The 113,022-nt window shown below is 66.7% G+C and carries 118 protein-coding genes (2 of these 118 only partly in view); 39 read left to right on the forward strand and 79 right to left on the reverse strand.

The annotated features are described in order from the left end of the window. On the forward strand, nt 1-722 hold the 3' portion of the coding sequence (locus ACZY0X_RS00540) for a hypothetical protein (RefSeq protein ID WP_463767672.1). Its footprint begins 958 nt before the window's first position; only the last 722 of its 1,680 coding nucleotides appear in the window; its start codon lies beyond the left edge, outside the window; the stop codon is at nt 720-722. 10 nt (nt 723-732) lie between these two features. Here ACZY0X_RS00540 and ACZY0X_RS00545 read toward each other — a convergent pair whose 3' ends face one another. From ACZY0X_RS00545 to groES, 5 genes are all read right to left on the reverse strand, one after another. Beyond that, complete coding sequence (locus ACZY0X_RS00545; protein ID WP_463767673.1) at nt 733-2,235, reverse strand: adenylate/guanylate cyclase domain-containing protein; 1,503 nt, start codon at nt 2,233-2,235, stop codon at nt 733-735. Nucleotides 2,236-2,299: 64 nt separating this feature from the next. Then, nucleotides 2,300-3,097: an enoyl-CoA hydratase gene (locus ACZY0X_RS00550; RefSeq protein ID WP_463767674.1), complete on the reverse strand. Its 798-nt coding sequence runs from the start codon at nt 3,095-3,097 to the stop codon at nt 2,300-2,302. Between the two features lie 105 nt (nt 3,098-3,202). Beyond that, on the reverse strand, nt 3,203-3,451 hold the full coding sequence (locus ACZY0X_RS00555) for a hypothetical protein (RefSeq protein ID WP_463767675.1): 249 nt from the start codon (nt 3,449-3,451) through the stop codon (nt 3,203-3,205). A gap of 237 nt (nt 3,452-3,688) precedes the next feature. After that, on the reverse strand, nt 3,689-5,311 hold the full coding sequence (gene groL, locus ACZY0X_RS00560; protein ID WP_463767676.1) for a chaperonin GroEL: 1,623 nt from the start codon (nt 5,309-5,311) through the stop codon (nt 3,689-3,691). A gap of 93 nt (nt 5,312-5,404) precedes the next feature. Continuing rightward, nucleotides 5,405-5,707, reverse strand: a complete 303-nt coding sequence (gene groES / locus ACZY0X_RS00565; RefSeq protein ID WP_003887755.1) for a co-chaperone GroES — start codon at nt 5,705-5,707, stop codon at nt 5,405-5,407. 245 nt (nt 5,708-5,952) lie between these two features. On the opposite strand from groES, the gene ACZY0X_RS00570 reads away from it, so the two are divergent. Continuing rightward, a complete protein-coding gene (locus ACZY0X_RS00570) occupies nt 5,953-7,431 on the forward strand; it encodes an HNH endonuclease signature motif containing protein (protein WP_463767677.1) in 1,479 nt (492 codons plus the stop codon). A 5-nt stretch (nt 7,432-7,436) separates the two neighbouring features. Here the strand turns inward: ACZY0X_RS00570 and ACZY0X_RS00575 are convergent, their stop codons facing one another. The 9 genes from ACZY0X_RS00575 to ACZY0X_RS00615 are packed head-to-tail and all read right to left on the reverse strand — an operon-like array spanning nt 7,437 to nt 15,620. Continuing rightward, nucleotides 7,437-7,883, reverse strand: coding sequence for a nuclear transport factor 2 family protein (locus ACZY0X_RS00575; protein WP_241400689.1), 447 nt, complete (start codon nt 7,881-7,883; stop codon nt 7,437-7,439). Then, nucleotides 7,880-8,902: a tRNA (adenosine(37)-N6)-threonylcarbamoyltransferase complex transferase subunit TsaD gene (gene tsaD / locus ACZY0X_RS00580; protein ID WP_241400690.1), complete on the reverse strand. Its 1,023-nt coding sequence runs from the start codon at nt 8,900-8,902 to the stop codon at nt 7,880-7,882. The genes ACZY0X_RS00575 and tsaD overlap by 4 nt, the downstream gene beginning before the upstream one ends. Next, a complete protein-coding gene (gene rimI, locus ACZY0X_RS00585) occupies nt 8,899-9,366 on the reverse strand; it encodes a ribosomal protein S18-alanine N-acetyltransferase (protein ID WP_463767678.1) in 468 nt (155 codons plus the stop codon). Before rimI ends, tsaD begins: the two co-directional genes overlap by 4 nt. After that, nucleotides 9,363-9,989: a tRNA (adenosine(37)-N6)-threonylcarbamoyltransferase complex dimerization subunit type 1 TsaB gene (gene tsaB, locus ACZY0X_RS00590; RefSeq protein ID WP_463767680.1), complete on the reverse strand. Its 627-nt coding sequence runs from the start codon at nt 9,987-9,989 to the stop codon at nt 9,363-9,365. The genes rimI and tsaB overlap by 4 nt, the downstream gene beginning before the upstream one ends. After that, complete coding sequence (tsaE, locus tag ACZY0X_RS00595) at nt 9,986-10,465, reverse strand: tRNA (adenosine(37)-N6)-threonylcarbamoyltransferase complex ATPase subunit type 1 TsaE (protein WP_463767681.1); 480 nt, start codon at nt 10,463-10,465, stop codon at nt 9,986-9,988. Before tsaE ends, tsaB begins: the two co-directional genes overlap by 4 nt. Next, the gene (locus ACZY0X_RS00600; protein ID WP_463767683.1) at nt 10,458-11,579 is read right to left on the reverse strand and encodes an alpha/beta fold hydrolase; all 1,122 of its coding nucleotides are present in this window, start codon (nt 11,577-11,579) and stop codon (nt 10,458-10,460) included. Before ACZY0X_RS00600 ends, tsaE begins: the two co-directional genes overlap by 8 nt. Then, nucleotides 11,576-12,745, reverse strand: coding sequence for an alanine racemase (gene alr / locus ACZY0X_RS00605; RefSeq protein WP_463767684.1), 1,170 nt, complete (start codon nt 12,743-12,745; stop codon nt 11,576-11,578). Before alr ends, ACZY0X_RS00600 begins: the two co-directional genes overlap by 4 nt. 43 nt (nt 12,746-12,788) lie before the next feature. After that, on the reverse strand, nt 12,789-14,180 hold the full coding sequence (locus ACZY0X_RS00610; RefSeq protein WP_463767685.1) for a glutamate decarboxylase: 1,392 nt from the start codon (nt 14,178-14,180) through the stop codon (nt 12,789-12,791). A 12-nt stretch (nt 14,181-14,192) separates the two neighbouring features. Then, entirely contained in the window at nt 14,193-15,620 is a 1,428-nt protein-coding gene (locus ACZY0X_RS00615) for a bifunctional ADP-dependent NAD(P)H-hydrate dehydratase/NAD(P)H-hydrate epimerase (RefSeq protein ID WP_463767686.1), read from the reverse strand. A gap of 101 nt (nt 15,621-15,721) precedes the next feature. On the opposite strand from ACZY0X_RS00615, the gene ACZY0X_RS00620 reads away from it, so the two are divergent. Continuing rightward, a complete protein-coding gene (locus tag ACZY0X_RS00620; RefSeq protein ID WP_463767688.1) occupies nt 15,722-16,135 on the forward strand; it encodes a nuclear transport factor 2 family protein in 414 nt (137 codons plus the stop codon). On the opposite strand, the gene ACZY0X_RS00625 is transcribed toward ACZY0X_RS00620, so the two are convergent. Beyond that, nucleotides 16,101-16,511, reverse strand: coding sequence for a VOC family protein (locus ACZY0X_RS00625; RefSeq protein WP_463767689.1), 411 nt, complete (start codon nt 16,509-16,511; stop codon nt 16,101-16,103). The genes ACZY0X_RS00620 and ACZY0X_RS00625 overlap by 35 nt on opposite strands. A 106-nt stretch (nt 16,512-16,617) precedes the next feature. Between ACZY0X_RS00625 and ACZY0X_RS00630 the strand changes: the two genes are divergently transcribed. Beyond that, a complete protein-coding gene (locus ACZY0X_RS00630; protein WP_463767690.1) occupies nt 16,618-17,079 on the forward strand; it encodes a MarR family winged helix-turn-helix transcriptional regulator in 462 nt (153 codons plus the stop codon). Here the strand turns inward: ACZY0X_RS00630 and ACZY0X_RS00635 are convergent. Together ACZY0X_RS00635 and glmS are read right to left on the reverse strand one after the other, a co-directional pair. Beyond that, on the reverse strand, nt 17,056-17,970 hold the full coding sequence (locus tag ACZY0X_RS00635) for an alpha/beta fold hydrolase (RefSeq protein ID WP_463767691.1): 915 nt from the start codon (nt 17,968-17,970) through the stop codon (nt 17,056-17,058). The genes ACZY0X_RS00630 and ACZY0X_RS00635 overlap by 24 nt on opposite strands. A gap of 10 nt (nt 17,971-17,980) precedes the next feature. Next, the gene (gene glmS, locus ACZY0X_RS00640; RefSeq protein WP_463767692.1) at nt 17,981-19,849 is read right to left on the reverse strand and encodes a glutamine--fructose-6-phosphate transaminase (isomerizing); all 1,869 of its coding nucleotides are present in this window, start codon (nt 19,847-19,849) and stop codon (nt 17,981-17,983) included. A 76-nt stretch (nt 19,850-19,925) separates the two neighbouring features. Between glmS and ACZY0X_RS00645 the strand changes: the two genes are divergently transcribed. The 3 genes from ACZY0X_RS00645 to ACZY0X_RS00655 all read left to right on the forward strand — a co-directional run bounded on the left by ACZY0X_RS00645 (nt 19,926) and on the right by ACZY0X_RS00655 (nt 23,417). Further along, nucleotides 19,926-20,771: a dienelactone hydrolase family protein gene (locus tag ACZY0X_RS00645; protein WP_463767693.1), complete on the forward strand. Its 846-nt coding sequence runs from the start codon at nt 19,926-19,928 to the stop codon at nt 20,769-20,771. A gap of 38 nt (nt 20,772-20,809) precedes the next feature. After that, a complete protein-coding gene (locus tag ACZY0X_RS00650; protein ID WP_463767694.1) occupies nt 20,810-21,850 on the forward strand; it encodes an LLM class F420-dependent oxidoreductase in 1,041 nt (346 codons plus the stop codon). Nucleotides 21,851-22,019: 169 nt separating this feature from the next. Beyond that, nucleotides 22,020-23,417 carry a DEAD/DEAH box helicase gene (locus ACZY0X_RS00655; protein WP_463767695.1) on the forward strand — a complete coding sequence of 466 codons (1,398 nt, stop codon included), beginning with the start codon at nt 22,020-22,022 and terminating at the stop codon, nt 23,415-23,417. Nucleotides 23,418-23,507: 90 nt separating this feature from the next. Here the strand turns inward: ACZY0X_RS00655 and ACZY0X_RS00660 are convergent, their stop codons facing one another. The 10 genes from ACZY0X_RS00660 to adh form a co-directional block, all read right to left on the reverse strand. Next, nucleotides 23,508-24,728 (reverse strand): hypothetical protein, encoded by a 1,221-nt coding sequence (locus ACZY0X_RS00660; protein WP_463767696.1) that lies wholly within the window; start codon nt 24,726-24,728, stop codon nt 23,508-23,510. Nucleotides 24,729-24,731: 3 nt separating this feature from the next. After that, on the reverse strand, nt 24,732-25,034 hold the full coding sequence (locus ACZY0X_RS00665; protein WP_463767697.1) for a type VII secretion target: 303 nt from the start codon (nt 25,032-25,034) through the stop codon (nt 24,732-24,734). A gap of 62 nt (nt 25,035-25,096) precedes the next feature. Beyond that, nucleotides 25,097-26,428, reverse strand: a complete 1,332-nt coding sequence (glmM, locus tag ACZY0X_RS00670) for a phosphoglucosamine mutase (RefSeq protein ID WP_463767698.1) — start codon at nt 26,426-26,428, stop codon at nt 25,097-25,099. 83 nt (nt 26,429-26,511) lie between these two features. Next, entirely contained in the window at nt 26,512-26,907 is a 396-nt protein-coding gene (gene rpsI / locus ACZY0X_RS00675; RefSeq protein WP_463768716.1) for a 30S ribosomal protein S9, read from the reverse strand. Nucleotides 26,908-27,029: 122 nt separating this feature from the next. After that, entirely contained in the window at nt 27,030-27,473 is a 444-nt protein-coding gene (gene rplM / locus ACZY0X_RS00680) for a 50S ribosomal protein L13 (RefSeq protein WP_241400708.1), read from the reverse strand. Between the two features lie 237 nt (nt 27,474-27,710). Then, nucleotides 27,711-28,484, reverse strand: a complete 774-nt coding sequence (gene eutC / locus ACZY0X_RS00685) for an ethanolamine ammonia-lyase subunit EutC (protein ID WP_463767699.1) — start codon at nt 28,482-28,484, stop codon at nt 27,711-27,713. Beyond that, on the reverse strand, nt 28,481-29,896 hold the full coding sequence (locus tag ACZY0X_RS00690; protein WP_463767700.1) for an ethanolamine ammonia-lyase subunit EutB: 1,416 nt from the start codon (nt 29,894-29,896) through the stop codon (nt 28,481-28,483). The genes eutC and ACZY0X_RS00690 overlap by 4 nt, the downstream gene beginning before the upstream one ends. Further along, entirely contained in the window at nt 29,893-31,302 is a 1,410-nt protein-coding gene (gene eat, locus ACZY0X_RS00695) for an ethanolamine permease (protein ID WP_463767701.1), read from the reverse strand. The genes ACZY0X_RS00690 and eat overlap by 4 nt, the downstream gene beginning before the upstream one ends. 221 nt (nt 31,303-31,523) lie before the next feature. After that, the gene (gene adhP / locus ACZY0X_RS00700) at nt 31,524-32,582 is read right to left on the reverse strand and encodes an alcohol dehydrogenase AdhP (protein WP_463767702.1); all 1,059 of its coding nucleotides are present in this window, start codon (nt 32,580-32,582) and stop codon (nt 31,524-31,526) included. A 137-nt stretch (nt 32,583-32,719) separates the two neighbouring features. Beyond that, nucleotides 32,720-34,243: an aldehyde dehydrogenase gene (gene adh, locus ACZY0X_RS00705; protein WP_463767703.1), complete on the reverse strand. Its 1,524-nt coding sequence runs from the start codon at nt 34,241-34,243 to the stop codon at nt 32,720-32,722. Between the two features lie 153 nt (nt 34,244-34,396). Here adh and ACZY0X_RS00710 point away from each other — a divergent pair, with 153 nt between their 5' ends. Next, nucleotides 34,397-34,915, forward strand: coding sequence for a TetR/AcrR family transcriptional regulator (locus ACZY0X_RS00710; protein ID WP_463767704.1), 519 nt, complete (start codon nt 34,397-34,399; stop codon nt 34,913-34,915). Nucleotides 34,916-35,021: 106 nt separating this feature from the next. On the opposite strand, the gene ACZY0X_RS00715 is transcribed toward ACZY0X_RS00710, so the two are convergent. The 5 genes from ACZY0X_RS00715 to eccCa form a co-directional block, all read right to left on the reverse strand. Next, nucleotides 35,022-36,308 (reverse strand): helix-turn-helix domain-containing protein, encoded by a 1,287-nt coding sequence (locus tag ACZY0X_RS00715; protein WP_463767705.1) that lies wholly within the window; start codon nt 36,306-36,308, stop codon nt 35,022-35,024. A 148-nt stretch (nt 36,309-36,456) separates the two neighbouring features. Then, the gene (locus tag ACZY0X_RS00720; RefSeq protein WP_241400722.1) at nt 36,457-36,753 is read right to left on the reverse strand and encodes a WXG100 family type VII secretion target; all 297 of its coding nucleotides are present in this window, start codon (nt 36,751-36,753) and stop codon (nt 36,457-36,459) included. 31 nt (nt 36,754-36,784) lie between these two features. After that, nucleotides 36,785-37,108, reverse strand: a complete 324-nt coding sequence (locus ACZY0X_RS00725; protein WP_463767706.1) for a WXG100 family type VII secretion target — start codon at nt 37,106-37,108, stop codon at nt 36,785-36,787. A gap of 109 nt (nt 37,109-37,217) precedes the next feature. After that, nucleotides 37,218-38,375, reverse strand: coding sequence for a type VII secretion-associated protein (locus tag ACZY0X_RS00730; RefSeq protein WP_463767707.1), 1,158 nt, complete (start codon nt 38,373-38,375; stop codon nt 37,218-37,220). Then, complete coding sequence (gene eccCa, locus ACZY0X_RS00735; protein WP_463767708.1) at nt 38,372-42,118, reverse strand: type VII secretion protein EccCa; 3,747 nt, start codon at nt 42,116-42,118, stop codon at nt 38,372-38,374. Before eccCa ends, ACZY0X_RS00730 begins: the two co-directional genes overlap by 4 nt. A 115-nt stretch (nt 42,119-42,233) precedes the next feature. Here eccCa and eccD point away from each other — a divergent pair, with 115 nt between their 5' ends. Continuing rightward, nucleotides 42,234-43,520, forward strand: a complete 1,287-nt coding sequence (gene eccD / locus ACZY0X_RS00740; RefSeq protein WP_463767709.1) for a type VII secretion integral membrane protein EccD — start codon at nt 42,234-42,236, stop codon at nt 43,518-43,520. Beyond that, entirely contained in the window at nt 43,517-44,917 is a 1,401-nt protein-coding gene (gene mycP / locus ACZY0X_RS00745; RefSeq protein WP_463767710.1) for a type VII secretion-associated serine protease mycosin, read from the forward strand. Before eccD ends, mycP begins: the two co-directional genes overlap by 4 nt. Here mycP and eccB read toward each other — a convergent pair. Continuing rightward, nucleotides 44,846-46,237, reverse strand: a complete 1,392-nt coding sequence (eccB, locus tag ACZY0X_RS00750; RefSeq protein WP_463767711.1) for a type VII secretion protein EccB — start codon at nt 46,235-46,237, stop codon at nt 44,846-44,848. The two genes, mycP and eccB, sit on opposite strands and share 72 nt — an antisense overlap. A 58-nt stretch (nt 46,238-46,295) precedes the next feature. Then, nucleotides 46,296-46,847 (reverse strand): CGNR zinc finger domain-containing protein, encoded by a 552-nt coding sequence (locus ACZY0X_RS00755; protein ID WP_463768717.1) that lies wholly within the window; start codon nt 46,845-46,847, stop codon nt 46,296-46,298. A gap of 75 nt (nt 46,848-46,922) precedes the next feature. Between ACZY0X_RS00755 and ACZY0X_RS00760 the strand changes: the two genes are divergently transcribed. The 5 genes from ACZY0X_RS00760 (at nt 46,923) to ACZY0X_RS00780 (ending at nt 50,701) form a co-directional block, all read left to right on the forward strand. Next, nucleotides 46,923-47,942: an EamA family transporter gene (locus tag ACZY0X_RS00760; protein WP_463767712.1), complete on the forward strand. Its 1,020-nt coding sequence runs from the start codon at nt 46,923-46,925 to the stop codon at nt 47,940-47,942. Between the two features lie 15 nt (nt 47,943-47,957). After that, nucleotides 47,958-48,626: a cutinase family protein gene (locus ACZY0X_RS00765; protein WP_463767714.1), complete on the forward strand. Its 669-nt coding sequence runs from the start codon at nt 47,958-47,960 to the stop codon at nt 48,624-48,626. 24 nt (nt 48,627-48,650) lie between these two features. Next, nucleotides 48,651-49,328 (forward strand): cutinase family protein, encoded by a 678-nt coding sequence (locus tag ACZY0X_RS00770; RefSeq protein WP_463767715.1) that lies wholly within the window; start codon nt 48,651-48,653, stop codon nt 49,326-49,328. A gap of 83 nt (nt 49,329-49,411) precedes the next feature. Beyond that, nucleotides 49,412-50,050 (forward strand): cutinase family protein, encoded by a 639-nt coding sequence (locus ACZY0X_RS00775; protein ID WP_463768718.1) that lies wholly within the window; start codon nt 49,412-49,414, stop codon nt 50,048-50,050. Between the two features lie 57 nt (nt 50,051-50,107). After that, entirely contained in the window at nt 50,108-50,701 is a 594-nt protein-coding gene (locus tag ACZY0X_RS00780) for a cutinase family protein (protein ID WP_463767716.1), read from the forward strand. Here the strand turns inward: ACZY0X_RS00780 and truA are convergent. The 9 genes from truA to ACZY0X_RS00825 all read right to left on the reverse strand — a co-directional run bounded on the left by truA (nt 50,698) and on the right by ACZY0X_RS00825 (nt 56,072). Further along, a complete protein-coding gene (truA, locus tag ACZY0X_RS00785) occupies nt 50,698-51,591 on the reverse strand; it encodes a tRNA pseudouridine(38-40) synthase TruA (RefSeq protein ID WP_463767717.1) in 894 nt (297 codons plus the stop codon). The two genes, ACZY0X_RS00780 and truA, sit on opposite strands and share 4 nt — an antisense overlap. A 7-nt stretch (nt 51,592-51,598) precedes the next feature. Then, nucleotides 51,599-52,168, reverse strand: a complete 570-nt coding sequence (gene rplQ, locus ACZY0X_RS00790) for a 50S ribosomal protein L17 (RefSeq protein ID WP_463767718.1) — start codon at nt 52,166-52,168, stop codon at nt 51,599-51,601. Between the two features lie 87 nt (nt 52,169-52,255). Continuing rightward, complete coding sequence (locus tag ACZY0X_RS00795) at nt 52,256-53,308, reverse strand: DNA-directed RNA polymerase subunit alpha (protein WP_241400735.1); 1,053 nt, start codon at nt 53,306-53,308, stop codon at nt 52,256-52,258. 75 nt (nt 53,309-53,383) lie between these two features. Beyond that, on the reverse strand, nt 53,384-53,989 hold the full coding sequence (gene rpsD, locus ACZY0X_RS00800) for a 30S ribosomal protein S4 (RefSeq protein ID WP_463767719.1): 606 nt from the start codon (nt 53,987-53,989) through the stop codon (nt 53,384-53,386). Nucleotides 53,990-54,006: 17 nt separating this feature from the next. Continuing rightward, the gene (gene rpsK, locus ACZY0X_RS00805) at nt 54,007-54,423 is read right to left on the reverse strand and encodes a 30S ribosomal protein S11 (RefSeq protein WP_241400737.1); all 417 of its coding nucleotides are present in this window, start codon (nt 54,421-54,423) and stop codon (nt 54,007-54,009) included. A gap of 6 nt (nt 54,424-54,429) precedes the next feature. Continuing rightward, a complete protein-coding gene (gene rpsM / locus ACZY0X_RS00810; RefSeq protein WP_047331955.1) occupies nt 54,430-54,804 on the reverse strand; it encodes a 30S ribosomal protein S13 in 375 nt (124 codons plus the stop codon). Between the two features lie 153 nt (nt 54,805-54,957). Further along, nucleotides 54,958-55,071 (reverse strand): 50S ribosomal protein L36, encoded by a 114-nt coding sequence (rpmJ, locus tag ACZY0X_RS00815; protein ID WP_003879483.1) that lies wholly within the window; start codon nt 55,069-55,071, stop codon nt 54,958-54,960. Between the two features lie 88 nt (nt 55,072-55,159). Continuing rightward, nucleotides 55,160-55,381, reverse strand: coding sequence for a translation initiation factor IF-1 (infA, locus tag ACZY0X_RS00820; protein ID WP_003418601.1), 222 nt, complete (start codon nt 55,379-55,381; stop codon nt 55,160-55,162). Between the two features lie 220 nt (nt 55,382-55,601). Beyond that, the gene (locus ACZY0X_RS00825; protein WP_463767720.1) at nt 55,602-56,072 is read right to left on the reverse strand and encodes an SRPBCC family protein; all 471 of its coding nucleotides are present in this window, start codon (nt 56,070-56,072) and stop codon (nt 55,602-55,604) included. Between the two features lie 76 nt (nt 56,073-56,148). Here ACZY0X_RS00825 and ACZY0X_RS00830 point away from each other — a divergent pair, with 76 nt between their 5' ends. From ACZY0X_RS00830 to mmsB, 10 genes are all read left to right on the forward strand, one after another. Beyond that, nucleotides 56,149-57,855 (forward strand): NAD(P)/FAD-dependent oxidoreductase, encoded by a 1,707-nt coding sequence (locus ACZY0X_RS00830; RefSeq protein WP_463767721.1) that lies wholly within the window; start codon nt 56,149-56,151, stop codon nt 57,853-57,855. A gap of 24 nt (nt 57,856-57,879) precedes the next feature. Further along, nucleotides 57,880-59,355: an ATP-binding protein gene (locus tag ACZY0X_RS00835; RefSeq protein WP_463767722.1), complete on the forward strand. Its 1,476-nt coding sequence runs from the start codon at nt 57,880-57,882 to the stop codon at nt 59,353-59,355. A 29-nt stretch (nt 59,356-59,384) separates the two neighbouring features. Then, nucleotides 59,385-60,263 carry an LLM class F420-dependent oxidoreductase gene (locus tag ACZY0X_RS00840; RefSeq protein WP_463767723.1) on the forward strand — a complete coding sequence of 293 codons (879 nt, stop codon included), beginning with the start codon at nt 59,385-59,387 and terminating at the stop codon, nt 60,261-60,263. A gap of 17 nt (nt 60,264-60,280) precedes the next feature. Then, the gene (locus ACZY0X_RS00845; RefSeq protein ID WP_463767724.1) at nt 60,281-61,144 is read left to right on the forward strand and encodes an LLM class F420-dependent oxidoreductase; all 864 of its coding nucleotides are present in this window, start codon (nt 60,281-60,283) and stop codon (nt 61,142-61,144) included. Nucleotides 61,145-61,387: 243 nt separating this feature from the next. Next, a complete protein-coding gene (locus ACZY0X_RS00850; RefSeq protein WP_463768719.1) occupies nt 61,388-62,590 on the forward strand; it encodes an RNA-guided endonuclease InsQ/TnpB family protein in 1,203 nt (400 codons plus the stop codon). Nucleotides 62,591-62,653: 63 nt separating this feature from the next. Beyond that, nucleotides 62,654-63,649, forward strand: a complete 996-nt coding sequence (gene rfbB / locus ACZY0X_RS00855; RefSeq protein ID WP_463767725.1) for a dTDP-glucose 4,6-dehydratase — start codon at nt 62,654-62,656, stop codon at nt 63,647-63,649. Continuing rightward, entirely contained in the window at nt 63,646-64,248 is a 603-nt protein-coding gene (gene rfbC, locus ACZY0X_RS00860; RefSeq protein ID WP_463767727.1) for a dTDP-4-dehydrorhamnose 3,5-epimerase, read from the forward strand. Before rfbB ends, rfbC begins: the two co-directional genes overlap by 4 nt. 156 nt (nt 64,249-64,404) lie before the next feature. After that, nucleotides 64,405-65,925 carry a CoA-acylating methylmalonate-semialdehyde dehydrogenase gene (locus ACZY0X_RS00865; RefSeq protein ID WP_463767728.1) on the forward strand — a complete coding sequence of 507 codons (1,521 nt, stop codon included), beginning with the start codon at nt 64,405-64,407 and terminating at the stop codon, nt 65,923-65,925. 9 nt (nt 65,926-65,934) lie between these two features. Next, nucleotides 65,935-67,098 (forward strand): acyl-CoA dehydrogenase family protein, encoded by a 1,164-nt coding sequence (locus ACZY0X_RS00870; RefSeq protein WP_463767729.1) that lies wholly within the window; start codon nt 65,935-65,937, stop codon nt 67,096-67,098. A gap of 11 nt (nt 67,099-67,109) precedes the next feature. After that, on the forward strand, nt 67,110-67,985 hold the full coding sequence (mmsB, locus tag ACZY0X_RS00875; RefSeq protein WP_463767730.1) for a 3-hydroxyisobutyrate dehydrogenase: 876 nt from the start codon (nt 67,110-67,112) through the stop codon (nt 67,983-67,985). On the opposite strand, the gene ACZY0X_RS00880 is transcribed toward mmsB, so the two are convergent. Further along, entirely contained in the window at nt 67,986-68,753 is a 768-nt protein-coding gene (locus ACZY0X_RS00880) for an HAD family hydrolase (protein WP_463767731.1), read from the reverse strand. Nucleotides 68,754-68,870: 117 nt separating this feature from the next. Between ACZY0X_RS00880 and ACZY0X_RS00885 the strand changes: the two genes are divergently transcribed. Further along, the gene (locus tag ACZY0X_RS00885) at nt 68,871-69,530 is read left to right on the forward strand and encodes a response regulator (RefSeq protein ID WP_463767732.1); all 660 of its coding nucleotides are present in this window, start codon (nt 68,871-68,873) and stop codon (nt 69,528-69,530) included. Further along, entirely contained in the window at nt 69,527-70,777 is a 1,251-nt protein-coding gene (locus ACZY0X_RS00890; protein WP_463767733.1) for a GAF domain-containing sensor histidine kinase, read from the forward strand. Before ACZY0X_RS00885 ends, ACZY0X_RS00890 begins: the two co-directional genes overlap by 4 nt. Nucleotides 70,778-70,788: 11 nt before the next feature. Here ACZY0X_RS00890 and ACZY0X_RS00895 read toward each other — a convergent pair whose 3' ends face one another. The 10 genes from ACZY0X_RS00895 to secY form a co-directional block, all read right to left on the reverse strand. Further along, entirely contained in the window at nt 70,789-71,292 is a 504-nt protein-coding gene (locus ACZY0X_RS00895) for a MarR family winged helix-turn-helix transcriptional regulator (protein WP_463767734.1), read from the reverse strand. Nucleotides 71,293-71,330: 38 nt separating this feature from the next. After that, a complete protein-coding gene (locus tag ACZY0X_RS00900) occupies nt 71,331-72,368 on the reverse strand; it encodes a pyridoxal phosphate-dependent aminotransferase (protein WP_463767735.1) in 1,038 nt (345 codons plus the stop codon). Next, nucleotides 72,365-73,402: a 3-oxoacyl-ACP synthase III family protein gene (locus tag ACZY0X_RS00905; RefSeq protein ID WP_463767736.1), complete on the reverse strand. Its 1,038-nt coding sequence runs from the start codon at nt 73,400-73,402 to the stop codon at nt 72,365-72,367. Before ACZY0X_RS00905 ends, ACZY0X_RS00900 begins: the two co-directional genes overlap by 4 nt. Nucleotides 73,403-73,410: 8 nt before the next feature. Continuing rightward, nucleotides 73,411-74,058, reverse strand: coding sequence for an SRPBCC family protein (locus ACZY0X_RS00910; protein ID WP_463767737.1), 648 nt, complete (start codon nt 74,056-74,058; stop codon nt 73,411-73,413). Next, complete coding sequence (locus ACZY0X_RS00915; protein ID WP_463767738.1) at nt 74,039-75,739, reverse strand: thiamine pyrophosphate-binding protein; 1,701 nt, start codon at nt 75,737-75,739, stop codon at nt 74,039-74,041. The genes ACZY0X_RS00910 and ACZY0X_RS00915 overlap by 20 nt, the downstream gene beginning before the upstream one ends. A gap of 69 nt (nt 75,740-75,808) precedes the next feature. Then, the gene (locus ACZY0X_RS00920) at nt 75,809-76,549 is read right to left on the reverse strand and encodes an anti-sigma factor family protein (protein ID WP_463767739.1); all 741 of its coding nucleotides are present in this window, start codon (nt 76,547-76,549) and stop codon (nt 75,809-75,811) included. After that, nucleotides 76,546-77,061 carry a sigma-70 family RNA polymerase sigma factor gene (locus tag ACZY0X_RS00925; RefSeq protein ID WP_463767740.1) on the reverse strand — a complete coding sequence of 172 codons (516 nt, stop codon included), beginning with the start codon at nt 77,059-77,061 and terminating at the stop codon, nt 76,546-76,548. Before ACZY0X_RS00925 ends, ACZY0X_RS00920 begins: the two co-directional genes overlap by 4 nt. Nucleotides 77,062-77,219: 158 nt before the next feature. Beyond that, on the reverse strand, nt 77,220-78,014 hold the full coding sequence (gene map / locus ACZY0X_RS00930) for a type I methionyl aminopeptidase (protein ID WP_463767741.1): 795 nt from the start codon (nt 78,012-78,014) through the stop codon (nt 77,220-77,222). A 3-nt stretch (nt 78,015-78,017) separates the two neighbouring features. Continuing rightward, entirely contained in the window at nt 78,018-78,563 is a 546-nt protein-coding gene (locus ACZY0X_RS00935; RefSeq protein WP_463767742.1) for an adenylate kinase, read from the reverse strand. Further along, nucleotides 78,560-79,885, reverse strand: a complete 1,326-nt coding sequence (gene secY, locus ACZY0X_RS00940) for a preprotein translocase subunit SecY (protein WP_241400760.1) — start codon at nt 79,883-79,885, stop codon at nt 78,560-78,562. The genes ACZY0X_RS00935 and secY overlap by 4 nt, the downstream gene beginning before the upstream one ends. A 291-nt stretch (nt 79,886-80,176) precedes the next feature. Here secY and ACZY0X_RS00945 point away from each other — a divergent pair, with 291 nt between their 5' ends. From ACZY0X_RS00945 to ACZY0X_RS00955, 3 genes are read left to right on the forward strand one after another with little or no spacing between them, the layout of a single operon-like run. After that, the gene (locus tag ACZY0X_RS00945; protein WP_463767744.1) at nt 80,177-81,076 is read left to right on the forward strand and encodes a class I SAM-dependent methyltransferase; all 900 of its coding nucleotides are present in this window, start codon (nt 80,177-80,179) and stop codon (nt 81,074-81,076) included. Between the two features lie 23 nt (nt 81,077-81,099). Further along, complete coding sequence (locus ACZY0X_RS00950) at nt 81,100-82,053, forward strand: SAM-dependent methyltransferase (RefSeq protein WP_463767745.1); 954 nt, start codon at nt 81,100-81,102, stop codon at nt 82,051-82,053. Between the two features lie 33 nt (nt 82,054-82,086). Beyond that, a complete protein-coding gene (locus ACZY0X_RS00955; RefSeq protein WP_463767746.1) occupies nt 82,087-82,986 on the forward strand; it encodes an SAM-dependent methyltransferase in 900 nt (299 codons plus the stop codon). A 285-nt stretch (nt 82,987-83,271) separates the two neighbouring features. Here the strand turns inward: ACZY0X_RS00955 and sppA are convergent, their stop codons facing one another. Next, nucleotides 83,272-85,056, reverse strand: coding sequence for a signal peptide peptidase SppA (gene sppA / locus ACZY0X_RS00960; RefSeq protein WP_463767747.1), 1,785 nt, complete (start codon nt 85,054-85,056; stop codon nt 83,272-83,274). 123 nt (nt 85,057-85,179) lie between these two features. Here sppA and ACZY0X_RS00965 point away from each other — a divergent pair, with 123 nt between their 5' ends. Continuing rightward, nucleotides 85,180-86,412: a serine hydrolase domain-containing protein gene (locus tag ACZY0X_RS00965; protein WP_463767748.1), complete on the forward strand. Its 1,233-nt coding sequence runs from the start codon at nt 85,180-85,182 to the stop codon at nt 86,410-86,412. A 60-nt stretch (nt 86,413-86,472) separates the two neighbouring features. On the opposite strand, the gene rplO is transcribed toward ACZY0X_RS00965, so the two are convergent. The 13 genes from rplO to ACZY0X_RS01030 form a co-directional block, all read right to left on the reverse strand. Beyond that, entirely contained in the window at nt 86,473-86,913 is a 441-nt protein-coding gene (rplO, locus tag ACZY0X_RS00970) for a 50S ribosomal protein L15 (protein WP_463767749.1), read from the reverse strand. A gap of 5 nt (nt 86,914-86,918) precedes the next feature. Then, on the reverse strand, nt 86,919-87,098 hold the full coding sequence (rpmD, locus tag ACZY0X_RS00975; protein WP_463767750.1) for a 50S ribosomal protein L30: 180 nt from the start codon (nt 87,096-87,098) through the stop codon (nt 86,919-86,921). A gap of 3 nt (nt 87,099-87,101) precedes the next feature. Beyond that, the gene (rpsE, locus tag ACZY0X_RS00980) at nt 87,102-87,782 is read right to left on the reverse strand and encodes a 30S ribosomal protein S5 (RefSeq protein ID WP_241400767.1); all 681 of its coding nucleotides are present in this window, start codon (nt 87,780-87,782) and stop codon (nt 87,102-87,104) included. A gap of 28 nt (nt 87,783-87,810) precedes the next feature. Then, complete coding sequence (gene rplR / locus ACZY0X_RS00985; protein WP_241400768.1) at nt 87,811-88,224, reverse strand: 50S ribosomal protein L18; 414 nt, start codon at nt 88,222-88,224, stop codon at nt 87,811-87,813. Between the two features lie 3 nt (nt 88,225-88,227). Then, nucleotides 88,228-88,767, reverse strand: a complete 540-nt coding sequence (gene rplF / locus ACZY0X_RS00990) for a 50S ribosomal protein L6 (RefSeq protein WP_463767751.1) — start codon at nt 88,765-88,767, stop codon at nt 88,228-88,230. 21 nt (nt 88,768-88,788) lie between these two features. After that, nucleotides 88,789-89,187, reverse strand: a complete 399-nt coding sequence (gene rpsH / locus ACZY0X_RS00995) for a 30S ribosomal protein S8 (RefSeq protein ID WP_241400770.1) — start codon at nt 89,185-89,187, stop codon at nt 88,789-88,791. Between the two features lie 100 nt (nt 89,188-89,287). Continuing rightward, nucleotides 89,288-89,473 carry a type Z 30S ribosomal protein S14 gene (locus ACZY0X_RS01000; protein WP_163918946.1) on the reverse strand — a complete coding sequence of 62 codons (186 nt, stop codon included), beginning with the start codon at nt 89,471-89,473 and terminating at the stop codon, nt 89,288-89,290. A gap of 4 nt (nt 89,474-89,477) precedes the next feature. Beyond that, on the reverse strand, nt 89,478-90,050 hold the full coding sequence (gene rplE / locus ACZY0X_RS01005) for a 50S ribosomal protein L5 (RefSeq protein ID WP_241400771.1): 573 nt from the start codon (nt 90,048-90,050) through the stop codon (nt 89,478-89,480). A 2-nt stretch (nt 90,051-90,052) separates the two neighbouring features. Next, the gene (rplX, locus tag ACZY0X_RS01010) at nt 90,053-90,370 is read right to left on the reverse strand and encodes a 50S ribosomal protein L24 (RefSeq protein ID WP_241400772.1); all 318 of its coding nucleotides are present in this window, start codon (nt 90,368-90,370) and stop codon (nt 90,053-90,055) included. Then, nucleotides 90,371-90,739: a 50S ribosomal protein L14 gene (gene rplN, locus ACZY0X_RS01015; RefSeq protein ID WP_241400773.1), complete on the reverse strand. Its 369-nt coding sequence runs from the start codon at nt 90,737-90,739 to the stop codon at nt 90,371-90,373. A 231-nt stretch (nt 90,740-90,970) separates the two neighbouring features. Then, the gene (locus tag ACZY0X_RS01020; protein ID WP_463767753.1) at nt 90,971-91,672 is read right to left on the reverse strand and encodes a hypothetical protein; all 702 of its coding nucleotides are present in this window, start codon (nt 91,670-91,672) and stop codon (nt 90,971-90,973) included. Between the two features lie 14 nt (nt 91,673-91,686). Beyond that, a complete protein-coding gene (locus tag ACZY0X_RS01025; protein WP_463767754.1) occupies nt 91,687-94,038 on the reverse strand; it encodes an arylsulfatase in 2,352 nt (783 codons plus the stop codon). A 164-nt stretch (nt 94,039-94,202) separates the two neighbouring features. Further along, nucleotides 94,203-96,140, reverse strand: a complete 1,938-nt coding sequence (locus ACZY0X_RS01030) for a hypothetical protein (RefSeq protein WP_463767755.1) — start codon at nt 96,138-96,140, stop codon at nt 94,203-94,205. A 426-nt stretch (nt 96,141-96,566) separates the two neighbouring features. Between ACZY0X_RS01030 and ACZY0X_RS01035 the strand changes: the two genes are divergently transcribed. The 4 genes from ACZY0X_RS01035 (at nt 96,567) to ACZY0X_RS01050 (ending at nt 101,442) form a co-directional block, all read left to right on the forward strand. Then, on the forward strand, nt 96,567-97,805 hold the full coding sequence (locus tag ACZY0X_RS01035) for a hypothetical protein (protein ID WP_463767756.1): 1,239 nt from the start codon (nt 96,567-96,569) through the stop codon (nt 97,803-97,805). Then, entirely contained in the window at nt 97,802-98,917 is a 1,116-nt protein-coding gene (locus ACZY0X_RS01040) for a glycosyltransferase (protein WP_463767757.1), read from the forward strand. The genes ACZY0X_RS01035 and ACZY0X_RS01040 overlap by 4 nt, the downstream gene beginning before the upstream one ends. Before the next feature lie 30 nt (nt 98,918-98,947). Next, nucleotides 98,948-100,114 carry a hypothetical protein gene (locus tag ACZY0X_RS01045; protein ID WP_463767758.1) on the forward strand — a complete coding sequence of 389 codons (1,167 nt, stop codon included), beginning with the start codon at nt 98,948-98,950 and terminating at the stop codon, nt 100,112-100,114. A 110-nt stretch (nt 100,115-100,224) separates the two neighbouring features. Further along, on the forward strand, nt 100,225-101,442 hold the full coding sequence (locus ACZY0X_RS01050) for an O-antigen polymerase (RefSeq protein ID WP_463768720.1): 1,218 nt from the start codon (nt 100,225-100,227) through the stop codon (nt 101,440-101,442). Here ACZY0X_RS01050 and ACZY0X_RS01055 read toward each other — a convergent pair. Next, nucleotides 101,429-103,000, reverse strand: coding sequence for a glycosyl hydrolase family 28-related protein (locus tag ACZY0X_RS01055; RefSeq protein WP_463767759.1), 1,572 nt, complete (start codon nt 102,998-103,000; stop codon nt 101,429-101,431). The genes ACZY0X_RS01050 and ACZY0X_RS01055 overlap by 14 nt on opposite strands. Then, the gene (locus ACZY0X_RS01060) at nt 103,000-104,148 is read right to left on the reverse strand and encodes a glycosyltransferase family 4 protein (RefSeq protein WP_463767760.1); all 1,149 of its coding nucleotides are present in this window, start codon (nt 104,146-104,148) and stop codon (nt 103,000-103,002) included. The genes ACZY0X_RS01055 and ACZY0X_RS01060 overlap by 1 nt, the downstream gene beginning before the upstream one ends. Before the next feature lie 129 nt (nt 104,149-104,277). Here ACZY0X_RS01060 and ACZY0X_RS01065 point away from each other — a divergent pair, with 129 nt between their 5' ends. From ACZY0X_RS01065 to ACZY0X_RS01080, 4 genes are all read left to right on the forward strand, one after another. Continuing rightward, nucleotides 104,278-104,997 (forward strand): GAF domain-containing protein, encoded by a 720-nt coding sequence (locus ACZY0X_RS01065; RefSeq protein ID WP_463767761.1) that lies wholly within the window; start codon nt 104,278-104,280, stop codon nt 104,995-104,997. Nucleotides 104,998-105,139: 142 nt separating this feature from the next. Continuing rightward, nucleotides 105,140-106,678, forward strand: coding sequence for a sugar transferase (locus ACZY0X_RS01070; RefSeq protein ID WP_463767762.1), 1,539 nt, complete (start codon nt 105,140-105,142; stop codon nt 106,676-106,678). 47 nt (nt 106,679-106,725) lie between these two features. After that, on the forward strand, nt 106,726-107,358 hold the full coding sequence (locus tag ACZY0X_RS01075; RefSeq protein ID WP_463767763.1) for an undecaprenyl diphosphate synthase family protein: 633 nt from the start codon (nt 106,726-106,728) through the stop codon (nt 107,356-107,358). 5 nt (nt 107,359-107,363) lie between these two features. After that, nucleotides 107,364-108,761, forward strand: coding sequence for an NAD(P)/FAD-dependent oxidoreductase (locus tag ACZY0X_RS01080; protein ID WP_463767764.1), 1,398 nt, complete (start codon nt 107,364-107,366; stop codon nt 108,759-108,761). Between the two features lie 78 nt (nt 108,762-108,839). Here the strand turns inward: ACZY0X_RS01080 and rpsQ are convergent, their stop codons facing one another. The 9 genes in view from rpsQ to rplD are tightly spaced (at most 38 nt apart) and all read right to left on the reverse strand, a layout consistent with a single transcriptional unit that may run on beyond the window. Further along, a complete protein-coding gene (gene rpsQ, locus ACZY0X_RS01085; protein WP_241400787.1) occupies nt 108,840-109,136 on the reverse strand; it encodes a 30S ribosomal protein S17 in 297 nt (98 codons plus the stop codon). After that, entirely contained in the window at nt 109,136-109,369 is a 234-nt protein-coding gene (gene rpmC, locus ACZY0X_RS01090; protein ID WP_463767765.1) for a 50S ribosomal protein L29, read from the reverse strand. The genes rpsQ and rpmC overlap by 1 nt, the downstream gene beginning before the upstream one ends. Beyond that, entirely contained in the window at nt 109,369-109,785 is a 417-nt protein-coding gene (rplP, locus tag ACZY0X_RS01095; protein WP_241400789.1) for a 50S ribosomal protein L16, read from the reverse strand. The genes rpmC and rplP overlap by 1 nt, the downstream gene beginning before the upstream one ends. Nucleotides 109,786-109,788: 3 nt before the next feature. Then, nucleotides 109,789-110,622: a 30S ribosomal protein S3 gene (rpsC, locus tag ACZY0X_RS01100; protein ID WP_463767766.1), complete on the reverse strand. Its 834-nt coding sequence runs from the start codon at nt 110,620-110,622 to the stop codon at nt 109,789-109,791. After that, nucleotides 110,622-111,158 carry a 50S ribosomal protein L22 gene (gene rplV, locus ACZY0X_RS01105; RefSeq protein WP_463767767.1) on the reverse strand — a complete coding sequence of 179 codons (537 nt, stop codon included), beginning with the start codon at nt 111,156-111,158 and terminating at the stop codon, nt 110,622-110,624. Before rplV ends, rpsC begins: the two co-directional genes overlap by 1 nt. Continuing rightward, complete coding sequence (gene rpsS, locus ACZY0X_RS01110; protein ID WP_241400792.1) at nt 111,158-111,439, reverse strand: 30S ribosomal protein S19; 282 nt, start codon at nt 111,437-111,439, stop codon at nt 111,158-111,160. Before rpsS ends, rplV begins: the two co-directional genes overlap by 1 nt. A 12-nt stretch (nt 111,440-111,451) precedes the next feature. Further along, complete coding sequence (gene rplB / locus ACZY0X_RS01115; protein WP_241400793.1) at nt 111,452-112,288, reverse strand: 50S ribosomal protein L2; 837 nt, start codon at nt 112,286-112,288, stop codon at nt 111,452-111,454. 38 nt (nt 112,289-112,326) lie between these two features. Then, the gene (rplW, locus tag ACZY0X_RS01120; RefSeq protein WP_241400794.1) at nt 112,327-112,629 is read right to left on the reverse strand and encodes a 50S ribosomal protein L23; all 303 of its coding nucleotides are present in this window, start codon (nt 112,627-112,629) and stop codon (nt 112,327-112,329) included. Continuing rightward, nucleotides 112,629-113,022, reverse strand: the 3' portion of a protein-coding gene (gene rplD / locus ACZY0X_RS01125) for a 50S ribosomal protein L4 (RefSeq protein WP_463767768.1). The gene runs 266 nt beyond the window's last position; only the last 394 of its 660 coding nucleotides appear in the window; its start codon lies off the right edge, out of view; the stop codon is at nt 112,629-112,631. Before rplD ends, rplW begins: the two co-directional genes overlap by 1 nt.

Consider the following 113,022-nt stretch of genomic DNA (forward strand, 5'->3'; position numbering starts at 1 on the left):
TCGTCAACAACCTCATCGTGACCTTGCACCCGGTTTCGGTGCTGTACTACGCCTACGACGAGGTCGCCGACCTCATCAACCTCGAGTACGAGGCGCAGGTTCTCAAGGAGTGGTTCTACTCGACGACCTGGAACGTCCTCGATCCCTTTGCACTCCTGCACAACAGAGGCGACTCGGGCCTCCCCCTGTCGCCGTCGACCCCGACGTCGGCGCCATCCCAGAGTGCCCCGGAAGTCATTCTTGCCGCCGCGACCAGTGCCATCGCCGCAACCACCGACGACCCGGGGTCAGACCCGTTCCGCGCGAACGATCCCGATCCCACCTCGATGCCGAAGTCATTGCTTGAGGCCCGCAACATCATCATGTCCGCCCTCCCCAACGAGGTGGACCCGATTTTCCGCGAGGCCTTCGAGTTCGTCTACCGGACAAGCCAGATGGTGCCGTTCGTCAACGCCGTCGTCCCGATCACTCAGGTAATCCCGGCGATCATCCAGGCGATCGGTGGCGACAGGGCAGGCGCACAAATCGCCATCAATCAACTGCTCCTCACCACTGGGCCGCTATCGATCCTGTTCTACGGCTACGACCAGATCGCCGACCTGCTCAATGTCGAGGAAGCCGCTTTCGCCGCGAAGGAATTGCTGTACATCAGCCTGTGGGACGGCCTGGATCCGACGGGGCTGCTGCACAACGTGGGCGATTCCGGCTTGGTCCGCCGCTGAACTGGTCAGGTCACGCCGTTGGGTTGAGGCCATAGACCTGCACCGGGGCTGACTTACCTTTCAGGACATGGGATCCCCGCTCGGTCAGCCCGGGTGGCCGAGCCACGAGTGCGTCGACGCAGTGACCGGTGAGCAGGATCGCATCACCGGTGGCCTTCGTGAGCTGCTCGACGCGGGCGGCGACATTGACGGTGTCACCGATCAACGTGAACTCAAGCTTCCCGCCGCCACCGATGGTGCCCGCGATCACCACACCGGTGTTGATCCCGACACCGATCCGCAGCGCGCCGCCGAACCGCTCGCCCACCAGGCCTTGAATCAGTACCGCGGCGCGCACCGCCTCGTCGGCATGATTCGCGAGATCGTTGGGGGCGCCGAAGACGGCCAGCGCGCCGTCGCCGAGGAACTTGTTGACGTGCCCACCCCCGTCCACGACGGCGGGCACCACGATCTCGAACAGCGCGTTGAGCCGAGCCACGGCGTCCTCAGCCGTGTTCGCCTCCGCGAACGGCGTGAAGTCCCGGATGTCAACGAACATCACCGTCACCTGGCGCCGCTCCCCGGTGAACACGTCATCACCCTGCTCCAGTAGCCGCGCCGCCAAGCCCGGGTCGACGTAGGTGCCGAACGCGGCCTGAAGTCGTTGCCGCTCAGCCAAACCCGCCTGCATTCGGTTGAACGACGCCGCCAGCGCACCGAGGTCATCGTCCTGCACCACCGGTAGGCGTTGGCTGTAGTCACCGGCCGCCACACGCTCAGTCCCCTCGGCCAGATCGCGAATGGGTTGCAGGAGAGGCGAGTACGCGGCCCAAATCGATGGCCCGCTGACAACCACCAGCGCACCGCCGAGCACGACGGCGAGCACAGGACCACGCCTCGCCACATCGAACACGTCTCCCAGCAACGCGCCTAAGACGGTGAACGCGAACCCCACCGCGGGTATGGCCGCGATCGTCCACGCGGCGAACGTCGGGCGAGAGCGAGGCAGGGAATCACCTATTCCCACACCCGAAGTGAGAGCAGCCCTGATGGGCCGCAACGTTCCCTCGGTGAAGCTGTGCACCGTAATCAGCTGGCCAGCCGTCGCGGCGATGGCGCCCATGATCGCGTACTGAACGAGTCGCGACCCGCTGGCTCCGGCAATCATGCCGACACCAACGAACAGCGCCGCGGCCCAGACAAAGGTGGCGACCACCGCCCTCGCAATCACTCTCCGCCCATAGGCGTAAGTGGCGCGCAGCGCGCTCTCTCGATCGACGTCCTCGCCAGCGGCCCACCGCTCAACGAGGCGGGCCCCACCCCAACCGGGAAGCATCAGCACATACAGGTGCACGAGCACGGCGACCGCGGTCACCGCGGCCGCCTCGATGTAGCGATCAGACCTCTCGAAAGCGACGATGACCAGCGACCAACCGAGATAGATCGGCAGCGCCAGGGGGACCGTGATCGCCCAACACGCCCACGAATACCTGGCTCCGTACCGATCCCACACCCACTGCCAGATGCGATCCATGCCAATAGACGAAACACCCCCGGAGAAGGTGAAGTACGTGTTTCCCCGGTTCTCCGCGGGTTGTCTAAGGCGCTGACGCCGGTGTCGCAAACCAACTGGGCGGGCGCTTCTCAATGAAGGCCTGGACGCCCTCGAGCGCGCTCGGATCCATCATGTTGCAGGCCATGGTCGCGCCCGCGTCCTGATACGCGGATTCGATTCCGACCTCGATCTGGCGATAGAACACGGCCTTCCCCACCGCGACGGCGACGGCCGGCTTGGCAACAATGCGTGCTACCAGCTCCTCAACCGCGTCGTCCAGCGCGTCGGCCGCAACCACCCGGTTGACCAGGCCCAACACGCGCGCCTCCTCGGCAGAGACGAATTCGCCGGTAACGAGCATCTCGAAGGCCGCTTTACGCGGCACATTGCGGGACAGCGCCACGCCCGGGGTCGCGCAGAAGAGCCCGACGTTGATACCGCTGACCGCGAAGCGTGCGTCATCGCTCGCCACCGCGAGGTCACACATCGCGACGAGCTGGCAGCCCGCAGCAGTCGCGAGCCCATGAACACGAGCGATCACCGGGACCGGCACGCGCTGGATCGCGAGCATCACGGCTGTGCACTGTGCGAACAAGCTCTGGTAGTACTCGAGAGAAGGCTCGGACCGCATTTCCTTCAGGTCGTGGCCAGCGCAGAAGGCCTTGCCGGTTGCCCCGAGCACGACGGCGCGGACCCCGTCATCATCGCGAAGCGCGTCGACGGCGTCACTGAGCGCCGCGAGCATCGCCTCGGACAGTGCGTTGAATGTCTTGGGACGGTTCAGTGTCAGCGTCACGACGCCGCGATCATCTCGATGTTGCAGCAACAGCGGTTCGTCCATCGCGTTGACCTCTTTCGATTGCCGCGGCGTTGATGACCGCGCTGTCACTTGCATTCACTGCAGCCGAGAGGTTCGGAGACCAGAGCCCCGCGTCCTAGCTTTAAACTAGGCCACCTGACCCGCCAACTCACGCGCATAGTCGACTTCATCGTTGATATCGAGAACTGTGTGAGGGTTCGTCACCGGAATCATCGTCGAGTAACGGAACCCGTTGCCCTCGACCATGACCTCAACAAACCCGACCTGCCGCACGTCCTTCATGAGCAGGAAAAGCAAGCCCAGCAGGCAGACCAGGGAAGACAGGATCGCGAGAATTATCGTGCCGGTCGAGAGGCGCTCTTCGGAGGTGGACATGTCCGTGACCGTCCACACGGTGCCACGGAGCGGAAATTGGCCCGTTGGTGTCGATATCCAATACTCCGAAACAGCAATGTCGCCGATCGTCGCCAACCACTCGTCAGGACTACCGGCGTCTACGAAAGGCTCCCCCATAGTGGCGATTTAAGCACGCAGACAACAGACACAAGGGGCCTTCCGAAACGAAAACACCCCCGGCCCAACAGGACCGGGGGTGTGTTCGTGAATCAGTGCCTAGTGAGCGTGGCCGTGGTGACCGTGCCCGTGATCATCGTCTGCCTCGACCGGCTTCTCGACGATCGCAGTCTCGGTGGAGAGCACCATGCGAGCGACCGATGCCGCGTTGACCACCGCGGAGCGGGTGACCTTCACCGGGTCGACGATGCCGTCGGCAACCAGATCGCCGTAGGACAGGGTCGCGGCGTTGAAGCCGTGCCCGGCGGGCAGTTCGCGAACCTTGTTCACCACGACGGCCCCATCGAGGCCGGCGTTGGTGGCGATCCAGTACAACGGGGACGACAGCGCTGCGGCGAAGACGTCCACACCGATCGCCTCGTCACCACTGAGCGACTCGCGCAGCTTGTCCAGCACCGCGCCGGCCTGAACCAGCGCCGCGCCACCACCGGTGACGATGCCCTCCTCGACGGCTGCCTTGGCCGCGGCGACCGCGTCCTCGACAGCCTCCTTGCGCTTCTTCAGGTCGGTCTCGGTGGCCGCGCCGACCTTGATAACCGCGATGCCGCCGGCCAGCTTGGCCAGCCGCTCCTCGAGCTTCTCGCGATCCCAGTCGGAGTCGGTCGACTCGATCTCGGCCCGCAGCTGTGAAGCGCGCGCCTGCACGGCATCGGCAGAGCCGCCACCGTCGACGATCACGGTGCTGTCCTTGTTGACCACGACGCGGCGCGCGCTGCCGAGCACATCCAGCCCAGCCTCGCGAAGCAGCAGCCCCACATCGGGGTTGACGACCTGGCCGCCGGTGACGACCGCGAGGTCGTCGAGGAACGCCTTGCGGCGGTCACCGAAGAACGGTGCCTTGACCGCCACGGCCTTCAGAGTCTTGCGGATCGCGTTGACCACCAGGGTGGACAGCGCCTCACCGTCGACGTCCTCGGCGATGATCAGCAGCGGCTTACCGGATTCGGCGACCTTCTCCAGCAGCGGGAGCAGATCGGGCAGCGAGCTGATCTTGTCGCGGTGCAGCAGCACCAGCGCATCCTCGAGGACGGCTTCCTGCGAGTCGAAGTCGGTGACGAAGTACGCCGACAGGAAACCCTTGTCGAAGCCGACGCCCTCGGTGACCTCGAGTTCGGTCGACATCGTCGACGATTCCTCGATGGTGACGACGCCGTCATGGCCGACGACGGTCATCGCCTCACCGACCAGTTCGCCGATCTCCGCGTCGCGCGAGGAGACGGTGGCGACCTGCGCGATGGACTTCTTGTCGTTGACCGGGGTGGCCGCGGCGAGTAGCGCCTCGGACACAGCGTCGGCAGCCTTGCTGATACCCGAGCCAACCGCGATGGGGTTGGCGCCTGCCGCGACGTTGCGCAGCCCGGCCTTGATGATGGCCTGGGCCAGGACAGTGGCGGTCGTGGTGCCGTCGCCGGCGACGTCGTTGGTCTTGGTGGCGACCGACTTGACCAGCTGGGCACCCATGTTCTCGAACGGGTCCTCCAGGTCGATCTCACGCGCGATCGTGACACCGTCATTGGTCACCACGGGGCCACCGAAGGCCTTGGCGAGCACGACGTGCCGGCCGCGGGGACCGAGCGTCACGCGTACTGCGCCGGCGAGCTTGTCGACGCCCGCCTCCAACGCCCGTCGCGCAGTCTCGTTGAACTCAATCTGCTTGCTCATGAATGTACTTTCTGACTACGTAGGAGAGATACAACGCATGCCGCCCCGGAAATCACACGTTTCGACGGTGATCTCCGGGGCGGACACGAACGCTTACTTGTTGACGACTGCCAGCACGTCGCGCGCGGAGAGGATCAAGTACTCCTCGCCGTTGTACTTGATCTCGGTGCCGCCGTACTTGCTGTAGATGACGGTGTCGCCCTCAGCGACGTCCAGGGGGATGCGCTTTTCGCCATCCTCGTCCCAGCGGCCGGGGCCAACTGCGACGACGGTGCCTTCCTGCGGCTTCTCCTTGGCCGTGTCGGGGATGACCAGACCGGATGCGGTGGTCGTCTCGGCCTCGTTGGCCTGTACGAGGATCTTGTCCTCGAGTGGCTTGATGTTGACGCTCGCCACGATGGAGCCCTCCACTAGTTCAGGTGTTAGGTCCGGACACCCCGGACCTGTCGATTACCAGGTGTTCGGCACGCGTCCGTGCCCGTTGCGCCGTCGTCGCGGGTGCCGGCACAGGGGGTTGGTCGCCTGCCACCTAGCACTCTATACACGCGAGTGCTAGCACTCAAGGTTGGGGTTCTGCCTAATTCTGACGGACCCTCGAATCGACCGTCAACGTGTCGGGGGGCAGAACTATAATCGAACGCGTGTTCGACATCCTGCCGCCTGAGCCCGCTGAGATGGGCAGACTCGATGATGCCGCGTTGATCGCGGCCGTTGAGGGCTGGGCGCGCAGCGCAGCAGCGGCCGACGCACGCAAGTACGCCGCCATCGCCGAACTCGAGCGCCGTCGCAATACTGCCGAACACCCCGACTGGGCATGCGACGACTGGGACGCCGCCGCCGCGGAAGTCGCCGCCGCACTGAACATCGGCCACCGCCGCGCGAGCGGCGAGATGGACGTCGCGGTCATGCTGCGTGACAGGTTCCCGAAGGTCGGAGCGATGTTCCTGTCAGGTGCGGTGGACGCCCGTCGGATGGCAGTCATCGCGGATCGCACCTACCTCGTTCAGGATTCGACCGCGCTGACCGAACTGGACGCCGCGATCGCCGAACGCATCACCGACTGGGGACCACTGTCCGAGTACAAACTCACGCAGGCCATCGATGTGTGGGTCGACTCGGTCGATCCTGGCGCGCTGCGACGCACGCGCAGTAGCGCTCGATCGCGCGACTTCAAGGTGTCCGACCCCGACGAGAAGACCGGCACCTCCGCCGTCTGGGGTCGGCTGTTAGCCACGGATGCCGCACTGCTGAATCAGCGCCTGGCGGCGATGGCCCGCGATGTGTGCGAGGACGACCCACGCACAACGGCGCAGCGCCGCGCCGACGCCATTGGTGCGCTCGCGGCGGGTTCGCAACACCTTCGCTGTATGTGCGACAACCCGCAGTGCCCCGCCGCCGCCGATGACGGTCGTGCCAGCTGTGTCATCGTTCACGTGATTGCCGAGGAGGCGGCCACGACCGGCTCTCCCGACCCGCACCTGCACGGTGAGGGTCTGGTCGGCGACGACAGTGCGGAAGGCACCGAGCGCACGAAGGCGGCGTTGATCGCGGGCGGCGGTGCGGTGCCCGCGCCGCTGCTGGCCGACCTGATCGCGCACGGCGCAAGGGTGCGACCCGTCGTGGCACCCGACACCGCACCTGAGCCTCGGTATCGGCCCAGCGCCGCACTCGACGAATTCATCCGGGTACGGGACATGACGTGCCGCTTCCCTGGCTGTGACCGTCCCGCAATGACCGGCGACATCGACCACACCGTGCCCTATCCGGCGGGGCCCACGCACGCCGGTGGCTTGAAGTGCTACTGCCGAAAGCATCACTTGCTCAAGACTTTCTGGCCCGGATGGTCCGATCGTCAACTGGCCGACGGCACCGTGGTCGTGACCACTCCCACCGGGTGCGCCTACGCCACGAAGCCCGGTGCCAGCCTGTTCTTCCCGGGGTGGGCCATCGCCACCCCGGCACCACCGCCTGCCACACCGGAAACGCCAAGTGCCTACCGCTCGGTGATGATGCCGACCCGAAAACGCGCCCGCATGAAGGCGCGCGCCGACCGCATCAAGGCGGAGCGCGCACTCAACGATGCCCATGTGGCGGAACGCAATAGGCCGCCGCCGTTCTGACGGTTCTAGCCGTACTGGCGCGGGTCGATCATCAGGTGCGCCGAGACGTCCCCCACCAACTCGACATCCACCTTGCGTTCGGTGAAGTACCAGCCGTCCTCGTCGCGGGCGAACGTGTCGGCATATCGTCCGACGACGATTGGCTGCAGCGGCACCGTCTCGGTGCCCTGAACGACACAGAACGTCGACCGAGACGTGGCGACGTCACCATCCACGTCGACGATCGGGTTCTGCACCAGGTGCCGCGTGCGCGGCGTATTGCCGTGGTCCGGGAAGCGGCGGGTGGTCGTCGCGAAGAGCTTGGCGATCGATGATGCGCCGCTCACACCCATGAAGTTGCCCCGGCCCAGCAGTTCACCAACGCCGTCGAAGTCACCCGCGTCGATCAGCTCGGCGTAGCGGTACAGCAGGTCGGTGACGGCAAATCGGGCCGCGAGTGCATCGAGGCTCACGCGACCTGACCCTTCAGCACCGGCAGCCCGGGGTCGCTGGCCACATCGAGTGGCGACGGCGACGCGCCGGCCGCGATGAGCTGGGCGGCAAAGGATGCGATCATCGCGCCATTGTCGGTGCACAGCCGCGGTCGCGGGATGCGTAACGTCAAACCCGCTGCGGCGCAGCGCTCCTCGGCAAGCTCACGCAGCCGTGAGTTGGCCGCGACCCCACCGGCGATCAGCAGCGTCGAGACCCCCAGCGTGGTGGCAGCCCGCACGGCCTTCATGGTGAGCACGTCGGCGACGGCCTCCTGGAAGCCGGCGGCCACGTCGGCCTGCGAGGCCTCCGGATGGCTTTCGACGTAGCGCGCCACCGCCGTCTTGAGACCGGAGAAGCTGAACACGTTCGGGGCGTCACGCGGGCCGGTCATGCCGCGCGGGAACACCACCGCATCGCGATCGCCGGTGCGTGCGAGTTCGTCGAGAACCCTGCCGCCGGGATAGCCGAGCCCCAGCAGGCGGGCCACCTTGTCGTAGGCCTCCCCCGCCGCGTCGTCGACGGTGCTGCCAAGTTCCTCGATCGGCTCCCCCAGCGACCGCACGTGCAGCAGGTGAGTGTGACCGCCCGATACGAGCAGTCCAACGCTCTCTGGCAATGGTCCGTGCTCGTAAACGTCAGCCGCGAGATGACCGCCGAGGTGATTCACGGCGTAGAACGGCACCTCCCAGGCGGCGGCGTAGGCCTTGGCCGCGGCGACACCAACCAGCAGCGCACCCGCGAGGCCGGGCCCGATGGTCGCGGCGACCACGTCGGGCCGCGAGACACCCGCGACGTCCAGCGCCCGACGCATGGTGGGGCCGAGCGCCTCCAGGTGCGCGCGTGACGCGATCTCGGGGACGACGCCGCCGAACCGCGCGTGCTCGTCGACGCTGGAGGCCACCTCGTCGGCCAGCAGTGTGACGGTGCCGTCGTCGGCGAGATCGCAGATACCGACACCGGTCTCATCGCACGAACTCTCGATCGCCAGGATGATCATCGCGCCACTTCCTCCTTGGCTGGCCTGCGCATCGTGTACGCGTCAGCCCCGCTGACACGGTAGTACCGCTTGCGGATGCCGACCCGGACGAAACCCGTGCTCTCATACAGCGCGATCGCCGCGTCGTTGTCGGTGCGGACCTCCAGGAACACGGCGTCATCCGCCGCGATGCCGAGCAGCTGGTCGAGCATGTGCCGCCCGATTCCGCGGCCCTGGAACGCACTGTCGACGCCGATGGTGTGAATCTCGAACTCGTACGGCGGTTTCCGGCCCAACCGGGTGATTCCGGCATAGCCGACCAGGACACCGTCGACCCGCGCCGCGACATAGTGGTTGTGCTGGGAGTCCAGTTCGCGCAGGAACGCCACGGCGGGCCACGGGTCGTCGCCGGGGAACAGTTGGGCCTCGAGTTCGGCGCACCGGTCGGCGTCGCGGACCGCCAGCGCGTCGTAGACGACGGTCATCGCCGCCGCTCACCGGGTGGCGTGGCATCCGGGCGCCGCAGATACAACGGCACCAGCGGAGCGGGCGCGACCGACCAGTCCACGGCGCGAACCAGACCCGAGGCCGTCGGATACACCGGGACAAGCCTGGGCAGGTCGAAAAGCGCGGCGTGCTCGGGTGAGCCCGCCACCGCATCCGCATCGGCGGGGACATCGGCAGGCGCGGCCACCGCGGGGCCGTTGATCCTGACGCCGTCGCGGTAGCGCGCCCAGTAGACCTCGCGACGTCGGGCGTCGGTGACTACGAGGGCCTCACCTGTGGTATCCACTCCGATGGCGTCGAGGCTGCACACGCCGTACACGGGGATGTCGAGGGCATGGCCGTAGGCAGCCGCCGTCGCCATGCCGACCCGCAGCCCGGTGAAGGGTCCGGGGCCGCATCCGACCACGACCGCGGTCAGGTCCGCCATCGTGACTCCCGCATCAGCCAAGGAGGCCAACACATTCGGTGTGATCCGCTCGGCATGTGCGCGGGGGTCGAGCGTCACGTGCTCGGCGAGCACCTCCACGGAGTCCGCACGCCGGATCACCCCCGCGGTGACCGCGGGTGTGGCGGTGTCGATGGCCAGGACCAGACTCGTCACGGCCGGCTCCACTGCCACATGACCGTGCGCACCTCGGTGTCGCTGGCACGCTCGAGCCGGATGTCCAGGTGACGTTCCGAGAGTCGTTCGGCCAGACCCTCACCCCACTCCACAACCACGACGGCATCCTCGAGATCGGTGTCCAGGTCCAGCGAGTCCAGTTCGGCCAGCAGGTCCGCGCCAGCGGCGGAGTGCCCGGGGTCGAGCAGTCGATACACGTCCACGTGCACCATGGCTGGCCGCCCCTCCTGGCGCGCCGGGTGCACGCGAGCCAACACATAGGTCGGCGACGTGACCGGACCGTCGACATCCATCGCCTGAGCAATCCCCTTGGCCAGTACCGTCTTTCCCGCACCGAGCGGTCCGGACAGCACCACGACATCACCGGCCCGCAGGTCCGCACCCAGTCGCGCGCCCAGTGCGATGGTGTCCTCCGGGGAGGCCAGTTCCGCCGTTCCCGACGACACGTCAGCCATGGCTGCGCACTCGATCCCGCAGGCGCCGGGTGATGGCCACCAACTTGGACGGTGTGGCTCGCTCGACGAGTCGGACCAACGCGTCGTCCACGATCTCGGGCTGTTCGAGCTGAACGAGATGCCCTGCGCCCCCGATGATCACGAGTTCGGACTTGGGCAGCGCGATCGCCATCGCCTCGGAGTACTCCATCGGAGTCAGCAGGTCGCGCTCACCGCACACGATCAACGTCGGGATCTTGGCAAGCACCTTCAGCCCATCGCTCTCGTCGTGCACCTCGAGCGCGTGCAGGAAGCCGACCAGGGTGGCAATTGGCGTGTCGTGCATCATCCGTTCGGAGAACGCGACGACGCTCGGACTGATCTTCTCGTCACCGTACGACGCGGCACGCAGCACGGGTCCGATGAGCTTGCGCGCCGCACCGCGGCCGCGGTGCACGAACTTGGGCGCGTACCGCACGGCGAACCTCGCGGCCTCCAGCGCGGGATTGCGCAGGATCTCGCCCAGTGGTGACCGCGCGACACCTTCTGCGGCCGTGGAGATCAGCGCGGCACCGACAATCCGGGTCTTGTAGCGCTGGGGGAACTGCCTGGCGTGCGACAGCACTGTCATGCCGCCCATCGAGTGCCCGACCAGGACCACCGGTCCGCGCGGCGCCATCACCGCTAGGACCGCCTCCAGGTCCTGACCCAGCTGAGGAACCGTGAACGTGTCGGGAGACGCGTTCCCGGACTGGCCGTGCCCGCGTTGGTCGTAGAACACCATCCGAACCTGGTCACCCCATTGCTCGGTGAGCCGTGCTCGCTGAAAGTAGAAGGCCCCCATACGAAGACAGAAGCCGTGCGCGAACACGACCGTCAGCGGCGCACTCTCGGGTCCGACCTCGCGCACCGCAAGGGGAACGCCATCGGCAGTCGTGACGACATAGCTGCGGTCGGCGTCGAGGAGTTCAAAATCCTCAGCTTCGTACGGGTCGAAGTCGCTGAACCGACGGGTCAGTGAGCGCGCGACCGTGACACCCGCCGCACCGCCCACTGCGGAGAGTCCCGCCGCACCGGCCAGCCAGTGTCCCTTGCGCGTCCTCTCATTCGACGCCTCAGGTTCGTCGTCGCTCAACGGTTTCGACCGGCCCCGGTATAGACCCGTTGGACCCGCCACCGCGGGCTGGTGACCACCTCGTAGTTGATGGTGCCGAGCAGATCGGCCCAATCCTGTGCGGTCGGCTCACCATCGCGACCGGGTCCGAACAACACGGCGCGGTCACCCTCCACGACGTCGACGGGTCCTGGCCCCAGGTCAACGACGAACTGGTCCATGCAGATCCGCCCGACGTTGCGTCTGCGCCGACCATTGATCAGCACGTCGATACGTCCGCCCAGCGGCCGGAACACACCGTCGGCGTAACCGATCGGCAGCAGCGCCACGGTGGTGTCGCGGTCGGCGATCCAGGTGTGCCCGTAGGACACCCCGTCACCCGCCTTGATCTGGCGGACCATGGCCACCGCGCACGTCAGCGTCATCGCGGGGATCAACCCCATGTCCCCGCGCTCCGGGATGGGCGACTGCCCGTAGACCGCGATGCCGGGACGAACCAGGTCGAACGCCAAATCGGGCCGCGTCATGATGGCGGGCGAGTTCGCCAGGTGCGCGACCTCGAACGACACGCCCGCCGCACGCGCCTGCTCGCGCATCTCGGACAGCCGCTGAGCCTGGGTGCCGTTCATCGGGTTGTCCGGGTCGTCACCACAGGCCAGGTGCGACATGAGCCCCCGCACCCTGATGGCGTCTGCGGCGCGGGCCCGAGCCAGTTCGGGCAGCATCGTGGCGAACTCCGCCCGAGCCGCGCCGTTGCGGCTCAGGCCGGTGTCCACCTTGACCGTCACCGTCGCGGTACGGCCGGTGCGTTCGACGGCGTCGACCACGTCGGCGAGTTGGCGCCGCGACGACACCGCCACCTGCACATCGGCCTCCAGCGCGGGGCCGAAGTCGACCCCCGGCACGTGCAACCAGGCCAGCAGCGGCGCGCTCACGCCATCGCGTCGCACCGCGAGCGCCTCGTCGATGGTGGCGACGCCGAGTTCGGCGGCACCGGCCGCGAGCGCGGCACGGGCCACCTCGGCGGCACCGTGCCCATATCCATCCGCTTTCACCACCGCCATCACCTGGGCGGATCCGGCGCGTTCGCGCAGCACCGTGATGTTGTGCGCGATCGCGTCGAGGTCCACCACCGCAGTGGCGGCGGCATTGGCAGTTGTCGATGTCGTGAGCTCAGTCGTCTGCATGGTCATATCACCACTGGCGATTGTCCCAGACCCGCTTCCCGGCCTAGTGGGCGAAGGGCTGCACCTCGTCGTAGAGCCCCTTCGGCTTGAGTTCGTCGAGGCCCTTGAGCACGGTGATGATGTCGTCGCGCAGGGACCTAGCGAGGTCGGCGGAGAAGCCCTCCCGGACCACCACGCGCAACACAGTGACGTTGGTCGCATTGTCGGGCATCGTGTAGGCGGGCACCTGCCAACCGAACGCGCGCAGCGCGTGCGACACGTCGAACTCGGTGTATTCGCGTTTGCCGGTGAGTCGGAAGCTGATCACCGGGATCGCCGACCCATCCGTGATGACCTCGAAGTGCTCACTTTCGCGCAGCTGATCACCGAGCCACCGTGCGGTGTCGGACAGGCAGTGCATGATCTGCGAGTATCCGGCACGGCCCAGGCGCAGGAAGTTGTAGTACTGGCCGACGACCTGGTTTCCCGGCCGGGAGAAGTTCAGCGTGAACGTCGGCATATCCCCACCGAGGTAGTTCACCCGGAACACCAGCTCCTCCGGCAGATGTTCGCGGCTGCGCCACACCACAAAGCCGATACCCGGGTAGGTCAGGCCGTACTTGTGGCCGCTGACGTTGATCGACACCACCCGCGGCAACCGAAAGTCCCACATGAGGTCGGGATGCAGGAAAGGCACCACGAAGCCACCACTGGCCGCGTCGACGTGCACGGGTATGTCCACGCCGCCGTCGGCCGCGAGCTTGTCCAGGGCCGCGCAGATCTCGGCGATCGGCTCGAGTTCGCCGGTGTAGGTGGTGCCCAGGATCGCCACCACGCCGATGGTGTCCTCGTCGACCGCGGCCAGCACCTGCTCGGGGGTTATGACATAGCGCCCCTCCTCCACGGGCAGGTAGCGCGGCTCGACGTCGAAGTATCGGCAGAACTTCTCCCACACCACCTGAACGTTGGACCCGAGGACCAGGTTGGGTTTTCTGGAGCGCCAGCCATCCTTTCCATCGCCAACCTTCTGTCGCCACCGCCAGCTCATCGCGAGGCCACCGAGCATCACGGCCTCGCTGGAGCCGATGGTCGACACGCCGGTGGCGCTGCTGGGGTCGTCGTTGAGCAGGTCCTCGGCATGGAACAGGTCGGCCACGATGGACACGCAGCGGGCCTCGATGGCCGCGGTCGCCGGGTACTCGTCCTTGTCAATCATGTTCTTGTCGAATGTCTCGGCCATGAGCTTCTCGGCCTCGGGGTCCATCCACGTCGTGACGAAGGTGGCCAGATTGAGCCGCGAGCTGCCGTCGAGCATCAGCTCGTCGTGGATGAACCGATACGCCGCCTGCGGGTCCATCGCATCGTCGGGCAGCCGCAGCGATGGAATCGGCGCGACGGAGAGGCGTCCGGTGTAGGCCGGTGAAACCGATGGGGACCGGTGATGCCTGTGTGTCATGCGGGATGTCTCCTAGAGGTTGGCGATTGACGAGCGGATGTGGTCGAGGATTCGAGATGCCGACGTGGGTGCGGGGGCGGGTCCCGGGTCGGCGGCGGCGAGGCCCGCCGCGCGCGCATGCACGAACGCCCCCATCGCGGCCGCCTCACCGGCGGGCAGTCCCGAGGCGAGCAGCGCTCCGATGACACCCGACAGCACGTCGCCGGATCCCGCGGTGGCGGCCCAGGACTGGCCTGCCGGGTTGAGGTAGGTGGTGCCCGTCGAACCGGACTGCGCACCCGCTTCCGCGATGATCGTGACGTTGCCCTTGAGCAGCACCGTGACGCCGAGGGCGTCGGCCAGTCGGCGGGTTGCCGCCACTCGGTCATCGCCGGGTGGATGACCAGCGAGCCTGGCGAACTCCCCTGCGTGCGGGGTCAGCACCGTCGGCGCAGTGCGGCCCGCGACGAGGTCGGGGTGCGCGGCGAGGATCGTCAGCGCATCCGCGTCGACGAGGACCGGAAGGTCGGTCCCCAATGCGAACCACAGCGCCGCCGCGCCCGCCTCGTCGGTCCCCAGACCGGGTCCCACGACCCAGGACTGGACCCGCCCCGCGGCACTGGGGTTCGGCGCGGCGACGACCTCCGGCCAGTGCGACACGACCTCGGCGGCGGCACTGCCCGCGTAACGGACCATGCCGGACGTCGCCGCCACCGCGGCCCCCGCACACAGGATTGCCGCACCGGGGTAGGTCGCTGATCCGGCGAGCACACCGGTGACACCCTGGGTGTACTTGTCGTCGGTCGCACGCGGTATCGGCCAGCGCGCGGCGACATCGGCGGCCTCCAGGCTCGCCACACCGGTGACCGGCAGGTCGAGGCCGATGTCGATGAGTTCGACCCGCCCGCACTCGCCAAGGGCGTGAACGGGTTTCAGTCCCCCGAACGTCACGGTCAGCGCCGCGTGGACATGCGGTCCTGCGGCGGCTCCGGTGTGGACGTCGAGACCACTGGGAGTGTCCACGGCGACGACGGGTATGCCCGCGGCGTCGACTCCGGCGAACACCTCGGCCGCGTGCGGGCGCAGCGCACCGCTGCCGGATATCCCGACGACGCCATCAATCACCAGATCGGTTGACTCTGGCACGGTTTCAACTAGGCGACCACCCGCCCGGCGAAATGCAGCCAGCGCCTTGGCGTGAGTGCGTTCGGGGTTGAGCAGCAGTGCCGTCGCGGCCGCGCCCCGCCTACGCAGGAACGTCGCCGCCCACAGCGCATCGCCACCGTTGTCGCCGGAACCCACCACGGCGCACAGCGTGGCACCCGAGACGGCGCCGAGTTCGCGGGCTATCGCGGTGGCCAGTCCGTATGCGGCGCGGCGCATCAACGCGCCGTCGGGAAGGCTGGACAACAACGGCGCCTCGGCGTCACGGATCGCGTCCGCGGTGTAGTAGTGCCGCATCGTCGGGTCTTCGTCGCCTCTCGAGCCTCGGTGCTGTCGCGGTCCAACGTTACGCGGTGCGGTCCGGATAAAACGGGACTCCGAGCGGGTACCCCTCCCCCATGACGAATACCGCCACCGACCCGGTTCTCCTCAAGGAACTGCTCGCGCTCGAAAACGACGGATGGAAGGCGCTGTGCGAAGGCACCGCTGCGCAGTACTACGGCGAGATGATGTCCGCCGATGCGCTGATGGTGCTGGCCAACGGCGCCACGATGAATCGCTCCGAGGTGAGCGCCGCACTCGCGCAGGCGCCGCCGTGGCTGCGGTACGAGATCGCCGATACCCGGGTGATCGACATCGACCCCCGCACCGCGGCTCTGGTCTACACGGGCAGAGCCTGGCGCGAGGGTTCCGACGAACCGTTCGTCGGGGCGATGTCGTCGGTCTATCACCGCACTGAGACCGGCTGGCAGCTCGCGCTGTATCAGCAGACCGCCGTCACTCCGGGCGGTGACACACCGCCTCAACATTGATCCCGTCGGGATCGAGCACGAAGGCTCCGTAATAGTCCGGCTGATACTCCGGGCGAAGCCCTGGCTCGAGCAGCGTCCGGCCGCCAGCCGCCAGCGCCGTCTCGTAGAAGCCCCGGACGGCGGCCCGGTTCTCGGCGATGAACGCCACGTGCACGTTATCGCCCACCCTGCCGTCGGCGACCAGCCAGAAGAACGGTTTGTGCTCCCACCCGAACCCGTGCATCTCGAGTTGGCCGGTCGCCTCGTCAGCGGGCACGGCCATGACCTTCACGATGCCCAGCGATGCCAGAGTGGGTTCATAGAATGCCAGCGACCGGGCCAGGTCGGGCACGGCGATGTTGAGATGGTCGATGGACGATCCGGTGAAGTCAGGCATACGACATCCGTTCTGGCAATCGGCTTCGAGGTGGCGTGAATAGTTCAATCGGATATATCTGCATCATGCAATTACTTTATGATGCAGTCAAACGGGAGGAGTTGTCATGTCGCAGCAGTCGTCCGCTCGACAGCGCGCATCCGACGAACTGATCGAGGCGCTGGCCGGATGGCAGGTGTTGGTGGCCCAGTTCAATGACCTCGTTGCGCGCAAAATCGGGGTCACCCCGGCCGAGACCCAGTGCATGTACGTTCTCGAGCGGTTCGGCCCGTCGACCCCTGGGGAGCTCGCGCGCCGCGTGAACCTGAGCACCGGCGCCACCACCCGCATGCTCGACCGCCTGCAGAACGCCGGCTACATCACCAGGACGCCGGACCCGCACGATCGACGCAAGGTCGTCATCGAGCCGGCCGGTGACGGCGTCGCACGAATCGCCGCACTGTACGGCCCGCTCAACGAGGACCTCGTCGGGCTACTCGACGACTTCGACGTACCCCAACTCGGACACCTGACCCAGTTCGCCCGGTCGGCGGAAGACGTTACCTCAGAACATATTCGGAGAATCTAGACCGTCCAGCTCGTCGACCTCGTCCCAGAACCTGTGCGCGCGCTCGTCGATCTCGTCGGCGCACTCGCCGGAGATCGCGTGCGACGCCGCGGCCCACAGCTCAACCTCACCGTGCGACAACAGGTCTCGTGCGCGGGTGGCGGCGTGCTCGGCGTCGTGGATCACGCTGCGGCCCGCAATCAACGCGAGGACGGGGACATCCAGCGTCCGCAGCTGATCGTCGGTGAAGAGTGTCGGCATGGGCTGGCGCAGGACGAAGTCGGCCGTGCCCGCGGCAATGAGCCGCGCCTCGGGAACCGAGTCGTCGACGTCGGCCCCACCCGATATCCAGCGAAGCACTCTGCGCCGCAACCACTCCGGCACACCGGGCAGACCCATCGGTGCCACTGCGAGCATTGTGCGGATGGGGATGCGCGCGAACGTCATGACCGGGTCCAGTAGCGCAAGTGACGCCACCCGACCCGGTTGCCGGATCGCGTAGTTGCACGCCGTCCAGCCGCCGAACGACACACCCATCAGGTGCGCCGAATCCAGTCCAAGCGCGGCAACTACGTCATCCATCCAGCGCGCCTGATCCTCGGCCCCGGTGAGCGGCCGCTGCTGCACCGACAGCCCGGGTTCACCCAGGAGGTCGACGGTGAACACCGTCCGGTGACGCAACAACGCGGGAAGATTCGCAGCCCACATGGGAGTGGACGCGTTACGTCCGGGCAACAGGACGACCGGACGCCTCCCCGACGGACCGTCGAAGCGGTAGGCCCGAACCTCTCCGAAAGCTGTTGGCACGTCAAATGTCTCGGCGTACGACGGCAACGCCGCGAGGCACTCGCGGTAAACGTCGAGGAAGTGCGCGCGGGCGGCGTCGCTGCGGAAGCGCCCGACATCGCCCACGCCGGTCGGCCTACTCGACGGTGACCGACTTGGCCAGGTTGCGCGGCTTGTCAACGTCGTAGCCACGCGCGCGAGCCACCTCGGCGGCGAACACCTGCAGCGGGATCGTTGAGAGCAGCGGCTGGAACAGCGTTGACACCGCCGGGATCTCGATCAGGTGATCGGCGTAGGGCGCCACCGTGTCGTCACCCTCCTCCGCGATCACAATGGTGACAGCACCGCGTGCCTGGATCTCGCGAATGTTGCTCAGCAGCTTGGAGTGCAGCATCGCCGCATTCTTCGGCGATGGCATCACCACGATCACCGGCAGACCGTCCTCGATCAGCGCGATGGGGCCGTGCTTGAGTTCGCCGGCGGCGAAACCCTCGGCGTGCATGTACGCCAGCTCCTTGAGCTTGAGCGCACCCTCGAGCGCCACCGGGTAGCCGACGTGGCGCCCCAGGAACAGCACCGTCGGAGACGTCGCGAACCGGCGGGCCAGCTCTGCGACGGGCTCCATGCAGGTCAGCACGCGGCTGACCAGGTCGGGCATCGCCTCCAGGTCGCGGTACTCCCGCTCGACCTCGTCGGGGTACTTGGTGCCGCGGGCCTGCGCCAGCGCCAGGCCGACGAGGTAGTTGGCCGCAATCTGGGCCAGGAACGTCTTGGTGGAGGCGACACCGATCTCCGGTCCGGCGCGCGTGTAGAGCACCGCGTCACATTCGCGCGGAATCTGGCTGCCGTTGGTGTTGCAGATGGCCAGCACTTTGGCCTTCTGCTCCTTGGCGTGCCGGACGGCCTCGAGAGTGTCGGCGGTCTCGCCCGATTGCGATATTGCGATCACCAGCGTGCTGCGGTCCAGCACGGGGTCGCGGTAGCGGAACTCGCTGGCGAGCTCGACCTCGACCGGCAGCCGGGTCCAGTGCTCGATCGCGTACTTGGCCAGCATCCCCGAGTGGTACGCAGTACCGCAGGCGACGATGAAGACCTTGTCGACCTCGCGCAGTTCCTGATCGGACAGCCGTTGCTCGTCGAGCACGATGCGACCGTCGGCGAAGTGCCCGAGCAGGGTGTCGGCGACCGCGGCGGGCTGCTCGGCGATCTCCTTGAGCATGAAGTACTCGTAGCCGCCCTTCTCAGCGGCCGACAGATCCCAGTCGATGTGGAAGGGACGGGCAGCGGCGTCGTCCCGGTTGCCGTGGAAGTCGTAGATCTCGTAGCCGTCGGCGGTGATCACGACGGCCTGATCCTGACCCAGCTCGACGGCCTCACGGGTGTGCTCGATGAAGGCGGCGACGTCGGAGCCGAGGAACATCTCGCCGTCACCGACGCCGATGACGAGTGGGGTGGAGCGGCGGGCCGCCACGATGGTGCCGGGGTCGTCGGCGCTGGCGAACACCAGCGTGAAGTGGCCCTCAAGGCGCGGCAGAACGGCCATCACGGAGCCGACGAAGTCACCCGCGGTGGGTCCGTGGTGGTACTGCCAGGACACCAGGTGAACGGCGACCTCGGAATCGGTGTCGCTCGCGAACTCGACGCCGGTGGCCTCGAGCTCGGCGCGCAGGGACGCGAAGTTCTCGATGATGCCGTTGTGAACCACGGCGATCTTGCCCGCGGCATCGCGGTGCGGGTGCGCGTTGCGGTCCGTGGGACGACCGTGAGTGGCCCACCGGGTGTGCCCCATGCCTGTGGTGCCGTCCAGCACCCCGTCGGGCGTCTCATCGAGAGCTGCCTCCAGATTGGCCAGCCGGCCGGCGCGCCTGCGGACCGTCAGTCCACCCGAGCCGTCGAGCAGCGCCACACCAGATGAGTCGTAGCCGCGGTACTCCATCCGGCGCAACGCGTCGACGACGATGCCCCGGGCAGGGCGCTGTCCGACATATCCGACGATTCCGCACACGGGCTAAAGGGTAGTGCAGGTGCAGGGCCTCGGCGCCCGTCAGCGTCCGTCGGCCCTGGTGAGCTACGGTCATCGGGTGGCCAAGACCAAGAAGCTGTTCGCTTCCTTGACGCGCCGGGGCCCACATCGCGTTCTACGCGGTGACCTGGCCTTCGCCGGACTGCCCGGGGTGGTGTTCACCCCCGAGTCGGGCATGAACCTACCCGGCATCGCATTCGGTCACGACTGGCTGGCCGGCACCGACCGCTACCTCGGCACACTGGAGCACCTGGCGTCGTGGGGCATCGTCGCAGCGGCCCCCAACACCGAGACCAGCATCGCGCCGTCGGTGATGAATCTCGCGTTCGACCTGGGCAGCGCACTCGACATCATCAGCGGGGTGCGGCTGGGGCCGGGGCAGATCAGCGTGCACCCCACCAAACTCGGCGTCGTCGGGCACGGCTTCGGCGGTTCGGCGGCCGTGTTCGCCGCCGCTGGCATGCCGGGCAAGCTCAAGACGGCGGTGTCCCTGTTCCCGACGGTGTCCAAACCGCCCGCTCAGGAGCCCGCCAGGGCACTGAAGATGCCAGGCCTCATCCTGGCCGATCCCGGCGATCCGATGTCGCTGCGATCCAATGCGGTCGAGCTGGCACGGGCGTGGAGGCCGGCGACCCTGCGCACCGTCGACAAGGCAACGGCGGGCGGCCTCGTGGAGGGCCGACGGCTGGCTCGGGTGTTCAAGCTGCCGGGCGCCGACCGCGGCACGCAGAAGACCGTGCGCGCGCTGACCACCGGTTACCTCCTGTTCCAGCTCACGGGCGATAAGACCTACCGCGACTTCGCCGACCCCGAGGCCGTGCTTCCCAGGACACACGTGGTGGATCCGTTCGCCGACGACCCCGTCGCTCTGGAGAACAAGGTTGTCGCACTCCTGAAGCCCTGACGAGGGGTCCAACCAACTGGTTGGTGTATAAACCACTCATGCGCACCGGAATCTTCCTGAGTTACGCCGGCGACTTCAAGGCGGCCGCAGACCAGGTCGTCGAACTCGAGAAGGTCGGTGTCGACATCGCGCTGGTCCCCGAGGCCTACTCGTATGACGCCATCAGCCAGCTCGGCTACCTCGCCGCCAAGACCTCGACCATCGAACTCGGCTCTGGCGTGGTCCCGATCTACACCCGCACCCCGTCGCTGCTCGCGATGACCGCGGCCGGCGTGGACTACGTCTCCGACGGCCGCTTCCTGCTGGGCCTCGGCACCTCGGGCCCGCAGGTGATGGAGGGCTTCCACGGCGTCCCATTCGACGCACCCCTGGGCCGCACCCGCGAGGTGGTCGACATCTGCCGGCAGGTGTGGCGCCGCGAGGACGTCAACTACGACGGCAAGTACTACCAGCTTCCGCTGCCAGCCGACCGCGGCACGGGCCTGGGAAAGCCACTGCACCTCATCAATCACCCGGTCCGCGAACGCATTCCGATCGCGATCGCCGCACTAGGCCCGAAGAACGTAGAACTGACCGCCGAGATCGCCGAGGGCTGGCAACCGCTGTTCTTCTATCCCGAACGAGCAGACTCGGTCTGGGGCGATGCACTGCGCGCCGGCCTGGCCAAGCGCGACCCGGCGTTGGGTCCGCTTGATGTCATGGTGTCGGCATCGCTGGCCATCGGCGACGACGTGGAAGACCGCCTGGCATGGGCCAAACCCCAACTCGCGCTGTACATCGGCGGCATGGGCGCGCGCGGCAAGAACTTCTACCACAACCTGGCCACCCGATATGGCTATGGCGAGGTGGCGGATCGCATTCAGGACTTGTTCCTGGCGGGCAAGAAGAATGAGGCCATCGCCGCCGTTCCCGACGACCTGGTCCGCAACGTGTCACTGATCGGACCGCGTGGTTTCGTCAAGGAACGCCTGGCCGCCTACGCCGAGGCCGGAGTCACAACCATGCTCGTCCATCCGATGGGCGCGGACACCGCCGAGCAGGTCCGTTTCGTCGAGGAATTGGTGACGCTCACCTCATAATTCGGGCCTTACCACTTCGTTGGGTATGCTGGTCCTCAGCGGCATCGTCTGTTCTGCCTTTTGTCGCTTCGCCGGAGGCGACTAATCGACCTCCTCGATCGTCAACCGAGCGCCGCGGAATCACCCGCGCCGGGCAGGACGACCACTCGACTTTCGGAGTTACCCAAACATGTCTTCATTCGCCGACCTCGGCTTGCCCGAGGCCGTCATCTCCACGCTCGCTGCCAACGGCATCGACTCCCCCTTCCCGATTCAGGCCGCGACGCTGCCGGATTCACTCGCCGGGCGCGACGTGCTCGGCCGCGGCCGCACCGGTTCCGGTAAGACCTACGCATTCCTGCTCCCCGTCGTCTCGCGGCTGGCGAGCACGCAGTCCGAGCGACGTCCCGGCAAGCCCCGCGCCCTCATCCTGGCCCCGACCCGTGAACTGGTCGCCCAGATCGACGCGGCGCTGGCTCCGCTGGCCGCCGCCACGAACCTGAAGTCGGTCACGATCTTCGGTGGCGTCGGCGCGGGCCCGCAGATCGACAAGCTGCGCAAGGGCGTCGACATCGTCATCGCCTGCCCCGGCCGGCTCGAGGATCACGTTCAGCAGCGTCATGCCGACCTCTCCGCGGTGGAGATCACCGTGCTCGATGAGGCCGACCACATGGCCGACCTCGGCTTCCTGCCGCCGGTCAAGCGTCTGCTTGACAAGACCCCGAATCGCTGCCAGCGCCTGCTGTTCTCGGCGACGTTGGACGGCGGCGTGGACGTGCTGATCAAGCGCTACCTGCACGACCCCGTCACGCACAGCGTCGACTCGGAGCAGTCGCCGGTCAACGAGATGGCGCATCACGTGCTGCACGTCGACAACGCGGCACGCTTCGAGGTCCTGAGCGACCTGGCTGCCTCACCTGGCCGCACCATCGTCTTCGCGCGGACCAAGCACGGCGCGAAAGGCCTTGCCCGCAAGCTGAACGCGCGCGGCGTCCCCGCAGTCGAGTTGCACGGCAACCTCTCTCAGAACGCACGCACGCGCAACCTCGCGGCCTTCTCGGACGGCTCGGCCACGGTGATGGTCGCGACCGACATCGCCGCCCGCGGCATCCACGTCGACGACATCACCCTCGTCGTGCACGCCGACCCGCCGGTCGAGCACAAGGCCTACCTGCACCGGTCGGGCCGTACCGCCCGCGCGGGCAACGAGGGCACTGTCGTAACCCTCATGATCGACGCGCAGGTCTCCGACGTGCGCACCCTGACCCGCAAAGCCGGCGTCAAGCCGACCATCACCAAGTTCAACGGCGCCTCGCACCCCGTCCTGCAGGAGATCGCCCCCGGCGAGCGCTCCTTCACCGGACCGATCGCCCTCGACGTTCCCGAGCAGCCGCAGCGCAACAACCCGCCGCGCAGGCGTCCGGCCGGCGACGGCCGTTCCTCGGCGAATCCCCGCTCGGGCAACCGCGGCGGTGGCGGCGGTGGCGGTGGCCAGCGCGGAAACCGTTCACGTGGCGGTCAGACACGCTCCTACTCGACCTCGTCGAGTTCATCGTCGGGTCGCTCCGGCGGGTCACGCGCCAACTAGGCGTAGCTTTCACCCAACGTGACGCCACTGCGAAGAATCGGCGAATTCTTCGCAGTGGCGTCACGTTGGGCGTTGGTAGCTAGGCCGCACTCACTCACCAACGCGCGGTAGCTCCTCGGCGGCGATCTCGCACGGCGTCTTCTCCGCGGGCAGCGGAGCCGCGAGATCCTGGGCCGCGGGCGGAGCCAGCGGTGGCGCCACCGGCTCGGGGACAGACAACGGCTCGGGGACGGGCTTCACCGGTTCCTCCGGCGCGACGTCCGGATCCCCGTCCTCGGAGTCAGTCTCGTCATCCTCGACCGGGTCCTTGTCGGGTTCTTGCTCGTCGGGTTCTTCCTCGTCGACCGGGTCCTCATCGGGCCCTTCGTCGCCGGGCTCATTCAGCAGGTCGTCGGGCTCAGCGAGGTCGGGCCCCGGGTCGGCGGAGCCGGTGAATCCACCGATCAGGTCGGCCAGCTGCTGCCCGAACCCGGACAGCCCACCGCCCAGCGACGGCATGCCACTACCCAGTGCGGGCATACCGCCGCCGAAGTCCGCTGGCGGCGGCGCGGCGGCGGGCATTGTCGACGCCGGAGGCGGCGCGGCGGCGGGCATTGTCGACGCCGGAGGCGGCGCGGCGGCGGCCGACTCTCCCACCGCGCCCGACTCCCCCGGCACATCGAATCTCGCAGCGGGACTGGCCTCGAGCCTCGCAATCGCCGTGTCGAACGCGTCGACCACCCGGTCGAATCCCGCACGCATCTCACTGAGCCACTCCGCGCCGATATCGTTGTCCACAAATGGTTTAACCTGCTGGTCGACCAGTTCGCTGGCGGTCGGGACGTCACCGGCACCGGTCGTCACGGTGTGCGCTGCCGCCAACCAGTCACCGCGCTGCCCGGAGGGTCGGCCATCGATGTCCAGCGCCGCGTCCACCTTGGCATTGACGGCCTGCCACAGGTCGTCGCGCAATGCCGCCAGCGCCGAGGCAGCGGTCACCAGGCCATCGCGCACAGCCGCCGCGGCATCGTTCTGGCGGGCCAGGAAGTCCTGCGCAGCCGACGCCGCTGGACCCGACCACGCACCTGCAAGCCGGGACGCCAACTCGACCTGTTGTTGCGCGGCGTCCTCGACCGCGGCCGCGGCGGTGCCGAGCGCATCGGAGTCGCGCTGCAGGACAGCGAGGTCCATCCCATCCTCGGTGCCGTACCACTCGCGCAGCGAAGCGTCCGACACACCGTGATAGCCGAGCTGCCGGCATGCGGCCACGTAGGTGCCCGCGTTCTCCACCGCGGGCAGCCCCTGCGCGAGGCGGGCGGCGACGTCAGACACGGCTCAGCCCAGCCGGCTAGCTGATCGGGCGTCGACGTCGGCATAGCGATCGGCTGAAAGACGCAGCACAGCAGCGATTCCCGCGTTGGCCGCCATCCACCGCCGCATCGCGTCCTCAAGCTGCCCCAGGCTGGCTCGCAGCGCGTCGCCCCTTGCCGCGTGCGACCGTCCGGCCACCGCGCCGTCGAACGTCAGCCCTGCCAGGTGCTGGCGCGCGGTTGCGACCGTGTCGGCGAGCGAATCGTAGTCGCGGGCGGCGTCACGAAGCGCCGCGACCTGAACCCGTGCAGCATCGAGATGTCCCATGTAGGACTAGGACGCAGCGGCGGGCCATTCGGTTCCGCGAGATCGGCGCCAGTTACGCTCGGTCAGCGTTGCGCGCTGACCGACTGCGCCACCCGATGGGCGAGCAGCCGGGCGGTGTCCTCGTCGGCGGCCTCGACCATGACGCGGACCACCTGCTCGGTTCCCGACGGCCGCAACAGGATTCGCCCGGTCCCGCCGAGTTCGGCCTCGGCCTCGGCGACGGCCGACTGCACGGCAGGCGCCTGCGCAACCGTCGTCTTGTCGGCCACCGCCACATTGATGAGAACCTGCGGGAGGGTCTGCATCGGCGCGGCCAGATCGGCCAGCGTGAGCCCTGTCTGCTTCATGCGCGCCATGAGCCGCAGACCGGTGATGATGCCGTCGCCGGTGGTGCCCAGCGCGGGCATCACGATGTGGCCGGACTGCTCGCCGCCAAGGGCGAACCCACCGGCGCGCAGCTCCTCGAGGACGTAGCGGTCGCCGACGCTGGTGGTCCGGACCTCGATACCCGCCGCACGCATCGCCAGGTGCAGACCGAGATTGCTCATCACCGTAGTGACAAGCGTGTTCGACACCAGTTCCCCGGCGTCACGCATGGCCAGTGCCAGCACGACCATGATTGAGTCACCGTCGACGACGTTGCCCTCGGCATCCACCGCCAGGCAGCGGTCGGCGTCACCGTCGTGCGCCAGGCCGAGGTCGGCGCCGTGCGCCAGTACCGCCTGCTGCAGGACGTCCATGTGGGTCGAGCCGCAGCCGTCGTTGATGTTGAGGCCGGTCGGCTCGGCGTTGATCGCGATGACGGTGGCACCGGCCGCGCGGTAGGCCTGCGGCGCGGCGACCGATGCGGCGCCATGAGCGCAGTCAACGACGACGGTCAGGCCGTCGGCTCGCGTGGCGATTGCCGTTGCAGCGTGGTCCAGATAGCGGTCGAGGGCATCGGGTGCCTCGAGGACGCGGCCGATGCCTGCGCCCTCGGGGCGGCGGCCCGGACCCATCCGGACGAGATCCTCGATGCGATCCTCGGTGGCGTCGTCGAGCTTGTGCCCGCCGCGGCCGAAGATCTTGATGCCGTTGTCGGGCATCGGATTGTGCGACGCGGAGATCATCACGCCGAACTCCGCGTCATACGCGGCGGTCAGGTAGGCCACGGCCGGCGTCGGCAGCACGCCGACCCGCAACGCGTCCACACCCTCACTCGTCAGGCCGGCGATGACGGCGGCTTCGAGCATCTCGCCGCTGGCCCGGGGATCACGGCCGACGACCGCGACACGTCGGGAGCGGTCGTATGTACCCAACCGTGCGGCGGCCGACCCCAGGGCCAGCGCCAGCTCGGCGGTCAGATCTCGGTTGGCGACGCCGCGCACCCCGTCGGTGCCGAACAGTCGACCCATGCGCATCCCTCCTGGAAACGCCGAGAGCGTGCGCGCCGACAAATTCGACGCGCACGCTCACGGTCACACAGTGCTGTGAAAGATCAGCGCTTGCTGTACTGAGGTGCCTTACGGGCCTTCTTGAGGCCGTACTTCTTGCGCTCGATGGCACGCGGGTCACGCGTGAGGAAGCCGGCCTTCTTCAGCGGCGGGCGATCCTCGGGCTGCACGATGATGAGCGCCCGGGCGATGGCCAGACGCAGCGCGCCAGCCTGTCCGGACGGTCCGCCGCCGTCGAGGTGGGCAAAGATGTCGACGGTGTCGACCCGGTCCACGAGCACCAGCGGAGCCTTGATCAGCTGCTGGTGCACCTTGTTCGGGAAGTACTCCTCGAGGCTGCGGCCATCCAGGTGGAACTTGCCGGTGCCGGGCACCAGGCGCACGCGAACCACGGCCTCCTTGCGGCGGCCGACGGTCTGGATGGGGCGGTCGATGACGATGGGCTCGCGAGGAGTGGACTCCTCGACAGGCGCGGTCTCGACAACCTCGACGACCTCAACGGCCTCGGGGGTCTCAACAACCTCGACGACCTCGGTCGTCTCGGTCACGTCGTTGGTCTCGGTCACTGGGCCACCTGCTTGATCTCGTACGGAACCGGCTGCTGCGCGGCGTGCGGATGCTCGGGGCCCGCGTAGACCTTCAGCTTCTTCTGGACCTGGCGGCTGAGCTTGGTGTGCGGAAGCATGCCGATGATCGCGTTCTCGACGACGCGGGTCGGGTGCTTGATCAGCAGCTCGCCGATGGTGCGCTTGCGCAGACCGCCGGGGTAACCCGAGTGGCGGTAAGCGAACTTCTTGGTGAGCTTGTCGCCGCTGAGGGCGATCTTCTCGGCGTTGATGACGATGACGAAATCGCCACCATCGACATTCGGCGTGAACGTCGGCTTGTGCTTGCCGCGGAGCAGCTTGGCTGCTTCGACGGCGAGCCGGCCGAGCACCACGTCCTGGGCGTCGATGACGTACCACGTACGCGTGGTGTCACCCGCCTTCGGCGTGTACGTAGGCACAGCGCTTACCTCTTCTTCTCGGGTTGGATCCCGGTGTGACCCGGGTGCCGGTCTCGGTATGTGCACTCAGGCGCCCCAGCGACCGACATCGACCCGGGACCCGCATGCCCATCAGGGCAGCACACACCAACGAGGCAGCTTACCTGGGGCCGTCATCGCAGGTCAAAACACGCCGAACGTGAGCTCGTGTGCGAAGAATCGCAAGGAACTCACCAACGAGCTCACGTTGGGCGGGGTTCAGCGAAGTTCGGTGGCGCTGGCGGCCTCAAGCGTCGGGTCTCGCGATGCGTCCTTGAGGTCCACACCGGATCGCCCCAGCTCACGTGCACCCGCAACCAGGCCCGCCGCGACCCGGGCCGCCTCGGCGTACCCGAGACCGTCGGGTGGGTGGATGTTGGAGATGCAGTTGCGGTTGGCGTCGGTGCAGCCGAGCCGCGGCAGGTGGGTGAGGTAGATGCCAAGGCTGTCGGCGACGCTCAGGCCGGGCCGTTCACCGATGACGACCAGCAGCGTCCGCACCCCCAGCTGTGCGCCGATGTGGTCGCCGAGCCCAACCCTGGCCTGCGTCGCGATGACGGGCGGGGCCAGCGTGTAGCGGTCCCCCAGCTGCGTCGCCAGTGCCTTCAGCAGAGCCGCGCCATGGTGGCTCAGCGCGGTCGGCGAGAGCCCGTCGGCCAGGACGAAGCCGATATCGGCTCCGCTCTCGGCCACCATCGTCGTATCGGCCGGTATCCGGCCCAGATCGGGCCGACGCAGGTACTCGTCGCGGGAGGCGGCGCGGCTGGTCACCACGGTTGGCTCGCCGATACCCACCTGGCGCACCTCGCCGATCAGCCGATCGACGTTGAGCGGGACATGCACGGCATCGCGGGCGGCGGCGTGGGCCGCGGCCAGCTCCAGCACCTGCCTGGTGGGCAGGGCATTCCCTGCGCGGCCCAGACCGATCCTGGCCTGCGTCGACTTGCGCAGCTCGTCCCAGAACTCGCGGACGGCGGGGTTCTCGGCGCTCATGGTGTCGGCGCCGAGGTCAGCGAACGCAGCGCCGAATGGGTGACGTCGAAGGGAGTGAGGCGGCCGGTGTCGTCGACCATCCCCACGGTGCGCAGCCACGCCTCGAACTCGGCGGCGGGCCGCAGTCCCAGCGTGCGGCGCGTCACCAGCACGTCATGAAACGACAGGCTCTGGTAGCCGAGCATCACGTCGTCGGCCCCGGGCACCGTGATCACGAACGCCACACCCGCTGCCGCAAGCAGCATCAGCAGGGTGTCCATATCGTTCTGGTCGGCTTCGGCGTGGTTGGTGTAGCAGACGTCGACACCCATCGGCAGGCCGAGCAGCTTGCCGCAGAAGTGGTCCTCAAGCCCTGCGCGGATGATCTGCCTGCCGTCGTAGAGATACTCCGGGCCGATGAAGCCGACGACCGTGTTGACCAGCAGCGGTTGCAGGTCGCGGGCCACCGCGTAGGCGCGCGTCTCGAGGGTCTGCTGATCGACGGGCTTGCCCCCGGTACCCAGGTGCGCTCCCGAACTCAACGCCGAGCCCTGTCCGGTCTCCAGATACATCACGTTGTCCCCCACGGTTCCGCGGCGCAGGCTGCGTCCGGCATCGCGGCCCTCGCGCAGCAGGGCGAGGTCGACGCCGAACGCGGTGTTGGCTCCCTGGGTGCCGGCTATCGACTGGAACACCAGGTCGACGGGTGCGCCCGCCTCGATGAGACCGATCGTGGTGGTGATGTGCGAGAGCACGCAGGACTGCGCAGGAATGTCGTAGCGGGTACGGATGGAGTCGAGGAGGTGCAGCAGGTCGGCCGTGGCCTGCGGGGAGTCGGTGGCCGGGTTGATACCGATGACGGCGTCACCGCATCCCAAGAGCAACCCGTCCAGCACGGCTGCGGCGACACCGCGGGGGTCATCGGTCGGATGGTTGGGTTGCAGCCGCGTCGCCAGCGTTCCGCGCCTGCCGACCGTGGTTCGAAACGATGCGGTCACCTCGATGGCAGCCGAGACCGCGATGAGGTCCTGGTTGCGCATGATCTTGCTGACGGCGGCGACCATCTCCGGGGTCAGGCCCGGCGCCACGGCGGCAAGATCCGCGGCGCCGTCATCGCGCGATGCGGCGTCCAGCAGCCAGTCCCGGAAGCCACCGACGGTCAGATGCGATATCACCGAAAAGGCTTGGCGGTCATGGCTGTCGAAGATCAGCCGAGTGACCTCGTCTGTCTCGTAGGGGACGATCGCCTCGTTGAGAAAGGTGTCCAGCGGCAGGTCCGCCAGAACCCACGCCGCGGCGGCGCGTTCCGCGTCGTGTTCGGCCGCGCATCCGGCGAGCTGGTCGCCCGAGCGCAGCGGTGTGGCCTTGGCCATCACCTCGATCAGTCCGTCGAAGGCGTAGGACTCACCCGCGACCTGTTGCCGGTAGATCACTTGAGTTCGCTCTCCGCCCTCGCGAGCATGGCGAACTCCTCATCGGGCGAGTTGGCCACCAGTTTGTGGCGGCTGTAGACCGCGAAGTACAGCATGAATGCGGCGAACACGGCGAGGCACCAGCCGGCCGCGACGGGATTGACCAGGAATGTCGCAATCACCGCGAGAACCGCGATGACAAGGGCGAATCCGGTCGTGATCGCACCGCCAGGGGTCCGGTAGGGCCGCGGCATATCCGGCTCGCGGCGGCGCAGCACGATATGGCTGACCATCATGAGCACGTAGCTGAGCGCGGCGCCGAAGACCGCCATGTTCAGCAGCAGGTCGCCCTGCCCGGTCAGCGACAGCACGAAGCCGATAACACCGGGAACGATCAGCGCCAGCGTGGGCGCCTTGCGGGAGTTCGTCACCGACAGCGCCCTCGGCAGGTAACCCGCCCGCGACAGCGCGAACAGCTGCCGGGAGTAGGCGTAGATGATCGAGAAGAAGCTGGCGATCAGGCCAGCCAATCCGATGTAGTTCACGACCTTCGCGGCGGTACCGTCGCCGAGCGCCTCGACCAGTGGGTTGCCTGATGTGGACATCTGTTCCGCGCCACCGGCTCCCGTGGTGAGGATCAGCACCGTCACACAGGTGACCAGCAGGACACCCATACCGGCGATGATGCCGCGCGGAACATTGCGCTCCGGGTTCGCGGTCTCCTCGGCGGCCAGCGGCACGCCCTCGATCGCGAGGAAGAACCAGATGGCGAACGGGATCGCGGCCCAGATGCCCAGGTAGCCGTGTGGCAGGAAGCTGGACGCACCGGCCGCGTCGGTGGGAGCGATGTTGGTGAGGTTGGCCAGGTCGAAGTGGCCGACGGCGGCGACCGCGAACACCAGCAGGCCCACCAGGGCGATGGCGGTGATCACGAACATCACCTTGAGCGCCTCGCCGACGCCGGCCAGGTGAATCCCGATGAACAGGGCGTAGGCCGCCAGGTAGATCCACCAGCCGCTGGTGATGCCGAAAAGCCCCAGCGACTCGACGTAAGCGCCGATGAAGGTTGCGATGGCAGCGGGTGCGATCGCGTACTCGATGAGAATGGCTGTGCCGGTGGCAAATCCACCCCACGGCCCGAGCGCGCGACGCGCGAAGGTGTAACCGCCGCCCGCCGCCGGTAGCGCCGAGGACAGCTCGGCCATACCCAGCACGAGAGCCAGGTACATACCGGCGATGATGACGGCGGCGATCGCCAGCCCGCCGAAACCGCCCTGCTCTAGACCGAAGTTCCAGCCCGAGTAGTCACCGGAGATGACGTAGCTGACTCCGAGTCCGGCCAACAACAGCCAGCCCGCGCTGCCCGATTTGAGCTGCCGTTTCTGCAGATAGTCTGCGGTTTCCAGATGCTCTTCAACGCCCGCCACTTGAAACTCCTTCAGTTGCAATGCCCTTGCCGTGGTGATGCGCTGCGGCGGCATCGGCCAGATGGTTTTTTAAAGGTCCGTAATCCAACCTTTGGATAGAACGTAGCACTCCCCTGCCGCCCTCCGTCCAGAGTTGACAAACAATTAATGTGAACTGAATTAGCTGCTCTAACAGTAATTTTCACGGTCCGCGCCCCGCCCTGCGGCGCAGCGGTGAACCGCTACCGGTAGTCGATGACGACTCGTCCTTCGATCTCGCCGCGCTCCATTCGGCCGAAGACGTCGTTGATCTCGTCCAGAGCGGCGGTCTCCACCGTGGGATGAATCAGACCTCGGGCATAGAAGTCGAGCGCCTCGACCATGTCCTGGCGGGTTCCGACGATCGACCCGCGAATCGTCAGGCCCTTGAGCACGATGTCGAAGATCGGCGCCGGGAAGTCACCCGGGGGAAGACCGCTGAACACAATGGTGCCGCCGCGTCGAGCCAGCCCTATCGCCTGGCCGAACGCCTGCGGGTGCACCGCGGTCACAAGGACGCCGTGCACACCGCCGGTGGCCTTCTGCACCTCGGCCACCACGTCAGAGGTCTTGGCGTTGACCGTGATCTCCGCGCCCAACCGAGCTGCCAGCGCCAGCTTGGCGTCGTCGATGTCGATGGCGACCACCCGCAGGCCCATCGCCCGCGCGTACTGCACGGCGACGTGGCCGAGCCCGCCGACACCGGATATCGCGACCCACTGCCCCGGCCGGGTGTCGGTGACCTTGAGGCCCTTGTAGACAGTCACACCGGCGCACAGGATCGGCGCCACCTCGACGGGGTCACAGCCGTCCGGGATACGCGCCGCGTAGGCGGTATTGACCAACATGTAGGTGCCGAAGCTGCCGTTGACCGAGTAACCGCCGTTCTGTTGCTTCTCGCACAACGTCTCCCAGCCGGTGCGGCAGTACTCGCAGCTCCCGCACGCCGACCACAGCCACGCATTGCCCACCTTGTCACCGACCGCGAGGTCATCGACCCCGGGACCGAGCGCCACGACAGTGCCGTAGCCCTCGTGGCCGGGTACGAACGGTGGGCTCGGCTTGACCGGCCAATCACCGTGTGCGGCATGCAGATCTGTGTGACAGACCCCAGAGGTCTCAAGCCGCACCAGCGCCTCGCCGTGGCCGGGCTTGGGCAGATCGAGTTCGGAAACCTCCAGGGGAGCACCGAATTTCGTCACAACCGCGGCGCGCATGACGTCCGTCCCGGTCTCGGGCTGTGGGTTCAGGGTCTGAGTCATGGTGCCGCTCCTACGAATGCTGTTTGCTGATATCGGATCTTCTGTTGTTCTGCGGACGCGGCGGACGCCGATTTTGGGCAATACGAAATCGACGTCCGCCGCCACGACGGTGTTCGGGTTGAACTATGCGGTTCGGGTCAGAAGAAGCCCTGCGCCTTGTTCGAGTAGCTGACCAACAGGTTCTTCGTCTGCTGGTAGTGGTCGAGCATCATCTTGTGGTTCTCGCGGCCGATACCCGACTGCTTGTACCCACCGAATGCGGCGTGTGCGGGGTACTGGTGGTAGCAGTTGGTCCAGACCCGGCCAGCCTTGATATCGCGACCGGCCCGGTAGGCGGTGTTGCCGTCGCGGCTCCACACTCCCGCACCGAGTCCGTAGAGGGTGTCGTTGGCGATGCTGATGGCCTCGTCGTAGTCCTTGAACGACGTGACCGCGACGACGGGCCCGAAGATCTCCTCCTGGAACACCCGCATCTTGTTGTGGCCGGTGAAGATCGTCGGCGCGACGTAGTAGCCACCGTTGAGATCGCCGCCGAGTTCGGCGCGTTCACCGCCGGTGAGCACCTTGGCGCCCTCGGACTTGCCGATCTCGATGTAGGACAGGATCTTCTCCAACTGGTCGTTGGAGGCCTGCGCCCCGATCATCGTCTCGGTGTCCAGCGGATCGCCCTGGCGCACGGCCTTGGTGCGGATTGCGGCCAGCGCGAGGAACTCGTCGTAGACGTCGGCCTGGATAAGGCTGCGCGACGGGCAGGTGCACACCTCGCCCTGGTTGAGGGCGAACATGGTGAAGCCCTCGAGCGCCTTGTCCTGGTAGTCGTCGGCGGCCGCCATCACGTCGTTGAAGAAGATGTTCGGGCTCTTGCCGCCGAGTTCCAGGGTGACGGGGATCAGGTTCTGCGACGCGTACTGCATGATCAGCCGGCCGGTCGTGGTCTCGCCGGTGAACGCGATCTTGGCGATTCGGTTGCTCGACGCCAGCGGCTTGCCCGCCTCAACGCCGAACCCGTTGACGATGTTCACCACACCCGCGGGGAGCAGGTCGCCGATGATCGAGAACAGGTGCAGGATCGAGGCCGGGGTCTGCTCGGCGGGCTTAAGCACGATGGCGTTACCCGCGGCCAGCGCCGGCGCCAGCTTCCACACGGCCATCAGGATCGGGAAGTTCCACGGAATGATCTGCCCGACCACGCCCAACGGCTCGTGGAAGTGGTAGGCGACGGTGTCCTCGTCGACCTGCGACAGTGAACCCTCTTGCGCACGAATGCATCCGGCGAAGTAGCGGAAGTGGTCGATGGCCAGCGGGATGTCGGCATTGAGCGTCTCGCGGACCGGCTTGCCGTTGTCCCATGACTCGGCGACCGCGACCGACTCGAGGTTCTCCTCGATACGGTCGGCGATCTTGTTCAGGATCAGCGCGCGCTCCGCCGGTGAGGTCTTACCCCAGGCGGGGGCCGCGGCGTGCGCGGCATCCAGCGCCTTCTCGATGTCGGCCTCGGTCGAACGGGCGACCTCGCAGAACACCTCACCGGTGACCGGGGTGGGGTTGGCAAAGTACTCGCCGCCGACGGGTGCCACCCACTCGCCGCCGATGAAGTTGTCGTAACGGGACTGGAAGGACATCACGGCGCCCTCGGTACCCGGACGTGCGTAAACAGTCATGCGCGATCTCTCCTGCTAGTCAGACGCCACAAGTGTGTCGGTCGTCACTAACACTACGAGTGCGACCGTTGCAGCACGGTTGCATCGGCGGGCAGACTGCAAGTCATCGACGGACCACGGAGGACTCCTCGCCAGCGGCGGTCACGGGAAACCGTGAACGTGCTGCTCGAAGCCGCCTCGCAGGTGTTCTCCCGGGAGGGGATGTCGGCCACCACCAACCGCATCGCCGAACGTGCCGGGGTATCCGTCGGCACCCTCTACCAGTACTTTCCCAATAAGGAGACGCTGCTGCACACACTCGCCGAGCGGCACGTCATCGCCGCCGGCGACCGCATGCAGAGGGTTTTCGACCAACTACGCGCCGAGCACCCGCCCTTCGACGAGACGGTGCGCGCGATGTTGGCGGCGCTGGTGGACCTGCATTCCGACCGGCCGGGATTGCACCGCGTCATGCACCGGCTGGTGCCCTCGACACCCTCGCCGACGGCCGCGGCCGCAGCGGGCCACAGCGCACCCGAGTACCCGCCGCCACCGTGGATCACCATGGCGCGCACTGCCGCCGTGGGTACGGCGGCCCGAGCGATGTGCACCGACATGTCGCGCCACGACCACCACGTCGTCGTCGGCTCGACCATGTCGGAGGTGTACTCGGCGGGCAGGAACGCGGCGTAGCTGTGGTGATCCATGACATCCATCGTGGGATGGGTTACGGGCGTTGACAACTCGCATTCACACCACATCTGAGCTGCGACGACGTCGGCCTACTCAGGTTCTGAGGTCAGCCGATGTCGAGATCGAGGCCGGCGAGGTGTCCACTCGCGGTGGCGCGCTGTACCGACCCCGCGGGCACGCCGTCGTGCAGGATGCGCCAGCCGTCGCGGTCGTCGCGTCCCTCGGGGAGTTCGAGCCAACGGTTCAGCAGCGCGATATCGCCGGTGCCGAGCACCGCTGCGCGCAGGCTCGTGGACAGTTCGGCGCGCAGGCGGCCGATCGCCGGCGACACCGACTGCGGTAGCAGCTCCCCGCGGTAGTGCGATACCGCGGCCGCGACATCGCCGCGCCGCAGGGCCTCGAACACGTCCCCCAGGTCGCTGTCGACGGGCTCGAGCAGCCGGTAGGGCCGGGAGCCGACGTACTGGGTCCCGATGACGCGGCGCAGCCGGGACATCTCGGCGCGAATCGTCACGGCGTCGAGGTCGTTGTCGTCCAACAACATTGCGAGATGATCAGCGCTCAGACCCTCCTGGTGGCGGGTCAGCAACACCAGGATGTCCGCGTGCCTGCCGGTGAGCGTGCAGGCGTCCAGACCACCCTCGGACGTCCACCGGGGGCGTCCGGCGCCAAGGACCGACAGGCGGGCACGGTGCACCGCGGCATCGGCGGATCGGGTGAGCGCCAGCAGCGCGAGGTGGTTCTCGATGGCAACGGCGGTGGCTCTGACCAGGGCGAGGGTCTGTGGTGAGGCGACCTGTGGGCCGCCGGTGAGGTCGATGGCCCCGAGCACCAGGCCAGTGGCGGGATCGTGGACGGGCACCGCGGTGCAGTTCCACGGCTGCACGATGCGGGAGAAGTGCTCGCTGCCCCGGATCTGCAGTTCGCGGTCCAGCGCCACCGCCGTGCCGGGTGCGTTGGTACCGGCACGTCGCTCACTCCAGTCCGCGCCGGGGACGAAGTTCATGGTCTCGGCCCTGCGCCGGGCGACCGGGTCGCCCTCGACCCACAGCAGGGTGCCGTCGGCGGCCATCACCGCGACCACCACGCCCGCATCGGATGCGTCCTCGACAAGAAGCCGGCGGATGACCGGTAGCGCGGCGGCCAGCGGGTGGCTGGCGCGCAGTTCGTCGAGGGTACGGGCAGCCCAGGAGAGTTCGGCGCCGCCGTGGTCGGGGTCAACGCCGATGGCGAGGCTGCGCTGCCAGCTTTCGGCGACCACCTTGCGCAGTGGCGAGGAGTCCAGATAGCTCGCGTCGACCTCACCGGCGACGAAGAGTTCGTGCATCGCGCGCACGGCCGATCCGGGCGGCTGGTCCGTGGCCCCGCCGCCCGTGGTCCTCGAGGCACTCACCGGCGATCACACTCCTCGTGCGGGCCCTGTTTCCGCTGGCCACGTCACCGAAACCACCCTATCCCAACCGGCCGGGCGGGCGGTGAGACTGGGCGGTCCCGCAGGCTCTCCTCCTGCGGGACCACCCAGGGGTCTCGGCGGCTCCGGGCTACATCCCCCAGGCGGTGGCCGCGCGCCGGTCAGTGCTGGCGACATCGTCGGCACCGTCCCGGACGGCGTTGCCCAGCCGGAACAGGATGTCGTTGAGCGCGGCGGCCGACTGATCCCACCTGGCCTGCTCAACGCGGTACGCCTCGGCGGCCTCCCGGGTCCAGACCGCCGTCAACGGCGCGATCTGCGCACGCAGGTCGTCCAGCGCAGCGTTGAACCGGGCCGACGTGGCGTGGATCTGCTGTCGCACGGCGAACTCGATCTCGTTGAAGTCGTATGACAGAACCGGATCCATGAGTGCTCCATTTTCGGTGGGGAATGTCGGGCTACAGCGCCGCAGTTGTGGCGCCGATACGCGCCGCGTGCGTATCCGCGGCGTCTCGCAGTGAGTGTTCGTTGAGGCGCATGGTCTCGGCGATGCGCGCCAACGCGGTGTGCAACGTGATCGACTCCGCGTTCCACCGCGCAACGACGTCACGGAACCGCACTGCGGCGACACCACCCCACACCGAGGGCGGCACGCCGCTCATCTGGCCGATGAATGCGCCCAACATCGCGCGCACCTCCTCGTTGCGCGCGTCGATCTTGCCCGCGACTGCCGTCATCAGCTCGAGGTCGGTGGTGAGTGCACCACCTGCCGGAGTTGTCATCGTGTCCCCTTCTTCGTAGTGAGGTCCTTCGTAGTGAGGTCCTTCGTAGTGAGGTCTAGGTATAAGACGCGGCCGGGGTCCGATCGGTTCCATTGGCCACGAACGATTTTCATTCCCACTCGTGCGCCGATCGGATCGCGTGGCGGCATACGGCGTCGGGGGTGGGCCCGCCTGGGGCGCTCTGGCAGCCGATGGCGATGCGGACACCTCCGTCGAGCACCAGCGTCCAGTCGACAACGCGGTCAGATCTCGTCTCGCGATAGGTGATCGCGGGTTCGTCCTCGACGCGGGCTGCCGGGTCGAAGTCGCCGAAGACGCCGTCCGGTTGCTGCCCCAGCGCGGTTCGCACCATCTCGGCGGCCGCCGCCAACGACTGGCCCCTGGGTATCGGGGACTGCGTGACGTGTATCGCCTGGATCGGATCCGTGGGTGACACCACTTGCACGCGAGCCGATCCCGGACCTACCACAATGCGCTCGGTGCTCCAGTCGGCCGGCACCTCGACGGCCACCCGCCCCTCGACGAGCCAGGCCTGGTCATCACCAGGGGATTCGGCGTCATGCCGCGCGCCGAGGGCCGCCAGCACCGACACCGACAGGACGACGCCCGCTGCGATGACAACACGTGGTTCGAGGCGTCGCCGCAACCAGCGCCGTTCACCCGACGATCGACGTTGGTGCTCGAGCGTCGCCGCGGCGACGACCGCGGCGTCATCGGTGACCGTGACGGGAACACCGCGCCCTTGTAGATCTCGGGTGATGTCGTCGACGAGGTCCGCGGCGTCCACGTCCGTCGATGGATCAATGACCACGCGATCGACATGACGAAGCCGGCTGATCGCGGCATTCACGACGTCACAACGGTCGCCGACCCTCGGCACCAGCGCCGTCGACAACCCGGGTGCCGAAATCGCGATCAGCTCCGGAGCGATCTCGACGACCGCGTGAAGCGCATTGGCGTGCAACGCATCCCCACGCCGCACGACAGAGACGTCTCGAAACGTCTCCTCGGCGGCCGTGGTGACCCGGCGGATGCGCGTCGCCGTCCACCATGACGGGCAGACGAGAAGCACCGCGTCGGTGTGCTCGCCCACCGCATGTCGCAGCACCTCCGACCACAGCGCGTCGACGGAGACCACCCGATCATCGATCAGCGCGAGATCGTCGTCGACGCAGGCCAACGCCTCGGCATCGCGGTCGGCCGGTACATCACTCGGACCACGTGTCGTGGCCGGCCCCACCAGCACGACGGCGGGGGCGCTGCTCACGACGGCACATCCGTCCACGCGATCTGGACGAGCTGATCACCGATCCCGCGGCGGATCAGCGTGCCCCGACCCGGCGGTTGCACCGTCGGGCGTAGCGATCCGAACAGCGGGCCCTCATCGGCGCGCGCACTCATCATCAACCCCATGCAGCCCAGGTCACGCAGGCGAGCGAGAACGGGATCGTACATCGCCCGGGCGGCACCGCCGGAGCGTCGCGCAACCACCACGTGCAAACCGAGATCACCTGCATGCGGGAGTAAGTCAAGGATGCCGAGCAGAGGGTTGCCGTCAGCGGATTCGGCGATCAGGTCGTAGTCGTCGACGATCACCCAGGCCTCGGGCCCCGTCCACCACGAGCGCTCGCGTAACTGTCGTTGTGTGACACCTGCGCCAGGCAGACGGGCGCGCAGCCGGGCGGACAGTTCGGCGAGATGAGGCTGTGCGCCGGCGGCCGACACCGCATAGCCCAGCAGGTGGTCGGTCTCGACGACACCCAGCAGGGTCCGGCGTGGATCGATGATCATCAGCTGTGCTGCCGTTGCGTCGAGGCCCCCGGTGACGGCGCGGCACAGCGTGCGCAACGTCGAGGTCTTCCCGCACTCGGACTCGCCGAGCACGATCAGATGCGGTTGACGGTCGAATTCGACGGCGAGCGGCTGCAAGTCGTCGTCCCCGACGCCGATCGGGATCCGGGTCGATGTCGCCGCCCCGGTGCGGGCAGTGACCGTGTCGAGGTCGACTGTGGCCGGCAGAAGGTGCACGGGTGGCGCCATCAGGTCGCCGTGGCGCGTACGCAGTTGATGTGCGGCGGTGTGCAGCGCGTCATCGAGATCCACCACGGTCGGCACACCGTCGAGCCGCGGCAACGCGATCACCAGCTCGAGGCCCTCACGTGTGACGCCCCTCCCGGGTGGACGATCGAGGAGCCCTCTGGCCCGTCCGCGGTCCATCTCCGACTCGGCAGGATCACCAAGTCGCAGCTCGATGCGGGTCGCGATCCGGTCCTTGAGCGCGGGTCGCAGATCGGCCCACCGCGAGGACGCCACGACGATATGCACACCGACTGCCAGACCCTGACCGGCAAGCGCGGTGACGGACTCCTCGAGCCCGTCGAGTTCGGCACGTGCGGCGGCCCACCCATCGATCACGAGGAGGACGTGACCGTGGGCATCCGCGAAACCCCCATCGAACGCCGTATGCGCGCCGTCGCGGCGCAGGCGCGACTCACGCTGCCACACCATGGATTCGAGTTGGGCGACGATACGTCGGGCCAGGTCCGACTCGAAACGTCCCGCGACGGCCCCGACGTGCGGCAGCGCCCGTGTCGCCGCCAGCGTGCCACCGCCGAAGTCCAGGCCGTAGATCTGGACGGTCTCCGGCGAGTGTGTCGCGGCCAGGGCCAGAACGAGACTGCGCAGCGCCGTCGACTTGCCCGCCCGAGGGCCACCAACCACGGCGACATTGCCGCCCGCTCCGCCGAGGTCCACGATCAGCTGGTCGCTACGCTGGTCGAACGGTCGGTCTACCAGGCCGATCGGTACGTTCAGGGGCGCGAGACGGTCACCGCAGGCGAGCACGTGGTCCAGGGTCGGCGATGCGCTCAACGGTGGTGACCACACCTGATGCGCTGGCGTTCCGGCATCCGACAGCCCGTTCAGAACGACGTCCACGACACTGGCACCCGACGTCTCGGCCTGAGGATTGTGCGCACCGTCACGCCGCACCCCGACCGGCGCCGCAGTGAACACCGTTGGGATGAACGTCGATTCACCGATCTCGGGGACCTGAGCGACGATGGGCGCGGAGACGTACGAGGACCGGAACCGCATCAGATCACCGTCGGCGGTCTTGAGCAGCGCCATCCCCGGTGTGTTCGGCAGGTCGTATCCGTCAGCGGTGCCGAGGACCGCACGGGACTCCGCGGCGGAGAACGTCTTCAGGCAGATCCGGTAGGACAGATGGGTCTCGAGCCCGCGGAGCCTTCCCTCGTCGAGACGCTGACTCGCCAGCAGCAGGTGCATGCCGAGCGAGCGCCCGACGCGTCCGATCGCGACGAACATCTCGGCGAGGTCCGGTTGTCGGGCCAGCAGTTCGGAGAACTCGTCGACGATGATGAGCAACACCGGCAACGGCGCCAGCGGAGCCCCTGCGGCCCGGGCCTCCTCGTACACGGTGACGTTGGCGAGGTTGCCCGCCGTGCGCAGGATCTCCTGCCGGCGGTTCATCTCACCGGACAGCGCGTCTCGCATCCGGGAGACCAGATGGGCCTCATCGGCGAGGTTGGTGATCACGGCCGCGACGTGGCGAAGCCTCTCGAAGCCGAGGAACGTTGCGCCGCCCTTGAAGTCGATGAGGGCGAGGTTCAGCACGTCGGGTGAGTGGGTCGCCACCAGGCCCAACGCCAGGGTGCGGAGTAGCTCCGACTTTCCGGAACCGGTGGCACCGACGCAGAGTCCGTGCGGTCCCATCCCGCCGTGCGCCGCCTCCTTCAGGTCCAGCTCGACCGGTTGGCCGTCGTCGCCGCGGCCAATCGGTACCCGCAGATGTCGGGCGGCCGTGCGACCCTGCCAGGTTCGCGCGGGGTCTATTCGGCAGGGATCGCCGATGCCCACCAGGTCCGGCCAGCCCGGCGCATCGTCGGACCGACGGTGCGCACCGCCGGTGTGGGAGGCCAGGCGCCGTGCGCAGGTCAGCGCCGCGGCCATTGGCATGGCATCGGGCACCGCGAGTGTGTCGACGCCCGCTCCGTCGAGGAGAACCGTCACCGGGCCGCCCGTCTGGGTGCCGACCACGAGCACGCTCACCCCGGTCGCAGGGAGATCTGCAGTCACCTCGCCGCCATCCACAACGACCACGACGTGCTCGGCATCCACCGACGGCAGCGTGTCGAGTCGGCCGTCATACCTCAACCGGGCCGAACCCGCGTCATCGGACTCACGTCGATGCTGGTGATGGGGAAGCCATTTCATCCATTCCCAGTGCCGCGCAGTCGCTGCGTCGACGACCGACACCACGCTCACCTCATCGGAATCGTGGAGCACCGTCAGTTGACACACCATCGCGCGCACCAGCGCCCGTGCCGCGGCGGCCTCGCCTTCGACGGTGACGATGCGGTGACCACGCAGACCGACCGTGACCGGTATCTCGGCGACGCCGGAGCGCGCGTCGACAAGCCGTTGCACTGCGTCAACGGTCACCGGGTCAGCGGACCCAGCCGGCGCCACATCGGGTGCGATCAGCGCCGCCACCGGTCGACACACCCCGAGCCCCACCCGGACGTGACAGAAGTCCGCATCCCCCTGGCGCCGCTCCCCCATGCGTTCGCCGCCCGCCAGCGTCCACAGCGCCGCCGGATCGGGATGACTCCACCACGACGAGTGATGCTGGGCGTCGGCGGTTCTGGTCACGGCATCGTCGACGGCAGCCAGGTAGCAGAGATAGTCCCTGCGGTCGGAGTTCAGCTCGCCGGTGCGGCGGGTACCGCGCATGCCGTAGGCCACGGATCCGAGGACCGACACTGCCATCATGACCGGGAACAGCAGCATCATCGGTCCGCGCGATCCGAGCCCCGAGGTGAAGTAGAGCGCCGCCATACCGCCCGCGGCGACAAGCATCACCACGGGAAGCAGCCGCGACATCGGGTCGGCGGGCACGAGCCGCGGTACGTCGGGTGGCCGGTCCACGACGACGTCACCGATGTCGACCGGTGGGGCCGGCAGGCGCACAGGATGCGAAAGTTCCATCGGTGCTTGGACGCGCCAGGGCCCAGCTTGGTTCCATCGAATATTGGCGCACGGGCACCGGTCCGGACTCGGCTACGGTGACTGCAGAGGCATCAACGTACCGGGGGGTGAGCCGATGTCGCTGTGCCGGTTGTCCATTCACGCGGAGTACGGCGACGCCGCGCGAACCGTCGATATCGCGCTGCCGAGCACCATCAGCGTCCACGCGCTGCTCCCCACGGTCGTCGACCTCGCAGGCCCGACCAACCGCCGTGCCGGCGAGCCAACACGGTGGCACCTGGGTTGGGTGACCGGGCAGCCCATCGACCTCGCGCTGACGCTTGCCGAGAACAATGTGCGAGACGGCGATGTGCTGGTGCTGTCGTCACAGACCCCACCACCACTCCGACACAGCGAGTGGGATCCGTGCGCAACGGTGGCGGCCGCGCCCGACACACGGTCGACGTCACCCGTCGCCGAGATCCTCTGCGGGTGGGCGCTGCTGACCGGAGCGGTCGCACTGGCCTGGACGGGACTCACCACCGAGCGGATCGTGCAACTGGTCATCACCGCGGTGGCTGCGTGCATGGTGATGGCGCTGGCGATATCGGCACCGCACCGGTCGACGCTGCGCATCGTTGCGGTGACGATGTGCGCCGTCACCGGTTTCTTGGCTGTTCCGTCGGGCCCTGCGGCAGCCAATGTCTTCCTGGCGGCTGTGGCGGCATGCTCCGCGGCGGCGCTGTTGGCAAGGTGGACTGACCTGTGGTCACCGAGTCTGATTGCCGCAGGCGCATTCTCGATCATCGTCGCACTGTCGAGTGCGGTGCCGATGGGCGTTGCCACGCCGCCGGTGGCGACCGGTGCGATCGTGACCCTCGTGTCGCTCGCGTTGCTCGCGGTATCGGCCCGGCTTGCGACTGCACTGGCCCGGCTCACACCGGGAGGGCATATCGCCGATGTGCCCGATCGCGCCGCCCGCGGTCACGCCGTGCTGAGCGGACTCGTTGCGGCAGGCGCCTGCGGCGCAGCCGCGGGTTCCACACTGGTGTTCATCGCTCATCTCCATGACGGTGCAGACCCGCTGCGCCGGGCGGCGTTCACCGCCGTCGTGGGCTTGGCGCTCGTGCTGAGGGCTCGCGTCCATGCAGTTCCGACCCGCTGCACGGCCCTGACCGCAGCCGGATTGATATGCGCCACTGTCGCGTTGGCGATCATCGCGGACGCGTCGGCAGTGCTCGCGCCGTGGTGTGCGGCGTTCGTCATCGCAGGCGGGCTCATCGCCGCCGGACGACCCGGCCTCGTCTCGTCGATCGGGCGCGGCCTGGACATCATCGACTACGTCGCGCTCACCGCGATCATCCCCCTGGCGTGCTGGGTCGGCGGTCTGTACGCGGTGGCCCGCGGGTGGCACTCACCATGACCGCGCGAATCGCCGCCGTTCTGGCCGTGATCGTGCTGACGGCGGCCCTCGCCACACCGTCCGCCGCGGCCGTGGCACCACCGGCCGTCGAGCACGGCGCACTGCCCAGGCCTGCGTCACCCGCACCGCCCGGGCCCACCGAGCTCATCGGCGAGTGCCAGGTTATGCACACTCCGGCCGAGCCCGCCGGTCGGCCACCACTGCGGTCGACCGAGTTGCAGGCGTTGTGGCGGCTGACCCGTGGTGCGGGCCAGACGGTCGCCGTGATCGACACCGGCGTGGCCCGCCATCACCTGCTCCCCCGCCTGCTACCCGGTGGCGACTACGTCGGCACCGGTGACGGCACAGAGGACTGCGACGGGCACGGCACCATCGTGGCCGGGCTGATCGGTTCGGCACCCGCCGGTGGCGAAGGCTTCGCGGGGATCGCGCCGGATGCCGAAATTCTGGCGATCCGGCAGTCGAGCAACGTCTTTCGCCGCTCGGGTGACCAGTCGGGGCCCGGTGTCGGCGACGTGGAGACCCTGGCCAGGGCGATCCGCACGGCGGCCGATGCGGGCGCGACGGTCATCAACGTCTCGTCCGTTGCCTGCGCACCGGCATCGGAGTCCATCGACGACAGGGCGCTGGGTGCGGCACTCGCCTACGCCGTCGACGTCAAGAACGTCGTGGTCGTCGCGGCGGCGGGCAACGTCGGCGGCCATGGCCGATGCGATCAGCAGAACCCCGTCAACGGCGGCCGCCCGGACTGGGACGGCGTCAAGGTGGTGGTCAGTCCGAGCTGGTACGACGACTACGTGCTGACCGTGGGGTCACTCGACGATGCGGGCCGACCGTCGGCGTTCAGCCTCGCCGGGCCGTGGGTGGACGTCGCGGCACCCGGGGAGCGGCTGGTGTCACTGGATCCCGACGGCGAGGGTCTCATCGACACCGCGCCGGAATTGTCCACAACGAATTCAACAGCAGCCAAGCCGCTTTCGGGAACCAGTTACTCGGCCCCCGTGGTGTCGGGCATCGCCGCGCTCATCCGGTCGCGCTCCCCTGGGCTCACGGCCAGGCAGGTGATGCACCGCATCATCGACACCTCGATTGAGCCCTCGGCTGGTTGGGATCCGATGGTGGGCTATGGCGCCGTCGATGCACTCGCCGCCGTGAGCAGCGACGGACCGGGCGATCAGGCAAGCCGTCGCACGCCGGGCCCGACGGTCGCCGCACCAGCCTCTCTGCCGGCCGTCGAGACCGGCGCGCCCCGGGGCATCGCGTTCGGCGGCGCGGCGGCATGTATCGCCGTGGTGGCCGCGGCGATTGCGTTGTCGACCAACCAGTTACGGCGTCGCAACGAGCGCGTCATGAACCCGGGAGGCGCCGTCGACGCTGAGCTCCGGTCCGCGCGGTAGCCGGGACAGGACCGGCCACGGTGCGCCACCGAGGGGTTCGGACAGTCCCAGTGCGCTGGCCGCGGCATCGTCGGCAATGCCGTGAACCACTCCCTCGGCGGTGACGACGAACCTCGGCCCAGTGCGCCCGTCGTCCCCAACGATCCGCGCGGACCCGACGTAGGCACTGTTGCCGGCAGGCATCGCGATGCGGTCGATGGCAGGTCCGTCGCCATCCGCCTGGGCCAGAATCATCCCGTCCTCGACCGCCGGTGACCTCCCCACCAGGACAGCGGTGTTCGTCGTGGCCTCGATCGCGCCGACCTGCCACCGGGCACACACCACTACGGACGCCGCCGCGCCGACTGGTGTGCCAGCGCGATCCGGCAGCGTCGCGAGAGGGATGCTCTCCACCACGGGGGTCGCCGCGATGGCCGCCGGTGCCACGGTGAGCACGGCCGCTGGGCCTGCGGGGTAGCCGAAGCGGATCAGGTCGGCCGCCATCTCACCGATGCGCTGCACGCCATCGGCGAGGACCACGTAATAATCTGCGGCCTCCGCACGCGACACTCGGACGACAGCGCCCACCCGAGCGCCACCCAGCGTGGGCGGCCCGGCCGATCCCGCACCCTCGATATGCGGGACGGCGATCGGCGCGACCTCCGGCACCGAATCAAGCAGCGCCCGCGAAACAGGCAGTGGTGCAATGCTATCGAGTCGCATCGCACGCACAACCGCCGGGTTGCGCAGGTCGACCTCGGCGCGCTGCCCGTCGTACAGCAGGTAGGTGATGGCCGCACTCTCGCCGCGCGGGGTGACCAGCACGGTGCGGGTGGGGTCCAATCGCCGCACCGACGGGACCTCGTCACCGGCGATGACGACGGTGTCCGCACCGTCGCAGACCACCCACACCCGTAGCGGCGCGGCCACACCGATCGTCGGCGCACCCGCAATGCCCACGGCCGGGCCCCGTTTCACGCCGCTGAGCGCCTGCCGTGTGACGACCAGCGGGTCGACAGCGGCGCCAACGGCGAGCCGGGCCGAGGCGAGATTCGGCGTGGCATGCCAGGTGTCGCCGAGCCGCACGTACAGCGCGCCCGTCTCCCGGGTCAGCACGAGCTGCGCCGTCCCGAGTGTGCCGTGCGGCTTGATGATCGCCAGAATGGCGCACACCGCGACGATGATCACGGCGACGACGCACCCCGCTGCCAGCGCCAACGACTGCGCGCGCAATGGGTCGTCGCGCATGCCAATATCGTTGCGCACCAACGCATGCTCCATGCGTCGCGTCAGAAAGCGTTGCGCGCTGACCTGCAGCCACGTCGTCGGTTGCCGAGCCATTGATCCCCCGGCTTCGACCCTAACCGGCTCGCCACCCCCGCGACGGCGGCAATTTCTTCTAGGACTTGGCGTGGCGCTCGCGGTAGGCCGCGACGTGCTGGCGGTTGCCGCAGTTGCCGGTGTCGCAGAACATCCGTGAGCGATTGCGCGACAGGTCAACCAGCACGGCCTCGCAATCCGGTGCCGCGCACGCCTTGAGGCGGCGCAGTTCGCCCACTCGGATCAGATCGGCCAGCGCCATCGCCATCTCGGCCCCCATGCGCTGCCAGAGCGGATCGTGAATGGACGCCAGGTGCAGATGCCACTCCGGCATCTCGACGTGACGAGTCAGCCACGGTGAGGCGCGGGTGTCGCTCAGCAGCGCATTGACCTGCCCCACCGTGCGCTCCTCGTCGCCGGCGACGGCCCAGATCGTGCCGAGCCGCTCCCGGAGCCGGCGCACGGACTCCAGTTCTGCGGCGTCCCTGTCTCGGCGCCCCGTCCAGCCGAAGCCATCCAGGTACTCATCTAGCGAGGACATATCGCCGAGCTGTTCCCCTTCGACGCGATCGGAGTTGATCAGCACGCACGCAGCGCGCAGCGTCAGCTCGGTGTCATGACTGAAAATCATTTGACTCATGACCCCTTGCGCGAATAGTGTCAGGACCAACATCCACTTTACTCATTACAGCGCGGGAGGTGCCCCGTGTCCGCGACACGTCTCGACTCGACACCCAACGTCGATCACTTCCGGGCCGGCCTCCTGTTGGCGATCGGCTCTGCGCTCGCATTCGGCATGGCGGGCCCGCTGGGCAAGTCCCTCATGGAGGCCGGCTGGTCACCAACCGCTGCCGTGACCGCCCGCCTCGCCGGCGGCGCCCTCGCCATTGCCGTGTTCGCGAGCATCGCGAGGCCGGGCTGGGCCCGCGAGGCAACGCGGCACTACAAGACCGTGATCGCCTACGGCATCATCCCGATCGCCGGCGCACAGCTCTGCTACTACAACGCCGTCTCGCATCTGTCGGTCGGCGTGGCCCTGCTGCTGGAGTACACCGCGCCGCTGCTGGTCGTCGGCTGGCTGTGGGCGACCACCCGGCGCCGGCCCAGCAATCTCGTCCTGGGCGGTGTCGTACTCGCGATCGCCGGAATCATGCTGGTCCTTGACGTGTTCGCCGGCGCCCACGTCAACGTCGTCGGCGTCACCTGGGGTTTGGCCGCCGCCATCTGCGCGGCGTGCTACTTCCTGATGTCGGACAGGGTTGCCGACGACGGCACCGGGTTACACCCCATCTCGCTCGCCACCGGCGGTCTGATCGTCGGCGCGGTGGCCGTCGCGCTGTTGGGGGCCTCCCGCATCATGCCGATGACCTTCACCGCCAACGACACCGTCATCGCGGGCCACACCACGTCATGGCTGGTTCCGGTGATCCTGCTGGCGCTGATTCCGACAGCGATCGCCTACACGCTGGGCATCATGGGCATCGCTCGGCTACGGCCGCGCTTCGCCTCGCTCGTCGGCTTGGCCGAGGTGCTCTTCGCCGTCATCGCCGCGTGGGCACTTCTCGGCGAGGCCATCTCGGTGACCCAGGCGGTCGGCGGCGCGGTGGTCCTGGTCGGGCTCGTGCTGGCCCGCCAGGGTGATCGCTCGGAGAAGATCGCGCAGGCCACCTGGCCGGAGACCCCGGCGCAGCCCGTCGACATCGAGCGAACGGTTCCTCGTAGCTGAAGGCGGTATGTGAAGATGGCGGGCGTGACCATGCTCAAAACGTCCGCCAAGCTGGCCGCGCTTGTCTCGGCCGTCGCGGCGGCCGCAGCGATCCTCACCGCCGCGCCCGCGACCGCCGAACCCGGCTGCTCCGATGTCGAGGTGATCTTCGCGCGCGGCACCAGTGAGCCCCCCGGCATCGGTCGTGTGGGCCAGGCGATGGTTGATGCACTGCGTCCCCAGCTCGGCGACCGCACAGTGAGCACCTACGGCGTCAACTACCCGGCCACTTACGACTTCCTGGCCGCCGCTGACGGCGCGAACGACGCGACGGCCCGTATCTCGCAGCTGGCAACGACCTGCCCGAACACCCGCATCGTGCTCGGCGGGTACTCGCAGGGCGCGGCCGTGGTCGACATGCTGGCTGGCATTCCGCCCCTCGGGAACAAGATCGGCGACGTCGGTTCTGCTCCCCCGCTGCCTGCGAGCCTCGACGGCAATATCGCCGCGGTCGCGGTGTTCGGCAACCCGTCGGCCAAGTTCAGCATTCCGATCACCAGCTCGATCTTCGGCGGTCGAGCCATCGATCTCTGCAAGGACGGTGACCCGATCTGCTCACGCGGGCGCAACCCGTTCGCGCACAGCGACTACGTCGACGGCGGCCAGGCAGCTCAGGCGGCTAACTTCGTAGCCAGACTTATTTAGTCTGTTTACGCGTTATCATGTGGCGTGCCCCTTGATCTTGTTCGACGTTCGCTTCTCGCTGTCGCCGCCGCCTCTCTGACCGCTGCCGCAGCCGTCATCGCACCCGTGGTCGCGCCGTCACCCGTCGGTGGCGTTGGCACCGCCTCGGCCGATGACTGCCCCGACATCGAGGTGGTGTTCGCCCGCGGAACGAGCGAGGCGCCGGGCCTGGGTCTGGTCGGCGGATCGTTCGTTGACGACCTGCGCGGCAAGGTCGGCGGCCGTTCGGTCGGCGCCTACGCGGTGAACTATCCGGCCAGCTACGACTTCCTGGCCGCCGCCAACGGCGCCAACGACGCCAGCGCGCACATTCAGTACATGATGGGCGCCTGCCCCAATACCCGACTGGTGCTGGGCGGCTACTCACAGGGCGCCGCGGTGATCGACGTCATCGGCGCCGTGCCCATCCCGGCGATCGGGTTCACCAATCCGCTGCCGCCCAACACGCCTGACTTCGTTGCCGCGATCGCCGTGTTCGGCAACCCGTCGGCCAAGCTGGGCCTGCCCATGACCACCAGCCCGGTCTGGGGTGCGCGCTCAATCGACCTCTGCAACTTCGGTGACCCGATCTGCCAGACCGACGGTGAGAGCGTCCCGGCGCACAAGGCATATGCCGGCGGACCCACAGACCAGGCAGCAAACTTCGTCGCCGGCCTGCTGTAGCTGTGAGCAAAGAAACAGTAACCACATCGTCAAAACCCTCGGTTAGAGTCGGTTTCGTGATCCGTCGCTACGTCATCGCTCCCATGATCGTCGCCCTCACCGCGGGCACCCTCCTCATCGCTCCCACCATCGCGGGCCACACTGTCCCCACGGCATCGGCCGCGTGCCCCGCGATCGAGGTGATCTTCGCCCGCGGCCGCACCGAGCCCGCCGGAGCCGGAATCATCGGCAACAACTTCGTCAGCGCCCTGCGGTCCAAGACGGGCAAGAACGTCAACCTGTACTCGGTCCAGTACCCCGCCGACAATGAGATCGACGTGGGCGCCAACGATATGAGCCGGCGCATCCAAGCCACGGCGGCGAACTGCCCCGACACGCGGATCGTGCTCGGCGGGTACTCGCTGGGCGCTGCGGTGACGGATGTCGTTCTGGCCGTGCCGTTCCAGTTCTTCGGCTTCAACCAGCCGCTGCCTCCCAACATGGATCCCCACATCGCGGCCGTCGCACTGTTCGGCAACGGCAGCGCGTGGGCGGGGCCCATCGGCGCGTTCAACCCGGCCTACCGCGAACGCACCATCGAGATGTGCCACGGCGCGGACCCCATCTGCAGCCCCGCCGACCCGAACACGTGGAAGGACAACTGGTCCGATCACGCGGCCAGGGCCTATATCGACGCCGGGATGGTCAACCAGGCCGCAGATTTCGTGGCGGGCCGGGTCTAATCTCCACTCCACGCACGGTGTAACGCTTTGCCAGTAGCGCCAGATACCATCGGTGTGGTGAATTCGAGATTAGCTGCGGCCGCCGTGCTCGCGGTCGGTCTGGCTGTCGCCCCGCTGCCCACCGCGGCGGCGGCGCCGTGCCCCGACGTCAACGTCGTGTTCGCACGCGGAACCGATGAGCCCGCAGGCCTCGGCGGGGTCGGTGAGGCCTTCGTCGCACAGTTGCGCGACAAGACGGGCCGCGATATCGCGGCGTCCCCGGTCAACTATCCGGCCCATCAGGACGTCGCGCCCGGGGTGACCGATATGACGGCTCAGATCAACTCGATCATCGCGAACTGCCCGGAGACCAAGATCGTCGTCGGCGGGTACTCGCTGGGTGCTGCGGTCACCAACGATGCGCTCAACAACACCGTCCCGCCCGGCGCCGATCAGCACATCGCCGCTGTCGTCCTCTTCGGCAACGCCAGCAGGCTGCTCAACATCCCGTTGGGACCTGGCCCCGCGTACGACGCCAAGTCGATCGACGTCTGCAATCCGGGCGATCCCATCTGCTCAGGCGGCCCAATGGCGTTGTCCCACCTGCAGATCGCCTACCTCATCGGCGGTGGCATCGGCAGTGCCGTCGACTTCACCGCAGGCCGGATCTAGCGCTTCCGCACGTCCCGCGTGACATCGATGCGCGCCGCGAGTTCGTCGTCGGGCGGGTAGTCGACCGCCACCAACGTCAGTCCTCGCGCCGGGGCCACTGCGAACGCACTCGAGCGGCTCGTCTCCGCCAACAGCGCAGCGCACCAGGCCGGCTCGAGTCGGCCCTCCCCAACGGCCAGCAGCGCACCGACGAGTGAGCGGACCATCGACCAGCAGAACGCGTCGGCGGTGACGCGGGCCAGGATCTGATCGCCCTCGCGCGACCACTCCAGGCGTTGCAGTTCGCGGATGGTCGTCGCCCCCTCCCGGGGACGGCAGAACGCCGCGAAGTCATTGAGGCCCAACAGTTCCGCCGAGGCGGTGCGCATCGCGTCGAGGTCGAGTGGACGCGGCCACGGCACGACGAAGCGAGCGTCCGCCGGCTCCACCCCGTACGGCGCTGTGGACAGCCGATACTCGTAGTGCCGCCGCAGCGCGGAGAACCGTGCATCGAAACCAGCGGGCGCCCGCGCGATGTCACGCACCCGCACATCCTCGGTCAACAGCTTTGCCAACCGCCGCACCAACGGCAGGAACTCGGCGTCACCCTCCCGGCGTGTGCGTGGGTAGGCGTGCGGCACGGAGTCGACCGGAACGTCGATGTGGGCCACCTGACCCGTGGCGTGCACCCCGGTGTCGGTGCGTCCCGCCGCGCGGGTCACCACCGGCGTGCGGAACACCGTCGAGAGAGCGTCATCGAGGACACCCGCGACAGTGCGCTGACCGGTCTGCGTCGCCCAGCCTGCGAAATCCGTTCCGTCGTAGGCGATATCGAGGCGCAGGCGAACTACCGGACGTGAGGAGGACAAAGAAACGAGCCCGCCACCGGAGTCGATGGCGGGCTCGTTCATTGCGTGATTACTTGGCGTCGTCGGCCTTGTCCTCGTCGGCGGGGGTCTCGTCGGCGGCCTCAGCGGCAGCCTCCTCGACCTCAGCCTCGGCGGCTTCTGCAGCCTGGCCTTCCTCGATCGCGGCGTCCTCGGCCTCAACCTCGGCGACAGTCTCGGTCTCAGCGACCGGGGCGGCCGGCGAACCGACGCGGCGCGCGCGGTCGGCCTCAGAGGTCACGGTCTTCTCCCGAACCAGCTCGATGACGGCCATGGGGGCGTTATCGCCCTTACGTGCCTCCACCTTGATGATGCGGGTGTAGCCGCCCTCGCGATCGGCGAAGAACGGGCCGATCTCAGCGAACAGCACGTGCACGACGTCCTTGTCGCGGATCTTCTTCATCACCTCACGCCGGTTGTGCAGCGTGCCCTTCTTGGCATGGGTGATGAGCTTCTCCGCGTAGGGCCGCAGCGCCCGCGCCTTGGGCTCGGTCGTCTTGATGCGGCCGTGCTCGAAGAGCGACGTGGCCAGGTTGGCCAGGAGCGCCTTCTGGTGCGAGGACGACCCGCCGAGGCGAGGACCCTTAGTGGGCTTGGGCATTGCGACTTCTCCTAATTGGGGCCGGTCCCCGTATCAGGTAGGACCGGGACGGATCGGGCGGGCGAAGCTGGGTGGGAATGTGCCCTGTTAGAGCTGTTCGGTTTCGGCGTAGTCCTGGGTGTCGTCCAGGTCGTAGCTGGCGTCGCTGTTCCAGGTGCCAGTGGCGACGTCGTAGCCTGCGACCTCGGACGGGTCGAACGTGGCCGGGCTGTCCTTGAGCGAGAGACCCAGCTGATGCAGCTTGATCTTGACCTCGTCAATGGACTTCTGGCCGAAGTTACGGATGTCCAGCAGGTCGGACTCGGTCCGCGAGACCAGCTCGCCGACCGTGTGCACACCCTCACGCTTGAGGCAGTTGTACGACCGGACCGTCAGCTCGAGATCGTCGATCGGCAGCGCGAAGCTGGCGATGTGGTCGGCCTCGGCCGGCGACGGCCCGATCTCGATGCCCTCGGCCTCGACGTTGAGCTCCCGTGCCAGACCGAACAGCTCAACCAGCGTCTTACCGGCCGAGGCCAGTGCGTCACGCGGGGTGATCGAGTTCTTGGTCTCGACGTCGAGGATCAACTTGTCGAAGTCGGTGCGCTGCTCGACGCGGGTGGCCTCCACCTTGTAGGTCACCTTGAGCACGGGCGAGTAGATCGAATCGACCGGGATGCGGCCGATCTCGGCACCCGACACCTTGTTCTGCACGGCAGGCACGTAACCGCGGCCACGCTCGACCTGGAGCTCGACCTCGAGCTTGCCCTTGTCGTTCAGGGTCGCGATGTGCATATCCGGGTTGTGCACCGACACACCGGCCGGCGGCACGATGTCACCGGCGGTGACGGCACCCGGGCCCTGCTTGCGCAGGTACATGGTGACCGGCTCGTCCTCCTCCGAGGACACGACCAGGCCCTTGAGGTTCAGGATGATGTCGGTGACATCTTCCTTCACGCCATTGACGGTGGTGAACTCATGCAGCACACCGTCGATGCGGATGCTGGTGACCGCCGCGCCCGGGATGGACGACAGCAGCGTCCGCCGAAGCGAGTTGCCAAGGGTGTAGCCGAATCCGGGCTCCAGAGGCTCGATGACGAACTTGGAGCGGTTCTCGGCGAGGCTCTCCTCGGAGAGTGTGGGGCGCTGTGAGATCAGCATGGTGTTTCTTCTCCTTCTCGGCACCCGCTATTTGATGCCGTCTGGTTACTCTCCGGCCTGATGGCCGAAAAGCATTTACTTCGAGTAAAGCTCGACGATCAGCTGCTCGGTGAGCGGGATGTCGATCTGCGCGCGCTCGGGCAGCTGGTGCACGAGGATGCGCTGACGCTCGCCGACGACCTGCAGCCAGCCCGGGATCGGCCGATCACCAGCGTTGGCCCGAGCGATCTCGAACGGCAACGTGTTGATCGACCGTTCCTTGATGTCGATGATGTCGTACTGCGACACGCGGTAGCTGGGGATGTCGACCTTCACGCCGTTGACGGTGAAGTGGCCGTGGCTGACCAGCTGGCGGGCCATGCGACGCGTGCGGGCGAGCCCGGCGCGGTACACGACATTGTCCAGCCGGCTCTCCAGGATGCGGAGCAGGTTGTCACCCGTCTTGCCCGGCAGGCGGTTGGCCTCTTCGTAGTAGCGACGGAACTGCTTCTCCATCACGCCGTACGAGAAGCGAGCCTTCTGCTTCTCCTGCAGCTGCAGACGGTATTCGCTCTCCTTGATCCGCGCGCGACCGTGCTGGCCGGGCGGGTAGGGGCGCTTTTCGAACGACTGATCGCCACCGACGAGGTCGACGCCGAGGCGACGCGACTTGCGGGTTGCGGGTCCGGTATAACGAGCCATTTGTTAGTTCCTCTTCCCTAGACCCGGCGCCGCTTGGGCGGGCGGCAGCCGTTGTGGGGCTGCGGGGTGACATCGGAGATCGCGCCGACTTCGAGGCCTGCGGCCTGCAGTGAGCGGATGGCGGTCTCGCGGCCCGAACCCGGGCCCTTCACGAACACGTCGACCTTCTTGACACCGTGCTCCTGCGCCTTGCGGGCAGCGTTCTCGGCGGCAAGCTGAGCGGCGAACGGTGTCGACTTACGCGAGCCCTTGAAGCCCACGTGGCCCGATGACGCCCAGGCAATGACGTTGCCCTGCGGATCGGTGATCGACACGATCGTGTTGTTGAACGTGCTCTTGATGTGAGCGGCGCCGTGCGGGACGTTCTTCTTTTCCCGCTTGCGGGTCTTCTGCCCCTTCTTGGGGGCAGACCCTGACTTCTTCGCTGTTGCCATCGGGGGTTACCTGGCCTTCTTCTTGCCGGCGATAGTCCGCTTCGGACCCTTGCGGGTGCGCGCGTTGGTCTTGGTCCGCTGGCCACGCACCGGCAGGCCGCGACGGTGCCGCAGGCCCTGGTAGCAGCCGATCTCGATCTTGCGGCGGATGTCGGCCTGCACCTCGCGGCGCAGATCACCCTCCACCTTGAGGTTGCCCTCGATGTAGTCACGCAGCTGCGTGACCTGATCGTCGGTCAGGTCCTTGGTGCGCAGGTCCCGGTCGATGCCGGTGCCGGCCAGGATTTCCTGGGAGCGGGTACGGCCAATGCCGTAGATATAGGTCAGCGCGATCTCCATGCGCTTGTCGCGCGGGAGGTCAACGCCCATGAGACGTGCCATCAGGCAGTGTTTCCTTCTCTTTGCGGAGGTCTTGTCCCAGTCCGTTCCCCTCGCGGGGTCCGGCCTCCGTGCCGGACGTGATGAGCGGCGAATCCGCTCAGTGGTACTGGGAGTTCTGCATTCAGTTGTGGGTACTTCGGGCTACGTGTTGCTTTAGCCCTGCCGCTGCTTGTGGCGGGGATCGGAGCAGATCACCATGACCCGCCCGTGCCGGCGGATCACCCTGCACTTGTCGCAGATCGGCTTGACGCTCGGGTTCACCTTCACGGCTGTTCGATCCTGCTCTCGGTCTCTCGGTGACGAGCGCGCACGCTCGTCACAGTGTTCTCGTCGGAGTTGATGCTTCGGACGCGGGTTACTTGTATCGGTACACGATGCGGCCCCGGGACAGGTCGTATGGAGAGAGCTCCACCACGACTCGGTCCTCGGGCAGGATGCGGATGTAGTGCTGCCGCATCTTGCCGCTGATGTGGGCAAGCACCTTGTGTCCGTTCTCCAGCTCAATGCGGAACATCGCATTGGGCAGAGGCTCGACCACGCGGCCCTCGACCTCGATGGCACCGTCTTTCTTGGCCATACTTTCTAGCGATCCTTGCGTTTGGTTTCGTATTCGCTTGCGCCCATTCCAGCGCAGCCCTCGATCCGACTAAAAAACGTGAGCCGGATCGGGAGAAAACTCAAGGTCCGAGACCATGCACGCAGAAAGTCGGCGCGGAAGCCGCACCGTTGGTCCATGCTACCCGCTTGAAGGTCCCGCCCAAAATCGCCGTTACCGACGCTACCGGCAGCGGTGGGACTCAGGCTTCGGCCGAGGCCTTGATCGCCGCGAGGGTCTGGGGAATGCCGCTCGTCGCCTCGTCGATGCGTATCGCGATCTCCGCTTCCGCCGTCTCGCCGAACCGGTCGTGGAACCCAGCGATACCCCGCGGCAGGAAATTCCACACCTGCGTCAGCAGGGTGCTCTGGCCCGCCTCCCCTGCCGGTTCGAGCACGAAACCCCAGCGGACCCAGCCGCCGTTGACCTCCCAGGCGAACTCGCGGCCGGGATCGGCGGCCACCACCTGGCTGCGGGTCTCCCAGGTCCGCTCGGCGGTCTCGTTGCGACCGATGAACCAGGCACCGACACTTCCCGCGTCAGCCGATTCCCACCAGCACGCCTTACAGACGGGACTCCAGCCGCCCATCAGCGTCACATCGGACACCAGCGCGTACACCTCGTCCGGCGTTCGGGACACCAGGACAGAGTCTGAGAAGTCGAAATCCGCCACAGCGTGAGTTTAGGACCGAGCCAACTCGGTGGCTGGGCCGCATATCCGGTGGACGAGCAGCGCATACTTGACGGTGATGACTGGACCCGCACACCAGCCCCGAAAACCCGCGATCCTCACCGTCGACGACGACCCCTCAGTGTCGCGCGCCGTCGCGAGGGATCTACGCCGCCACTACGGCGAGCGCTATCGCATCCTGCGCGCCGAATCTGGCGCGGATGCCCTCGCCACGCTGCGCGAACTCAAGCTGCGCGGCGATACCGTCGCGGTCTTCGTGGCCGACTACCGGATGCCGCAGATGAGCGGTATCGAGTTCCTCGAAGAGGCGATGGACCTGTTCCCGCTCGCCAAGCGGGTCCTGCTGACCGCCTACGCCGACACTCATGCCGCGATCGACGCCATCAACGTCGTCGACCTCGACCACTATCTGCTCAAGCCGTGGGATCCGCCGGAGGAGAAGCTCTACCCCGTCATCGACGGCCTGCTCGAACAGTGGCACGCCGTCGGCGACCGGGCGATGCCCTACACGAAGGTGATCGGCCACCGCTGGAACCCGCGGTCGTGGGAGGTCCGCCAGTTCCTCGCCAGAAACGCCTATCCTTTCAAAGCTCTCACGGCCGACGAGCCCAAGGGCAGCCAACTACTCGAGGCCGCGGGCCTCGACGGGCGGCGGCTACCCGTGGTGATCACCGAGGACGGCACGCCACTCGTCGAGCCGACTGACGCCGAGTTGGCCGCCCTGCTCGGCCTGTCCACCAATCCGTCACTCGAGATGTATGACCTCGCGGTCATCGGCGGCGGTCCGGCGGGCTTGGCCGCGGCGGTGTACGGCGCGTCCGAAGGCCTCAACACCGTGCTCATCGAGCGTGCGACGACAGGCGGTCAGGCCGGACGCAGTTCGAAGATCGAGAACTACCTGGGGTTCGCGAACGGCATCTCGGGGACCGATCTGACCACCACGGCACGCCGGCAGGCGGAGCGCTTCGGCGCCGAGGTGATCACCACGCGTGAGGCCATCAAACTCGTGGCGGGCGACGTCGGGACCGCGCGCACCATCAAGTTCGAGGACCGCAGCACCATCGGCGCGCGCGCCGTGATCCTCGCGACGGGCGTCGAGTACCGGCAGTTGTCGATCACGGGGTGCCGGCGTGATCCCGAGGACCCCGACGAGATCACGTTCGTCGACAAGGGCGTGTACTACGGCGCATCGGTGTCCGATGCCGAGGAGTGCCGCGGCGAGGACGTCTACATCGTCGGCGGCGCCAACTCGGCGGGCCAAGCCGCGATGTTCATGTCCCGGACCGCGAAGAAGGTCACGCTGCTGGTCCGCGGGCCCTCACTCGAGGCGTCGATGTCGCACTACCTCATCCAGCAGATCGAGCAGAACCCCAACATCGAGGTGCGGACCTGTACCCAGGTCGTCGACACCTGCGGTGAGGACGGGCACCTGACCGGACTCTGGCTGCAGGACAGCCAGACCGGCGCGCGAGAGAGGGTCGACTGCGCGCGGATGTGCTGCTTCATCGGCGCGACCCCGCGCACCGACTGGCTGGAGGAGGCCGGCATCGCGCGCGATGACCACGGCTTCATCCTGTCCGGACCCGACCTCAAGGACGTGTGTGGCTGGACTCTCGACCGGCCGCCGCACCACTTGGAAACAAGTGTGCCGGGTGTGTTTGTTGCAGGTGATGTGCGCTCGGAATCCGCCAAGCGCGTGGCGGCTGCTGTCGGAGAGGGCTCGATGGCAGTGATGTTGGTGCACCGCTACCTGGCCGAGGCATGAGTAGGACCTGAGAGGACCACGACTATGGGCGAACAGTGCCTCGCTACTGAGCTTCGCACCCTGTTCCTGTTCGAGGATCTGTCGGACGCACAGCTCGAGATGCTGTGCTGCGACGGTCATATCGAGACGTTCCCTGCGGGCCCGCTGGTTCAAGAGGGCGAGCCGGCCACCTGCTTCTACGTGATGATCGACGGCGAACTGATCATGTCGAAGCACTCCGGCGGCGTCGACATCCAGACCGGTCGCACGTCGCAGCGGGGCGTGTACTTCGGCGCCTGGTCGGCCTATATCCCGGGTGAGGAGCACAGCTACCAGGCATCGGTGCGGCTGACCAAGCCGTCGCGCTGCTTCGTGCTCGACGCGAACCACTTCGCGGGCTTCATGCGTTCGCAGTTCCCGATGGCCGTGCATCTGCTCGAGGGTCATCTCGTCGGAGGTCGGCGCCAGAGCCAGATCATCGGCCAGCGCGAGAAACTGCTCGCACTGGGCACCATCACGGCGGGGCTGACCCACCAGCTGAACAATCCGGCGGCCGCCACCGCGCGTGCGGTGGCCGACCTTCGCGAGGGCATCGGCAAGATGCGGCACAAGCTGGCGATGGTGGCCAATGCCAAGTTCACGCCGGAGGCGCTGCAGGTGCTCGTCACCATCCAGGACGAGGTCGCCGAACAGGTGGCCAAGAGCAAGGCCCAGGAACTCACCGCGCTGGAGGCGTCCGACCGCGAGGACGCCATCGGCGACTGGCTCGATGATCACGGGATCGCCAGCGCGTGGGACTACGCGCCGACATTCGTCGAGGCCGGGCTCGATATCGACTGGTTGGAGCGGGTGTCGGCGTCGGTCGACGATGTCGACGCCACCGCGTCGCTGCAGAGCGCCGTCGGGTGGCTGAAGTACACCATCGACACCGAACTGCGGATGAATGAGATCGCCGAGGCCAGCAAGCGCATCTCCGCCCTTCTCGCCGGCGCAAAGCAGTACTCCCAGATGGACCGCGGCGTCTACCAGAGCGCCGACGTCCACGAACTGCTGCGCAGCACGATGATGATGTTCGGCGACAAGATCGCCATGGCGGGCAAGGGCAAACCTGTCACCCTGGTCAAGGAGTTGGACAAGACGCTGCCCGAACTGCAGTGCTACCCAGGCGATCTCAACCAGGTGTGGACCAACATCATCGACAACGCGATCCAGGCGATGGGCGGACACGGCACCCTCACTCTGCGGACCTCGCGCGAGAACGACCAGATGATCCGGGTGGAGATCTGCGATGACGGCCCCGGCATCCCCGAAGACATCATCGACCGCATCTTCACGCCGTTCTTCACCACCAAACCGTTCGGCGAGGGCACCGGCCTCGGACTGGACCTGGCCTGGCGCATCGTCGTGGAGAAGCACGGCGGCACCATGTCCGTGCAGTCCCAGCCCGGCGACACCCGCTTCATCGTGTGCCTGCCACTGGTTGCTCCGCCGCCCTCGGAGACGGCGACCAGCGCGGAATAGGCGTGGTCGCGCGCAGGGTTGACCCGACTATGACCCAGACCACCCCCTCTTCGCGCGGGCGCTCATCGAAACCCGACCTCGGCACCTTCGGCGTGTTCGGCCACTACACGCAGTTTCAGAATCTGACACCCGAGCAACTGCGAGACATCGAGGCGCTCGGCTATGGCGCCATCTGGGCGGGTGGTTCGCCGCCTGCCGATCTGGACTGGGTCGAACCGCTCCTCGCGCCGACCGAGAAGTTGCAGGTGGCCACGGGCATCGTCAACATCTGGTCAGCCGCTGCCGGTCCGATCGCCGAGTCCTTTCACCGCATCGACAAGGCCTACCCCGGGCGGTTCCTGCTCGGCATCGGCGTGGGCCACCCCGAGGCCGTCACCGAGTACAAGAAGCCGTATGACGCCCTCACCGAGTACCTCGACAAGCTCGATGAGTACGGCGTGCCCAAGGACCGCCGCGTCGTCGCCGCCCTCGGCCCGCAGGTGCTCAAACTGTCCGCACGCCGAAGCGCGGGTGCCCATCCCTACCTGACCACCCCGGAGCACACCGCCCAGGCGCGCGAACTGGTCGGACCCGATGCGTTCATCGCCCCCGAGCACAAGGTCGTCCTGACGACGGACGCCGCACAGGCACGCGCCGTCGGACGCAAGGCACTCGAGATCTACCTGAACCTGGCGAACTACCTGAACAACTGGAAGCGGTTGGGGTTCACCGACGCCGACATCGCCAAGCCCGGCAGCGACGCCCTGGTCGACGCGGTCGTCGCCTACGGCAGCACCGACGCCATCGCGGCCAGGCTCAAGCAACACCTGGCGGCAGGCGCCGACCACGTGCCCGTGCAGGTCTTGACTGGAACTGACAAGCTGGTTCCTACGCTCGCCGAACTGGCCGGGCCGCTCGGCCTCAACTGATCAAGCGAAGGACGAACATGACCGACGCAGTCGCACTCAAGCCCGACCTCGGACGTTTCGGGGTGTGGACGTTCGGTGCACCCAAGCCCGAGCAGGCCGCCGAGATCGAGAAGCTGGGCTACGGCGCGGTGTGGGTCGGCGGCTCCCCCGCAGGCGATTTGGCGTTCGTTGAGCCGATCCTGGCGGCCACCGAGACGCTTCAGGTGGCGACGGGGATCGTCAACGTGTGGACCGCGCCGGCCGATGAGGTGGCCGAGGCGTATCACCGCGTCGAGAAGGCGTATCCGGGCCGGTTCCTGCTGGGCATCGGCATCGGCCATCCCGAGCACACCGAGGAGTACCGCAAGCCCTATGACGTGCTGGTCGAGTACCTCGACGCGTTGGACGCCGCCAAGGTCCCGACGAGCCGGCGCGTCCTCGCAGCACTCGGCCCCAAGGTGCTCAAGCTGTCCGCTCAGCGCAGTGCTGGCGCTCATCCGTACCTGACGACCCCCGAGCACACCGGCCAGGCACGCAACATCATCGGCAACACCGTCTACCTGGCGCCGGAGCACAAGGTGGTGCTCACCGACGGATCGGAGGAGGCCACCGAGGAGGCCCGCGCCGTCGGCCGAGACGCCGTCGGCTTCTACCTGAACCTGAGTAACTACCTCAACAACTGGAAGCGGTTGGGGTTCACCGACGACGACATCGCCAAGCCCGGCAGCGACAGGCTCATCGACGCCGTCGTCGCGCATGGCACACCGGAGGCCATCGCGGCACGGCTGCACGAGCACCTCGACTCCGGCGCCGATCACGTGACCATCCAGGTGCTCGGCGGTTGGGACAAGCTGATTCCGACGCTCACCGAACTCGCCGGTCCGCTTGGCTTGAAGGGCTGACCGCTCCTTGGGCGCAAGCCTCGGACTTCGGTCCGGGGCGTGTTCATCTCGTTCACAGTGGCTGCGCTTGGCCGTCGATCTCGCGCGTGGTGGTCTCGCAAGAGTTGAAAATGGCGCCGATGAACACTGGGCGCGGGCGCTTCGCCACGAACACCAGGTGTGTGTGCAGCAGGGAAACGCTGTGGCGGGCGCGGCGATAGGTCGGGGTTGTCGGAGCTGGCCTTTACAGTCGTGGGCGTGCAGATGCGTTATCGGTATCGCATCGAACCGACACCGGCTCAGCAGTTGGTGCTGGCGCGGGTGTTCGGGTGCGCGCGGGTGGTGTACAACGACGCACTGCGGATCCGCGATGAGGCATACCGCAGTGGGGTGAAGCTGTCCGACAGTGAGATCCAGCGCCGTGTCATCACTGCAGCCAAGACGACCGAGGCGCGTTGTTGGCTGGTCGAGGTACCCAGTGTGGCGTTGGTGCAGTCGGTCAACGACTCCCGTCGCGCCTGGCGCAACTTCTTCGACTCGGTCACCGGGAAACGAATCGGACGCAAGGTGAACCGGCCGCGGTTCAAATCACGAAAGGATCACCGGCAGTCGTTTCGGCTGACCCGCAACGGATTCAGCCTCAAAGCCAATGGGCGACTGTTCGTGGCCAAGGTGGGCGAGGTCCGGGTGCGCTGGTCACGCGATCTGCCCTCGCAGCCGTCCTCGGTCACGATCATTGGTGAACCCGACGGCCATTACTACGCCAGCTTCGTGGTCGAGGTGGCACCATCGCGATTGCCGATGACCGACCAGGAGGCCGGGGTCGATGTGGGTATCGCCCGGCTGGCGACTGTCGCCACTACCGATGGCCAACGCATCGAGGTCGCGAATCCGAGGCATCTTGGCCGCAAGCTGCGCAAACTGCGGCGGTTGGAACGGGAGAAGTCCCGGCGGCAGAAGGGATCAGCCAACAGAGACAAGACCAGGCGCAAGGTCGCCATCGCGCACAATGAGGTGGCCCGGGCGCGGCGGGATTATCACCACAAGCAGGCTTTGGCGTTGGTGCGCGAGAACCAAGTGATCCACGTCGAAGACCTCAACATCGCGGGGATGATCCGTAACCGTCGACTGGCTCGCGCCATCAGCGATGCCGGGTGGGGACAGTTCGTGAAGCTCATCGCCCAGAAGGCCGACCACTGCGGACGCAGCGTGCACACGGTGTCGAGGTGGCTGGCATCGACCAAGACCTGCTCGGACTGCGGGCACCGCCTCGACGAACTCCCACTGCAGATCCGCAGTTGGGCGTGCCCGTCGTGTCAAGCGGTCCACGACAGAGACCACAATGCCGCCATGATCATTCTCGCTGCCGGGCAGGCAGAGAGACTAAACGCCTGTGGAGCCCACATAAGACCGCAACCTGTCGCGGCAATGAGTGTTGAAGCAGGAAGCCCCCTGCCAGCGGCGTAAGTCGCCACGCGGGAATCCTCGGGGCTTCAGTCCGGGGAGCATGTCAACGCTAGGGTTCTGGCCATGCGATTACTGGTCACCGGTGGCGCGGGATTCATCGGCGCGAACTTCGTGCACGACGCGCTGCGTTCGCACCCCGATGTGGACGTGACGGTTCTCGACGCGTTCACCTACGCCGGCAGCCGGGAGTCGTTGGCGTCCGTCGCCGACGACATCCGCCTGGTGCACGGGGACATCGCCGACGCCGGACTGGTCGACGAGCTGATCGCCGGGTCCGACGCCGTCGTGCACTTCGCGGCCGAGACGCACGTCGACAACGCGCTCGCCGATCCCGAGCCGTTCCTGCGCGCCAACGTCATCGGCACGTTCACCATCCTGGAGGCGGTGCGCCGCCACGACGTACGGCTGCATCACGTGTCCACCGACGAGGTGTACGGCGATCTGGAACTCAATGATCCGGCGCGGTTCACCGATGCCACCCCGTACAACCCGTCGAGCCCCTACTCCGCGACCAAGGCTGCCGCGGACCTGCTGGTGCGGTCCTGGGTGCGGTCCTACGGCGTGCGGGCGACGATCTCGAACTGCTCGAACAACTACGGGCCGTACCAGCACGTGGAGAAGTTCATCCCGCGCCAGATCACCAACGTGCTGACGGGCAGGCGCCCCAAGCTGTATGGCGCGGGCGCCAACGTCCGCGACTGGATTCATGTCACCGACCACAATCGCGCGGTGTGGCGCATCCTCGCCGACGGCGATATCGGCCGGACGTATCTGATCGGCGCCGACGGGGAACGCGACAACCTGACGGTGATGCGCACAGTGTTGCGCCTGATGGATCGCGATCCCGATGACTTCGACCAGGTGACGGACCGAGTCGGCCACGATATGCGTTACGCCATCGACCCATCGCCGCTGCGCGACGAATTGGGTTGGACGCCACGGCACGTCGACTTCGAGGCGGGCCTGGCGGCCACCATCGAGTGGTACCGCGACAACGAGACGTGGTGGCGCCCGCTCAAGGAGTCGGTCGAGGCCGTCTACGCGGGGCGCGGCCAGTGACCTTCCGGGAGCTCTCGGTGCCGGGCGCATGGGAGATCACCCCCATCGTGCACGCCGACTCGCGGGGCGCGTTCTACGAGTGGTTCACCGACGATGAGTTCACCGCGATGACGGGACACCGCCTCGACCTTCGCCAGGCCAACGTCTCGGTGTCATCGGCCGGTGTGCTGCGCGGTCTGCACTTCGCCCAACTGCCGCCAAGCCAGGCCAAGTACGTGACGTGTCTTCGCGGCGCGGTCTTCGACGTCGTGGTCGACATCCGAGTCGGCTCACCGACGTTCGGCCGGTGGGACTCGGTACTGCTCGATGATCAAACCCATCGGACGATCTACCTGTCGGAGGGTTTGGCGCATGGTTTCCTTGCGCTGCAGGATGATTCGACGGTGTCCTACCTGTGCTCGGCAGGCTACTCCCCCGGCCGGGAACACACCATCTGCGCCACTGATCCGGCCCTGGGCATCGTTTGGCCCCATGTCGACGGTGCCGCGCCGACGCTGTCCGACCGCGACGCCGCTGCGCCCTCGCTCGCCGACGTCGAGGCCGCCGGGCTCTTGCCGTCATGGGACGACGTCCAGGCGTTCACCTCGAAACTGCGGTGAGATCGGCCAAACGGCCGTTTCCGCGATCTCCCCGCAGCCTCGACGATTCTGATTAATTGCGTTCGCAAGCAACTCCCCTATTGACCTCTTGCGCATGCCGCTGATCATTTACTAGGATATCCAAGTAATTAGCGATCGTCGGCCTAGGGACATGTCATGACCACAAAGATTCCGCACTTCATTGACGGCAAGCGCAGCGAGCTGGCGTCGACCCGCACGGCCGACGTCCTCAACCCGAGTACCGGCGAGGTCCAGGCGCAGGTCCTACTTGCCTCGACCGCCGACGTCGACACGGCGGTGTCCAGCGCCGTCGCCGCGCAGCGCGAATGGGCAGCCTGGAACCCCCAGCGCCGCGCCCGCGTGCTGATGAAGTTCGTCGAGCTCGTCAACGCCAACACCGACGAGCTCGCCGAGCTGCTGTCAATCGAGCACGGCAAGACCGTCGCCGACTCGCGTGGTGACATCCAGCGCGGTATCGAGGTCATCGAGTTCGCGATCGGCATCCCGCATCTGCTCAAGGGTGAGTACACCGAGGGCGCCGGCACGGGCATCGACGTCTACTCACTGCGCCAGCCGCTCGGCGTCGTCGCGGGCATCACACCGTTCAACTTCCCCGCGATGATCCCGCTGTGGAAGGCCGGGCCCGCACTGGCCTGCGGCAACGCCTTCATCCTCAAGCCCTCAGAGCGCGACCCGTCGGTGCCGTTGCGGCTGGCCGAACTGTTCATCGAGGCCGGGCTACCCGCGGGCGTCTTCCAGGTCGTGCAGGGCGACAAGGAGGCCGTCGACGCGATCCTGCACCACCCGGACATCCAGGCCGTCGGCTTCGTCGGCAGCTCCGATATCGCGCAGTACATCTACTCCACAGCGGCCGCCAACGGGAAGCGCTCGCAGTGCTTCGGTGGCGCCAAGAACCACATGATCATCATGCCCGACGCCGACCTGGACCAGGCGGTCGACGCCTTGATCGGCGCCGGCTACGGCAGCGCGGGCGAGCGCTGCATGGCGATCAGTGTCGCGGTGCCCGTCGGCGAGGAGACCGCGAATCGGTTGCGTGCCAAGCTCATCGAGCGCGTCAACGGTCTGCGCGTTGGACACAGCCTCGACCCCAAGGCCGACTACGGCCCACTGGTCACGGGCGCTGCGCTCGAGCGCGTTCGTGACTACATCGGCCAGGGCGTCGAGGCCGGCGCCGACCTGGTGGTCGACGGCCGCGAACGCGCCAGCGACGACTTGACATTCGATGACGCCAGCCTGCAGGGCGGCTACTTCATCGGACCCACGCTGTTCGACCACGTCACCAGTGACATGTCGATCTACACCGACGAGATCTTCGGCCCGGTGCTGTGCATCGTGCGGGCGCACGACTACGACGAGGCGCTGGCCCTGCCGTCCAAGCACGAGTACGGCAACGGCGTGGCGATCTTCACCCGCGACGGCGACGCCGCCCGCGACTTCGTGGCCAACGTGCAGGTGGGCATGGTCGGCGTCAATGTGCCGATCCCAGTTCCTGTGGCCTACCACACCTTTGGCGGCTGGAAGCGCTCCGGATTCGGCGACCTCAACCAGCACGGCCCCCATTCGATCCTGTTCTACACCAAGACCAAGACCGTCACACAGCGTTGGCCGTCGGGCATCAAGGACGGGGCCGAGTTCTCCATCCCCACCATGAAATAGTCCTGCGCCATGGACTATCACGGATTGGACGAGGACGAACGCGTCATCGCCGAGACGGCGGCGGCGTTCGCCGAGAAGCGGCTGGCACCATACGCTTTGGAGTGGGATGCCGCCAAGCACTTCCCGGTCGACGTGTTGCGATCATCCGCCGAGCTGGGCATGGCCGCCATCTACTGCCGCGACGACGTCGGTGGCAGCGGATTGCGCCGGCTCGACGGGGTGCGGATCTTCGAACAGCTCGCGTACGCGGATCCCACCGTCGCGGCGTTTCTGTCGATCCACAACATGTGCACGTGGATGGTCGACACCTACGGCACCGACGAACAGCGCAAGAGCCTGGTACCCCGGCTCGCGTCGATGGAGTTGATCGCCAGCTACTGTCTCACCGAGCCGGGCGCGGGGTCCGACGCGGGTGCGTTGCGCACCAGGGCTGTCAGGGACGGCGAGCACTACATTCTCGACGGCGTCAAGCAGTTCATCTCCGGCGCCGGTGTCTCCGACGTGTACATCGTGATGGCCCGCACCGGCGGTGATGGACCCCGGGGCATCTCGGCATTCGTCGTCGAGAAGGACACGCCCGGTGTGAGTTTCGGTGCCGACGAGGACAAGATGGGCTGGCACGCCCAGCCCACCGCTCAGGTGGTCTTCGAGGGGGCCCGGGTGCCCGCTGATGCGATGCTGGGCGGCGCCGGCGGCGAGGGCACCGGGTTCGGCATCGCGATGTCGGGTCTCAACGGCGGCCGCATCAACATCGCCGCCTGCTCGCTGGGCGGAGCGCAGGCCGCCTACGACAAGACGCTGGCTTACCTGGCCGACCGCGAGGCGTTCGGCATGACCCTGCTCGACGAACCCACCATCCGGTTCACGCTGGCCGATATGGCGACATCACTTGAGGCGTCGCGAAACCTGTTGTGGCGCGCCGCCTCCGCGCTCGATGACGACCATCCGGACAAGGTCACGCTGTGCGCCATGGCCAAGCGCTACGTGACCGACTCGTGCTTCACCGTCGCCGATCAGGCGCTGCAACTGCACGGTGGCTACGGCTATCTCACTGAGTACGGCCTGGAGAAGATCGTCCGCGATCTGCGGGTGCACCGCATCCTCGAGGGAACCAACGAGATCATGCGCGTGGTCATCGGGCGGGCAGCGTCCGTCCGGGCCCGCGCGTCTTAGGAGAGAAGTACATGACCACGATCGCATTCCTGGGACTCGGCCACATGGGTGGCCCGATGGCCGCCAACCTGGTGTCCGCCGGCCACACCGTCCGTGGCTTCGACCCGGTCGCCGAACTCAAGGAAGCCGCGGCGGCCAAGGGCGCGCAGGTCTTCGACAGCGGCGCCGAAGCCGTCTCGGATGCGGATGTCGTCATCACCTCGCTTCCCAACGGCGACATCGTCAAGCGGTGCTACGCCGAGGTGCTTCCCGCCACCAAGGCCGGCGCGCTGTTCATCGACACCTCCACCATCTCCGTGGACGACGCGCGCGAGATCCACGCCAAGGCCAATGCCGCGGGCTTCGACCAGCTCGATGCGCCGGTGTCCGGTGGCATCAAGGGCGCCACCGCGGGCACGCTCGCCTTCATGGTCGGCGGTGAGGACGCCGCCGTCGAGCGAGCTAAGCCCATCCTGGATCCGATGGCGGGCAAGGTCATTCACTGTGGCGCCTCCGGTGCGGGCCAGGCCGCCAAGCTGTGCAACAACATGGTGCTGGCGGTGCAGCAGATCGCGATCGGCGAGGCCTTCGTGCTCGCCGAGAAGCTCGGCCTGCCCGCGCAGTCACTGTTCGACGTCATCACCGGTGCGACCGGCAACTGCTGGGCGGTGCACACCAACTGTCCGGTGCCGGGACCGGTGCCGACCTCACCTGCCAACAATGATTTCACGCCGGGTTTCGCGACGGCGCTGATGAACAAGGACCTCGGCTTGGCAATGGCCGCCGTCGAGTCGACCGGTTCGGCCGCACCGTTGGGCACTCACGCCGCCGAGATCTATGCGAGGTTCGCGCAGGACCACGCGGACAAGGACTTCAGCGCCATCATCGAGGCGCTCCGCAGCAAGTGACTATCGGCCGGACCAGTACCGGCGGTGCATGCCCTCGCAGCCCGACGCCAGCAGGCCGTCGTACTCCGAGCGCACCTCGGCGGCGCCGGTGAAGTCCGCACCCGCGGTGTAGGCCGTGGTCACCACGAGCGTCGCAAGCTTCGCGGCGCGCGCGGCCCTCAGGCCGTGCGCCGTGCTGGCCACCGCCAGCGCAGCCTCTGGTCCGAGCCCGAGTTCCCACAGTGCGTGGCCGTGCAGATCCGGCTCGGGGCCGGGACGGGTGAGATCGTCAGGTGTCACCACGGTCTGTGCGATGCCGTCCCCGAGCAGCTGCCGGACTAGCGGCACCACCCAGGACCGTGCGCCCGTGCTGAGGACCGCGACGGGCGTTCCCGCGAAGTACAGGCTGTTCACCAGATCCTCAAGCCCCTCGCGTGGGATGACGTCGCCGCTGAGCACCGACCGCTCGAACAGCTCGTTCTTGGTGCGGTAGACGTGCGCGGCGACCTCGGTGCTGACCCGGCCGAAACCGCGCCTACGAAGGGCGGAGGCGATGCGTCGTTGTTCGTCACCGATGCGGGCCAGTCGGCCGTACTCATGTACCGACCAGCTGATATCCAGACCGTGCTCGGCGAACGCGGCGTTGAACGCCGCGCGCTGACCGTCACGCTCGACGTCGGCCAACGCCCCGTCGAGATCGAATATCACCGCACTCAGCGGCTCGACCGCGGCATCGGCTGGCCTACCCGAGTCCCACCAGAACGTCCGCTGCGCACACTCAACCTCCATGCTCCGTAGAGTGGCCCACATCACGCCCGTCCAACCTCCCCCATTCGGGGGATTCGGGTGGCCATTCGGGGTTGCCGTCTTGGGCTAGACAGTTCTCTACCGGAATAAGGTGAACCAATGGCGGCCACACCTGTCCGGCTCATGCTGGTCGACGATCACGAGATGGTCATCGAGGGTCTCAAGGCCATGCTGGCTGCCTTCAGCGACCGGGTCGAGGTCATCGGGCAGGCTGTCGGTGCCGAACGAGCGCTACAGGTCGTCGACGACCTCGACCCCGACATCGTGCTGTGCGACGTGCGGATGGCCGGCGCCAGCGGTCTGGACCTGTGCGCCGAGCTGCGCGCCCGCGCACCCGGTCGCAAGGTCGTCATGCTCTCGGTCTACGACGACGAGCAGTACCTGTTCCAGGCGCTACGGGTGGGAGCGTCGGGATACCTACTCAAGAGCATCAGCAGCGACGAGTTGGTGCGCCAGCTCGAGTTCGCGCACCGCGGTGAGAGGGCGATCGACCCCGGCATGGCCGCCCGCGCCGTTGACACCGCGGCGCGCATGCAGCGTGACGAGTTCTGGCCGGGCGCACGGCAGGGCCTCACGCAGCGGGAGAGCGAGATCCTGTCCTGCGTCGTCAATGGCCTGTCCAACAAGGGCATCGCCACCAAACTGGTGATCGGCGACGAGACCGTCAAGACCCATCTCCGCTCGGTCTACCGCAAGCTCGGCGTCAGCGACCGCACGGGCGCCGTGGCGACCGCGCTTCGCGAGGGGATCTACCAGTGAGCTGGCCCGCGACACCCGGCAGGGCCAATGCCGTCCGCGATCTGGTCGACGCCGACCGCGAGTTGGCACTGCTGCGTGAGCTGATCCAGGCGGCCTCCAGTGGTCCGGGCGTCGAGCCGCTTGCCGAGGCCGCGGCGCGCATGATCACCGCCGCCACCGCGACCGACGTGTGCTTCGTGCACGTGCTCGACGACACCGAGCGCTCACTCACCCTCACCGGCGCCACCCCGCCGTTTGACAGCGAGGTCGGAAAGATCCGGCTTCCGTTGGGGCAGGGGGTGTCCGGTTGGGTGGCCAGCCATCGCGAGCCGGTGGTGATCATCCACGACAAGGAGTCCGACCCGCGGTACATGCCGTTCGAGTCGCTGCGTGGTTCTGACTTCACATCCATGGTCTCGGTGCCGATGGAGACCGACCCCGGCGGGTTGGTCGGCGTGCTCAACGTGCACACCGTGGCACGGCGCGAGTTCACCTCGCGAGACGTGGAACTCCTGCTGGTGATCGGTCAGCTGATCGCGGGTGCGATGCACCAGGCTCGTCTGCACCGCCAGCTCGTCGCCCGCGAGCGCGCCCACGAGAACTTCGTGGAGCAGGTGATCGAGGCCCAGGAGATCGAGCGCCGCAGGCTCGCCGGTGACATCCATGACGGGATCTCCCAGCGGCTGGTGACGCTGTCCTACCGGCTCGACGCCGCGAGCAGAGCCGTCAGTGACGACCGCGACGACATCGCGACGGCGGCCGAGCAACTGGCGATGGCTCGCGAGCTGGTGGCGCTCACCCTGGGTGAGGCGCGCGCCGCGATCGGCGGCCTGCGCCCGCCGGTACTCGACGACCTCGGTCTCGCGGGTGGGCTGGCCAGCCTGGCGCGCTCCATTCCGCAGGTCGACGTCGACGTCGACCTCGCCGACACCCGACTTCCCGATCACATCGAGATCGCCCTGTACCGGATCGCGCAGGAATGCCTGCAGAACGTCGTCAAACATGCCGAGGCGTCCAACGCCCGGTTGACGTTCGCCGTGAACTCCGACGATTCCGGCGATACCGCACGGCTCGAGATCGTGGACAACGGAGTCGGTTTCGACACTTTCGAGAATCCGCTCGGCGGCGACGAGATGGGCGGCTACGGCCTGTTGTCGATGGCCGAGCGCGCCGAGATCGTCGGCGGCAGGCTCAACATCCGGTCGCGGCCGGGGTCCGGCACCATCGTGACGGCGACGATTCCCATACCGTCGCCGGTCATCGACTGAGCGCTGGCGCGTTAGAAGTCACCGGCGTGGCGGCGCAGCGACTCGACGGCGGTGGCCAGTGTGCGGGAGTCCGCGTCCGACATCCCGATGTCGGCGAACACGTCGCTGTTGAGCGTCTCCGTGGCGTCCTCGACAGTCGATCGACCCAGATCGGTCAGCCGCACCAGCGTGGTGCGACCGTCGGTGGGATGTGGGATGCGCTCGACCAGGCCGTCGGCCTCGAGCCGCCTGATGGCGTGCGTGACGCTGGTGACGTGCACCTGAAGACGGTCGGAGGCCTTCGTGATCGGTAGCTCGCCACTGCTGGTGAACGCCAGCAGACGCAGTAGCTCGAAGCGCGAGAAGCTCAGGTCGTAGGGCCGCAGTGCGTTCTCGACACGAGCCAGCAGGATCTGGTGCGCCCGCATGACCGACGTCACCGCGACCATGCCATCTGCCACATCACCCCAGCCGGCGCGCTCCCAGTTGCTGCGCGCGAGAGCGATCGGGTCATGCTTGGCGGGATGGGAGGGCACGCCCCTTCATACCGCACTCGACGGGCTGGATGCTGGAATCAGGCGCTCACCCACGCCTGGGCCAGCACAGCGAGCACCTCACGCGAGGACCGCCGACTGCCGATGCTGATCCGCACACCGCCGTCGGCGAAGATGCGCACCCGCAGTCGCGAGTCGGCGAAGACCTCGCGCCAAGGCCTCCCCTGCGCGGGTAGGTAGACGAAGTTCGCATGACCCGCTGTGCTGTATATGCCCATCGAGCGCAGCTGTGCCCGCAGGTAGCCGCCCTCCGCGCAGATCGCGCTGATCCGATGGCCCAGTTCGACTTCCGCGTCATACGAGGCGGCGACGCCCACCAACGCCGTGGACCCGATACCGAACGGCAGCTGCATGGTCCACAACCGCTGAGCCAGGTCCGGCGCGCAGAAGCCGTATCCGACACGTAGCGCGGCCAGCCCGTACGCCTTCGAAAACGTCCGCAGGACGACGACATTGGGATACCGGGCCACCAGCGCCGGCCCGTCGAGCCGGTGCTCGGGGCTCAGGAACTCGACATAGGCCTCGTCGAGCAGCACGACGACATCCGACGGCAGCTGGCGCAGGAACCGTTCGACACCGTCGACGGACTCGATGGTCCCGGTCGGATTGTGCGGTCGGCACACCACGACGACGCGGGCCCCGGTCGCTGCCTCGGCCATGGCGTCCAGGTCGTGGTGGCCGTGGCGGTCGAGCGCGACGGTCACCGACTTCAGGCGGGCCATCTGCGCGAAGATCGGGTAGCCGTCGAAGGTGGGCGAGGACATCACCATGACGTCGCCGGGCGCGGTGACGGCGTGCAGCACCTGCATGGCGACACCGGTGGCGCCCGCGCCGACCACCACCTGGTCATCACGCACGCCGACCCGGCTCGCGATCAGCGACCGGAGCCGTTCCGGCAGGAAGTCGGGATAGCGGTTGGCCGTGTCCAGGGAGGCGGCCAGCGCGGACCGCACCGACGGTAGCGGCGGAAAGGGATTCTCGTTGAGCGACAGCGCAAACGGGCTCTGCTCACCGACGAGCGACTCGAGGTCGCTGGCCACGGCCAACGGGGTGCTCATGCGGCGCGCCCGCCCCACCTGACGGCTGCGGCCCCGGCGAAGTCACCGGCGTGCGCGAACGCCGCCATCAGCACGACGTCACCCCTCTTGCACTTGCCGTCGGCGATCGCGCGATCGAGATTCACCGGGATACCCGCGGCGAAGAGGTTGCCGCAATCTTCAAAGGTGTCGACATGTCGCGCCTCGGGCAGCTCGAGCGCGTCACGCCAGTTGCGCAGGAACACCCGGTTCGGCTGATTGGTGACCAGCAGGTCGAGGTCCTTTGGCGCCATACCGATTCGGTCACACACCGCGTACGACACCTCCGGCACCTGCCGGTTGCCGCGCGCCAGCACCTTGGTGATCTTGGCATCGGTGAACCCGATACTGCCCTCGCCCGGGCCAGCCTGCCACCACTTGCGGGGCGGGTCCGAGGCGATGGTCATCTCCCCCGCGTACTCACCGTACGTCCGGCATTCGACGCCCAGGATCGGCGACTCGTCCGACGCGGTCACCAGCCCCACGGCCGCCCCGTCGCCGGGTACCGCCGCCTGTGCCTTGCGCCGCACCGTCTTCTGATCGAACACCTGCCCTGCGGCGTTCTGCGCAACGGCGATCAACGCGGTCCGTCCCTCGCCGGACGCCAGCAGGTTGCGGGCCAGCTTCATGGCCAACACGAACGCCGCACACCCGCCGTTGTGCAGGTCGATGACCCAGTTCGGCTTCATGCCAAGGCGATGCGCGATACCACCACCAGCGCCGTAGAAGGGCATGTCGGGCAACTGCGTGTGCGTGATCAACACATCGACGTTGCTCAGCGTGTCGGTGCCGTGCCGGTCGATCAGACCTGCGGCGGCCCGTTCCACCATGTCGATGGCCGACTCGTCCGGCGCGACGTGGTGGCGGAATCGCGGCGCACGAAACATCAGGTTCTCGCGCAGGTCGTCGGAGTCGGCGAACTGCGCGTAGTAGTCGGCCGGAACCGGCGGACCGGGCAGGTAGGTCGCGACGTCGACAAGGCTGACGGCGGGCATCCTGGGATTAGTGTCAGTCATGGGGCTACTCATCTCATCCACACCGGCGAGACCGGCAGGCCGTTGCGATGCCGGTACTCGGCGATCGCCTTGAGGTTCCTCAGCTCCAGCAGGTGGCCGGCGCCGAACATGTCCCAGAAGTCACCGACCCAGACGGGCCGTTGCGTCGGCGCGGTCTCAGGGTAGGGATTGTCGTCGTAGAACGGGTGGTGGCAGTTCGTCCAGAGCACGACCGAGCCGGGCTTGTCGAGCACCACCTGCGCGTCGACGACCCGCATCAGGTAGACCATCCACAGGTGGCGGCCCTGATCCCACGCGCAGTGGTAGTCGACGGTGCGTGCCTGCGGGTTCGCGACTGTGCGCGTGTAGATCTCGGTCTCCGACCCCAACCGGTCGTAGGCCACCCACAGCCCTCGTTCCTCGGTGGGCGTGAAACCGCGCAGGCTGTACGTCCACTCCTCCAGGCTGCGGGTGTCCGACAGGTACTCGTACAGCTCGTCTGGCGGGCAGTCGATGTAGTCATTGACGGTGCAGTACTCGCCGAACACCTGGTCGTGCGGGTACACCGATCGCATCATCTCCAGGATGATCGGCGTCGCCTTCTCACGCGGCGCATTCTCGATGCGAATCACACCGTCAATGGGGGTGGTTATGTCGTCAAGCGCGGGCAGCGACATCGTCGGTCATCTCCTCGTCGATCAGTTGGTTTTGGATAGCAGCGAGAAACGGTGCGAAGGGCGGGATCTCGTCTGCCGAGCACTCGATGCTCACCACCGACGGCCCGGTGTGTGCGAAGGCGTCGCGCAGGGTCGCGGACAGGGCCGCGGTGTCGACGACGTCGATGGACGGCAGACCCGGGAACATCGCGGCCAGGCCGGCACCGAGCCGGCTCGGTGTGAAGCGGTTGTAGCTGTACTGGTCTCCGTAGAACAGTTGTTCGCGGCTGACGCACATGGCGTGGGCGTTGTTGTTGAACAGCACCACCGTGATCGGCAGCTGGTACTGAACGGCCGTGTGAATCTCCATGCCGTGCATGAAGAACGACCCGTCGCCCGCGATGACGACGGTCCTGCGCCCCCTGGCGAAGCACATGCCGATCGCGGCGCCGAAGCTGTAGCCCATGCCCCCCATACCGAGCGCGACGACGAATCGCCCGTCCCGCCGCACGGGGAGGTGGTGGATGGCCGCGGCGCCGCTGTTGCCTGCATCCACGACGATGTCGGCGTCATGGGGCAGCGCCTCGTCGAGTGCCGTCATGGCGGCGCGGTAGCGCACCCCGCGGCCGTCGTGCTCGGGTGGCTGTAACTCGCGTCGTGGCAGGGCGTTACACACCCGCAGCCCGCGTGGCCGGCCCACGCCAGTCAACGCGCGGACGAGTTCGCTCAACGATGTGCGCAGATCACCGGAGTGCACGTGCAGGCCCGGCACATAGGGCCGCACCGACCCGATCGACACCACCGACACTCGGTCGAGCGCGTCATCGAGCCCGGCTCGGGCGGTGACCGGCAGTCGCGCGCCGACCAGGAGACACACCGAGCTGTCCGCCACCGCGTCCGCGACCGCCGGGTGACCCATCACGCCGGTGACACCCAGCGCCGACGAGGCGCCCAGACCCGGTGACCCACTGGTGTCCTTCGCGTCGGGCACCGTCGCAACGGAGGCGCGCAGCACGGCGCGCAGTTCCTCTAGTTCGGCGCGCGCGTCGTCGCGGGCCACCTGCTCACCGGCGATGATGGTGACCGGGCCGAGCGCGCACCGCAGTGCGTCGACGACCGGCGCGAGGTCCTCGACCCATGCCCCGGCCATCATGTCATCGACATCTGCCACCTCGATGATGCTCTGCTGTACGTCCTTTGGCAGCAGCAGTACAGCCGGCCCGCCGGAGCGTGCGGCAGCGATGGCCTCGGGAAGTGCGGTGACGATATCGGCGGGGTCGACGATTCGGCGGCAGTACACCGACACCGCGGTGAACACCGCGACGGCGTCGATCGATCCGCCCAGCCCGCTGGTGTCCTGGAAGCTGCCGTGGCCGTCCATCACGGTCGGAGCCTGGCCCACGAGCGCCAGCACCGGGACTCGACTGGTGTACGACTCCCCCAGTGCTGCAACGAGGTTCAGAGATCCGCCACCCGATGTGGCAGCCACCACGCCGAGACTCGACGACGCCCTGGCCAGACCGTCGGCCATGGCTGCCGCCGAGAACTCGTGTTTGGCCAGCACGCCGGTGATGTCATCCCGCCCGAACATCGCGTCGTACAGGTCCTCGATGTTGGCACCGTCCACCCCGAAGACGAAACCGACTCCACGAGCCGCGAGTTCGTCGATGATGTGGTCGACCACCCGGCCTCTGCTGCCCATTGCTCACCTGCTTCCTGATCTGCAGGTGACACGACGCCGGTGGCGTCGGGGTTCACCGCATCAGGGAACTCACAGGGTGCGCTCAAGCAGTACCTTTCCCGTGTCGGTGGAAACAAGTTGCACCGAGGCGATCTCCTCCTTCGGCAACGGCGTGTTGCCACTGGGCAGAGCGGTGGCCCCGGACAGGCCGAGCCAGGTGGCGATCTGAGTCGCCTTGCCATCCCTGCCGACGACCACCATTCCGAGGTTGCTCGGGGGCGCGCTGCCACCACCGGACCACTGACCGTACGAGCACGCCATGTCGATGCGCGTGCCCCACCCGTAGCTGCTCAGCGCAACGGTCGCGCTGAACGGGGTCGGCTCGAGCTTGGTCATCTCGAGTTCCTGCGCAGTGACCTGCGACGACCCGTTCTGCAGCCCGAACACACCCGGCTGGATGGCGACCACGAGACCGATGGCCACCAGCGCGGCGGCCACGCCGACGGCGGTCGCCATCAACCACCGCGACCGGCGACGGCGCCACCGCACCTTGTCCAGTACCTGCTGACGCACCTCTGGCCGCAGCGGCGGCGGTTCCGCCTGCGTGGCGCCCAGCGACGCCACGTCCTCGGCGTCGAGCATGGCCAGTAGCGCCGGCATGCCGGAGATGTCGGCGACGGCGGCTCGGCATCGGTCGCACGTCTCCATGTGCGCCTCGTACTCGCGTCGCTCGACACTCGAGAGCGAACCGAGCACGTACGCGGCATCCCACGTCGCGTATCGATCACCCTCGAGCGGTTCCACGCTTCGGGGTCCACCCAACTGTGTCATCGTGTCACCCCCATCTCCTGCAGGTTGAGTCGCAGCGCGCGTACCGCGTAATGCAGCCGCGACTTGACGGTGCCCTCGGCGATCTGCAGTGCGTTCGCGATCTGTGCGACGCTCTGCCCTTGGTAGTAGGCCCGCACGATCACCGCGCGGTGATCCTCCGACAGTTCACTCATGGCCGTGCCCAGTAGTAGCTTGTCCAACGCGTGGTCCACCTGGTCGGGCCCCGCCCGATCGGCGACCGCCTCGATGTCGGCGGTCCCGGACTCGTTGCGGTATCGGGCACTGCGCGTCTCGTCGATGATCAGGTTGCGCGCGACGGTGAACAACCACGCCCGCGCCGAGCGGTCGGCGTCGTAGGTCACCTCGGGATGACGCCAGGCGCGCAGCAGCGTCTCCTGCACCACGTCCTCCGCGCGCGCCGCATCTCCGGTCAAACGCATCACGTAACGCCAGAGCGCGCCGGCGTGCTCGTCGTAGAGAACCCTCATCATGGCGGCCTCAGGATCATCCATTCCCAACCTCCGCCAGTTAACACGCAGCGGACGGCTGCGCGGTTCAACCGAGACGACAGGTCTTGTGCGCAACCACAAGGGACTATGCCCCAACATCGCCGGTCGCGAAAGGTGCATGCGCCGATTCGCCGCGCAAACGCGGGCAACGCCCCGACGCCCTACAGCGTGAGGATCCGCGGTCCGTCCTCGGTGACCGCCACGGTGTGCTCCCAGTGTGCGGCACGGGAACCGTCGGTGGTGACGACCGTCCAGTCGTCGGACAGCACCTTGGTGTTCGTGGTGCCGAGGGTGAGCATGGGTTCGATGGCCAGCACCGATCCCGGTTCCAGATGCGGGCCGCGCCCGGGCGCACCCTCGTTGGGCAGGAAGGGGTCCATGTGCATCTGCCTGCCGATGCCATGACCGCCGTAGCCCTCGACGATGCCGTACCTGCGGCCGTGGCTCTCCTCGGCGGCGCGGGTGCCGTTCTCGATCGCGTGCGAGACGTCGGTGAGTCGGTTACCCGGCACCATCGCCGCGATACCGGCCTCCATCGACAGCCGCGTGGCCTCCGACAGCAGCTCGTCGGCGGGAATCAGCGGGCCGACTCCGAACGTGACCGCCGAGTCGCCGTGCCAGTCGTCGAGGATGGCACCGCAGTCGATCGACACCAGATCGCCGACCACCAGCACCTCATCGCGTGCCGGGATCCCGTGCACGACTCGGTCGTTGACCGAGGAACAGATGCTGGCGGGAAACCCGTGATATCCGAGAAACGACGGGATACCGCCACCGTCGCGGATGACGGCCTCGGCCACGGCGTCGAGGTCAAGCGTCGACACTCCGGGGACGGCGGCGGCGCGCACCGCCTTGAGCGCCTTGGCCACCAACGCACCCGCCGCGGCCATGGCGTCGAGTTCTGCGGCGCTGCGTGTGGCGACGACCTTGCGGCGCCTACCGGGCAGGCCGATCATCGATTACCTACCGAGTGCCTGCAGTGCTCGGGCGAAAACCTCGTCGAGCGTGCCGATGGCATCCACAGTCTTGAGTTCGTCGCTGTAGTAGTCCAGCAGCGGCGCCGTCTCGTCGCGGTACACGTTCATGCGGTTGAGGATGACGTCATCGGTGTCATCGGCGCGGCCGCGGCCCTTGAGGCGTGCGAGCAGCTCGGCCTCGGAGACGCGGAACTCGACGACAGCGTCGAGTTTCAGATTGCGCTTCGCCAACATGTCGCGCAGTGCCTCGGCCTGTTCCACCGAACGCGGGTAACCGTCGAGGATGAAGCCATCGGCGGCATCAGCGTTGCTGATCCGGTCGTCAACCAACGCATTGGTCAGCGTGGAGGGCACCAGGTCGCCGGCATCGAGGTACTTCTTGGCCTCGAGCCCCAGCTCGGTCTCGTTGCTGATGTTGTGGCGAAAGAGGTCGCCGGTGGAGATGTGCGGAATGCCGAGCTTCTCGGCCAGCTTCTCCGCCTGTGTGCCCTTGCCAGCGCCCGGCGGGCCAAGCAAAACGATTCTCACTTGAGGAACCCTTCATAGTTGCGCTGCATCAGCTGGCTCTCGATCTGCTTCACGGTGTCCAGGCCGACGCCGATCATGATCAGCACCGCGGTACCGCCGAACGGCAGGTTCTGGACCGAACCGGTGTTGCCCATCTCCAGGAAGAGGTTGGGCAGCACGGCGATCACACCGAGGTAGATGGAGCCCGGCAGAGTGATGCGACTGAGTACGTACCGCAGATAGTCGGCGGTCGGTTTGCCGGGCCGGATGCCCGGAATGAACCCGCCGAACTTCTTCATCTCGTCGGCACGTTCATCGGGATTGAACGTGATCGAGACGTAGAAGTAGGTGAAGAAGATGATCAGGCCGAAGTAGATCGCGATGTAGGCCGGGCTGGCGGGGTTGGTCAGGTAGTTCGCCACGAACTTGGCCCACCACCCACTGCCCGGGTTGGCGCTGCCACTCTGGATGAGCTGGGTGATCAGCTGCGGCACGTAGATCAGCGACGACGCGAAGATGACCGGGATGACGCCGGCCTGGTTGACCTTCAGCGGCAGGTAGGTCGAGGTGCCGCCGTACATCTTGCGGCCGACCATGCGCTTGGCGTACTGCACCGGGATACGGCGCTGACCCTGCTCGACGAAGACCACACCGACGATGATGATCAGTGCCGCGACGCAGACGAGCGCGAAGACCATGCCGCCACGGCTCTCGAGGATGGTCTGGCCCTCCGCGGGAATGCGGGCCGCGATACCGGCGAAGATCAGCAGCGACATGCCGTTGCCGATGCCACGCTCGGTGACCAGCTCGCCCATCCACATCACCAGCGCTGCGCCAGCGGTCAGCACCAGCACGATGACGACGAGGGTGAAGATCGAGGAGTCCTGGATGATCTCCAGCGAGCAGCCCTGCAACAGGCCACCGTTAGCGGCCAGCGCAACGATCGACGTCGCCTGGAGAACCGCCAGCGCGATGGACAGATAACGCGTGTACTGCGTCATCTTGGCCTGGCCGGACTGGCCTTCCTTGCGCAGCTGTTCGAAGCGCGGAATCACCACCGTCAGCAGCTGCACGATGATGCTGGCCGTGATGTAGGGCATCACGCCGACCGCGAACACCGACAGCTGCAACAGCGCGCCGCCGGAGAACAGGTTGATCAACGAGTAAATCTGCGCTGAGTCACCGCCACTGACCTGCTCGATGCACTTCTGCACGTTGGGATAGTTCACACCGGGCGACGGCAGTGAAGCGCCGGCTCGATACAGGATGACTATGCCCAGAGTGAAGAGGATCTTGCGTCTGAGGTCGGCCGTCCGCAGCGATGAGATAAAAGCCGAAAGCACTCTTCCTCCTGCGCAGCCGAGTCCGAGTCGCGGCGTGCAAATGGGGCTGGCTTGACCAGCGCATTGGGGTTACGTCCCGCACGAACTGGCCGCAAGCTCACAGCCTGCGAAGTCGCGCGTCAAACAGTCTACGAGAGTAACAGCCGCGACCGCTCCGACTCGCATCCGATGGGGGTCCGGCCACTCGAACCGAACTCCCAAGTTCGAAGCGTACAGTCAGAACCGAGTTATTAACTGTGCTAATTAAAACCCAGCCAGTTAAATCCACCCCAGTTACTTTGGAGAGTCGCAATGGCGCGTTCAGAGGACGACACCTGGGATCTAGCGTCCAGCGTGGGCGCGACAGCGACGATGGTCGCCGCCGCCAGGGCAATCGCCTCACGCGAACCCGACGCCCTGATCCAGGACCCCTATGCCGCATCGCTGGTGCGGCAGGTCGGTATCGACTTCTTCACCAAGCTCGTGGACGGGGTCGTGCAGCCCGATGCCGTCGGCGACGGCGGTACGGCCAAGGCGATGACCGACGTGATGGCGGTACGCACACGCTTCTTCGACGACTTCTTTCTGGGATCAGAGGGTGTCTCACAGGCCGTGATCCTGGCGTCCGGTCTGGACTCGCGCGCCTACCGACTGCCGTGGCCGAGTGGCACCGTCGTCTACGAGATCGACCAGCCGCGGGTCATCGAGGCGAAGAGTGCCGCGATGACCCGGATCGGCGCGTCGGCCACATGCGATCGTCGAACCGTCGGCATCGACCTGCGTGAGGACTGGCCCGATGCGCTTCGGCGTAGCGGCTTCGACCCCGGCCTGCCGACCGCCTGGAGCGCCGAGGGCCTGCTGGCTTACCTGCCGCCGGAGGCACAGGACCGCCTGTTCGACGACATCACCGCGAACTCGGCTCCGGGCAGCCGACTCGCCACGGAGGACCACCCCGACGGAGGTGCCGCCGTCGCCGCGCGCGCCGCGGCGATGAACGACGTCTGGCGCGACCACGGTTTCGACCTGGACATGGGCGAGCTGTTCTACGGCGGCGAGCGCACGCCCGTCATCGACTACCTGACCGCGCACGGCTGGCAGGTCAGTGCCCGCTCGCGTGCCGAGGTCTTCGCCCACTACGGCCGCAGATTCGAGATCAGCGGCGATCTAGCACCCATGAGTGGCTCGCTGGCCGTCATCGCCACCAAGAGCTAGCCACCAAGAGTTGAGGAGTATCGATGACCCGTACCGACAACGACACCTGGGACCTGGCCTCCAGCGTCGGCGCCACTGCCACCGCGGTCGCCGCGTCCCGAGCGGCCGCCTCACAGGGGCCCGATGCACTTCTCGCCGACCCGTGGGCCGACCCGCTGGTCCGCGCCGTCGGCATCGAGCACTTCGTCAAGTTTCTCGACGGTGACGACGACGTGGCCGCCGGAGGCGATGGGCGGCTCGCCGCCGGCGACGATGGGCGGCTCGCCGCCGAGGATGACCCGCTGCTCAACCGGCGCGCGATGAATGAGCAGATCACCGTGCGCACCCGCTACTTCGACGACTTCTTCATGCACGCCTCCCGCGACGATGTCCGCCAGGTGGTGATTCTCGCGTCAGGACTCGACACCCGCGCCTACCGGCTGCCGTGGCTGCGTGACACCACCGTCTATGAGGTCGACCAGCCCGCGGTGATCGCGTTCAAGACCGACACCCTTGCTGGCCTCGGCGCCGAGCCCACCGCACAGCGCCGCACCGTGTCGGTCGATCTGCGGGACGACTGGCCCGCCGCACTGCGGGCCGCCGGCTTCGACAGCAGCGCGCCCACCGCGTGGAGCGCCGAGGGTCTGCTCGTCTACCTACCCCCAGAGGCTCAGGATCGGCTGTTCGACGACATCACCGCGCTGTCGGCACCCGGCAGCCGGCTGGCCACCGAACACATGGACATGGCGTCACTGCCCGCCGACTGGGCGGACAAGCTCACACAGCGATCGAAGCGGATCGGATCCGATATCAACCTCGCGGAGCTGTTCTACCTCGGTGAGCGCAACAGCGCCGCCGACTATCTGACCGCCCGCGGATGGCACGTCGACATCCGCCGGACCGATCAGGCCTTCGCCGCCAACGGGTTCGAGCTGCCCGACGACGAGCTGGCGGCCTTCGGGGGCGATTCCGGATACCTCACTGGCACGTTGAACTAGACCGAACAAGACAGACCGAGACAAAGGAGACCCATGGCGAGATCAGATGGCGACACCTGGGACCTGGCCTCCAGCGTTGGGGCGACGGCGACGATGGTCGCCGCGCAGCGCGCGCTGGGCCACCGGGAGAAGCTGATCGAGGATTCCTATGCCGAGCCGCTGGTGCGCGCGGTCGGCATGGAGTTCATCCTCCGCATGCTCGACGGTGACTTCAACTTCGAGGACATCGACCCGGTGTTCACGGCGCGGCTGGCGGCCGAGGCCATGGCGGTCCGCACCCGATGGTTCGACCAGATGTTCCTCGACGCGGCCGCCTCGGGTGTGCGCCAGGCAGTGATCCTGGCCTCCGGTCTGGATGCCCGCGCGTATCGCCTGCCGTGGCCGGACGGCACCGTGGTCTTCGAGGTGGACCAACCCGAGGTCATCGCGTTCAAGACCACGACCCTGGCCGATCTCGGTGCCACGCCGACCGCCACCCACCGCACTGTCGCCGTCGACCTGCGGGAGGACTGGCCCAGCGCGCTGCGCGACAACGGCTTCGATCCGAAGCAGCCAACCGCGTGGAGCGCTGAAGGTTTGCTGATCTACCTACCGTCGGAGGCGCAGGACAGGCTGATGGAGGACATCACCGCATTGTCCGCACCGGGTAGCTACCTGGCCACCGAACGCGTACCCGACGTCGCGGCATTCACCGAGGAACGGTCCAAGGAACTGTCCGACCGCATGAAACAGCTCGGCTCGGATATCGAGATGGGCGACCTGGTCTACAAGGGTAAGCGCACCAACGTCATCGACCATCTGCGGGAACTCGGCTGGGCGGTGACGGCGTCGGCGATGCGAGAGGCTCACGCGGCCAATGGGTTCGATGTGCCCGATGACGCGTCGTGGTCGGCATTCACCGATCTGATCTACGTCCGCGCCAAGTTGGGCTGAGTACACCTCAGGCCCGGCGTTGGGGGAAGTGCGAACACTTCCCCCAACGCCAGCCCGGCCGTCGACCCTAGGGCCGCGGCGGACGGGGGCCCCCACCCCCGCTGGTGCGCCGAGCGCCGCCTCCCCCGCCGGGCACTCGGCACGTTCCGTTCCTCCCCGGCCGCAACGCAGTATTGATGTTAGGCCGGTTGACGCAGCCGATGAATCGGGGAAACCCCTAATGTTTTGCCAGCCACACCTCAGGGTGGGGACGCCAGGACCGGTCGTTGCGGGACGGGCAAACCGCTAGAAGCGGACATCACCCAGCCACGTCGCGGTGACCCCGGACATGGAGCGTTGCGCCTGCGTCCATGCCCCGGCCAGCGAGCGGCCCAGGATGGCACCGACGGCATCTGGCAGCGAGGCCGCCGCCGGCTGCGATGACGGCTTGGGCCGCAGCTTCTCCAGAATCGACGAACCTGGAAGGTTGACGAGCTTGACGTCGGCGTCCTCGTCGAGACCCGCCAGAACCTTCGCCCGGTCTATCGCTGTGCGAAGTCCGCCGAGCTCGTCGACAAGCCCGCGCTCCAAGGCGTCGGCTCCCGTCCAGACGCGTCCACGGGCGACCGCGTCGACCTCCTGCACTGACATTCCGCGGCCGAGTGCGACTCGTTCGACGAAGTCCGTGTAGAGCAGGTCGGCTTCGGCCTCGACGTGCGCATGCTGCTCCTCGGTGAACGGCGCGTCGACCGACCACGCGTCGGCATTGGCGTTGGTGCGCACCGAATCCGAGCCGATGCCGAGGCGCTCCTTGAGGTCTCGCGCCACCAACTTGCCGGTCACCACGCCGATCGAGCCGGTGATCGTTCCGGCGTTGGCCACGATCGTGTCGGCGGCCATCGACACGTAGTAGCCGCCGGAGGCCGCCACCGATCCCATCGAGGCGACGACGGGCTTACCCGCCTTGCGCAGTCGATCCACCTCGCGCCAGACCGTCTCCGACCCGCTGACCGAGCCGCCCGGGCTGTCCACGCGCAGCACCACGGCCGACACCGAGTCGTCGGCGGCTGCCTCGCGCAGTGCCGCGGCGATGGTGTCGCCGCCTGCGTTTGACCTGCCAAGGGGCAGTGCCTGTGGCCCACCACGACCACTGACGATGGGTCCGGCAAGCGTGACGACGGCGATGGTCGGCTTGGACCCGATACCTGGCAGTGACGGTGGCGTCGGTCCGTTCGCGCGGGCGTAGCGCGACAGGAACAGGCGCGGCGGTGCGTCGGGATGAGTGTCGGCATCCCCGAGCTCCGATGAGACACCTGGCGCTCCAACGAGTTCGGCAATCCTGCCGTACGCCTCGTCACGGAACCCGATGCGGTCGACGAGCCGGGCGTCCAGCGCGTCATCGCGCAGCAGCGGCGCGTTATCGGCCAGTGCGTCGATGGCGGCGGTCTCGATGTGGCGCGACTGCGCCACCGCGGCGAGCACCTGGGCGTGCAGGCTCGCGATCATTGCGCTGTCGGCCTCGCGGTGCGCCTCGGTGTAGGAGTCCTGGGTGAACAGGTTGGCCGCCGACTTGTACTCGCCACGGGCGACGAACTGAGCCTCCACGCCGGCCTTCGCGAGTGCGTCGCGCAGGAACATCGCACTGGTGGCGAAACCCACCAGCCCGACCGACCCTGACGGCTGCATCCACACCTCGCGGAACGCCGACGCCAGGTAGTACGACATCGTGCCGGGATAGGTCTCGGCCCACGCCAGTGATGGCTTGACGTCACTGAAGGCGACGATGGCATCCCGCAGTTCCTGGATCGGACCGGGGGCCGCGGCGGGAATCTGGACGCGGGCGATGAGGCCTGCAACCCGGTCGTCCTCGGCGGCACGATGAATGGCCGCGACGGCCTCGCGCAGAACCATTGGGCGGCCACCGCTCAGCAGCGCCATCGGATCGAATCCGCTGGTCTCCTCCGGCACGGTCTGGAGGTCGAGTTCGAGGACGCAGCCCTTCGGCACACCGTGATTCCGTGCGGTGTCCACCTTGCGGGCCAGTGCCCGCAACTCGTCGGTACCGGGGATGCCAGGAAGGAATGCGAACATTCCTCAAGGCTACCGATCCGTTCACAGACGATCCGGACACCGACGCTGTCACCTGCGACGATCGCCGTTCCCCAGTGTTAGCCCGGTCCCCACCGCCAGAATGACGCGACGGAAGGGGACTCCATGGTGCTCAAGGTGGCCGTGTCACCAGATCTCATCCACGGCGACGTCGAACCCGGCTACGGCAGGATCGCCGACGCGTTTCGAGCCAACTTCACCTCGGGTCAGGAGGTGGGTGCCGCCGTCACCGTCTACCGCGACGACGCCTTGGTGGTGGACCTCTGGGGCGGTTACCGCAACGGTCTGACCAGAGCACCGTGGCAAGAGGACTCGATGGTCAACGTGTTCTCGACGACCAAGGGCGTTGCGGCCCTTGCCGTCGCGGTCGCCGTGTCGCGGGGTCTGTTCCGCTATGACGCGAGGGTCGCCGACTACTGGCCGGAGTTCGCCGCGGCAGGCAAGGGCGAGGTGACCGTGCGTCAACTGCTCGCCCACCAGGCGGGCCTGTCGGCGGTGACGCCGGCCCCCACGCTGGACGATGTCGCCGACCCGTCCAGACTGTCGCCCATGCTCGCGTCGCAGGCGCCCGCGTGGCCGCCGGGCACCCGGCACGGCTATCACGCGATCACACTGGGCTGGTATGAGTCCGAACTCATCCGGCGGACCGACCCGGCCGGGAGAACCCTCGGCAGATTCCTCGCCGACGAGATCGCAGGTCCGCTCGGACTGGATCTGCACATCGGCCTGCCCGCGTCGGTGGACCGTGACCGGATCGCCCACGTGCACAACTGGAAACGTGCCGAGACGCTCCTGCACCTCAACGTGATGCCACCCGGCTTTGTCGCCGCATCACTGAACCCCGTCGGCCTCACGGCCCGCACGGTCTCGGTGCCACGCAACGTCAACGCGTTCGACGGGGACTACAACCGTGATGATGTGCGGTCCGTGGAGATCCCCTCGGCCAACGGGACGGCAACGGCCCGCTCGGTTGCGAGGCTCTATGGTGCGGCCGCGACCGGCGGTGCGGCACTGGGCCTGAACGAGGCCACCTTCGAGGACCTCACCGCGGCGGCGACCACACCCAGCGGCGGCATGCGCGACAAGGTCATGCACGTCGATGTGGCGTACTCGCTGGGCATGTGCAAACCCTTGCCGCACTTCGGGTTCGGCACATCGGGCAGGGCGTTCGGCACCCCGGGGTTCGGCGGTTCCTTCGGGCTGGCCGACCCCGACACCGGCATCGGCTACGCCTACGTCATGAATCGACTCGGCTTCCACCTGTGGAGCGACCCGCGGGAACTGTCACTGCGCCAGGCGCTGTTTCGCGACGTGCTCGGCGCGCGCCCGCAGAGCTAGCGGACGGTCCCCCAACGCAAAATGCCCCCGCCGAGGCGGGGGCATTTCACATGTCTTGCACTACAGCTCGGTGGTCGAACCGCCTACTGCAGTGATCTTCTCGCGCGCGCTGCCGCTGAACTTGTGCGCGGTGAGGTTGACCTTGACGGACACCTTGCCGTCGCCGAGCACCTTCACCAGCGTGTTCTTGCGGACCGCACCTGCAGCCACCAACTCGTCGACGCCGACAGTGCCGCCCTTGGGGAACAGCTTGTCGAGGTCACCGACGTTGACGACCTGGTACTCAGTGCGGAAACGGTTCTTGAAGCCCTTGAGCTTCGGCAACCGCATGTGGATCGGCATCTGGCCACCCTCGAACGTCGAGGGGACGTTCTTGCGTGCCTTGGTGCCCTTGGTGCCGCGACCGGCGGTCTTACCCTTGGAGCCCTCGCCGCGACCCACGCGAGTCTTGCGAGTCTTGGACCCGGGGGCGGGCTTCAGGTCATGAAGCTTGATGGTCATGGTTGCTACGCCTCCTCAACCGTTACGAGGTGGTTGACGACGGCCAGCAGGCCGCGCGTCTGCGCATTGTCCTCACGCACCACGGACTGGCGGATCTTCCGCAACCCGAGGCTGCGCAGGCTCTCACGCTGCTTCCAGCGAGCACCGACGGTGCCGCGCACCTGGGTGATCTTCAGTTCAGCCATTACTTATGCCGATCCCTCACGCGCGGCCGTAGCAGCCAGCGCTTCGCTCTCACGTCGAGCCTTGAGCATCCGCGCAGGCGCGACGTCCTCGATGGGCAGCCCACGACGGGCCGCAACCTCTTCCGGACGCTGGATCATCTTCAGCGCGGCAACGGTGGCATGCACCACGTTGATCGCGTTGTCGCTGCCCAGTGACTTGGCCAGGATGTCGTGCACGCCGGCGCATTCCAGCACCGCACGCACCGCGCCACCGGCGATGACGCCGGTACCCGGGCTGGCCGGACGCAGCATCACGACACCGGCCGCAGCCTCACCCTGCACCGGGTGCACGATGGTGCCGCCGATGAGCGGGACGCGGAAGAATCCCTTGCGGGCCTCTTCGACACCCTTGGCGATCGCCGCCGGAACTTCCTTGGCCTTGCCGTAGCCGACACCGACCATGCCGTTGCCGTCGCCGACGATCACCAGCGCGGTGAAGCTGAACCGGCGACCACCCTTGACGACCTTGGAGACGCGGTTGATGGCAACGACGCGCTCCAGGTAGTTGCTCTTCTCGCCGCCGTCGCGACCGCCACGGCCACCACGGTCGTCGCGCCTGCCGCGACCGCCATCACGACCGCCACCGCCGCCGCCTCCGCGGCCGTCGGTGTTCGACGGCCCGGCTCCACTAGCCTGCTCGGCCATCATGCAGTCCTTCCGTAAGTCTTCATCATCAGAATTTCAGCCCGCTCTCACGCGCGGCATCGGCCAGCGCAGCGATCCGACCGCCGTAGGTGTACCCACCACGGTCGAACACCACCGTCTCGATGCCTGCGGCCTTGGCGCGCTCGGCGATCAGCTGACCGACCCGGACGCTGTGGGCCTTCTTGTCGCCCTCAACCGCACGCACGTCCGCCTCGATCGACGACGCGGCGGCCAGCGTGACGCCGACCTGGTCGTCGACCAGCTGTACGTGGATGTGCCGTGAGCTGCGGTTCACGACCAGGCGCGGGGCCTCCGAGGTGCCGGCGACCTTCTTGCGAAGGCGTGCGTGGCGACGCAGGCGCGCCACCCGACGAGTCTCGGAGATGTTCTGCCCAAGGGGCTTCCGCTTGGCGGAAGCCACATCAGTCTTCGTGGTAGCCATGACTTACTTACCTGTCTTTCCGACCTTGCGGCGGATCTGCTCACCCTCGTACCGCACGCCCTTGCCCTTGTACGGGTCGGGGCGGCGCAGACGGCGGATGTTCGCCGAGATCTGACCGACCTTCTGCTTGTCGATACCGGTGATTGAGAACTTGGTGGGGGTCTCCACCGCGAACGTGATGCCCTCAGGCGCCTCGATCACGACGGGATGGCTGTAGCCGAGCGCGAACTCGAGCGTGTTGCCCTTGAGCTGCACGCGGTAGCCAACGCCGAAGATCTCCATCTTCGTGGTGTAACCCTCGGTGACACCGGTGATCAGGTTGGCCACCAGCGTGCGCGACAGCCCGTGCAACGAACGGCTGCGCCGGTCGTCGTCGGGGCGGGTCACCACGATGGCGCCTTCGTCGTTGCGCGCCACCGAAATCGGCTCGGCGACGGCTAGACCCAGTGAGCCCTTCGGGCCCTTGACCGAGACGTTCTGCCCCTCGATCGTGATATCGACCCCGGCAGGAACCAGGACCGGCTGCTTACCAATACGCGACATAGTTCTACTCTTCCTATCCCGCTACCACACGTACGCGAGGACTTCGCCGCCCACGCCGCTACGCGCTGCCTGGCGGTCGGTGAGGAGGCCGGAGGACGTGGAGATGATCGCCACGCCGAGGCCACCAAGCACCCGAGGCAGGTTGGTGGACTTCGCGTACACCCGCAGGCCGGGCTTGGACACCCGGCGCAGGCCCGCAATGCTGCGCTCACGGCTGGAGCCGTACTTCAGCTGCACCACCAGGGACTTGCCGACGCGAGCATCCTCCGTACGGAAATCGCTGATGTAGCCCTCAGCCTTCAAGATCTCGGCGATGTTCGCCTTGATCTTGCTGTGGGGCAAGGTCACCTCATCGTGATACGCCGAGTTGGCGTTGCGCAGACGTGTCAAGAAGTCTGCGATCGGGTCAGTCATCGTCATGACAACCGGCTCACCTTCCTCGCGGCGGTTCCCCTGGGTTGAATTCCCTTGGGGGCCTGCCGCGCACTTTTGTTAAGTGGTTTCAATGTTTGGATTTGGATTACCAGCTGGACTTCTGGACACCCGGCAGCTCGCCGGCATGCGCCATCTCCCGCAGGCAGATTCGGCACAGGCCGAACTTGCGGAAGACAGCGTGCGGACGCCCGCACCTGTTGCAACGCGTGTAGCCGCGAACCTTGAACTTCGGCTTCTTGTTGGCCTTGATGACCAGCGCTTTCTTTGCCATCTGCTCAGTTCTCCTTGAACGGGAAGCCCAGCGCGCGCAGCAGCGCACGGCCCTCGTCGTCATTCGTCGCCGACGTGACGACTGTGATGTCCATGCCCCGCGGGCGGTCAATGCTGTCCACGTCGATCTCGTGGAACACCGACTGCTCGGTGAGACCGAAGGTGTAGTTGCCGCTGCCGTCGAACTGCTTGGGCGACAGGCCGCGGAAGTCGCGGATACGCGGGAGGCTGATCGACACGAGCCGGTCGAGGAACTCCCACATGCGGTCGCCGCGCAGCGTGACCCGGGCGCCGATCGGCATGCCCTCGCGCAGCTTGAACTGTGCGATGGACTTGCGGGCCTTGCGGATCTCCGGCTTCTGGCCGGTGATGAGCGCTAGGTCGTTGACGGCGCCGTTGATCAGCTTGGCGTCGCGGGCGGCGTCACCGACGCCCATGTTCACGATGACCTTGACGACGCCCGGGATCTGCATGACGTTGTCGTAGCTGAACTCGGTGTTCAGCGCGGCCTTGATCTCATCGCGGTACCGCTGCTTGAGGCGCGGCGGTGTCTTTGCGGGAGCTTCTGCAGTAGTCATTCTCAGATGTCCTTGCCATTCTTCTTCGACACGCGGACCTTCTTGCCGCTCTCCTCGTCGACGCGGTAGCCGATCCGAGTCGGGTTGCCGTCGGAGTCGACCACCATCACGTTGCTCACGTGAATCGCGGCTTCCTGGGTGACGATGCCGCCCGAGGACGCGCCACGCTCATTGCTGGAGACGGCGGTGTGCTTCTTGATCCGGTTGACACCCTCGACCAGGACCTTCTCGCGGTCGGGGTAGGCGACCAGGACCTTGCCCTTGGCGCCCTTGTCCTTACCGGAGATGACCAGAACGGTGTCGCCCTTGTGCACCTTCATTTACAGCACCTCCGGGGCCAGCGAAACGATCTTCATAAACTTCTTCTCGCGCAGCTCACGACCGACCGGCCCAAAGATGCGGGTGCCGCGGGGGTCATTGTCGGGCTTGATGATGACGGCGGCGTTCTCGTCGAACTTGATGTAGCTGCCGTCGGCGCGACGGCGCTCCTTGACGGTGCGAACGATGACGGCCTTCACGACATCGCCACGCTTCACGTTGCCGCCGGGGATCGCATCCTTGACGGTGGCCACGATGACATCACCGATGCCGGCATAGCGTCGCGCCGAGCCACCGAGCACCCGGATGCACAAGATCTCCTTGGCACCGGTGTTGTCGGCGACCTTCACTCGCGATTCCTGCTGAATCACTCGATCTCCTCGATTTCGATGCACGCCAAACAGCACTAGATTGTTCGACGTACGCGGTCTTCGTCACCTAAGGGCACGCAGGGCTTCCGCCTCCGCTGAGCACTTACAAGAAGGACTCAGACGAGAGCGGCTACCGAGGTCTGCCCAAGGCAACCCCTACATACTAGGTGACCGGCGCGAATGCACCAAATCGCGGCGACCAGCGCTTTCCGCGCGCTTGGCGTCGGCGGGTCAGGGGATCTCGACCTGTGGGTCACCGGTCAGCCGGGCGCCCGCGGCATCGAGGGCATCCACACCGCTGGGCGCCTCCACGTGCACCGACACCAGGTAGTTGGCGGTGTTGGTCCAGATGTGCACGATCCTGTCGCGAAACTCCACCGATTTCTCCGATGTGTCCGACCAGGCGCCCATCAGCTTCTGCCCGCTGTAGTCGCACAACTCCGCGGGCAGGACGCTCACGGTGCTGACGGCCGCGGTGGCCATGATGCGATCGGTGTAGTCGCGGAACGCCGCTGCGGGATCGAGCGTCGTGCGCGCGATGGTGACGGTCGCAGACATCGCCTCGGGTCCGGTCAGCGTGGCGGCCATGTCACCGGAACCAGGGGCCAGGCTCCAGCCGTCGGGGAGGGCCACCGTGATCTTCGGCGCCTGTGGATCGGACACCGCCGTCTCGACGGCATCGCCAGGCTCCGGAGGTAGTGGGCACGTCACGGTGCCCGCCGGGATCGGAACCTGGAGCGTCGGCAGAATGCCCGGCTCGGGCTGGGCGGTGTCGGTCGTCGCGGGTGGGGACGACATCGGTGAGGACGATGCGGACGCCACCGATGTCGAGACTGATGCCGCCGAGGGTTCGGTGACCGGAACGCCCTCGCTTGTCCGCGCACATCCCGACGCGCCGATCGCCACGACGCAGGTGATCGCGATGCCACTCATGCACCAGGTGCTCATCAGTCCCTCGCAAAGGCCTGGGCGAAGTCTCTTTCGAGGTCCTCGTACGGAGTGCCCGATATGTCGACGACCACCTTGGCGATTGTGCCGCCGGTGAACCTGAATGGCGCCTGGTAGCTGCTCGACACCGGCTGACCGGCATTGCGACCGACTGCCACCCCACCGCCGGCGAGCCCGAATGTGCCCGGATGGGCACGCACGCCCGGCAACGTCGCAACCTTGGCGTCATCGATGTACAGCGAGACGTCGCCGAGCGGGGTGTGGCTGTTCTCCACGGTCCCCGTCCGGTCATATCTGACGCCGAACACGTGACTGCCCAGAGGAATCGGGGCCGGGGCACAGACTCTCTGTTCGTCCTCGCCCATGAAGTTGTAGACGTAACACAGCTGGGCGTCCTTGACGAACAGCACGTGACCGCCGTGGCCCGCGCCCTGCTTGAACAACACGCCTTCCGCGGCGGCGTCATCGACGGTGACCTCGGCGAGGACGGAGAACGACTGCCCCCGAAGCTCGGGGGCGGCACCGACGCCCACTTCGGCCGAGTCCGGGTAGTAGATAAAGGACTTGCGATCGACTGACAATGAGGGTCGCCAACGAGCCAGCGTGTCGAAGATGTTGAGATCGCCCAATGGCAGCCCGTTGTACTTGGCGGCCTCGCTGAACCACAACGCCTTGAGCTCTTCGAGCTTCTCCGGCTGCTGCGTCGCCAGGTCATGGCACTGACTGCGGTCGGATTCGATGTGGAACAGCTCCCAGCGGTCGGCGGGGAATTGCGACCAACCAGCGGGGCTCGCCGCGTGCACGGTATTGGCCAACCAGCCCTTGTGCCAGATTGCCCGAGTGCCGAGCATCGTGTAGAACTGCGTGTCCTTGCCCGTGTCGGCAGTCGAATCAGCAAGCGCGGCCGCGAAACTCACCCCGTCGAGCGGCTTCTGGGCGATACCTGCGACCTCGTCGGGCGGGGTGATACCAAGTAGGTCGTAGACGGTGGGCGTGACATCGCAGACATTGATGTAGGTGTCTCGAACTTCGCCGTGCGCATCAATTCCGTTGGGCCAGCTGATGATCGCACTGTCAGCGATGCCACCCTCGTGTGAGGCGTAGCGCTTGAAGAGCTTGTAGGGCGTGTTGAACGCCATCGCCCACCCGATCGGGTAGTGGTTGTAGGTCTCGGGCCCGCCGAGCTGGTCGTAGAACCGCATGCTCTCCGCGACGGTGTCGATGTAGCCGTTGAAGAACTTGTTCTCGTTGACCGAGCCGTTCGGTCCGCCCTCTCCGCTGGCTCCGTTGTCGGAGATGACGACGATGATGGTGTTGTCGAGCTGACCGGATTCCTCGAGGTAGTCGAGGATGCGGCCGATCTGCGCGTCGGTGTAGGACAGGAAGCCGGCGAACACCTCGGCCATCCTGGAGAACAGCCGCTTCTCGTCGTCGTCCAGCGTGTCCCATCCCCGGACGGTGTCCTGGTACGGCCATGCCTCGCCGTTGGGCCCCTTGACGTCGAGATACGGGTTGACCGGCGATAATTCGGTGTCCTGGGGCACGATGCCCAGCTTCTTCTGATTCTCCAGCACGACCTCGCGATAGGCCTCGTAACCCATGTCGAAGCGGCCGGCGTACTTGTCGGCCCACTCCTTGGCGACGTGGTGGGGCGCGTGGCCAGCGCCTGGGCACAGGTAGTTGAACCACGGCTTGTCGGGTGCGATCACCTTGGCATCCCGAATGAACTCGATCGCCTTGTCCGCCAGGTCCTTCGACAGGTGGTAGCCCTCCTCGGGAGTGGCGGGCGGCGCGACGGGGTGATTGTCGTACACCAGTTCCGGATACCACTGATCGGTCTCGCCGCCCAGGAATCCATAGAACCGTTCGAAACCCCGGGCCAACGGCCAATGTCGCTTGGTGGCGGCGAGGTTCGACTCCTCCAGTGGGGTCAGGTGCCACTTGCCCACGCAGTAGGTGTTGTACCCGTTCTCGGCGAGCACCTCCGACAACAACGCCGTGTCGGCGGGTATGCGCCCATTGCAGTTCGGGAATCCGTCGGTGAACTCCTCGATGGTCGCCATCCCCACGGTCGTGGCATTGCGACCGGTCAGCAGCGAGGCGCGGGTCGGCGAGCACAGCGCGGTGGTGTGGAACTGCGACAGCCGCACACCGCGCTGCGCTATCCGGCTCATCGCGGGCATATCGACCAGTCCACCGAAGCAGTCCCAGGTGGCAATGCCGATATCGTCCCAGACCAGGTACAAGACATTGGGTGAGCCCGCCGGGGCGGTCGGCGCCGCATACGGGCCCCAGTCGGGTTCCGAGTCGCGGATATCGAGTTCGATCTTGCCGTTGAACGTCCGTGTCATCGCGCCTCGTCCTGATCCGTCGGCCGCCGTGTCGTCGCCGGTCGCCCGGAGGTTACACCGGCTAGATGTAGCGTCGCTGAGAAATTGACCCACAGCGCAGCTTTACCTCGGCAATGCTCTCAAAGACACTGCCTTGCAACGGCTGAGCGTCAGGCGATATCCGTCTAGTCAGCACCACCGCGGCGCCGTCGCCACAACAGCGCTGCACCCAATCCGAGCACGGCGGCGGCGAGGAGTCCTACGCCGATGGCCAGCCAGATAGGCGGCGAGTTGGCTCCATCCTGGCCTGTTGTCGGCGCGATGCCCTCCGGTCCGATCGCCAGATCGGTGGCCGTGCCGTCCGCGCCTGCCGCCAGAACGTCACCGGCGAGGCTCGACCATCCATCCGGCAGCTGATCGATATAGCCGAAGAGTGGCTCGACGAGCGACCACGCTCCACTCGAAGTGACGAGGACGACCGTGCGGTTGCGGGGTTGGTCGGCAAAGACCTGGATCGAGCCCAGTCCCCCGTTGATGTTGGCGCGAAGTTCATCACGCAGAGCGACCTGCACATCGGAGTTCTCGCCACCGATCGGCGGACGCATCGACGTCGACCGCAACGTCGCAGAGTTCGCCACGATCAGCGCGCCCGTACTCGCTCCTGCCGCGTCCTTGACGTTGACGACACGCGGCATCAAGGGCGCCTCGGACCGCCGAGCGATATCCGCTACCACGCGGGACGCATAGTCGAGTTGATTCGGACTGCTGCCGTCGAGCGCGACGAGGAACTCGGGGCTGAATTCCGATGGCACGGCGCCGAAACCCCCAAGTGGCTGCCCACCGCGTCGCATCGTCAGCGTCGACCGGGGATCCAACTCAAACGTCATCGGCGCAATGGTCGGGCTGCACAATTGGCGCGGGCTGAACGTCAGGTCGAAATCGAAGTTGACTCGCTGCTTGAGAAACTCGCCGGGCACGTCGAACACGGCATCGACGCGGCCACTGTCCCGTAGCGGAGAGGTGTAGACCGCCTGACCGTTCACGCTGACCATCAGACTGGCGGAGTCTGCATCCGCGACCGGCGTATGGGTGGCCAGTAGATGCACTTGCACGCCGTCAACGCGGGCGCCCATTGCGGATCGGTCCACGCCCACGGTGAGCTTGGACGTCCGAAGCACCGAGCTTTCGCCCGTCAGCTTCAACTGACCGAAGGTGACCTCGTCGGGCCCGGACTCGGAGGTGGAGTCGGAACCCGCCCTGTCGACACGCGCATTCGGGACCTGCGCCAACGACTGCAACTGGTTGACCACAAGCGATGCCTGATCGGCGAGTTGGTCGCCGCGGCCAGTCAGCTTGAGGAAGGCATTGGAACTGCCCGCGTTGACGACCTCGAGTCCGGCATCGCCGCGTTCGACCACGATGGCGCGGGTGAATTGTGGTGCGGGAGGGGGTAAAGCACCGCGCGGTTGACTGACCACGGTGATCGCTGTCGACTGCGGCCGGTACATGCGCGCGATCGCTGACGCCAATGTGAGCACCCCCTGCTTCTCCGCGTCCTCGGCGTCGGTCGGCGCATAGATCGTGAGTCGCTGCAGAACTGGGGGGAAGAACGTCGCGATCGTGGCCGGGGCGGTTTCGTTTCCGGCGAACACCGCAACGAGATCGCTGATGACCACGCGCTCCCCGAGCCCGCACCTTTCTTGGCCTGGGCGCGGAACCTCTCGCACCGTAAAGGACAGCCCGACTCCCGAGGCACCGGACTGGGCCGCCGCCACATCGACGTCGAATGGAACAACGGCCTGATTCGGGGCAACGGCGGGCAAGTCGACCGTTGCCATGAGTGCGCCCCTACTGTCGACGATCTCCACGAACCCCGCGGCGAAATCGACCGGTGCATGAATGAGTCCGCGTAGCCGAATGATGGAGAAACCGGATGGCACGGGAACTGTGAAATCTTGATTGGTGTTGGCACCGACCAGCGTGATGTCGCTGGTAAGTCCGAGTGTCCTCCACGGCAGCGCCACCTCTCCGCCTGCAGCGGGGTCAAGGTTCACCGGGTCGGCATGAGCCGCCTGTGGTATGCCAAGTGTCGCCGCGAGCACCACCGACAGAAGTAGGCCCACCAACCGACGGATAGTGTTGTGCCCTATCAATGTTCGAGACAGTCCTCGGTTCATGGCCGCCTCGTTCCTCGTCACGTGCACGGCATCGCTGAACTCATGAGACACCCGCTCCAGTCTTTAGTGTGGCGGCATCCGAATTGCATATTGGCGTCGGACAATACCGTCAAACCACGGAATGTGGCGCCAGACCCGCCGCCACGCGATTCGCGGGGAAATCAGCTTCGCAATAACCTCCGCAAACCGCGTGCACGCAAAGTCGAATGCAATATCATCGGTGCTTTAGTGATCGGGTGCGGCAATTACGATATTGTCATGTCCACAAATGCAGGGATACCGGCGTGACCGCCACGACACATTTCCCAATCGGCGCGGGTCCATCCAATGCCGGGCAATTCGGCCTAGCGCAACTACCATATTGATCGCATCGTGAGTTCAGGACGGAGCGCCGCAGAGTTGGGTTTCAAGGTGTCGAAGGTACCCCCGACCACGATTTCCACTATTTCATCGCTCGAAACCCGCTTGCTGATCATGAAGGTGCTCGTCGGCGCAGTCATCGGCCTGTGCGCCGGGGGGCTCATCGGCGGAGTTGGCTTCGCGACGTTGGCAGCAGACAGCACCGCGACAGCCTTTGTGCGACTCCAAAATCCGGCTGACCTGACTGCCATCGCAGGCGGCGCGGATCAGACCACTCCCAACAACCAGGACAACACGAGCGCATTCGTCGCTGGGGAGATCGCCTACCTGTCTGGGAAGGGCTTCGCACAGGCCGTGGCTCGCAAGATGGCGAACGACGAGCCCGCGGAACTCAACATCGCGCAGGCCAACGAGTCGCCGATGGTCACCATCAGCACTAGTAGTAGGTCTGGCGACGAAGCCGTCAGAACCGTGCAGACAGCCATCGACCTCTACGGACACGAACTCGAGCAGCGCGTTGACGCGCAGCTTCGGACGATCCTGCCGAGGCTGTCCGAATGGCAACAGCGAGCCGCCGAAGACCCCACCCGTACGCAGGAACTCCAGCGAGTGCGCGAGAGCGTCGAGCTGCAAGCGGAACAGGCCGGCGCCCTGCTCGTCGTGCAGCCTCCGACGCTGAACCGTCCGAGCAGCAGGCAGTGGCTCATGGGAGCGGTTCTCGGCGCGCTGGTGGGCGGTTCCTGTGGTGCGGCAGTCGTGCTCGCTCGACGGCGACGCGCTGGCCGCGGATCCCTGGTGAAGACCGTGACCGACGAGGTCGACGGTGTGCTGCTGCCCGCCGTCGACCTCGACATGCCGCCGCGTGATGCGTGGACTGATGAACAGGCGCGGCTCGGCCGAACGCTCTACGCGCAGTGTCGGTCCGCGGGGCCCGATCGCCTCATCCTCGTCATCGGCGCTTCATCGTCATCGGGAGCCCCCGTCGTGGCCTCTCTGCTAAAGATGGCGGCGGCCGGATCACACGCGACACAAGTGGTCCACGGTGGATCCGTCGGCGACCCGGCGCTGACCCCCGACGTCGTCGGCGCCGCGACCGACATCGTCCTGGTGTTCCGAATCGAGGCCGACACCGTGACGCACGCGTTGGCGCTGCGCGCTGCCACCGCATCCAGTGCAGCGCCCGTGGTGGCGGTGTTCACTCACCTCCGTTGGCAGGGCCTTGCGTTCGGCGCACGGCGGAGCCACAAATGAGGCTGGCAATCGTTCACGAACGGCTGACCGAGATCGCCGGTTCCGAGCACGTCGTTGCTGAACTCTCCCGGGAATGGCCAGATGCGCCGATCACGATTCCCATCGTCGATTCACGGGTCACCTCTGCGTTCACGTCCCGCGTCAAGACCGGTTCACTCACTGCGGCCTACCGTTTGGCGGGCTACCGCAGCTACGCGCCGTTGCTTCCGCTCGTGCCGGGATGGTTGCGACGCCGCGACTACGGTTCTGCCGACGCCGTGATCATCAGCCATCACGCGTTCGCGGTGGCCGCTGCCAACGCCGCGACCCGGGCACCGACGATCGCCTACGTCCATTCGCCGGCGAGGTGGGCGTGGGACGAGGACATGCGAATCGAAGAGGCTTCGTCGCGAGCCGGTCACCTGGCACTCGACGTGTTGGCGCGGTTGGCGATCAAGACGGAACTGGCCGCGGCTTCTAAGCTCACGACCATCGTGGCGAACAGCTCGGCGGTGGCACAACGGATCAAGCGTCATTGGCATCGCGAGGCCCAGGTCGTCCACCCCCCGGTGAACATCGACTTCTACACACCGGACGCAAGTGAGGCACGTGAGGACTACTTCCTGCTCGCGGGCAGGCTGGTGTCCTACAAGCGCCCGGACATCGCTATCAGAGCGGCCAAGCGGGCCGGTGTGAAACTGGTGGTCGCCGGCGGTGGCCGAGAGACCGCCAAGTGCAGGAGGCTCGCCGATGGCGCCGACGTCACGTTCGTCGGTCGGGTTTCGAACGAGGAGTTCCGCAGCTTGTACCGCCGCGCGAAGGCGCTGGTGATGCCAGGCGAGGAGGACTTCGGCATCACGCCCGTCGAGGCCATGGCATGCGGCACTCCCGTGATCGCTCTCGGGGCCGGCGGCGCGCTCGACAGCGTCGTCGATGGCCGTACGGGGACATTCGTCTCCGGCGCCGACGACGCCGAGATGGTCAGCGACTTCGCGGAGGAGTTCGCGTCATTCGACAGCCGCCGCTTCGACCCGATCGACGTACGTGTGCACGCAGAACGGTTCTCGCCGGAGAACTTCCGCCGCAGGATGGCCGGGGTCATCACGCAGACACTGGGCAGCCACCGACAATGACGCGCCGCTCGACATCTGGCTGGTTCGGCTGTGCCTGACGTCAAACACGTGCACACCGCCGTTCAGGTGGTTGCCGGCCTGGCGCTGAATGTCTTTCCGGCGATATTCATTGCGATCTATGCCCGCATCGCTCCCATCGAGACCCAGGGGTTCCTGGCACTGTCGCTCGCTGTCGGCGTTTACGTCGCGCAGCTCTTCAACGCCTTCATCGTGGAGGGTCGCCTGGCAACCCCGAACGCCGAGGGCGATCTGGGCCTGCCCACCTGGGTGGTCTTGTTCACCGTTGCCGCAGGTGGACTGCTGGTGATTGGGCCTGCGGTTGCACCCTCACCTGTCCTCATGGCGAGTTCCATCGGCGTGATGACCGGCCTGCTGATGTCCCGCTCGATCGGGGTGGTCGATGGGCAGTGGAAGCGCGAGGGCCTGGGAGCGGCGGTGTTGGTCGCCGCCAGCGTGGTCGCGCTCTGGATGGCTGATCAGCACAATCCGCATTCTGTGCGAGTGCTGGCTATCGGCGCCCTCCTGGCTGTGCTGGTGCGGTATCAGCCTCGAAAGAGGATGCCGCACATGGGCTTCCCTCCGGACGTCCGCCGGTCCAGCTGGGTTACGGCAGAGACGGCGGTCGTCGGTGCCGTTCAGCCCGCGATCACATCCCTTCTCTTGGTCATGGTCGGACCGATGGCGTCGGTGACGTTTCGCGTCATCTCCACGGTCGCGGGCGCGGTGGAACCGATTCTGGCGTACGGCAGGTACCGGCTGCTCGCTCACGGGCACCGAGGCGAACTCACGGCGTTTGTCGCGGTATTCGCCATGGGGTTGGCCGTGGTCATGCTCGCTGCGTTCGGCGGACTCGGAAGCCTGATATTCGGCCCGGCGTGGCGGAGTGTGGGTGCCGCCGCGATGCTGCTGGCCTGTCTTTGGAAGGCCGTCACGCTGGTGTCCACCGTGCCGTTCGCCGCGCTTCGCAAGGCAGGCAAGACCACGCTGGTGTTCTGGATCCGTGGGGGCAGCACGGTCATCTACCTGATCATCAGCGTGAGCTTCCTTGTCATGTGGCAGAACACCGCGGCGATATTTCTGGCGTTCGTCGTGTCCGAGATGGTCACCGCCCTGCTGTACCACTACGCCGCGGTCAGGGGCGCTCCGGACTACGCGGCGACATTCGGGCTTCGGCCGCTACGCGAACGGTTCAGTTAGGAATGGACGCGAACAGTAGCGCCGAAGTCGTTGTGCACCATTCCCGAACAACATCGTCCCGAGCCCCCGCGTGGTTCTCGCCGGGCGTCTTGATCATGGCCCCGGTGATCATGTCGTTCGTCGGGTGGTCGGCGTTGGTCGCCAGGCAACGACTTGGAGGACCGCAGGCCGCCTCCGAGGCGTTGACCGGGTTTTCGGTCCCCGCTCCGGCAAGCGGTCGAGGCATCGCACTACTTCTGCTGTGGTACTGCGCGATCGTGATGGTGTCGATGGTCGGTTTCTGGCTCGGCACACATCGCTCGCGGCCTACCTCCGGTTACCAGCACACGAACACCGCCTGGTTCGAGAGGCGCTATTTCTTTGTCCTTCTCGCGGCCGGTGCGATCGGAGTCGGCTACTCGTTCTTCAAGGTGGGCGGCATCGCCGCAATCGTCGATTCACTGAGCGAGCAGACCGCCAACGATTTCAGCAACGCACTCTCGGGATTCGCGGGCCCCCAGACGCTGCGATACGCCACGATCCTTGCTGCGCCGATTGGGGTGTACCTGTGGCGCAAGAAGGTCATCGGCTGGCCGTACATGGTGGCGGCCGTGCTGCTGTTGGTCGCCAACTCCATGATCGCCTCCCGGCTCGCACTTCTCATGGCGTGCGCGGTCTATCTGGCCGCTTGGGTGAGAGGTCGCGAACCACGACGAACAGGCGGCGCATCTGCGATGCGCAGGTGGGTCGCGGTCGCACTGATAGTGCTGAGCGGGTTCGCAGTTCTCACAGCACTCAACTACTTCCGTAACGCGAACTACTACCGAGAAGCCGGAGTCACGAATCCGGTCGCGATGAACCTGTATCAGACAGGGGCATACCTGGCCGTCCCAGCGCAGATCTCCCTTGGAGTGGCGGACGCCGTGAGCGGCGGCGCCTGGGAGAACGAGGGCGGCGCGGTGACCTCGCTGGCCGCCGTTCAGCCCACTTTCCTGCAGTTCAACAAGGTCGCCAAGGACGACAGCTGGAAGCAGGCATCGGTCTACGGGTACTCGGTGACCTTCGCCGGAAACTTCTTCACCAATTCGGTTTTCGCCGACACCTACGCCGAGCACGGGATCTGGGGCTGGCTCTACACCATCGTGGCGTACGGATTCGCCGGCTATGCCTTCGCGCGCATCTTCAGTTTGAGCCCAGTACTCGCCGCATCGGCCGGCGTGGTGGCTTACTGCTTCCTCGAGGTATGGCGCGTGCAGATTCTGACCTACGGCATCGTCATCTTCCTCTTGCTGCTGACGGCCGGGAGCGCGTTCCTCGCCACCAGGCTGCGACCACCTACTGACAGATGATCGCTGATTTGCCAAGCGGCGGTGTGAGTTTAAGGCTCCGGATGGCGACCGGGGCTTCTCGCAAATCGCCACCGCACTGTTCGATGGGTGACATCCGGACGGCATTCCACGAGCTGGGGGCTGCCGACCAATCGATTTCCATCTCGGCGATGACACCGTCGGAGTCATCAAGCGACACGCACGGTGCTGCCGCGCCCTCCGGCTGTTCGGATGCGCTGATCGTCACCGCGATGCGATCGACTGCGAGCTGCCCAGCGTTCACGGCTCTGAAGGCCACGACCGGCTCCACGTGCCGAATCGACACGTGGCCAAGGGAGACCCCGTTTGCCTGGGCGATTCCCACCCCGCCGTTGCCGCCCGTCGCCGAGACTGCCGTGATGCTGCAGTCGTCGACGCGCAGGCCGCTCACCTTGTGTTCGGCCAACGACTCAGCCCGAACCGACCAATTGCTGCAACCGTCGAGCTTGGCCTTGTCGATGTGTACGTCGAACTCTCTGAAGCGCTGATCACCGGAGGCTCCCGGCCTTGCCAGCAGATGAATTCCGGTGTCGCAGTCGGTCGCAGTGACATCGTCGACGCGAACCGCCCGGCTGGCGACATAATTCCAACCGACGTCCGTGCCCGGTTCCGCGGAGTCGACCATCACCGCGGCGCCGGATCGCACGCCGCCGACTCGAAGGCCACCGATTGTCACGCGGTTCGCTCCCGCGATACGGACCCCGTTCGCCCGGCCGCGAACGATGTCGACGTCCTTGACGACGAAGTCCGTGTTCGACCAGTCGGTCAGAGCGGGGAAAGAGAAGGTCTGTGCGGCTTGGTCGAAGGAGAATTGGCGGTCGAAGTACGTCACCAACGCCAATCCATCGTCGCCGGCGTCGACAGCGGTGTAGTCGTCGATTCTGGCGCTTCGGCACGCGTTGAAGTGGAGGCCGTCCGCCCGGCTGTCTGCCACCCGGAGCCCAGCGACGCTGATGTCGGACACCCCCATCATGATCACCCCGGCCTGCGGACTCCGTCGAATTTCGCAGTCCGACAGTGTGAGTCCGGCGACTTCTCTTCGAGGCCCTGACCATCCGGTCGGCAGCGCTCCCCCGTGGGCGGGACAGCCAACCACCCTGATGCCGTCGCCGAGCGATCGTTTCGCATCGGACGCCCACCGAATGTTCACATTGCGCAGAGAGATTCGCGATGCGGGCCCACGGACCAGGAGACCGTGGCTGGTGCCCGTCCGTGCGGTCTCGTCGACGTTGTCCATGAGGAGTTCGGCCCCGGCGTCGAACTGGACGCCGACGTCGGACACACCAGTGATGACGATGGCCGCTGATCCATCGGGACGACGCTGCGCGAAACGGTATGTCCCCGGCGGGAAGTACAGTGTGCCGCCAGAACGTAGTGCTGCCGCAGCGGCCTGGATTGCCCGCGAGTCATCGGCGGCCCCGTCTCCCCTGGCGCCGAACTTCCTGACATCGACGACTGTGCTCCCGCCGAGCTGACAGCCCGCCAGAACGGCCAGTGCTGCGGCGGGCGCACCGGCGATGAGCCGGCGCCTCGATGTCATCACCTCCGGTTCGCGACCAGGTCGGCACAAATTGCGTCGGCGGCCAATGTCGGGCAGATCTGCTGCTGACGCTTCAAGACATGAGCATGGCCCCGCGCCGCCAGGTCGGCTCTCGCTCCGTCGTCATCGCAGTACTTGCGCATCAGTTGCGCCAACGCTCCGCGGTCGTGGGGGTCGAAGTATTCGGCACCGTCGCCACACGTTTCGCGAAGGACCGGGATGTCTGCCGACAGAACAGCCGTCTTGGAGGCCATGGCCTCCAACGGAGGCAATCCGGCACCTTCGTACAGCGACGGCATGACCAGCAAGTCCGCCGACGCGACCAGCGCACGTAGCACCGCGAAGTCGAGTTGCCCCATGAGCGCCACCCGGTCGCCATTGTCCTCGGCGAGTCCGCGGACTCGCTCGTCCAGTGTCCGCACGGTGGCGCCGCCTCCAGCGATCACCAGCTTGTGGGGAATGGTCCCGGCCAGATCAGAGAATGCCTCCAGCAGAAGCGGAAGGTTCTTGTACCGCTTCGTGTTTCCGACATACAGCAGATACCGGCCGTCGACCGGTGACAGATTCGGATCGGCGCGCTCCAACCAGACCTCGTCCACGGGGATCGGTGTCACCTGAACCCGGGCGGAAGCGACAATGCTCGTCAACGTCGCTGCGGTGGCTTCTGACGGTGTGAAGATCCGGCGACACGACCGCGCGTCTGCGCTGAGCATCGCGCGTGCGTACAAGCGATATGCCAGGCTCTGCCCGCTGATGCTCGAGGGCAGGACGTGAATGGTGTCGTGCACGGTGGCGTAGGTCAGCATCCGGTGATTGCCAGGCAGCAACCGAGCCACTGGGTAGGGGTAGTGCGGCAGCCAAACCGCCCGGGGTCGCGCCTGGTCGAACGCGCGAAGCCACGCGAGTTGTTCGGCGGCGGAGTACATCGCGGCTGACGCTGGCGACGCGATAAGGACGTCGGTGCTCGGCCGAAGCGCGGGCAGGGTGTCCTGACCTGCCAGAACCGCTAAGGACAGGCCGTGACGAGCCGCAGCCTCCTCGAGATGAGGAAGTTGAGTGCGAATGTAGGTACCTATGCCACTCTGGCGCACATGCCGGGCATCGAACAGGAGGTCGACGGGGCGGCCACTCGTTCTGGCTTCTGGCACATGCCCTCCTGATCATCGGGACTCCCAGATTACGTCGCTCGTGTTCGGTCCGAACACCTTTGGCCCTGGTGTCTGGTCGTGGTGCCCGGCAGTATCACCGGGCGTGCCACGATCAGATAACGTGGGCGGGTGACCAGCGGCCTTGCATCGTTCGACGAGTGGCTCAACCGCCTGCTCTCCGAGCGGGCGCATGAAGCCGGCGAGGACGTCGAGACCTATGTGTCCCGCGCTGTGGCATCACGGATGGTGGCTGAGCAGAGGCGCACCGACGGCGACTCGGTCGACGAACTGCTGACGCACCTCGCCGATTCCGGGGTGTTTGCCGATATTGCGATGCCGAACGTTTCAGCCGCGATTACGAACCCGGACCGGCTGCGCTCGCTGTATGCCACAGGGCTGTTGGACTCCCCGCCGGAGGCGATCTACGACCGGATCACCCGCGCGGCCGCCGACGCACTGGACGTGCCATTCGCGCTCGTGACGTTGGTCGACGCCGACCGACAATTCTTCAAGAGTTCAGCCGGAATGGAGATCAACTCTCCCCAGGAAAGGCAGACGGCACTCAATAGATCGGTTTGTCAATACGCTGTGGCAAACGGAAGGCCGTTGATTCTCGAGGATGCGCGGGTCGATCCAGTATTCAAGAACCATCCAGCAGTTCGCGATGGTACCGTCGTCGCCTACCTCGGCATACCTCTCATTGATCAGGCGGGAATGGCCATTGGCACGCTATGTGCATTCGACACCAAGCCGCGGCTTTGGGGCACCGGGCACGTTCAGGTACTGAGCGATCTCGCAGCACTGGCCACTGAACGGATCTTCGGCCCCGAGGCCAGTCCAATCCGCTAGAAAGCGGGCACTCAGCAAATTCGAATTGCTAACCGGTTCACTATTTTTGGCTGAATTTGCGACCCGCCGTTTGAATTGACCGCATGGTCGGCGCGGCGCACCTAGAGTCGAATCTCTCAGATCCGCCCAAGGGATTGGCTGAATGCAACTAGACGCGAAGGCGACGGCTCCCGAACGGCCGCGCCAGCGGCTCACGGGGTCGCGGTCGAACGCCGTTTCATCGCCAGTCCGCCACGAGGTCGCGGCCTCGCCTCGCTTCATCGATCGTCTGCGCGAGGAGTCGGGATATGTGACGCTCACCGTGGGACTGGATATTTGGGCAGCCTTCTGGTCGGTGCTGATTGCTCAGTGGTGGGTCTCGGGCCCCGTCGACGAGCGCAATATGGCCCTGTATTCGTGGGTCTTCGTGCCGGTCGTCGTGATCGTCCTGGCCACTCGGTCTTTGTATCGGCGGAAGCTGAGCCACAGCTTCCTAGACGACTTCGAACCGGTCGAGACGTCGGTTGCCGTCGCGACGCTGGCGACGTTGACGATCATGCTGCTACTGGTGCCTCCCTTACAGATTGGCGAGGTGGTCGTACCCTACGTCCGCCCAAGCGAATTGTTGCTGCGGATATGGGTGTGCGCCGCGGTTCTGATCCCTGCGGTTCGTTTGATCAGGTCACTGGCGGAGCGGTATCTGCGGCGCAAGCATCGCTTCGGGTCGCTGGCGCTGATCGTCGGCTCCGGTCCGATCGCTCACCAGCTCATCACACGGATGCGGCAGGTACCCGACTACGGCTTGCATCCCGCCGGGTTGCTCGACGACGAACGGCTCAGTGACGGGGACCCGCTCGACGTGAAGTACTTCGGAACCATAGACAATCTCGAGACCGCCGCCCGAGCCACCGGCGCCACCGAACTGATCATCGCGCCATCCGCGGTGTCCGACGAGCGGCTGGCGCGTACCGCTCAGTTGGCTCAGAACCTCGGAATGCAGGTGCGCGTGGTTCCGCGACTCATGGACGCCGTGGGCGGCGGCGCCAGAGTCGAACATCTGGGCGGAGTGCCTTTGATGGTGCTCTACCGCGTCGATCCCAAGGGTTGGCAGTTCACCCTCAAGCATGCCTCTGACCGGATGGCTGCGGCACTCGGGCTCCTACTCATATCGCCCGTGTTCATCGCACTGGCGGTCCTCGTCAAGATCAGCTCGCCGGGCCCAATCTTCTTCAGTCAGGAACGCGTCGGGCGCGACGGAAAGGCATTCGGCTGTCTCAAGTTCCGCAGTATGCGCCCTCTGGATCCGGAGACGTCGAGCTTCGAATTGAAGGAGGGGGCGGCACCTGGTGGCGTGGAGGGTGACGACCGGCGCACATGGATCGGCAAGATCATGCGCAAGTCGTCTCTAGACGAGCTGCCTCAGCTGCTCAACGTGTTGCGGGGTGAGATGAGCCTCGTCGGTCCGCGGCCCGAGCGGCCGGAGTACGTCGAACTGTTCGAAATGCAGATCCGCCGCTACGGCGAACGGCATAGGGTGAGGGCCGGCATCACCGGCTGGGCCCAGGTACACGGGCTTCGGGGGCAGACCTCGATCGCAGACCGGGCCGAGTTCGACAACTACTACATCGAGAACTGGTCACTTAAACTGGATTTCAAGATCCTGGTGCTGACCGTGCTGGCGGTGCTGAAGAGCGCGGAATGACGTCGCCAGGTAGGGGTGGACGACCGATGCGTCATGAGCCTGCTCACGTGGGGTTGATTCCCGACGGGTTACGGCGGTGGGCGGATCGAAACGGCGTCACCTTGACCGACGCGTACCTGCGCGGCGCGGAGAAGGTCGTAGAAATACTACTGGCCCTGAGACGAAACGGCGTCCAGACGGTTTCGGTGTACAACTTGAGCCGTGCGAATCTGGCGCGCCACGACGCCGAGCTGGATGCGGTGTACGCCGCATCGATCCACTTCTTCACCACGTTGATTCCCGCTCACTTCGACTCCGCCGCCTGCAGTGTGCGGTTGCACGGTGACCGAAAGCTGCTGCCGCAGCACTACCTTGCGGCCGCGCAAGAGCTGGAACAGTCGATGACCGGTGACGATTTCCAGATCAATGTGCTCTCTGCCTATGACGCGGGTGACGAGCTGCGGGCCGCACATCATCGAGCCCAGCGAGAAGGATGTGATATCAACGCTGCGTTCGAGATCGGCGAGGTTGACCTGGTGATCCGAACCACGCCGGAGCCACTGCTCAGTGGGTTCTTGCCATTGCAGAGCCAGTACGCGCAGCTGATCTTTCTGACCACGCCGCTCAACGAGTTGGAACCCCGGCACATCGACGATCTGGTCGATGAATATCGACGCTTCCCGCAGCGTCGGGGGCGGTAGCGACCGTGGAGCCGCAGAGGAACCCGTTGATCATCGGCGCCGGTCCCGCCGGACTCACCGCCGCTCTCACACTGGCGAGGAAGGGCGTCACGCCGCGTATCTACGAGGCCTCGGAGCACGTCGGTGGCCTGGCGCGAACGCCACGCGACGGCGAGTGGCGCGTTGATGCCGGGGGTCATCGGTTCTTCACCAGGCACAAGGAGGTCTTAGACCTCTGGAACTCCCTGCTTGCCCCCGACGACTGGATCTCCGTGCGTCGGCGCTCTGCCATGCTCGTCAACGGTCACTATGTGCGGTATCCGCTCAATGGCCGCGATCTGTTGACGCAGATGGGATATTGGCGCGGACTGCACGGCCTGAGTAGCCTTCTGCGGTCCCGCATTGGGCGCGGGATGCGTCGGATCGGCGATTCGGCAAGCTTCCGCGAGTGGGGCACAGACGAATTCGGGCGCTACTGGTACCGCCTGTTCTTCGACGGCTATGTCCGCAAGACGTGGCTGGCCGACCCCAACGAGATCACGAGTGACTGGGCGAACCAGCGGATAAAGCCGATCAGTTGGCATTCGAGAGGGGAGCGGGATGCCGTCGACCATGACGTGTACAGATATCCCCGGCTCGGGCCCGGCCAAATGTGGGAAGCCGCCTCCTCGGCACTGACCGATCTGGGCATCGTGCCCTCGCTTAGTTCACGGGTCGTCAAGGTTCGTGCCGACCCCAGATGCTGGACAGTCGAACTGGAGAATGGCGACACTGCGTCCGGAGACACCGTGTTCTCGAGCATGCCGCTGCGCTTGCTCGTGGACGCCCTTGAGCCCCAGCCGCCCAGGCATATCCGCGTGGCGGCCGAAGCGCTCAAACATCGCGCCCTCATCACCGTCGCCATCGCCCTTCGGAGGCGCTACGACATTCCCTTCAACTGGGTGTACACACCCGGTGCTGCCTTTCAGGCGGGTCGTATTCAGAACTACGGCCACTGGTCGAGCGAACTGTCTCCGGAGAACTGGGATGGCACATACCTTGGATTCGAATACTTCATCACTCCGGACCGCAAGTTGTGGACGGCCGACGACGAACACCTGAGAAGTCTTGCCGAAGCCGATCTTCACGCTCTCGGCATCGATAGCTCACTGATCGAGCGAGTCATGGTCGTGCGGTCACATTTCGCCTACCCGATCAGCGACCCGGCTCGGGATCGAAGTGTCGCTCTAGTTCGGGACTATCTGCTTGAGACCCACCCGACTCTGCACCCGGTCGGGCGCAACGGCATGCACCGCTACGACAACCAGGACCACGCGATGTTGAGCGCCATGCACAGCGTCGCCCGATACTTCGGTGAGGATGTGGATCCCTGGGAGGTCAACACGGATCGCAGCTATCACGAATCCGGGGTGCTGGGGAAATAGTTCGCTCGCCGTCAAACGCAAAATCGCACGGAAACCGTTGGGTTTCCGTGCGATTTCATGTCTGCTCGCGCAGGGGTGTTACTTGGCGCGCTCCAGAACCTCGACGAGGCGCCAGCGCTTCGTCGCCGACAGCGGCCGGGTCTCCATCAACGAGACGCGGTCGCCGATGCCGGCGTCGCTGTTCTCGTCGTGCGCCTTGACCTTGGTGGTGGTCCGGATGATCTTGCCGTAGAGCGGGTGGCTCTTGCGCGATTCCAGTTCGACCACGATGGTCTTCTGCATCTTGTCACTCACCACGTAGCCGATGGCGGTCTTGCGGCTGCCGCGCGGCTTCTCGGTGCGAGGGGTGTGCTTCGGCCCCTTGGTCTCTGCCATTACGAATCCTCACCTACGGGCCCGGAAGCCAGGCCCAACTCACGTTCGCGCAGCACGGTGTACACACGCGCAATCTCCTGTCGGACCACACGGAGCCGACGGTTGTTGGCGAGCTGGCCTGTCGCCATCTGGAAGCGAAGGTTGAAAAGCTCTTCCTTCGACTCACGCAGACGGCCGGTCAGCTCGTCATCGGTCATCTCGCGCAGTTCACCAGGCGCGGTTCCCACTGCCATCAGAACTGGTCCTCTCTGGTAACGATGCGTGCCTTGATCGGCAACTTGTGGATCGCACGGGTCAGAGCTTCCCGAGCGACCTTCTCGTCCGGGTAGCTCAGCTCGAACAGCACGCGTCCGGGCTTGACGTTGGCGACCCACCACTCCGGCGAACCCTTACCGGAACCCATGCGGGTCTCGGCGGGCTTCTTGGTCAGCGGACGGTCCGGGAAGATGTTGATCCAGACCTTGCCGCCACGCTTGATGTGCCGGTTGATGGCGATACGAGCGGACTCGATCTGCCGGTTGGTGATGTAGGCATGGCCCAGGGCCTGGATGCCGTAGTCACCGAAGCTCACCTCGGTACCACCGCTGGCGATACCGCGCTGCCGCGGGTGGTGCTGCTTGCGGTGCTTGACCTTGCGGGGAATCAACATGATTTAGCTCTCCGTGCTCTCAGCGGTCGGCGCTTCAGCAGCGGCGGCCGTGTCAGCGGCGGGCGTCTCCTCGGTGGCCGCACGGCCCGCTTCGGTGCTCGTCGCCGTGGTGCCCGACGCGCCACTGCGGCGCGGGCGGGTGCCCGACGGACGATCCCGACGCGGACGCTCGGCGCCTGCGGGAGCGGCGGCGGTCAGCTCACGCTTGCCACCGACGATGTCGCCCTTGTAGATCCAGACCTTGACGCCAATGCGACCGAAGGTCGTCTTGGCCTCGTACAGGCCGTAGTCAATGTCGGCGCGCAGCGTGTGCAGCGGCACGCGACCTTCGCGGTAGAACTCCGAGCGGCTCATCTCCGCGCCGCCGAGGCGACCGGAGCACTGCACGCGGATGCCCTTGACGTTGGGCTGACGCATCGCCGACTGGATCGCCTTGCGCATCGCGCGACGGAACGCCACGCGGTTGCTCAGCTGCTCGGCGACACCCTGAGCTACCAACTGCGCAACGGACTCGGGGTTCTTCACCTCGAGGATGTTGAGCTGAACCTGCTTGCCGGTCAGCTTCTCCAGGTCGGTACGGATGCGGTCGGCCTCGGTGCCGCGGCGACCGATCACGATGCCCGGACGCGCGGTGTGGATGTCGACGCGAACTCGGTCCCGAGTCCGCTCGATCTCCACGTCGGCGATGCCGGCGCGCTCGAGGCCCGTGGCCAGCAGACGACGGATCGCCACGTCTTCCTTGACGTAATCCGCGTACTGCTTGTCGGCATACCACCGGGACTTCCAGTCGGTCGTGATGCCGAGTCGGAAGCCGTGGGGGTTGATCTTCTGGCCCACTACTCCGAGCCTCCCTTCGCGTCGGACGCCTCGGTAGTTGTTTCGGCCTTCGACGACGCCTTCTTGGCAGCCGCCTTCTTCGCGGGTGCCTTCACAGCTTCCGCGCTCTTGGCCTTGCTGCCCTGCGCACGACGTGCGCGGGCGGTGGCGGCCGATGCGCCCCTGCTACTGCCGTCCCGGCTGGGGCGGCTCTCGACGATCACCGTGATGTGGCTGGTGCGCTTGCGGATACGGAACGCACGCCCCTGGGCGCGCGGCCGGATGCGCTTGGCGGTCGGGCCCTCGTCTGCGTAGACGGCGGCGACAACCAACGTCGCGGGATCGAGACCGTCGTTGTTCTGCGCGTTGGCCGCCGCACTGGCGATGACCTTGGCCACCGGCTCGCTGGCCGCCTGGGGCGCCCAACGCAGGATGTCGAGCGCCTCGGTCACGGACTTGCCGCGGACCAGGTCGATAACCCGTCGCGCCTTGGACGCCGAGACGTGCACGAAGCGCGCCTTGGCGACCGCACTGGGAAATTCAGTCGTCGTAGTCATTACCGGCGCTTCGCCTTCCGGTCATCCTTGATGTGGCCCTTGAACGTGCGGGTCGGGGCGAACTCGCCCAACTTGTGTCCAACCATGGACTCCGACACGAACACCGGCACGTGCTTGCGACCGTCGTGGACGGCGAAGGTGTGTCCGATGAAGTCGGGGATGATGGTCGACCGACGGGACCAGGTCTTGATGACCTGCTTCGTTTGCTTCTCGTTCTGGACGTCCACCTTCTTGAGCAGGTGGTCGTCGACGAACGGGCCCTTCTTCAGGCTGCGTGGCATCGCTGGATACTCCTAGCGCTTATTCTTGCCGGTGCGCCGGCGTCGGACGATGAGCTTGTCGCTCGGCTTGTTCTTGCGGGTGCGGCCCTCGGGCTTGCCCCACGGGCTCACCGGGTGACGACCGCCGGAGGTCTTACCCTCACCACCGCCGTGCGGGTGGTCGACCGGGTTCATCACGACACCGCGGACGGTGGGGCGCTTGCCCTTCCACCGCATACGACCGGCCTTGCCCCAGTTGATGTTGCCCTGCTCGGCATTGCCGACCTCGCCGACAGTTGCGCGGCAGCGCACGTCGACGCGGCGGATCTCACCGCTGGGCATGCGCAGCGTCGCGTACGTGCCTTCCTTGCCCAGCAGCTGGATGCTGACGCCAGCCGAACGGCCCATCTTCGCGCCACCGCCGGGCCGAAGCTCGACGGCGTGGATGACGGTACCGGCCGGGATGTTGCGCAGCGGCAGGCTGTTACCGGGCTTGATGTCGGCGTTCGGGCCCGACTCGATCACGTCGCCCTGCGAGATCCCGTGCGGCGCGAGGATGTAGCGCTTCTCGCCGTCCAGGAAGTGCAGCAGCGCGATGTTCGCGGTGCGGTTCGGGTCGTACTCGATGTGCGCGACCTTGGCGTTGACGCCGTCCTTGTCGTGGCGACGGAAGTCGATCACTCGGTAGGCACGCTTGTGGCCGCCACCCTTGTGCCGCGTGGTGATGCGGCCGTGGGCATTACGTCCACCCTTGCCGTGCAACGGGCGAACCAGCGACTTCTCCGGAGTCGATCGAGTGATCTCGGCGAAATCGGAGACGCTGGCACCGCGACGACCCGGGGTCGTCGGCTTGTACTTGCGAATAGCCATATCTGTCTAAGTCCTCTAGTTCCTCGCCAGCCCCGAAATCAGGCCGGGGCTCCGAACAGGTCGATCGGCTTGCTGCCCGCGGCCAATGTCACGATCGCGCGCTTGGTGCTCTTGCGCTGGCCGAAGCCTGACTTGGTGCGCTTGCGCTTGCCCTGCCGGTTCGCGGTGTTCACCGAGTCGACCTTGACGTTGAAGATCTTCTCGATCGCGATCTTGATCTGCGTCTTGTTCGAGGACGGGTGCACGATGAACGTGTACACGTTGTCCTCGATCAGGGCGTAGCTCTTCTCGGAGATAACCGGGGCAAGGATGATGTCGCGGGGGTCGGTAACGGTAGCCATCAGGCCGAAACCTCTTCCTTTGTCTGTGCGCTGCCTGCCGCGATGTATGCGTTCAGCGCCTCGACACTGAACACCAGGTCATCGGCATCCAGGACGTCGTAGGTATTGAGCTGGTCCGGCGAGATCACGTGCACGCCAGGCAGGTTGCGCACGCTCTTCGCACTGACCTCGTCGCTGCGGCCGATGACGATAAGCACCTTGCGGCGATCGGTCAGCGTCGCGAGGAAGTCCTTGGCGCTCTTGGTCGACGGGGTCTGCCCGCTGATGACCTCGGTGACCGCGTGGATGCGGTCGTTGCGTGCGCGGTCACTCAGTGCGCTGCGCAGCGCGGCGGCGATCATCTTCTTGGGCGTCCGCTGGCTGTAGTCGCGCGGCTTGGGGCCGTGCACGACG

Source organism: Mycobacterium sp. IDUB_39, assembly GCF_055419205.1.

Bases quoted from the DNA above. Each gene is read 5' to 3' on its own strand.
- ACZY0X_RS00550 (WP_463767674.1), bottom strand. From the start codon at position 3,097: ATGGACGAACCGCTGTTGCTGCAACATCGAGATGATCGCGGCGTCGTG.
- ACZY0X_RS00720 (WP_241400722.1), bottom strand. From the start codon at position 36,753: ATGGATCCGGTTCTGTCATACGACTTCAACGAGATCGAGTTCGCCGTG.
- rplP (WP_241400789.1), bottom strand. From the start codon at position 109,785: ATGTTGATTCCCCGCAAGGTCAAGCACCGCAAGCAGCACCACCCGCGG.
- ACZY0X_RS00955 (WP_463767746.1), top strand. From the start codon at position 82,087: ATGGCGAGATCAGATGGCGACACCTGGGACCTGGCCTCCAGCGTTGGG.
- ACZY0X_RS00910 (WP_463767737.1), bottom strand. From the start codon at position 74,058: ATGTCGCTGCCCGCGCTTGACGACATAACCACCCCCATTGACGGTGTG.
- ACZY0X_RS00725 (WP_463767706.1), bottom strand. From the start codon at position 37,108: ATGACAACTCCGGCAGGTGGTGCACTCACCACCGACCTCGAGCTGATG.
- ACZY0X_RS00650 (WP_463767694.1), top strand. From the start codon at position 20,810: ATGCGCACCGGAATCTTCCTGAGTTACGCCGGCGACTTCAAGGCGGCC.
- ACZY0X_RS00945 (WP_463767744.1), top strand. From the start codon at position 80,177: ATGGCGCGTTCAGAGGACGACACCTGGGATCTAGCGTCCAGCGTGGGC.
- rpsK (WP_241400737.1), bottom strand. From the start codon at position 54,423: ATGGCAACAGCGAAGAAGTCAGGGTCTGCCCCCAAGAAGGGGCAGAAG.
- rimI (WP_463767678.1), bottom strand. From the start codon at position 9,366: ATGACCGTCGTCTACGACGCGCTGGCGGTCCGCGACGCCGACCGGTGC.
- eccB (WP_463767711.1), bottom strand. From the start codon at position 46,237: ATGGCTCGGCAACCGACGACGTGGCTGCAGGTCAGCGCGCAACGCTTT.
- eutC (WP_463767699.1), bottom strand. From the start codon at position 28,484: ATGAGCGCCGAGAACCCCGCCGTCCGCGAGTTCTGGGACGAGCTGCGC.
- mycP (WP_463767710.1), top strand. From the start codon at position 43,517: ATGACCGCGCGAATCGCCGCCGTTCTGGCCGTGATCGTGCTGACGGCG.
- ACZY0X_RS00555 (WP_463767675.1), bottom strand. From the start codon at position 3,451: ATGTCCACCTCCGAAGAGCGCCTCTCGACCGGCACGATAATTCTCGCG.
- alr (WP_463767684.1), bottom strand. From the start codon at position 12,745: ATGCAGACGACTGAGCTCACGACATCGACAACTGCCAATGCCGCCGCC.
- mmsB (WP_463767730.1), top strand. From the start codon at position 67,110: ATGACCACGATCGCATTCCTGGGACTCGGCCACATGGGTGGCCCGATG.
- rplE (WP_241400771.1), bottom strand. From the start codon at position 90,050: ATGACTACTGCAGAAGCTCCCGCAAAGACACCGCCGCGCCTCAAGCAG.
- groL (WP_463767676.1), bottom strand. From the start codon at position 5,311: ATGAGCAAGCAGATTGAGTTCAACGAGACTGCGCGACGGGCGTTGGAG.
- rplW (WP_241400794.1), bottom strand. From the start codon at position 112,629: ATGGCTACCGTTACCGACCCCCGCGACATCATCCTTGCCCCGGTTATC.
- adhP (WP_463767702.1), bottom strand. From the start codon at position 32,582: ATGACTCAGACCCTGAACCCACAGCCCGAGACCGGGACGGACGTCATG.
- rpmC (WP_463767765.1), bottom strand. From the start codon at position 109,369: ATGGCAGTGGGAACCGCGCCTGGTGAACTGCGCGAGATGACCGATGAC.
- rplX (WP_241400772.1), bottom strand. From the start codon at position 90,370: ATGAAGGTGCACAAGGGCGACACCGTTCTGGTCATCTCCGGTAAGGAC.
- ACZY0X_RS01020 (WP_463767753.1), bottom strand. From the start codon at position 91,672: ATGAGTGGCATCGCGATCACCTGCGTCGTGGCGATCGGCGCGTCGGGA.
- ACZY0X_RS00625 (WP_463767689.1), bottom strand. From the start codon at position 16,511: ATGCCTGACTTCACCGGATCGTCCATCGACCATCTCAACATCGCCGTG.
- rplB (WP_241400793.1), bottom strand. From the start codon at position 112,288: ATGGCTATTCGCAAGTACAAGCCGACGACCCCGGGTCGTCGCGGTGCC.
- rpsM (WP_047331955.1), bottom strand. From the start codon at position 54,804: ATGGCACGTCTCATGGGCGTTGACCTCCCGCGCGACAAGCGCATGGAG.
- ACZY0X_RS00655 (WP_463767695.1), top strand. From the start codon at position 22,020: ATGTCTTCATTCGCCGACCTCGGCTTGCCCGAGGCCGTCATCTCCACG.
- rpsS (WP_241400792.1), bottom strand. From the start codon at position 111,439: ATGCCACGCAGCCTGAAGAAGGGCCCGTTCGTCGACGACCACCTGCTC.
- ACZY0X_RS00545 (WP_463767673.1), bottom strand. From the start codon at position 2,235: ATGGATCGCATCTGGCAGTGGGTGTGGGATCGGTACGGAGCCAGGTAT.
- rpsQ (WP_241400787.1), bottom strand. From the start codon at position 109,136: ATGGCAGAGACCAAGGGGCCGAAGCACACCCCTCGCACCGAGAAGCCG.
- ACZY0X_RS00610 (WP_463767685.1), bottom strand. From the start codon at position 14,180: ATGACACACAGGCATCACCGGTCCCCATCGGTTTCACCGGCCTACACC.
- rpsD (WP_463767719.1), bottom strand. From the start codon at position 53,989: ATGGCTCGTTATACCGGACCCGCAACCCGCAAGTCGCGTCGCCTCGGC.
- ACZY0X_RS00835 (WP_463767722.1), top strand. From the start codon at position 57,880: ATGGGCGAACAGTGCCTCGCTACTGAGCTTCGCACCCTGTTCCTGTTC.
- rpmD (WP_463767750.1), bottom strand. From the start codon at position 87,098: ATGGCTGAACTGAAGATCACCCAGGTGCGCGGCACCGTCGGTGCTCGC.
- ACZY0X_RS00925 (WP_463767740.1), bottom strand. From the start codon at position 77,061: ATGGATGATCCTGAGGCCGCCATGATGAGGGTTCTCTACGACGAGCAC.
- ACZY0X_RS00880 (WP_463767731.1), bottom strand. From the start codon at position 68,753: ATGGAGGTTGAGTGTGCGCAGCGGACGTTCTGGTGGGACTCGGGTAGG.
- ACZY0X_RS01050 (WP_463768720.1), top strand. From the start codon at position 100,225: ATGTCGTTCGTCGGGTGGTCGGCGTTGGTCGCCAGGCAACGACTTGGA.
- ACZY0X_RS00830 (WP_463767721.1), top strand. From the start codon at position 56,149: ATGACTGGACCCGCACACCAGCCCCGAAAACCCGCGATCCTCACCGTC.
- rplO (WP_463767749.1), bottom strand. From the start codon at position 86,913: ATGACCATCAAGCTTCATGACCTGAAGCCCGCCCCCGGGTCCAAGACT.
- rpsE (WP_241400767.1), bottom strand. From the start codon at position 87,782: ATGGCCGAGCAGGCTAGTGGAGCCGGGCCGTCGAACACCGACGGCCGC.
- ACZY0X_RS00905 (WP_463767736.1), bottom strand. From the start codon at position 73,402: ATGACTGACACTAATCCCAGGATGCCCGCCGTCAGCCTTGTCGACGTC.
- ACZY0X_RS01040 (WP_463767757.1), top strand. From the start codon at position 97,802: ATGAGGCTGGCAATCGTTCACGAACGGCTGACCGAGATCGCCGGTTCC.
- ACZY0X_RS00630 (WP_463767690.1), top strand. From the start codon at position 16,618: ATGTCGCAGCAGTCGTCCGCTCGACAGCGCGCATCCGACGAACTGATC.
- infA (WP_003418601.1), bottom strand. From the start codon at position 55,381: ATGGCCAAGAAAGACGGTGCCATCGAGGTCGAGGGCCGCGTGGTCGAG.
- eccCa (WP_463767708.1), bottom strand. From the start codon at position 42,118: ATGGAACTTTCGCATCCTGTGCGCCTGCCGGCCCCACCGGTCGACATC.
- ACZY0X_RS00870 (WP_463767729.1), top strand. From the start codon at position 65,935: ATGGACTATCACGGATTGGACGAGGACGAACGCGTCATCGCCGAGACG.
- ACZY0X_RS00845 (WP_463767724.1), top strand. From the start codon at position 60,281: ATGACCGACGCAGTCGCACTCAAGCCCGACCTCGGACGTTTCGGGGTG.
- rfbB (WP_463767725.1), top strand. From the start codon at position 62,654: ATGCGATTACTGGTCACCGGTGGCGCGGGATTCATCGGCGCGAACTTC.
- adh (WP_463767703.1), bottom strand. From the start codon at position 34,243: ATGACTGTTTACGCACGTCCGGGTACCGAGGGCGCCGTGATGTCCTTC.
- ACZY0X_RS01000 (WP_163918946.1), bottom strand. From the start codon at position 89,473: ATGGCAAAGAAAGCGCTGGTCATCAAGGCCAACAAGAAGCCGAAGTTC.
- rpsH (WP_241400770.1), bottom strand. From the start codon at position 89,187: ATGACGATGACTGACCCGATCGCAGACTTCTTGACACGTCTGCGCAAC.
- map (WP_463767741.1), bottom strand. From the start codon at position 78,014: ATGATCGGCCTGCCCGGTAGGCGCCGCAAGGTCGTCGCCACACGCAGC.
- ACZY0X_RS00900 (WP_463767735.1), bottom strand. From the start codon at position 72,368: ATGAGCACCCCGTTGGCCGTGGCCAGCGACCTCGAGTCGCTCGTCGGT.
- rplV (WP_463767767.1), bottom strand. From the start codon at position 111,158: ATGACTACGACGACTGAATTTCCCAGTGCGGTCGCCAAGGCGCGCTTC.
- ACZY0X_RS01070 (WP_463767762.1), top strand. From the start codon at position 105,140: ATGCAACTAGACGCGAAGGCGACGGCTCCCGAACGGCCGCGCCAGCGG.
- tsaD (WP_241400690.1), bottom strand. From the start codon at position 8,902: ATGATCATCCTGGCGATCGAGAGTTCGTGCGATGAGACCGGTGTCGGT.
- ACZY0X_RS01055 (WP_463767759.1), bottom strand. From the start codon at position 103,000: ATGACATCGAGGCGCCGGCTCATCGCCGGTGCGCCCGCCGCAGCACTG.
- ACZY0X_RS00765 (WP_463767714.1), top strand. From the start codon at position 47,958: ATGGCGGGCGTGACCATGCTCAAAACGTCCGCCAAGCTGGCCGCGCTT.
- ACZY0X_RS00620 (WP_463767688.1), top strand. From the start codon at position 15,722: ATGACGAATACCGCCACCGACCCGGTTCTCCTCAAGGAACTGCTCGCG.
- ACZY0X_RS00840 (WP_463767723.1), top strand. From the start codon at position 59,385: ATGACCCAGACCACCCCCTCTTCGCGCGGGCGCTCATCGAAACCCGAC.
- ACZY0X_RS00865 (WP_463767728.1), top strand. From the start codon at position 64,405: ATGACCACAAAGATTCCGCACTTCATTGACGGCAAGCGCAGCGAGCTG.
- ACZY0X_RS01025 (WP_463767754.1), bottom strand. From the start codon at position 94,038: ATGACACGGACGTTCAACGGCAAGATCGAACTCGATATCCGCGACTCG.
- ACZY0X_RS00795 (WP_241400735.1), bottom strand. From the start codon at position 53,308: ATGCTGATCTCACAGCGCCCCACACTCTCCGAGGAGAGCCTCGCCGAG.
- ACZY0X_RS00885 (WP_463767732.1), top strand. From the start codon at position 68,871: ATGGCGGCCACACCTGTCCGGCTCATGCTGGTCGACGATCACGAGATG.
- glmM (WP_463767698.1), bottom strand. From the start codon at position 26,428: ATGGGTCGACTGTTCGGCACCGACGGGGTGCGCGGCGTCGCCAACCGA.
- ACZY0X_RS00920 (WP_463767739.1), bottom strand. From the start codon at position 76,549: ATGACACAGTTGGGTGGACCCCGAAGCGTGGAACCGCTCGAGGGTGAT.
- ACZY0X_RS00950 (WP_463767745.1), top strand. From the start codon at position 81,100: ATGACCCGTACCGACAACGACACCTGGGACCTGGCCTCCAGCGTCGGC.
- truA (WP_463767717.1), bottom strand. From the start codon at position 51,591: ATGAACGAGCCCGCCATCGACTCCGGTGGCGGGCTCGTTTCTTTGTCC.
- rplF (WP_463767751.1), bottom strand. From the start codon at position 88,767: ATGTCGCGTATTGGTAAGCAGCCGGTCCTGGTTCCTGCCGGGGTCGAT.
- ACZY0X_RS00965 (WP_463767748.1), top strand. From the start codon at position 85,180: ATGGTGCTCAAGGTGGCCGTGTCACCAGATCTCATCCACGGCGACGTC.
- rplQ (WP_463767718.1), bottom strand. From the start codon at position 52,168: ATGCCCAAGCCCACTAAGGGTCCTCGCCTCGGCGGGTCGTCCTCGCAC.
- ACZY0X_RS00850 (WP_463768719.1), top strand. From the start codon at position 61,388: ATGCGTTATCGGTATCGCATCGAACCGACACCGGCTCAGCAGTTGGTG.
- rplR (WP_241400768.1), bottom strand. From the start codon at position 88,224: ATGGCTACCACGAAGACTGATGTGGCTTCCGCCAAGCGGAAGCCCCTT.
- ACZY0X_RS00615 (WP_463767686.1), bottom strand. From the start codon at position 15,620: ATGCGGCACTACTACACCGCGGACGCGATCCGTGACGCCGAGGCGCCG.
- ACZY0X_RS00755 (WP_463768717.1), bottom strand. From the start codon at position 46,847: ATGATTTTCAGTCATGACACCGAGCTGACGCTGCGCGCTGCGTGCGTG.
- ACZY0X_RS00915 (WP_463767738.1), bottom strand. From the start codon at position 75,739: ATGGGCAGCAGAGGCCGGGTGGTCGACCACATCATCGACGAACTCGCG.
- ACZY0X_RS00775 (WP_463768718.1), top strand. From the start codon at position 49,412: ATGATCGTCGCCCTCACCGCGGGCACCCTCCTCATCGCTCCCACCATC.
- sppA (WP_463767747.1), bottom strand. From the start codon at position 85,056: ATGTTCGCATTCCTTCCTGGCATCCCCGGTACCGACGAGTTGCGGGCA.
- ACZY0X_RS00665 (WP_463767697.1), bottom strand. From the start codon at position 25,034: ATGGGACATCTCGATGCTGCACGGGTTCAGGTCGCGGCGCTTCGTGAC.
- tsaE (WP_463767681.1), bottom strand. From the start codon at position 10,465: ATGGCTGACGTGTCGTCGGGAACGGCGGAACTGGCCTCCCCGGAGGAC.
- eccD (WP_463767709.1), top strand. From the start codon at position 42,234: ATGTCGCTGTGCCGGTTGTCCATTCACGCGGAGTACGGCGACGCCGCG.